Here is a 115343-nt window from a genome sequence, read left to right as displayed (position 1 = left end):
ACCGTGCCATCGGCCTTCCAAATCTGAAGGCGATGGCATGCCGTCCGGCTGGGCCCTAGGCCTTTGCTGAACTGCCGGGCCTGCTACGGCGATCAGCCTTGGGCCGGTTCGGCCGTGGTCGGCTGCGGGCCTGTCTCGACGGCGCCGTCCCAGGCGACCCTGACGCAGATGCTGGTCACCGTGAGCGGCTTCGCCAGCCGCAGCCGCCCACGGCGTCACTACCGGGTCTGTGGCCATGGCGATGCGAATGCATGGGCGTTGGCCTGCATCAAGCCGCCCGCTGGTGGGCCTTGTCTCGCTGATAACGCAATTCGACGAAACGAGAAGTGAGCAGAGTGAAGTGGAGTCCGAGTTGGCGCAAGGCTTCGCCAGCACGGTCTTCCACCTCCTGCGCCGACAACGGGCCGCTGATGACGAATTCACCCGGCGGCAAGGCGCACCGCTGGCCGTTCAGCTGCACGTGCGTGCTGAAGCCCTCGGCTTGCAGGCGGCGGCAAACGCCCATGAAGCCGCTGGGCGTCCATGGCTCCACTTCCACCCGGATCAGAAAGTCGGCCATGTCGCGGGCGCTAGAAGCGCCACACCGCCGACATCGGCAGGTCCATGCCGTTGTCCAGCATGAGCAGGCCGCCGGCCGACTTGGCAAAGGACACCGCTGCAACGTTGGCGCGGGTCAGGGTCGTCGCGGGCACGTCCTTCTTGTTCGCAGTGGCCACGACGCGGAAACGAAACTCTCCCTCGGTGGGCTTGCGAGAGGTTCTCCAGTTGAAGTCGTGCATGCCCTTGTCTTTCGTGCCCAGGCTGAAGCTGTCGACCACGCGGCTGTTCTTGTCCAGCACTTCCACGATCACGTTGCTGGCGCGGCCCTCGAGGGAGAAAGTGCCCGAGGCCTTGCCGTTCTTCACGCTCAGTTCGTTGGTCTGCATCACGACGCTCTTGCCGATCATCGACGAGGCGGTGAAGGCCTCTGATCGCAGCTGGCTTGCGGTCAGCGCCTGGATGCTCTGGTTGAGCTGGTTGATGCCGGTGACGGTGTTGATCTGCGCCACCTGGCTGGTGACCTGCGCGTTGTCCAGCGGGTTCAGCGGGTCTTGGTTCTGCATCTGCACGCTGAGCAGGCGCATGAAACGCTGCGCGTCTTCGCTCACGCTGCCGGCCACGGGCTGGCGGCGGTTGAGGCTCTCGAAGGTGGCAGCCGTGCTGCCCTTGGTTTTGTCGACGCTGGACATGGGGGCCTCGGTGCGGTGAAGGGCTGGTTCGGGCTTGAGCATCACCAACACGCCCGGGTTTGGCGACTGCACCAAGGGGCAAGGTCGGCGCGCTCCGGTTGTCGATACTCGCCGGCCGTGCTTCGGGGTCTGTGCAGGGCCCCTTCTCCACCCAGACAAACCCATCGATGAAGAAGTCACACGCCTCGACCGCCCTCCTGTGTCTCCTGGCCCTCTGTGCCACCTGGGCCTCTGCCGCCAGCGACACCAGCAAGCCTGCGCCTGATCGGCCGCCTGCTGCTGCCGGGCAGCGTGGCCAGGGCCAGCCTTACGAATTGCCCAACACCGAGGTGTTCGATGTGGCCGACCCCGTGTCGGGGCGCCGCTATCAGGTGTTTGTAGGTCTGCCGCGGTCTTACCACCAGGAGGTCGGGCGACGTTATCCCGTGCTCTACGTGACCGATCCCGACTACGCCTTTCCCATCATCCGCCAGCTGGCCCGGCGCCTGAACTGCGACGGCCCGAAGCTGCAGGATTTCATCCTTGTGGGCCTGTCGTACGCGGTGGGCGAAGACGCCATGGGCAGCCGCCGCCGCGACTACACGCCCACGGCCAAAGGTGCGCACGATGCACCCCCGGGCAGCGTCCATGGCGGCAGTGCGCAGTACCGGGCCTACCTGCAGTCGGCTGTGTTCCCTTTCGTGGCTGGGCGTTACCGCACGAACGAGAGCCGCCGTCTTTTCCTGGGGCATTCGTACGGCGGCCTGTTGGGGCTGGACATCCTCTTCAACGCACCCGAGATGTTCGCTGGCTACATCGTCGGCAGCCCATCCATCTGGTACGACCAGCACGTGATCGAACAGGCCGAGAAGCGCCACGCCAAGGCCCGCCGCGACCTGCCTGCGGCGGTCTTCATGTACGTCGGCGCGTACGAGGACATGAAGCCGGGTGATCCGCGGTATGCCAAGCGCTACAACATGGTCTCGGACGCCCGCCGCATGAAGCAGTCGCTGCAGTCGCGGGCCTACCCCTCGCTGCGCCTGGAGCTGGCCATCCTGAACGACGAGGACCACCTGAGCGTCGCACCCCGCGGCTTCACCCAGGGGTTGAAGTTCCTGCTGGCCGAGCCGGCGGAACAACCCGCGCGAGCCAGGCGCTGATTCAGGCCCGGCGCACGAGGCGCCTGCCGGCCTGCTCGCCGCGCTGGCGGGCATCGGCCAGCCAGCGCTCGATGCGCTGGGGCGGCGCTGAGCGCACCGCCCCGTAGCTGGCGATGCGCACCGGCTTGAAGCCGCAGAACTCCAGCACGGTGCGGCGCATCTGCCAGTGGCCCGGCATGCGGTCGAACCAGCGGTAGTACCAGGGCGGCGCGTCCATCGTCACCAGCAGTTCGGCCGAGCGGCCCTGCAGCAGGCGGTCCCAGAGTGCCGAGCCCGAGCGGTACCGGTATGCGAAGCCCGACACGAAGACACGGTCGAGGAAGCCTTTCAGCAGCGCCGTCATGGTGCCCCACCACACCGGGTACACCCAGGCCACATGGCGCGCGGCCAGGATCGCCTGCTGCGCTTGGTGAAGATCGGGTTCAAGGGCTTGATCGCCCGCACGGGCGCTGCGCAGCACGGGGTCGAAACGCAGCAGCCCGAGGTCCATGCGGGTGACCTGCGCACCGGCGGCGCGGGCGACCTCGGCGTAGGCCTCGGCCAGTGCGGCACACAGGCTGTCGGGACGGGGGTGGCCCAGCACCACGAGCAGTTGTCGGTCTTCCATTGCGAAAACAGGAGAGGTGAACAAGCCACCACTGTCGGCCTGCCCCGCGGGTCAAAGTCAAGCCCCGCTGCCGCGCTCTGCCGGTTGCTGCATGCAGGCGGCCAGTGGTCGGGCCGCCTGGACACGGTCGCACGCGCGCAGTTCTGCCGCCACGGCCGCCAGATCGCGCTCCAGGGCCTGCAGCCGCTGGCGCTCGACCGCCAGCGCGGCCAGGCGCCGCTGCACGAGAGCCGCGAGCCGCGCCAAGTCCAGCGTGCCGTCGCCGCTGCGCGCGGCGGCGAGTTCACGCAGGCCGAAGCCGAAACCCTGCGCACGCCTGACCAGCCGCACCGAGTCCACGTGCGCGGCGTCGAAGGTGCGGTAGCGGCCGCGGCGGGGCACGGGGCCCAGCAGTCCCAGTCTTTCGTAGTGGCGAATGGCCTTAGGCGTGGTGCCCACCAGATCGGCGAGGGAGCGGATCAACATCGGTTCAAGGCCGTCGAAGCAAGCTCGCAGCATCGGCAGCAGGCCAGGCCCGGGCCACAGCACCAATGGGCAGCGGGCCGGTCTGCAGCGGGTGGGCCGCCGGTCGGCCCTGCCCTTTTGTGCAGGCCCCTTCGGTATCGCCGATGGCCATACTGAAAACATCCAAAACAGCGGCAGCTGCGCGGTGCCGATTTCGTTCCGGGCACAGCGAGAAGGTTGCCGTGCTTCCAACGAGGACATCGGGATCTTGAAAACGCACCGCCTGAATGCGCTGAGCGCAGCGCTCTTTCTGAGCTTCGGCTTCAGCGCCGCCACCCACGCGCAGACGCCTGCGGCCACCGCGGCCGATGCCCCCCAGCGCATCACCGTCACCGGCTCGAACATCAAGCGCATCTCGAAGGAAGGCACCTCGCCCATCGAGACGCTGGGCGCGAAGGAAATCGCCGAGAGCGGTGCGAAGACCGTGCAGGAACTGATGAAGCAGCTGCCGTCCATCGGCGCCGACGGCTTCAACGACACGCCCACGCAGAACGGCTTCTCGCGCAGCGTGGCCACGGCCTCCTTGCGTTCGCTGGGCTCCACCTCCACGCTGATCCTGCTCAACGGCCGGCGCATGACACCGGCGGCCTATGCCAACCCGAACAACGGCACGTCGACGCTGTACGACCTCAACGCCATTCCGATCTCGGCGCTGGAGCGGGTGGAGATCTTCAAGGACGGCGCCTCGGCGGTCTACGGCTCCGACGCCATCGGCGGCGTCATCAACTTCATCACCAAGAACGATTACCAGGGTCTCCAGGCCTCCCTGCGCGTCGGCTTCAACGACGACCGCGAGTTCCGCAAGGACACCGTCACGCTCACGGCCGGCTTCGGCAACTACGCCAGCGACGGCTACAACGTGCTGATCAGCGCCGACCTCACCAAGCGCGGCGCCACGTCCATGCGTGAGGGCTCCAACGACATCCAGGCCGACGACTACCGCGCCATCAACCTGCGCCTGAACCCCTTCTTCAGCAGCTTCTCCGCGCTGCCCTTCTTCACCAAGGAAGCCGCCCCGGGCAACCGGTCCTTCCCGCAGAACACGCCCACCTCGCGGGTTGTCAACGTCACGGCCGGTTGCGACCCGTCGCAACTCATCACCGGCAGCGCCGTGTATGGCGTCACCACCCTGCCGCTGCTCGGGCGCACCTTCTGCAACTTCGACGGCGACGCCTACACCGACGTGCAGAGCAAGGGCAGCGATGCCAACGTCATCTCGCGCGCCAGCCTGAAGCTCACGGCCGAGGCCATGGCCTTTGCGGAACTGGCCATCGGCCGCAGCGAGCGAACCATCCGCGGCGCGCCGCGCGCCATCAGTGGTCTGAACCCCACGCGCAACTTCCTGCTCGGCGGCGAGGCGCCCAGCTTCCAGGCCATCCTGGAAGTGGGCCACCCCGACAACCCCTTCAACAACGATGCGCAGCCTGGCCGCGCGGCGGTGGGCATCCGCTTCGGCAGCCTGCCTGCGGGTAACACCGAAAGCGACATCCGCCAGTACCGCGCGCTGGTCGGTGCACGCGGCAGCTGGCGCGACAGCGTGGATTGGGAAACCGCGGTGCTCTGGAACCGCACCGAGCGCGAGACCCGCGAGTTCGGTTTCCTCTACCTGCCGGTGCTGCGTCAGATGCTGGGCGCACCGGGGCCGAACAGCGGCCGCTCGCTGGCCTCCATCAACGCCGACCCGCAGCTCTCGGTGCCCTTGAAGAACGTGGCCTACGCCGAGATCGCGCAGGTCGACGCCAAGCTCTCCACCGAGTTCGGCAAGCTGCCGGGCGGTGCGGTGGGCTTTGCGGCAGGCATCGAACTGCGCCAGGAAAAGATCGACATCGACACCGACCCGAACATCGCCGCGGGTAACGTGCTGGGCCTGTCCAACACCTCGGTGGCCGGCAGCCGCAACGTGCGCTCGGCCTTCTTCGAGTTCCGCACGCCTTTCACCAAGTCCTTCGAGATGGACTTCGCGGGGCGCTTCGACAAGTACCCCACGCTGAAGACCAACTTCGTGCCGAAGATCGGCGCGAAATGGACGGTGAACGACGTGCTGGCCCTGCGCGGCACCTTCTCCAAGGGCTTCCGCGCACCGGCGGTTTCGCAGGTGAGCCCGGGCGGTGCGCAGTTCTTCGTCAACGGGCTGCGCGACCCGTTGCGCTGCGAGGAAGACGGCGTCACTCCCAAGCCGGGGGCCGCCGCATCCGACTGCGCCAAGAGCGTCTCTGGCGTGGGCACGGCCAACCCCGACCTGCGGCCCGAGAAGTCGCACAGCGCTTCGGTGGGCTTCATCTTCTCGCCCGTTCGCGGCTTCGATGTGCTGGTGGATGTCTACAAGATCCGCAAGATCGGCGAGGTGGCGCTCGGCTCCGCGCAGTCGGTCATCGACAACCCCAATCGTTACCCGCCCACGGCCCTGACCCGCGACACCAACCCCGCGCTGCTCCTCAACGGCGTGCCCGGCACCGGGCCGCTGCTGGCGGTGAGCCTGCCCTGGACCAACCAGGGCAGCACCGAAGTGGCGGGCGTCGATTTCGAGCTGCGTGGTTCGTTCACCGCCGAAGAGATCCGCTTCGGACCCTACCTGCGCGGCTCCTACGCCCTCACCTACCGGCGTGAAGAGCAGCCGGGCTACAAGACCTTCAACGTCGTGGGCACCAACGGTGGCATTGCAGACTGGGCCACCTCCGTGGGCGACATCCCGCGCATGAAGCTGCGCACCGGTGTGTCGATGAGCAAGGGCGCGCATGCGGTGAGCACGGCGGTGAACTACGTGGGCGGTGTGTCGTACAAACGCGAGTACGACGGCAGCCAGCAACCGCCCCGCGTGTATTCGGGCACCACCTGCCACTACGGCGGCCCGGCCAATGACACCCTCACCGGCCGCAACGTGCTGGGCGCGGCACCCACCGCCACCAACGGGCGCGACCTGTACATCAACCGCTACCCTGACTGCAAGATGTCCGACTGGGTCACCGTCGACCTGAACTACACCTACACCGGCATCAAGAACCTGAGCCTGTCGTTCAACATCGCCAACCTGGCCGACGAGGCCGCGCCCTACGCGCCGAACGCCACCGTCTCGCAGGGTTACAACAGCGGTCTGCACAACAACACCGGGCGGTATTTCTCGATCTCGGCGAGCTACCAGTTCAAGTGAGGGGTGGGGCGGGGTGCAGCCCGCGGGCTGCCCGCCGCACCGCCCCCCAGCAGCCGCCGACCCGGAACCCAGCCATGGACTTCACCCAGCGTTTTCTCGCTTTCCTCGACGCCTACGCCCGCAAGGACCTCGCGTTCATCACCGCCATGCTCGCGCCCGAGGTGCGCGTGTGCGACTGGAACCTGGCGCTGCAAGGCCACGCGGCCGCCGTGGCCTTCATGCGGCACAACTTCGAGCAGGCCGGCAGCCTGCAGATCGAGGTGCTGCACCTGCACACCAGCGAGAACGCCGTGGCGGGCGAGGTGCGCATCGTGGTCGACGGGCACATCGAGCTCTTCGTCGTGGACGTGATGGTGTTCGACAGCGAAGGCCGCGTGCGGGCGCTGCGCTCGTACAAGGGCGTCGACCCCGGCCAGCCCGCCTGAGCCCCGGGCCTGGCGCAAGCGCAGGCGCAGGCTGCCCCATCGTGCTGTAGCCGCCGCCAGGCTCGCCGGCTGCAATGCAGGCTTCCCGACAGCCTGAGGCACCTTTCCCATGAGCCGAACCACGGCCTTCCTGAGCGGTTGCGCGGCCAGCGCTGCGGCCATTGCCGCCATCGTCCTGCTGACCGGCGCCAAGGGCCCGCCGCCCAAGTTCGACGAGATCGACGTCGGGCGTATCAACATCCGCGAGCCCGACGGGACGCTGCGCATGGTCACGCCTGAAGGACAGCCCAGCATCCGCATGCTCAACGACAAGGGCGAGACCGCCAAGGTCATCGACCTCTCCTCGAAATGAAGGCGCCGAACCTCGAGGGAGCGTTGCGTCCGGCTCAGCCGGGGCGCAGGCGCCTGCTGCGCTGGGCGGCCGTTGGCGCGGCACTGGCCGGCACGGCCGGACTGGCAGGTTGCGCCAACAGCCAGGCTTCGATCGCCACGCGGCGCGCGCTGCTGCGGCATGCCTCCTTCCGCGGCATCGAGGCCAAGCTGATGGTGGGCAAGACCATCGACGAGGCGATCGCCAAGTACGGCCGTGCGGAGCGGGTGGTCAGCATCTCGGCAGACGACAAGCGCATCTACAAGGACGTGCCCATGGCCGGCAAGGACCTGTATGCGTTCGAGCGCGATCGCAGCGACTACACGCTGGACTTGCCCAGGGGCACCGAAGTTGCGCAGTCTTCGGCCGGGCCCGTGCAGGTCACCCGCTACGAGCGGGTGAACCGCACCACCATCTGCACGCTGGGCTTCATCGTGGACCCGGCCACCCGTCGCATCCTGGCCTACGACATCAGCGGCTCCTGCATCTGACGGCGCGGCCCGGCCGGGCTGCCTCTTGGTGCAGTGGTCGCAGCCGCGGGGGCTGCCTAGCATGCACTGCACGCAAACGCCGTTTCGCCACCTGCCTTGAACCTGGCCCTCGCCCCGCTTGACGAAGCTCCGCTGCCCCGCTCACCGGGGCTGCGGTTGCCGGACGCGCGCCCCGCTGCGGCCCCTGTGCGGCCGCTGCTGCCGGTGCTGGGCCAGGTGGACGCTGCCTGCGGCCAAATTGTGCAAGCGGCCCGCCTGGCGGGTTTGCAGCCCGTGATGTGCGTGCACCCCGAGCAGGCGCTGGAGCGTGCGCGCGCCGCACGGGCCGAGATGGTGCTGGTGCAGGAAGCCGCGCTGCAGAGCGACGCGGCCGCCACTCTGGCCTTGTTGCGCACGGCGGGGCCGTTGCGCGTGGTGCTGGTGGGGCCCGAGTTCGGCAGCTTCAACCACGGCCGCGCGTTGCGCCTGGGTTACGACGAGGTGTGGCCGGCCGACACCCCCGTGGCGCTGCTGGCGCTGATGCTGGGCAAGGCGCACGGGCGGGCGCCGGCCCAGGTGTCGCTGGCCACGCTGGCCTTGGCTGCGGTGGCGCCTTCGGCGGGCCCCCCGCCGACCGCGCGCACGCCCACCGCAGCGCCGGCCGCACCGCCCGCGCCGCCGCGCCTGCAGGTCGACTTGCGCACCGGCAGCTGCCGCTGGGGTGGCCAGGTGGTGCAGCTCACACGCGGCAGCGCGGCCCTGCTGCAGGGGCTGCAGCGTGCGCACCCCCAGGGTGTCACGCGCGCGCAGCTCGCGCAGGTGCTGATCGAGCTCTCAGGCAGCCAGGCCGCCGGCCTGTGCCCGGAGGGCCGGCAGCGCCGCGTCGACACCCAGGTCTCCCGGCTGCGGGCCGAATTGGCCGCCGGCGGGCTGGGTGCGCTGCGCATCGCGAGTGTGCGCTTCATGGGTTACCGCCTGGTGTTGCCGCCCTGACTTAGCGTCGCCCGCCGCGGCCACCTGCCCTTGCGGGCAGGTGTGACGACAGCACCACGCCGGGCTTGCCCCGTTGGCGCTGCACGTGGGTACAGTGGCCGGTTGCGCCGGCCTGACGCCGCGCCTTGAACGTTCGAGGCCCCCTGGGATGAAGTTGCTGCTCGTTGATGACCACCCGCTGTACGGCGTGGGTTTTGCGCACGCGCTGGGCGCGGTCGAACCCGGCATGCGGGTGCTGAACGCTTCTTCGCTGGAAGAAGGCCTGGCGCTCGCCGTCGCGCACCCTGACCTCGATGCCGTGCTGGTGGACTACCACCTCGGTGCGCTCAACGGCATCGAGGGCCTGCGCCGCTTCGGCCAGCAGCACCCGCAGGTGGCGCGTGTGCTGATCTCGGGTGACAACACGCCCTCGCTGATGGCCGCAGCCCGCGCTGCGGGGGCCAGCGGCTTTCTCAGCAAGTCGCAGACGCTGGCCGAGATGCGCGCGGCCCTGCGTGTGGTGGCCGACGGCGGGCTGGCCTTCGGCTTGCTGCCGCGCAGCGCGCTGCCCGAGGTGCAGGAGGGCGCAGCACCCCAGCCCACCGTGCGCCAGCTGGAGGTGCTGGCCCTGCTGGCGCACGGGCAGCCCAACAAGCGCATCGCTTCCATGCTGGGCATCGCCGAGCGCACCGTGAAGCTGCACATCACGGCCCTGCTCGCGCTCATGGGTGCGCGCAACCGCACGCAGCTGGTGGTGGTGGCGCGCGAACGCGGCCTGGTCTGAACCCCAGGTCGGCGCAGCCCAGCATGTCGGCCGGCACCGCCCCTGAAGTGCGGGCCCTGCCCGTGATGAACTGGCCGCTGTCGAGCGAGCAGCTCGATGCCATGGTGCGTGCCACCTGGCTGACCGTGTTCATGGGCTCGCTGTACGCGTTGCTGGTGGCGCTGCCTTTCGTCGGGCTGGTGCCCGACCGCGTGCTCGTGGTGTGGACCGCCCTCTTCGTGGCGGTGCGCGTCGCGCGCCTTGTGGCGGCCCGTCGCTGGCAGGCCACCCCTCCCGCCGGGCGCGACCTGCGCATGTGGTCGTGGTCCATGGCCCTCAACGCCGCGGCGCAGGCGGCGCTTTGGGGCTTCGGCAGCTGGTGGCTGATGGCGCCGCAGCAGCCCGCGGCCGAGGCCGCCCTGCACCTGGGCCTGAGCATCGTCACGCTGACGAACGTGCAGACGCTGGCGCGCACCTACCCGCTGCTGTTCTTCTACACCTTGCTGGTGATGGGACCGCTGGCCCTGCGCGACCTGTGGCTGGGCGGCTTGCACACCATGCTGGGTGGCATGGCGGTGCTGGTGGGCACCTACGCACTCGTCAGCGGCCTGCAGCACGCACGCGCCCACAACGAGACACTGCGCCAGCGACAGCGCAATGCCGAGCTCATCGCCGCACTTCAGCAGGAGGTGGAGGCCCGCACCGCTGCACAGGCGCGCGCCGAGCAGGCCCATGCGGAGAAGGCGCACTTCCTCGCCGCTGCAGGGCACGACCTGCGCCAGCCGCTGAACGCCATCGGCCTGCTGGCGCAAGCCCTGCCGCAAGAGCAAGCCGGCCCGCCGCTGGCCTTGGCCGCGCAGCGCATCTACGGTTGCGTGGAGCAGATGGGCGACATCGTCGACGGGCTGATGGAGCTTTCGCACCTGGACGCCGGCACGGTGCAGCCGCAGCTGGCCCCGCTGGACCTCGCCGGGCTGCTGCAGTCTCTGGCGGCGCAGCATGACGAGGCAGCGCGCCGCAAGGGCCTGCGACTGGAGCTGCAGCTGCACACCGACGCATCAGGCCTGCACACCGTCAGCGACGCGCGGCTGCTGCGCCGCGTGCTGGACAACCTGGTCTCCAACGCCGTGCGCTACACCGAAGCCGGTTCGGTGGTGCTGCGTGCCGTGGCCACGCAAGAGGCGGTGCGTGTGGAGGTGGTGGACACCGGCGTGGGCATTGCCGCCGCCGAGCTGGAACGCGTCTTCGAACCTTTCTACCAGACCGGCAACCCCGGGCGCGACCAGCGCCACGGCCACGGCCTGGGGCTGGCCATCGTGCAGCGGCTGGGGCGCCTGCTGGGCCTGGGCCTGCGCGTGAGCTCGGTGCCGGGCCAGGGCAGCTGCTTCACGCTGCACCTGCCGGCGGCCCGGCCCGCATCGCCCCAGGTTGCGAGCGCTCCCGCCCCCGCCCCTGACGCCGCCGATGTGCTGCACGGCCGGCGTGTGCTGGTGGTGGAAGACGACCCCGCCTCGGCCGAGGCGCTGACCTTGCTGCTGGGCCGCTGGGGCTGCCAGGTGCGGCAGGCGCAGTGCATGACCACCGCCCTGGCCGCCCTGCGGCCCGAATGGCAGCCCGAGTTCGTGGTGGCCGATCTGCGCCTGGCCGAAGGCGACGACGGCTGCCTCACCGCGCTGCAGTTGCGTGCCGCCGTCGGCGGTCATCTGCCCGCGGTGCTGGTGACCGGCGAACTGGGCCACGCCCGCGCCGAAGCGGCGCGCGCCGAAGGCTTCACCGTGCTGGGCAAGCCCTTGCGGCCTGCGCAGCTGCGGGCCTGCATGAACGACGCCTTCGCGCGCAGGCCTTGAAACGAAAAAGGGGCCGGCGTGGCCGGCCCCTCCCCCTGCGCGCTCAGCCAGCGCTCAGAAGCTCGCCCGCAGGCCCAGGTAGTAACGGCGGCCGATGGCGTCGTAGGTACCGGCATCGGTCTCGGTCCCCGTGACGCTGCTGGGCACGCCCGAAGGAATCAGCGGGGCCTTGGTGCCGGTGGCGTTGTCGATGCCCGCGTAGAGCTGCCACTGCTTGGTGACGCGGTAGCCGAACTGCAGGTCGAGGTAGGCCTTGGCCGGCACCGTCACGCTGCCAGCCGGCACGCGGCCGCGCGGCGCGAAGTTGGAGGCCAGGAACTGGTCGTCCACCGCCGACTTGCCGATGTAGGTGGTGGTGCTGCGGATGCTGAAGTTGCCGAACTCGTAGCCCAGGTCGAAGGCGAACTTGTGCTCCGGCGTGCCGATCTCGCCCGCGAACTTGTCGCGCGCGGCACCGATGGCGGGTATTTCGTAGCCCTCCTTCATCCAGGTGTAGGCCAGGCGCGTGCTCAGGCGGCCGGGGCCCAGCAGCAGGCTGTAGCTGGCCGTCAGGTCCAGGCCTTCCACGCCTTCGCCACCGCCGTTGCTGTCCTGGCTGTCGAGGAAGCTGATGGAGCCGGCGCTGTTGGGCCCCACGGCGTTGGCGCGGCGCGTGACCAGGCGGCAGAACGAGGCATCGCCGCTGTAGCACTGCGTGAGGATGAACTGTCGCGGTGTGGCCGTGATGGCGTCGGAGATGTCGATCTTGAAGTAGTCCAGCGTCACCGACAGGTTGCGCAACGCGGGCACGCCGCTGGGCGTGAACACGATGCCGGCGGTGAACGAACGGCCCTTCTCCTCCTGCAGCGCCGGGTTGCCGCGGTCGAAGCCGCTGATGCCCTGCAGGTCGGCCTGCGTCGCGCGGAAGCTGCCGTTGGCGGCGATGTTCGCGTTCACGCCCGGTGCGGCGCGGCAGCGCTCGGCCGTGACGCCGGTGCTGGTGGCCGTCACGCCGACGCAGGGGTCGGTCAGTCCGGCCGGGAAAGTCTGGCTCGGCGGTGCGAAGAGCTCGTTGATGTTGGGGGCACGGGTCGACTGCGTGCGCGAGAGCCGCACCTTCACGTCGCTGTTGACGGCCCACTCCAGGCCCGCGTTCCAGCTGGTGGTGTTGCCCACGGTGCTGTAGTCGCTGCCGCGAGCGGCCAGCACGCCGGTGAGCTGCTTGACGAAGGGCAGGTTCTTCAGCAGCGGCAGGCGCGTCTCGAAGAAGACCTCGCTCACGTCGAAGCTGCCGCGCGTGGCCGGGATGGCGTTGCCGGCGTTCAGTCCCGACTGCTGCAAGGCGTCGAACTCGCTGCGCGAATTTTCCTTGCGGTACTCCACGCCCGCGGCGTAGCCCACGGCGCCCGCCGGCAGCGTGAAGGCCTCGCCCGAGATGCTCAGGCCCGCCACGCGCTGCGAGGTGGAGGTGCTCAGCGAGCCCGGCGCCTGCACGTAGTTCAGGGCGGCGGGGCTCACGGCACCGCGGCCGAAGACGTTGATCGGCACGCAGCCCTGCGCGCGCGCATTGGCGTCACGGCAGATGGCCTCGGTACGGTTGCCGTCGCCGTCGATGTCGTTGGTGTCGGGCAGCGCGTCGAGCGCGTAGCGGAAGTTCAGCACGTTGACCTGGCCGCCGGAGGTCTGCGATTCCTTGGTCACGCCATAGCCCACGAAGGCCTCGTAGGCCAGGCTCGCGCCGAAGTCGCCCTTCACGCCGGTGACGAAGCGGAAGTTGTCGCGCTCGGCGCGGTTGCCGCGGTTGCCCACTTCCGACATGCGGCGGGTGAAGTAGTAGTCGGGAATGCCGTCGCCGTCGGTGTCGCTGATGTCGTTCCAGATGTGGTCGGGCACCAGCGGGTTGCGCACCAGCACGCCACCCACCAGCGCGCCGGCCGGCACCTGGCCGCCGCTGGCCGGCAGGATGTCGTCGGAACCCAGGGGATAGGGTTCCAGTTCGGTGCTGCTCCTGCTCTGCGCGTAGCTGCCGTCGAGGTAGACCGAGTGCGAAGGCGCGAACTCGTGTTCGGCCTTGGCGGCGAAGAGCGCGCGCTTGATGGGCAGCGCGATGGTGCGGAACTCGCTGCGGTTGAAGCCCGTGGCTTCGCCGCGCGTGCCGTTGGTGTCTTCACGCACCACCTGCCCGGCGCGGTTGTAGGTGAAGGCGTTGGTGCCGTTGTAGCTGTCGGTGAAGAAGTAGCCCTGCGGCACGAAGCTCGAGAAGAAGGGGCGCTGGGCCGTGAACAGGTCTTGGGGCCGGCGTGCGGTGGCGTCGCCGCGCGCGCCCACCGAGAACTGGTCGACCGCCGAAGGTGCGCGGTCGCGCGAGTACACCGCACCCTGCTCGCTGACGGCCAGGTGCCCCATCAGCGAGGTCTTGCCGTTGTTGCCCGTGGTGCCGAAGGTCAGCGAGAACTTCTTCTTGCGGTCGTCGCCCTCTTCGCTCTGGCCCACCTGCAGGTCGGCGGCCACGCCCTCGAAGCTGCGCTTGAAGACGATGTTCACCACGCCGGCCACCGCATCGGAGCCGTAGAGCGACGAGGCGCCACCGGTGAGGATCTCCACGCGTTCGATGAACTCGGTGGGGATGTTGTTCAGGTCCACCGCCGAGCTGCCCGGCACGCCGGCCACCGTGCGCTTGCCGTTGATGAGCACCAGCGTGCGCGATTCACCGAGGTTGCGCAGGTTCACCGTGGCCACGCCGGCGCTGGCGGTGGAGAAGTTCGAGTTGGTGCGGCTGATGGCCGGGCTGGCGGCGATGGGGTTCTTCAGCAGCAGGTCCTGGATGTTGACGGCACCCGACTTGGCGATGTCGTCCGACGAGATCACCTGCAGCGGCGAGGGCGACTCGGCGCTGAGCGAGCGGATGCGGCTGCCGGTGACCTCCACACGCTCGGCCGGTGCCGCCTGCGGGGAGCTCTGGGCCGAGGCAGTGCCAGCCAGGCCGAGCACCAACAGGGGGCCGAAGGCCGCAGAGGCGGCCAGCAGGTGAAGGGTTCGCTGCGTGCGCGTGGACAAGTGCTTCATGGTCTTGGGCAGCCGGTGCTGCGTAGTGGTGCGAGCCAGCAAGACTTCCAGCGCGCGCCCCCTGCGGCGATAGCCCGAAGGGGCAGTGTGGCGTGCCCAATGCAAGGCCGCAGCGTCTGCCCGAGAGGGCAGTGGCGATGACGCCGTCCCTCGCATCGAATGCCGGGCCCAGAGCGCCTGAACGCGCCCAGCCCCGGAACCACCTCGCATGTGCACGTCATGAATCTGCGGCAACTCAGGCAGCACTGGCGCCAGCGGCGCCTGGCGCGGCAGCTGCGAGGCCCGGCCCAGCAGTTGCGGCAGGCTCTGCAGGCCTTGCAGGCAACGACGCAGCCCTTCCCGGTGCTGGTGGTGGCCTACAACAACGGTGTGCATGTGGTGTCGATGGTGCGGCAGCTGCGCGAGCGCGGCCTTCGGCCCATCGTCATCGACAACGCCTCCGACGACCCTTTCACCGTGCACACCCTGCAAGGCCTGCATGCCCGCGGTGAGGCGTGGTGGGTGCGCTGTGCCCACAACCACGGCCACCAGGTCGGCTTTCTGCCGCCGCTGTATGCCGAGCTGCCCGCGCTCTTCGCCTACACCGATCCCGACCTGCAGCTCAACGCCGCGCTGCCGGCCGACTTCTTGCAGACCCTTTGCGAACTGACCGAGCGTTACCGCGTGTTCAAGGCGGGCTTTGCGCTGACACTGGAGACGCCGGTGCCCGCACCGCTGGTGCAGACGCGCCAGTGGCTGCAGACGCGGCGACCCATTCCCTACGAGGCCTGGCTCTCGGTGCCCGAGTGGGAGGCACCCTATTGGCGCTTCAAGCTGGAGGGCGAGCCCTGGCCGGTGTATGCCGCGCACGTGGACACCACCTTCGCGGTCTGCAACAAGTCCCACTACCGCGGGCACTTCACCGATGGGGTGCGCGTGGCTGGGCCGTTTGCTGCGGTGCACCTGCCTTGGTTCCCGAGCCTTGACCCGATGGACGCTGCCATGCGGCGGCGCTACCTGCGTCGCAACCGCTCGTCCACCTGGACATCCGCGGGGGTCGGCCCCGCGGCTTGACGCAGGCTGGCGCGCTCAGGCGCGCGAACGCATCCTGGTGGCGCGGGCCGCCACAGCCAGGCCCAGCACCGCCAGTGCCAGCGAGCCGGGCTCGGGCACCGGTTGGCTTTCGGCCATGCGCAGCACCAGGCGTTGCGGGCTGTTCAAGAGCCCGCCGCTGGCGCCCGGCTCGTCGTTGGACGTGGCGAAGAGATAGCCCTCACCCTGCACCGCCGCGCCCAGCGAGAAGTAGCCGTCGCCGGGCTGCGCCAGGCGGGCATTGAGGGCGCTGAGGGCCTGCGCGTTGAGCTCGAAGGCGAGGATGTCTTCGCCATCGCCTTGGACGACCTGGAAGCTGCCGTAGCTGGTGCCGCTGCCCAGGTCTTCGAAGATGCCCGGGCTGAAGAGGCCGTCGCGCGTGGCCGAGAGTTCAGCGGCCGTGGCGGTGGTGTCCCAGAAGCCCAGGTTCACCGTGCCTTGCTGCTGGTAGCGGCGAAGTTCGATCCGTGCGCCCAGCACGGTGCCGGTGAGCGACTGCAGACTGAAGGAGAAGAAGCTGCGGTACTCCTCGCCGGGCCCGAACAGCCCGGTGATGTGGTTGTCGTTGAAGGCATTCTCGTTGGCCGAGACCGAACTCAGCCAACCCTGGTTGTCCGCGCCGGGCCTGATCTGTGCCTGCGAGGTGGTGAGCACCACGGTGCTGGCCTGGGACCAGGCGCCAGCCAGGCCCAGGCTGATCAGGAGCATGCACTTGGGCACGGCGGTGCGCCAGGCGCGGGCGGTGAAACGGGGGGTGTGGAGGGACATGTCGGTGCTGCGGAAGTTGAAGAGACCCGGTGATCGGAGCGCGCCCTGCGCGCCCGAGCGCGGAGACCCATGGTGTCCCGCCGCAGCCCGGGGCGGAACAGCACTTCAGGACAGGATCGACCGCCCCTGCGGGGGCTGGGCAACAGGCTGCGGGGGCCTGCGTTCCGGCGCCATGCGGTGATGCCGGTGCGGGCCCGTCAGAATGGGCGGGACCCAGACCGACCGCAGCACACCATGGAGCCGATGTCATGACCTCTGTCGCAGGCCGGCGCGCGCCGGCCCGGGTGGGCGACCCCGTGGCCGCCATCGACACGCCGGCGCTCGTGATCGATCTCGACGCGATGGAGCGCAACCTGGCCGCGATGGCTGCCTTCGCGCACGCACAGGGCTTGCGGCTGCGCCCGCATGCCAAGACGCACAAGAGTGCGGCCATCGCTCAACTGCAGCGGGCCGCCGGTGCCGTGGGCGTGTGCGTGCAGAAGCTGAGCGAGGCCGAAGCCTTGGCCGAGCAGGGCGTGCCCGACCTCTACATCAGCAACGAGATCGTCGACCCAGCCAAGCTCGCGCGGGTGGCGGTGCTGGCAGGCCGTGTGCGGCTGGCGATCGCCGTCGATTCGCACCTTGGCATCGACCGCCTGGCGGCCGCGCTGAAGGCCGAAGGCACCGAGGTGGATGTCTTCGTGGAGATCGATGTCGGGCAGGGCCGATGCGGCGTCGCACCGGCCGATGCCGGCGCCTTGGCGCTGCGCGTGGTGTCACACGGCTTGCGGTGGGCGGGTTTGCAGGCCTACCACGGCGGTGCGCAGCACTTGCGATCGGCCGCTGAGCGCAAGGCCGCGATCGAACACGCCGCCGGGGCCGTGCGCGCCGCGAAGGCCAGCCTGGCGCTTGCGGGCCTGGCGTGCCCGTTGGTCACTGGCGCGGGGACCGGCACCTTTGCGCTCGAAGCCGCCAGTGGCCTGTGGGGTGAACTGCAATGCGGCAGCTATGTCTTCATGGACCGCGATTACGCCGACAACCACCTCGGCCCAGAGCCCCTGGGCGCGGCGCCGGTGGCCTTCGAGCACGCGCTGTTCGTCAAGTCGCAGGTGATCAGCGTCGGCGCGGCGCATGCCGTGGTGGATGCGGGGCACAAATCGCACGCGATCGATTCGGGCATGCCCAAGGTCTGGCAGGGCGGCTTCGAGTTCCGCAACGGCGGCGACGAGCACGGCATCCTGACCCCGGTGCTGCACACGGAGCCCGGCGCAGCTGCGCTGCCGTCGCTGGGCGACACCGTCTGGCTGATTCCCGGCCACTGCGACCCGACCGTGAACCTGCACGGCAGCTACGTCGGCGTGCGGGGCGGGCTGGCCCAGGGCGTCGTCGAGACGGTCTGGCCGGTGGATGCCCGCGGCTGCCTGACCTGAAAAGCAGGCGGGGTGGCAGTGCAGGCCGCAGCCGCGGTCACGCTGCGTCGGTGGCGAACGAAACCTCCAGCTCATCGATCAAGCGGCCGACGTACGCGACCGCGTCGCGGATGGGCTGCGGCGAACCGAGGTCGACGCCGGCCCACCGCATCAGTTCGAGCGGCGTGCGCGTGCCGCCGGCCTTCAACACCTGCAGCCAGCGTTGCAGCGCGGGGGCGCCTTCTTCCTGCACCCGCAGCGCCATGGCGGTGGAGGCCACGAGCCCCACCGAGTAGGTGTACGGATACAGCCCCATGTAGTAGTGCGGCTGGCGCATCCAGGTCATGCGCGCGCCGTCGTCGATCTGCACCGTGTCGCCCCAGAAGCCTTCCAGGATGCGGCCTTGGCAGTCGTCGAGCACCGAGGCCGTGATCGAGCCGCCCTGCTCGGCCCGGGCGTAGACCTGCCGCTGCAGTTCGGCTTCGAGCAGGTGGGTCACGAAGTTGTGGTGGTAGGTGCCCAGCACCTGCATGATCACCGTGCGCCGCAGGCGTTGTTCCTGGCTGCGGCCCAGGATGTGCTGCGCCAGCAGCATCTCGTTCATGATGGACGGCGCCTCGATGAAGGGCATCGCCGGGCGCGTGTTGACGAAGCGCTGGTGTTTCATGGCCAGCGCGAAGTGTCCGCCGTGCCCGAGTTCGTGCGCGAGCGTGAACACGTTGCGCATCGTGTTCGACCAGGTGATCAGGATGTAGGGGTGCACGCCGTAGGGCGACGAGCAGAAGGCCCCCGAGGACTTGCCCACGTTGTCGGCGCGGTCGACCCAGCGCTGGGTGAGTGCGCGCCGCACGAAGGCCAGGTAGTCCTCGCCCATCGGCGCCAGCGCGTCCAGCACCAGCTGGCAGGCCTCGTCCCAGGGCATGGGCGGGTTGTAGGCCGGGTCCAGCGGGGCCTTGATGTCGCAGTACAGCAGGCGGTCCAGGCCCAGCACGCGCTGGCGCAGCCGCGCGTAGCGCTGCATGTGCGGCGCGAGTTCGGCCTGGATGATGTCCAGGATGTTGCGGTAGAGCTGCTGCGGGATCTTGTGCGGCTGCAGCAGGTAGGCCTCGGCGCTGGCATGGCCGCGCAGCCGGGCGAGCGCGACGTTCTTGCTGACCTCGGTGGCGAAGGTGGCCGCGCTGGTGTGGTGGTGGGCCCGCAGCCCTGCGGTGAACGAGGCCCACGCGCCGCGCCGCACATCGACATCGGCATGGGTCTCGAAGCGCGATTCGTAGGCGTTGAACGAATTGGCGTGAACCTCTCCCCGCGCGTCGGTGAAGGGCGCGAAGCGCATGTCGCCGAACTTGCACCGACCGTAGACCATGTAGGGCGCATTCAGCACCTCGCCCAGCGCTGCCAGGGCTTGCTCCGTGGCGGGGGTGAGTTGATGGGGCCGCTGCGCCAGCAGGTCGTCCAGCGGCACGTCGAAGGCCGCCAGGCCCGGTTCGGCCTGCCGCAAGGCCTGCAGCCGCCCTTCGGGCAGCGCCAGGATCTCCGAGTCGATGAAGCTCGTCGCCGCATCCACGCGGGCTTGCAGCGCCGCCACACGCGCCGTCGCCGCCTGGTGCGGCGGGTGGGTCGCGTCCTGCGCGTTGCGCAGGTAGGCGAAGGTGCTCAGGCGCACCAGCCGGGCCCCCAGCGTCTCGGCGTCGGTCAGGCAGGCCAGCAAGGTGGCGCCGTCCTGTCCCAGCCGGCCCTCGTAGGCGGCCAGAGCGGCGCGCGCTGTCTCGATGGCTTCGAACTCGACCTCCCAGGCGGCTTCGCTGGCAAAGAGGTCCCGCAGGTCCCAGGTGGTTTCGACGGGGACTTCTGCGCGTGATGGTGTGGCGGGCATGGCTTGAGGGGCTGGGCGGGTGAGAGCAGAAAGGGGGGGTTGCCGGGCGGCGGGTCGCTGCAGCGCCAGCACGGGGCCCCGCAGACTCTAGCGCCCCCACACACGCCCGACCCGCCTTCGCGGGGGGCCAAGCCAGACGCACGGGCTGCGTCGTATGCTCGCGGGCATGGCCCTTGATCCGTCCGCCACCGAGGGCACTGTGTCGCGCGACCTGCTGTACCGCAGCCTCTTCGAGCATTCGCCGATGGAGGTGCACATCTGGCAGCTGGTCCGCGACGAGCAGGGCGCCCTCCTCACCTGGCGCCTCGTGGAAGCCAACGCTGCCGCGCTGAAGGCCTGGGGGCTCCGGCTCGAAGACGCGGTGGGCAGGACCGCGGGGGACCTCTTTCCTGACGCCGACACCGTGGCCACGCTGCGCCCGATGGTCGAGGAGATCATGGCCAGCGGGCAGCCCTTGCAGTGGGAGCGGGCCTTCGCGGGTGCGCAGCAGATCTTCCGCATGATGAGCATCCCGGTGGGCGACTGTTTCATCAGCACCGGCTTCGATGTCACGGCCGAGCGCCAGCGGCAGCAGGCGCTGGAGCATGCGCTGCAGAGCGTCACCCAGGCCACGCTGGCCGGTGGCGTCGGGCTGTGGGACTGGGACCTGCGCACCAACGAGGTTCACTACTCCGACGCCTGGAAGCGCCAGCTCGGCTACGCCCCCGACGAGGTGGCCGATTCCTTCGAGGAGTGGCGTGTTCGCGTGCATCCCGACGACCTGGAACCGACCCTGGCCGCGGCGCAGGCCAGCCTGGAAGACCCGGGCCAGCCCTATGACGTGATCGTGCGCATGCGGCACCGCGACGGTTCGTACCGCTGGATCCTCGGGCAGGCCTCGGTGCTGCGCGACGAGGCCGGGCGTCCGCGCCGCATGGTGGGCTCGCAGATCGACATCACCGAGCGGCGGCGGCTGGAAGACCGGGTGCGCGAGGCGCAGAAGCTCGAATCGCTGGGCACGCTGGCCGCGGGCATTGCGCACGATTTCAACAACCTGCTGACGGCGGTGCGCGGCAATGTCTCGCTGCTGCGCGCCATGCCGCTCGCGCCGCCCGAGGCGGACGGCCTGCTGAAGGTGCTGGAAGATGCCACCGGGCGCGCCGCTGCGCTCACCAAGCAGCTGCTGACCTTCGCCAAGGGCGGTGCGCCGGTGCGCGAGGTGGCGTCCATCGGCGAGTTGATCGTCGATTCAGCCACCTTCGTGGCCCGCGGCTCGAAGGCGCGGTGCGAATTCGCCATCGCCAGCGACCTGGCCGCCGTCCATGCCGATGTGGGTCAGCTCAGCCAGGTGATCGGCAACCTCGTCATCAACGCCATCCAGGCCATGCCGCAGGGCGGCGCCATCCGCATCGGGGCCGGCAACACGCGGCTGGGGGCCGAGCATGCGTCGGGCCTGCCGGCCGGGCCCTATGTGCAGATCACGGTGGCCGACGAGGGCGGCGGCATCTCGCCGGCCGACCTGCCGCACATCTTCGACCCTTTCTTCACCACCAAGCCCCAGGGCAGCGGCCTGGGGCTGTCGACTTCGTACGCCATCCTGGCGCGTCACGGCGGCCGCATCACGGTGGAGTCGACCCTGGGCCAGGGCAGCCTCTTCACCCTGTTCCTGCCCGCCACCGACGCGGTGCCGCGCGCGCCGGCGGTGCCGTGCGCCGTGGCCGGCACGGGCCGCATCCTGGTGATGGACGACGACGAGACCATCCGCGTCTTGGCCCAGCGCATGCTCGAACGCCTGGGTTATGCCGCCGATGCCTGCGGCCACGGCGAAGAGGCGCTGGCGCTGTACGGCCGGGCCCGGCAGGCGGGCCAGCCTTACGACGCCGTGATCCTCGACCTGACGATCCCCGGGCACGAAGGCGGCGCGCAGGTGCTGGCGCGGCTGCGCGCGCACGATCCGCAGGTGGTGGCCATTGTGGCCAGCGGCTATGCCGACGACGACGTGCTCGCCCACCATGAGGCCCACGGCTTCCGCGGCCGCCTGCAGAAGCCTTTCGACCTGACGACGCTCAGCGTCGAACTGGCGCGGGTGCTGGGGCTGGCGCCGTCCGGGGGCGCGCGCAGCACGGCTTGAAATCCTGAGGCAACATGGGGGTTCTAACCTCCATGTTGAACGTCCTCGCGGCCCGCGGCGGGCGTCACGGCCGCCGGCCCTCCCCCGGAAAGATCCACCGATGAACAAGTCTTCCTTCGCCCCCCTGGGCCTGGCCGCGCTGTTGCTGGCCTGCCTGCCCGCTTTCATGGGGTGCAGCGACCCCGCTGGTGCACAAGGCGGCCCGCAGGGCCCGGCGTCGGTGAGCGTGGTGCCGGTGGTGCAGCGCACCCTGGCCGACAGCGAAGAGTTCAGCGGGCGCATCGAAGCCGCCGAGTACGTGGAGATCCGCCCGCGCGTGGCCGGCGTCATCGACCGCGTGCACTTCACCGACGGCGCCCTGGTCGGGCGCGGCCAGCTGCTCTTCACCGTCGACCCGCGGCCCTACGCGGCCGAGGTGGCGCGGCTGGAGTCGCAGCTGGCGGCCGTGCGCACGCGCGCCGAGCTCGCCGCCGCCGAGCTGGCGCGGGCCGAGAAGCTGCTGGCCGCCAAGGCCGTGAGCCGCCAGGAACTCGACCAGCTCGCCGCCAGTGCGCGCACCGGCGCCTCTGACATTGCCGCGGCCGAGGCCGCGCTGCGCGTGGCCCGGCTGAACCTGGAGTTCACGGCCGTGCGCGCGCCCATCGCGGGCCGCGTTTCGCGCGCCCTCATCACGGCGGGCAACCTCGTCAACGAACAGGCCGTGCTCACCTCCATCGCCGGCGTGGCGCGCGTGCACGCCTACTTCGACGGCAGCGAGCAGGCCTTCCTGCGCATCCGCGCCGCGGGCGAGAAGGCGCCGGCCGTGCGCATGGCGCTGGCCAACGAAGAGGGTTACCCGCACGTGGGCAAGCTCGACTTCATCGACAACCGCCTGAACGCGCAGACCGGCGCCATCCGCCTGCGCGCCAGCTTCGACAACGCCAAGGGCCAGTTCGTGCCCGGGCTGGCGGCGCGGCTGGTGATGGCCACCAGCGCGCCCTACAGCGCCATCCTCGTGCCCGAGCGCGCCATCGGCACCGACCAGACCAAGAAGTTCGTCGTCGTGGTGGGCGCCGACGGCCAGCCGCAGTTCCGCGAAGTGCAGCTCGGCGCGCTGAAGGACGGCATGCGCGTGGTCGGCGGCGGCAAGCTCAAGCCGGGCGAGAACGTGGTGGTGGAAGGGCTGCAGCGCATCATCCCCGGCGTGCCGGTGGCGCCGCAGGTGCTGAAGGTCGACGAGCGCGGCCTGCCGCCGCCCGCGGCGCCGGCCCAGGCCGAGAAGAAGGCCTGAGGTCGCGCGCATGGACATCTCGCGCTTCTTCATCGACCGGCCGCGTTTCGCCGCCGTGCTGTCGATCTTCGTCTTCCTGCTCGGCCTGCTGGCCATCTTCCGCCTGCCGGTGTCGGAGTACCCCGAGGTCGCGCCGCCGCAGATCGTGGTGCGGGCGCAGTTCCCCGGCGCCAACCCGCGCGTCATCTCCGAGACGGTGGCCACGCCGCTGGAAGAGCAGATCAGCGGCATCGAGAACCTGCTGTATTTCGACTCGCAGGCCACCGCCGACGGCGGCATGACGCTGACCGTGACGTTCAAGATCGGCACCAGCCCCGAGGCGGCCGAAACCGCGGTGCAGAACCGCATCAACCGCGCGCTGCCGCGCCTGCCCGAGATCGTGCGGCAGATCGGCGTCACCACCGAGAAAAGCAGCCCGAACCTGACCCTGGTGGTGCACCTGGTCAGCCCCGACAACAGCCGCGACGCGCTGTACCTGCGCAACTACGGCCAGCTCAACGTGCGTGACGAGCTGCTGCGCATCCCCGGCATGGGTTCGGTGATCCTCTTCGGCGCCGGCGACTACGCCATGCGGGTGTGGCTCGATCCGACCAAGCTCGCTGCCCGCAACCTCACCACCGCCGAGGTGGTGGGCGCCATCCGCGAGCAGAACGCGCAGGTGGCCGCGGGCACCGTGGGCGCGCCGCCCGCGCCCAAGGGCACCGAGTTCCAGCTCGCGGTGAACACGCAGGGTCGCCTGAGCACCGAGCAGGAGTTCGCCGACATCATCGTGCGCGCCGACCCGGCCACGGGGGGCCTGATCCGCATCCGCGACATCGGCCGCGTCGAGCTCTCGGCCGGCAACTACGCGCTGCGCAGCCTGCTCAACAACAAGGAGGCTGCGGCCATCGCCATCTTCCAGGCCCCGGGCAGCAACGCGCTGGCGCTGAGCAACGACGTGCGCAAGGCCATGGAGCGGCTCAAGGCGGGCTTCCCGGTGGGCATGGACTACGACATCGTCTACGACCCCACGCGCTTCGTGCAGACCAGCATCGAGAAGGTGGTGGTCACGCTGATCGAAGCCGTGCTGCTGGTGGTGCTGGTGGTGATCGTCTTCCTGCAGACCTGGCGCGCCTCGATCATCCCGCTGCTGGCGGTGCCGGTCAGCATCGTGGGCACCTTCGCCTTCCTGCTGCTGCTGGGCTACTCGATCAACACGCTCACGCTCTTCGGCCTGGTGCTGGCCATCGGCATCGTGGTCGACGATGCCATCGTGGTGGTGGAGAACGTCGAGCGCAACATCGAGGCCGGGCTGAGCCCGCACGACGCGACGGTGAAGGCCATGCGCGAGGTCTCCGGGCCCATCATCGCCATCGCGCTGGTGCTGTGCGCGGTGTTCGTGCCGCTGGCTTTCGTGCCCGGGCTCACGGGGCAGTTCTACAAGCAGTTCGCGGTGACGATCGCCATCAGCACCGTCATCTCGGCCTTCAACTCGCTGACACTCAGCCCGGCGCTCAGCGCCATCCTGCTGCGCCCGCACGATGCGCCGAAAGACCGGCTGACGCGGGGCATCGATGCCGTGCTCGGCGGCTTCTTCCGCGTCTTCAACCGCTTCTTCCACCGCGCCAGCGAGGGCTACGGCAACGGCGTCACGCGGGTGGTGCGGCGCAAGAGCGTCTCGCTGCTCGTCTACGCGGTGCTGCTGGGCGCGGCCGGGCTGCTCTTCATGCGCATTCCCGGCGGCTTCGTGCCGGCGCCTGACAAGCAGTACCTGATCGGCATCGCGCAGCTGCCCGCCGGCGCCTCCATCGACCGCACCGAGGCCGTGATCCGCCAGATGAGCGACATCGCGCTGAAGGTGCCGGGCATCGTGGATTCGGTGGCCTTCCCGGGCCTGTCCATCGCCGGGTTCTCGGCGGCGCCGAACGAAGGCATCGTGTTCTTCGGCCTGGCTGATTTCGAGAAGCGCACCACGCCCGATCTCAGCAAGGGGGCGATCCTGGGGGCCGTGAACGGGGCCATCCAGCAGATCGAGGGCGCGCGCATGTTCGTCGTGCCGCCGCCGGCGGTGGACGGGCTGGGCAATGCCGGCGGCTTCAAGCTGCAGGTGCAAGACCGCGCCGGCCTCGGCGAGCAGGCCCTCTTCGGCGCGGTGTGGGGCACGCTGGGGCAGGTGTACGGCAACCCGAAGTCGAGCATCGGCACGCCCTTCTCGGGCTACGACATCAACGTGCCGCAGCTCTACGCCAACGTCGACCGCACCCGTGCCAAGCAGATGGGCATCCGCCTGTCGGACATCTACGACACGATGCAGGTGAACCTGGGCTCGCTCTACGTCAACGACTTCACCCAGTTCGGCAAGACCTACCAGGTGGTGGTGCAGGCCGATGCGCCCTTCCGCGCCGACGCCAGTGCCATCACCAACCTGAAAACGCGCAACGCGGCGGGCGAGATGGTGCCGCTGGGCGCGCTGATGACGGTGCAGCCCACCTTCGGGCCGACGCGCGTGACGCGCTACAACGGCTACCCCTCGGCCGACATCAACGGCGCGCCGAACCTGGGTTTCTCGTCGAGCCAGGCCGAAGCCGAGATCGAAACGCTGCTGCAGCGCACGTTGCCGCGCGGCATGAGCTACGAGTGGACGGAGCTGACCTACCAGGACCGCCTGACACGCGATTTCGCCATCCCCGGCACCACCTGGAAGGTGCCGGTGCTGGCGGCCGTGCTGGCCATCAGCGTGCTGCTGGTCATCCTGGTGCTGGCGGCGCAGTACGAGAGCTGGAGCCTGCCCATGGTCATCGTGCTGATCGTGCCGATGGGCATCCTCTCGGCGCTTTTCGGCGTGTGGGTGTCGAGCTTCCCGCCCTTCATGCAGCCGGGTGACCTGAACATCTTCACGCAGGTGGCGCTGGTGGTGCTGGTGGGGCTGGCCTGCAAGAACGCCATCCTCATCGTCGAGTTCGCCAAGGAACTGGAAGACCAGGGCGAGCAGATGCTGGACGCCGTCATCCACGCCTGCCGCATGCGGCTGCGGCCCATCCTGATGACGAGCATCGCGTTCTGCGCCGGCGTCATTCCGCTGATCCTGGGCAGCGGGGCGGGCAGCGAGATGCGGCGCGCGATGGGCATCGCCGTGTTCTCGGGCATGGTGGGCGTCACGCTCTTCGGCATCTTTCTCACGCCCGTGTTCTACGCGCTGCTGCGCGCCCGCCGTGCGGCGCGCCTGCAGGCGCCGCCAGACGTGCCGCCCGAGGCACCTCCCACCCTGGCCCAGGGAGACCGGCCATGAGCGCGCGCAAGTCCAACGCCCTGCCGCGCGCAGCGTTGCTGGCCCTGGCGGCCGCTGCGGTGGCCGGCTGCACGACCGTGGGCCCCGACTACCAGCGCCCGGCGCTGGCGCTGGACAGCGGCTTCGTCGGTGCCGGCACCCCCGCGCTCGATGCGCGGCAGCCGGCGGAAGACATCGCCACGTTTTGGCGCGGGTTCGGTGACCCCAAGCTCAACGCGCTGATCGAACGTGCCGTCGTCGCCAACGGCGACGTCCGCGTGGCGCAAGGCCGCCTGCTGGAAGCGCGCGCCGGGCAAGACGAGGCCGAGGCCGCGCTGCGGCCGGGCGTGGGCCTGGACAGCAGCGCCACGCGGGCCATCCGGCCGCTCACGCAGCAGCCCGGCACCCCGCGCAGCACGCGCACGGGCAGCACCTTCGACGCCAGCTTCCTGGCGCAGTGGGAGCTCGATCTCTTCGGCCGTCTGCGCCGGGGCAGCGAGGCCGCATCGGCCCTCTCGGCGGCCGGGCAGGCCCAGGTGCACGCGGCACAGACTTCGGTGGCCGCCGAGGTGGCGCGCAACTACCTGGAGCTGCGCGGCCTGCAACTGCGCCTGCAGGTCACCGTGGTGAGCCTGGCCAACCAGCGCGAGTCGCTGCGCATCACGCAGGCCCGCGTGGAGGCCGGTCGCGGCACGCAGCTCGACCTGGCGCGCGCGCAGTCGCTGGTGGCCAGCACCGAGGCCGCCTTGCCGGCCCTGCAGACCGCGGCCGAGCGCACCGTCTTCCGCCTGGCCACACTCACGGCGCAGGCGCCCCGCGCGCTGCTGGCCGAGCTGTCGCCGGCCACGCCCATGACCGCGCTGCCCGCCCTGCCCGTCACCGACCTCGCGAAGCTGCCCGTGGGCACGCCCGAACAATGGCTGCAGCGGCGGCCGGACGTGATCGCAGCCGAAAGGCAGCTCGCCGCGTCCACCGCGCTCATCGGCGTGGCGCGGGGCGAGCTCTACCCGCGCCTGTCGCTCTCGGGGCTGCTGGGGCTCAACGCGGCGTCGCTCTCCAGCCTGGGCCGGGGTGAAGCGGCCCGCTACTCGCTCGGCGCGGGCTTGAGCTGGACGCCCTTTGACCTGGGCGCTATCCGCTCGCGCATCCGCGCCAGCGAAGCGCGCGCGCAGCAGAGCCTGGCCGGCTTCGAGCAGGCCGTGGCTGTGGCGCTGGAGGAAACGGAAGGTGCCTTCAGCAGCTACACGCGCAGCGCGGAGCGGGCCGCCCAGCTCGAAGCGGCCGCCCGCAGCGCCGACGAGGCCGCCGGCCTGGCCCGTGCGCGCTACGAGGCCGGCGTGAGCGATTTCCTGCCCGTGCTCGACGCCGAGCGCGAAGCGCTGGGCTACCGAGACCAGTGGGTGCAGGCGCAGGTCGGCACGGCCACGTCGCTGGTGGCGGTGTACCGCGCCTTGGGCGGTGGCTGGCGGGCGGGGCAGGCGGCGAATTGAGCAGGCTTGGGGTGCTGTGCCGGCGCAGTGGCCCGCGTCGACAATCTGGCACCAACACTGCACAGACCGATGCCGCTCCATTTCGAAACCGCGGACTTGGCCGTTCGGGACATTCAGGCCGAGGGCGTGCCGGCCCTGCAGGCGCTGTTTGAAGCGAACCCGGACTACTTCGTCACGGTCAACGGCCGGCCCCCCGAGCCCGACGAGGCGCAGCGGGAGTTTGAAGAGTTTCCGCCCGCGCACCTGCCTTACGGCACCCGCTGGTTCGCCGGCGTGTTCGACCGCGCAGGGGCCTTGCGCGGCTCGCTGATCCTGGTGTCGGACCTGCCGGCCCGCGGCGTCTGGCACACGGCCTTGTTCTTCCTCGCGCAGGAACTCAGGGGCACCGGTGCGGCCCTGGCCTTGCACCAGGCGCTGGAAGCCAAGGCCCGCGAGGGCGGCGCGCACTGGCTGCGTCTGGCCGTGATCGAAGGCAACGGGCGCGCCGAACGCTTCTGGGCGCGGTGCGGCTACCAGGCCGTGCGCGTGCGCGACATCGTCGATGCGAGCGGCCAGCCCCGCAAGGCGCGCGTCATGGTCAAGCCGCTGCACGGCGGTTTGCTCGCCGACTACCTGCAGCGGGTGCCGCGTGACCACCCCGATTCGTCCCTCCCCTGAGGCGCGTCAGGCCCCGCGCGTGGGTGCGGGCCCCGGACGTGCAAACCTTCGGGCCACCCATGCGCCCACCGCAAGGTCAGCGGCCAGCACCACGCCGGCTTGCCGGGCGGCCTTGAAGGCCAAGCCCTGCCGCGCAGAGGCGTCCTGCGCTGATGCATGGGCCGAAATGCTGGGCAGCTTGCGCTGGACACCATCGCCCGGCCTTGCAGGGCACTCCTGCAGGGGTGCATCGATGCGCCCGCCTGCCCCTTGGCGCTGTGGCCTTCAAGCGGCACTTCGACGAAAACACGGGATGGTCTGTCAACCTCCGTGCACTGGCTGCTTCCAGCCCTCGAACCCGCGATGAATGATGTTCAGTCCGAGCTGGAACACGCAGAAGAAATGCTCAGAGCCGCCATGCTGGCGGCCGACGTCGAGAAGCTGGACGCGCTGATCGAGGAGGACCTGCTCTTCGTCGGCCCCACCGGCAGCTTGCTCTCCAAAGAGGCGGATCTCGGTCTCTACCGTTCAGGCGAGCAACGCATGAGCGCCATCGACCTGCAAGAGCGCCACTTTCGCATCGGTACGCAGGCCGCTGCGGTGAGCTCGCTGGCCTTTGTCGTTGGCAGCTTCAAGGGGCAGGGCTTTCAAGGGCACTTCCGCTACCTGCGCTTCTGGCATCGATCGACCACGGGCTGGAAGCTGGTTGCTGGCAGCGTTTCACAGGTGGACCGATAGCGCGCTGGCGGCTGCATGGGCCCGGCCCCGGGTGCGGCCCCTCGCTCGTTGCTGCAGATGCCGCCTGGTGCTGCTCGATCGGCCGCATCCGAGCCACACCGTCGAACGGCTGCTGGCCTTGATTCAGGACCGGGAGGCCCAGCCTGACGAACCGGCTGCGGTGCTGGCGCTGCCTTTGTCGGTCGCTTGAGGGCAGCCCTTCTGGGCAGTCTTGCCCTGCCTGCTCGGCCTTCCGATACCCAGGGAGTCACAAATCACCCCAGAGAGAAAACATGAAACTCAGCCTCAAGCTGCCGCTCGCCTTCGGCCTTGCGCTTCTGCTGGCACTCGGCGCTTCGCTCTACGGCGTCTACAGCCTGAACCAGTCCATCGCCCACTACGCCACCGAGGTTCGAGCCGCCAGTGCGGGTGCGTTCAGCGCGCGGCGGCTCGAGTCCTTGTTCAAGACCCAGGTGCAGGAGTGGAAGAACGTCCTCCTGCGTGGCAAGGATCCCCAAGCCCTCGACCGGCATTGGGGCGCCTTCGTGCAGTCCGAGCGTGATGTGACCGAGGCTGCGAAGGCGCTGCTGGCGGCCTTGCCCGAAGGCCCCGCGCGCAAGCGCCTGGCGCAGTTCACCGCAGCTCACGCCAGCATGGGCCAGGGCTACCGCCGTGCGTTCGATGCCTTCCTGGCCGCAGAGCGCGACCCCGTGGCGGGCGACGGTGCGGTGCGGGGCATGGACCGCGAGCCGGCCAAGCTGCTGGCCGAAGTGGGTGAGATGCTGGCTGCGTCCGGCGCGGCCACCGCGGCCCAGGCCCACGCGGACGGCCAGCGTGCCACCGTCATCAGCTTGACGCTGATGGGGGTGGTGGGTGTGGCGACCCTGCTGGGCGCGGTGGGCTTCAGCCGAACGATCACAAGCCGGCTGGGTGGCGAACCCGAAGCGGCTGCCGATCTGGCCCGTGCGGTGGCACAGGGTGACCTGACGGTGCACATCGACCTCCAGGCCGGCGACCGCAGCAGCCTGATGGCGCAGCTGAAGGCCATGCAGGAGGGTTTGGTGCGGGTGGTGAGCGACGTGCGCAGCAACGCCCAGAGCGTGGCCTGCGGCAGTGCGCAGATTGCCCAGGGCAATGCCGACCTGAGCCAGCGCACCGAAGCACAGTCCGGCGCGCTGCAGCAGACCGCCGCGACGATGGAGGAACTGGACACGACGGTGCGCAGGAACGCCGACCATGCACAACGGGCCAACCAGCTGGCGCAGTCCGCTTCGTGCGTGGCGGTGCGGGGCGGCGAGGTCGTGGGCCAGGTGGTCGAGACCATGCGGGACATCAGCGAACGCTCACGCAAGATCGCCGACATCATCGGCACCATCGATGGCATCGCCTTCCAGACCAACATCCTCGCGCTGAACGCGTCTGTGGAATCTGCGCGCGCTGGCGAGCAGGGGCGCGGCTTCGCGGTGGTGGCCAGCGAGGTGCGCAGCCTGGCCCAGCGCAGCGCAGCGGCGGCCAAGGAGATCAAGAGCCTGATCGGCGCCAGCGCCGAACGCGTGGAACAGGGCATGGCACTGGTCGACCAGGCGGGCCGGACCATGGGGGAGGTGGTGAGCTCGATACGCCGAGTGACCGACCTCGTGGGCGAGATCAGCGCGGCCTCGCAGGCGCAGAGCAGCGGTGTGGCGCAGGTGGGTCAGGCTGTCGGGCAGATGGACCGAAGCACCCAGCAGAACGCTGCGCTGGTGGAACAAAGCGCCGCCGCCGCCGAAAGCCTGAACAGCCAGGCGAGCAAGCTGGTGGAGGTGGTCAGCGTCTTCAAGCTGGCCCAAGACCGGCACGCTCTGGCGCCGGGCGGCGCCCATTCGCTCACTTGATGGTGAAGCGCACCGTCAGGGCCTTCTTGGCCGGTGTCGTCAAGGCGGCCACGGCCTTGGCGCCAGGCGGCAGCTTCACGCCCTTGGCTTCCAGCCTGTCGCCGGCCACCACCAGTTCGGCCTCCGATTTCTCGGTGCCCTTGAGCACGGTCAGCTTGCCGGTCATGCCGGTGGGCGCCAGGGGCTTGCCATGGTCATCGATGTAGATCGCAGCGCCGGCGGGCGTGCCCACCAGTTCGAAGTTCAGGTCGTTGGCCTTGGCCACCACCCCGCCATGCCGGGCCTTGGCTTCGCCGTGGGCCCAGGCCGCATTGAACGACAGCGCCGACAGCGCCAGCACCACACAGGTCAACCGCTTGTTCATCATCAATTCCGTTTCTCCAGGGGGCGCGGCGCACTCGAACAGGCGGCGCCGCCGGGCCTGATTTCAACTCAATAGGCTTCCTCGGCCGCTGCCTCGCCGGCCGGTGCGGGGTGCTCGGGCCGGGTCAGGCGCTGGGTCGCTTTCTCTCCGAACATCCAGAACAGCACCGGCGTCAGCAGCGTGTCCAGCAGCGTCGAGCTGACCAGGCCGCCGAAGATCACCACAGCCACCGGGTGCAGGATCTCCTTGCCCGGGGCATCGGCCGCCAGCAGCAGCGGCGTCAGCGCGAAAGCCGCCACCAGCGCCGTCATCAGCACCGGGGTCAGGCGCTCCAGCGAGCCGCGCACGATCATGGCCTGGCTGAAGCTCTCGCCCTCGAACTTGCAGAGGTTGATGTAGTGGCTGACCTTCAGGATGCCGTTGCGCGTGGCAATGCCGGCCAGCGTGATGAAGCCCACCATCGAGGCCACCGACAGCTGCACCCCGGCGACCCACATCGCCACCACCGAGCCGATCAGCGCCAGCGGGATGTTGGCCATGATGATGCCGGCCAGCACGGCCGACTGGTAGCGCGAGTACAGCACCAGGAAGATCATCGCCAGCGACACCAGCGACAGGCCGGCGATCAGGCGCGTGGCCTGCTCCTGCGCCTGGAACTGGCCTTCCAGGCTGATGAAGTTGCCGCTGGGCAGCGCCTGGCCCTGGATGATGCGGCGGATGTCGGCGATCACGCCGCCCATGTCGCTGCCATCGGTGTTGGCGTAGACGACGATGCGGCGGCGCCCGTTCTCGCGGCCGATCTGGTTCGGGCCGTCGCTCTCTTCCACGCTGGCGATGCTGGACACCGGCACGCGGCCGGCCGGGGTGTCGATGAGCGTGCGTGCCAGGTCCTGCGGGCTGCGCTGGTTGTCGGGCAGGCGCAGCACCAGTTCGTAGCGGCGCGGGCCGTCCACGATCTGGGCGCCGTGCGCGCCGTCGGTCAGCGCCTGCAGCACGCGGATGGCCTCGCCCGGCGCCAGGCCCGCCTGGGCCGCCTTGCGGTGGTCCAGGCGCACGGTGATCTGCGGGATGAGCACCTGCTTCTCGACCGTCAGGTCCACCAGCCCCGGCACCTGCGCGAGCTGCGCGCGCATCTGCTCGGCCAGGCCGCGCAGCGTGTCGGTGTCGTCGCCGTAGATCTTCACCGCGATCTGCGCGCGCACGCCCGACAGCAGGTGGTCGAGCCGGTGGCTGATGGGCTGGCCGATGGCCACCTGCGCCGGCAGTGTCGACAGCCGCGCACGGATGTCGGCCATGATGGCTTCGCGGTCGCGCGCTGACCGCTTCAGGTCGACGTCGATCTCCGACGAGTGCACGCCCTCGGCGTGTTCGTCGAGCTCGGCGCGGCCGGTGCGGCGGCCCACCTGCGTGACCTCGGGCACCTGGCGGATCAGCGCCTCGGCCACGGCCCCCACGCGGTTGGCCTCGGCCAGCGAGGTGCCGGGCTGCATGATCAGCCCCAGCACCAGCGAGCCCTCGTTGAACGCCGGCAGGAAGGCGCGCGGGAAGAAGGGCACCGTGGCCGCGGCGCCGGCCACCGCCAGCACGGCCAGGGCGATCAACAGCCTGGCGCGGCCGAAGGACCACTGCAGCAGCCGGGTGTCCTGGCGCTTGAGCCAGGCCACCAGGGGGCTGTCGCCGTGGTCCAGCCGCTTCATCGTCGGCAGCAGGTAGGTGCACATCACCGGCGTCACCGTCATCGACACCAGCATCGAGGCGCCGATCGAGACGATGTAGGCGATGCCCAGCGGCGTGAACAGGCGCCCTTCGATGCCGGGCAGCGCGAACAGCGGCACGAAAACCAGCACCACGATGACGGTGGCATAGACGATGCCCGAGCGCACCTCCACGCTGGCGCGGCGCACCACCTCCAGCACCGACAGCGGGTGGCCCGCGGCCCGGTTCTGCTTCAGTCGGCGCAGGATGTTCTCGACGTCCACCACCGCGTCGTCGACCAGCTCGCCGATGGCGATGGCCAGGCCGCCCAGCGTCATCACGTTGATCGATTGCCCGAGCAGCTGGAAGACCAGCGCGGTCACCGCCAGCGACAGCGGGATGGCCACCAGCGAGATCACCGTGGTGCGCGCCGACAGCAGGAAGGCGAACAGCACGATGGCGACCATGATCGCGCCATCGCGCAGCGCCTCGGCCACGTTGCCGGTGGAGGCCTTGATGAAGTCGGCCTGGCGGAACAGCACCCGGGGCTCGGCCATGCCGGGCGGCAGGCCCTGCTTCAGCTCGGCCAGTGCGGCCTCGACCTGCGCGCTCAGCTTCACGGTGTCGGCATCGGGCTGCTTCTGCACGCTGACGATGACCGCGGGCAGGCCGTTGTAGCCGGCGTCGCCCCGCTTCAGGCCGGCCGCGAAGGAGACGCTGGCCACCTGCTCGAGCAGGATCGCACGGCCCTCCTTCCAGGCCACGGCCACGCCGGCCAGGTCCTCGAGCCGGTTGCTGCGCCCGACGTGGCGGATCAGGTACTCGCGGCTGTTGAGGTCGATGAAGCCGCCACCGGCGTTACCGGCATAGCCCTGCAGCGCCTGCTCCAGCTGCGTGAGCGAGACGCCGAACTGCGCCATGCGCGCCGTGTCGGGCGCGACGCGCAGCGTGCGCACCTCACCGCCGATGGGGATGACCTGCGAGACCCCCGCGATGGACAGCAGGCGCGGGCGCAGCACGAAATCGGCGTACTCCCGCGCCTGCATGGGCGTGGCCGCCGAGGGCTTGCCGTCGCCGGGCACGTTCGCCGATGTCAAGGGCAGCGCCACCAGCATGATCTCGCCCATGATCGACGAGACCGGCCCCATCACCGGCGTGATGTCGCCCGGCATCTGCGTGCGCACCAGCGCCAGCCGCTCGGCCACCAGCTGCCGGTTGCGGTAGATGTCGGTGCCCCAGTCGAACTCGGCGTAGACGATGGACAGGCCCACGCCCGAGGTGCTGCGCACGCGCGTGACGCCCGGCATGCCGTTGAGCGCCGTCTCCAGCGGAATGGTGACGAGCTGCTCCACCTCTTGCGGCGCCATGCCGCCGGCTTCGGTGAGCACGGTGATGACGGGCTTGTTGAGATCGGGGAAGACGTCGACCGGCGTTCGCCAGGCCGTCATCGCGCCGTAGACCATCAGCAGCGCCGCGAAGGCCAGCACGAACAGGCGGTTGTGCAGGCTGGTGCGGACGATCCAGTTGAACATGTGGGGCGCTCCGGTTCAGCGGATCTGCGCGATCAGCGGCGCGCCCTGCACCACGACGCGGTTGTCCGCGCCGAGGCCCTGGGTGACCACCACCGTGCGCGCGTCCAGCGGGCGGAACTGCACCGGCTGCGGGATGAAGCGCTCGGCGCCGGACTTGATCCAGACGATGGGCTCGTTGGACGGGTTGCGCACCACGGCCTGCGCCGGGAGCACCACGCCCTGGATGCGCTCGCGCGTCTGTGCAACCACCGTCACCGGCTGGCCGATGGCCACAGGCAGGCCTGCGCCGGGCTTGGCGCTGGACACCGCGAAGCTCAGCGGCAGCACGCCGTCGCGCAGCGCGCGCGCGGCGCCGACCAGGCGCAGCTGCACGTCGGGCAGGCCTTGCAGCGTAGCGCCGGCCACGCGCGCGGCCAGCGTCGCGTCGGCCGTGGTGGCCTCCACCAGCATGCGTGCGGGGTCGACCACCTCGAAGAGCACGTCGCGGGGCTCCACGACCTGGCCCATCACGATGTCGGCCCGCGCGATGACGCCGCTGACGGGGGCCGTCAATGCCTCACGCGCCACGAGGCTGGCCCCGATGCTGCGCTCGCGTTCAGCCAGGCTCGCGGCTTCGTTGCGCGCGGCCTCGATGTCCTTGCGGGGCACCGTGCCTTGCAGGCCTTCGAGGCGCTGCACACGCTGCTCGGCCAGCTGGCGCTGGGCGCGCAGCTCGGCCAGCTGGGCCTGCTGGGTGCCCAAGGCGTAGGGCTCGGCGTGGTGGCGCACGTAGGCCAGCACGTCACCGCGCCGCACCGCCTGGCCGGCCACCGGCAGCCCTTGCGGGCCCGGCTCGATGCGGCCGCCGTGCGCGGCCTGCACACGGCCGCTGGCGTTCGGGTCCATGACCACCCGGCCGGGCAGCTCGACGGTGGCCGCGGCCTCGGCCAAGGGCGCCAGCACCGTGCGGATGGCCATGCGCCGCTGGGCCAGCTTGGGCACGTTGACGCTGCCGTCGGGCAGGCGCGCCAGGCCCGAGGCGTTGACGGCCGGGCCCGGTGCGTCGAGGTGCTCGCCGTTGGGGCCGTGCGCGCCGGGGCCGGCCCAGGCCCAGGAGACGCCGAGCAGGGCCGCGGTGGCCAAGAGGAGGTGCAGGCGCTGCTTCATCACAGGGCCCCCTTCGGCTGGGCGGCCGTGTGGCGGCGCCAGCGCCACCAGGCCAGGCTGCCGAGCAGGCCCAGCGCGGCAATGCCGCCGCCTGCCCAGGCCGCGCGTTCCAGGCCGTGGCCGTGCACGTGATCGTCGTGGCCGTGTGCGCTGGCGGTGCCGGTGCCGCCTGCGGCTGCCGCCAGCGTGCCGTCGAGCAGGTCGCTTTCCGAGCCTGCCACCAGCGTGAAGACCAGCCCGTGTTCGCCAGGCGCGGCCAGCGCCTTCAGCAGGGCTGCATCGGTGACGGCGTAGTCGCCTTCCTCGGGCCGGAAGGCCGCCACCGCCTTCACCCCGCCACTCTCCACTTCGAGCCGCGCCCCCAGCACGGGCTCGTTCGTCTCGTAGCGGTCGACGAGGACGACCAGTTCGGTGGCGCGCAGCTCGGCCACCAGTTCGAAGGTTTCCGACTTCGCCTCCAGGCGTGGCAGGGCCGCGGCGGCCAGCACGGTGGTGGGGGCGTCGAGGTGTTCACCGTTGGGCCCGTGCGCGCCGGGCCCGGCCCAGCTGGCGGGGGGCAGCGCGAGCGGCAGCATCAAGGCCAGCGCGGCCAACGGGTGCGGGGTGCGGCGGCTTGGGGAAGTCATCTTCATGGGAGGCGTCCGAGGGCTTGTTGGAGGCGCGCGCGGGCCAGGCCCAGCGCGGCGGTCTGGCGGGCGGCGGTGCTGTCGGCCTGGGCTGCGGCGGCCAGAGCGCGCAGCAGCTCGGGCAGCGGCGTTTCGCCGGCGCGGAAGGATTTGTCCAGCAGGGCTGCGCGCTCGCGCAGGAGGCGGGCGCGCTGGGCCTCGGCGTCGAGCTGGGCCTGGGCCGAGCGTTGCGCTTCACGCGCCATGGCGATGTCGCTGTCGAGCCGCTCGCGCAGCCGCTGTTCGTGGGTCTGCGCGATGTCGAGTTCGGCCAGGGCCGCTGCTTCGAGCGGCCGGTTGCGCTCGTCGGTGCCGAAGGGCAGGCGCAGGCCGACGGAGACGCTGCCGCGCGCAGCCTCGCCGCGGCCCGGCGTGTCTTGGCGCACCGCCACCGTAAGCTCGGGCGCGTCGCGGCGCGAGTGGCGCAGCAGCGCCACGCGCTGGCGCGCCAGCTCGGTGGTCTGGCTGGCGAGTTGCCATTCGGGGTGGGGGGCTGCACCGGCTGCGTCGTGCAGGGCAGGCTCAGGCTCGGCGGCGTCTTCCGGGGCTGGCGGCGCCGTGAGCCCGGTCAACAGCCGCCAGCGGGCGTGTGCGGCCTGCAGGCGCTGGCGGGCATCGGCGCGGGCCGCCGTTGCGGCCAGCGCCTCGGCCTGCGCCGCCAGGCTGTCGGCGGGCGCCAGGTCGCCCGCCTGCACGCGCCTGACGACATCCTCGGCCAGCTGCCGCAGTGACGTGGCCAGCGCTTCGGCCTGCTCAAGCTCGGCCTGCTGGCCGGCCACCTGCCATGCCGCTTCACGCACCTCACCGGCAAGGCGCCAGCGCGCCACCTGCTCTGCCAGCCGCGCCTGCGCCAGGCCGGCATCGGCCACGCCGGTGCGGGCGCCACGCTGCCCGGGCAGCCACAGCGGCACGGCCAGGCCCATCTCGGTCTCGCGGCTGCCGGCACGGCCGTGCAGGCGGTCGTTGCGGTGGCTCAGCTCCAGCGCCGGGGCACCGGCCCAGAGGCTGCCGGCGGCGACGCGTTCGGCGTCGGCGCGGCTGCGCTGACCCTCGGCCTCGCGTGAGGCCACGGCGCGCAGCCAGGCGGCGTCCAGCGCGGTGCGCAGGGAGGCGTGGGCCTGGGCGGTGGCCGGCGTTGCGGCGCTCGGCGCGGCCGGCGATGCAGCCGGCTGCGCCCACGCGGGCAAGCCGGCCAGGCCCCCTGCGAGTGCGCAGGCGGCAAGCCTTGGAAGAACTTTCACGGTGTTCCTGACGTGTCGGCAGCCGAAGGGCGCTCGCCGGCGATGGCCTGTGGTGCCCGACGCGCCGGGCGCTTCAGCAGTTCACCAAGGGCCGTGTGCGAGGGCCGAAGGGCGGGAGGCCGGGCACCCGAGACCGGGTGCCTGCCACTGCGGGCGGATCAGGCGCCGCAGCGGGGGGGCCTGAGCAGACCGTCGAGGAAGGGATCGGCCACGCGGTGGGGAAGCAGGCCACCGGGCTGCGACGACACACTCCGCGGGAAGTGGTGCGACACCGCCGGCAGCAAGGCGATGGTGCACGCCACGTGGTCGCTCAGCACATGAAAGCTCGACGAGGGCGAGTCATCGAGGTGGAAGGACCCATCGTCGTGATGGTGGTGGCTTTCTTCCAGCCAGTGCAGCGCCGCGTGTTCCAGGTCTGCCAGCACGTTGACCGACGATCCCGGGCGCGCCATGGCCACCGACTGCCAAAGCATGGCGGCGAGCATGAGGAACAGGACGGCTGAGCGGCGCATGGCGGGCGAGTGTAGCCAAGTGGTGGTGCCACTGGCGCCGGCCGGGCCGGCCCCTGCGCCGTGGGCGATCGGTGAGCAGCCCAGGCTGGCGCGCATGAAAAAAGGGGCGCCCGACTCGCGTCGAACGCCCCTCAGCAGGCTGGCTGACCCGTCACCCTTTCACGCACACCACCTGCTTCAGCGTGTGCACCACGTCGACCAGGTCGCGCTGGGCCTCCATCACGGCGTCGATGTCCTTGTAGGCCGCGGGCGTCTCGTCGATGACGTCCTTGTCCTTGCGGCACTCGACGCCTTCCGTGGCGGCGCGGTGGTCGGCCAGCGTGAAGCGGCGCTTGGCCTCGGTGCGGCTCATCACGCGGCCGGCGCCGTGGCTGCAGCTCTCGAAGCTGTCGGGGTGGCCCTTGCCACGCACGATGTAGCTGCGCGCGCCCATGCTGCCGGGGATGATGCCCAACTGCCCGGCCTTCGCGCTGACGGCGCCCTTGCGCGTGACGAACACGTCTTCGCCGAAGTGGTGTTCGCGGCTGACGTAGTTGTGGTGGCAGTTCACCGCCTCGATGTGGCTCTGGAAGTTCTTGTGGATCACGGCCTTGGCGGCCTCGATCACGCGCTTCATCATCACTTCGCGGTTGGTGGCCGCGAACTTCTGCGCCCAGCCCACGGCACGCACGTAGTCACCGAAGTAGCGGCTGCCTTCCTCGAAGTAGGCCAGGTCGCGATCAGGCAGGTTGGCGTTGTTCCGCAGCGCGTCCTGCTTGGCCAGTTCGATGAACATCGTGCCGATGAAGTTGCCCACGCCGCGCGAGCCGCTGTGCAGCATGAACCACACGAAGCCCGCTTCATCCAGGCAGACCTCGATGAAGTGGTTGCCCGTGCCCAGCGTGCCCAGGTGCTGGATGTGGTTGGTCTTCTCCAGCTTGGGGTAGCTGCGACACAGCTCGGTGAACTCGGGCTCCAGTTGGGCCCAGGCCGTGTTCACCGAACCCGGGGCCTTCTGCCAGGCGCCAGGGTCGCGGCTGCCCGGCTGGCGGCCGTGGGGCACCGCGCGTTCGATGGCCGAGCGCAGCGGCGCCAGGTTGTCAGGCAGGTCTTCCGCCTTCAGCGTGGTCTTGCAGGCCATCATGCCGCACCCGATGTCCACGCCCACCGCGGCCGGGATGATGGCGCGCAGCGTCGGGATCACCGAGCCCACGGTCGCGCCAATGCCGTAGTGCACATCGGGCATGGCCGCGATGTGGTGGTGCACGATGGGCAGGCGCGCGGCGTTGGTCAGCTGGCGCTTGGCGGCCTCTTCCACCGGCACGCCGCGGGTCCACATCTTCAGCGGCACACCGCCGCCCACGTCTTCGTGGATGCAGTTCGTTTCCATGAATCATTCTCCTTGCCCGGTGAGCCCGGGCCCAGGGGAGGCCGCCAACGCAGCCTCCCCCAACGCTCGACGCAGCGTCATGCATGCGTCGAGAACTTCCACGGCCGGTCTTCAGTTCAGCCGTGATCCTTTCGGCAGGCGCGCCGCCAGCCACTCATGCACGTCGGCACGGATGTGCCTGCCTGCCAGCAGAAAGTCTTCGAAGCGGCTGGGCACGTACGGCAGGTACAGCAGCCGCATGCCGGCTTCTTCCGGCGTGCGGCAGGCCTTGCGGCCGTTGCACGTGCCGCAGGCCGTGACCAGGTTCATCCAGGTCCAGCCACCGCCCCGCGCTTCCGGCACGATGTGTTCGCACTGCAGCTCGCGTTCACTGAAACGCTGCCCGCAGTAGGCGCAGGTCATGCGATCGCGCCTGAAGAGCTTTTGCTTGCTGAACGAGGGCACCACGTCGAACAGGTTGACCCTGGGCGCGCCGCGCAGCGCGACGATGGGAAACACCTCGATCAGCGACTGGCAGCCGCGCGCGACATTGAAGCCGCCACGCAGCGTGGCCAGCGGTCCGTCGCCGTCGACCCACGCCACCGAGCCCGAGGCCATGTGCGTGGCCGCCTGCTCGAGCGAGATCCACGCCTGGGGCGTGCCCTGGATGTCGAGTTGCAGCACGTGGCTGTGAGATGGCGGTTGCATGGGGGGCCTCCTTTCGTGGCCTGTGGTGCGGATTGGATGGATGGAACGTCCGGGTGGGCTCGAACCACCGGCCTCGGCCTTCGGAGGGCCGCGCTCTTGCCGCTGAGCTACGGACGTCTGGATGAGAGATGGCGGCGGCGCTGGGATTGCTCGCTGCGCTCGGCCTTGGCTGAAATGGCGCCTCGTGACCGATTCGAACGGCCGACCCGCCGGGTAGAAGCCGGCTGCTCTTGTCCGCTGAGCTAGCCAGGTATCCATCCGGTGACGGGTTCCGGCGCCGCCCTATCGTTGCGGCCGATTTCCACCCCGAGGCGCGAACTGCCCGGGGCTTCTGTTGACTGGCTTCCACTTCGGCTGTGCCCGAGCGCGAGCGTCCCGTCGGACGTGGTGTCTCGCTGCACGGGGCCTGATCAAGGGCCACGCACATCCCGCGCCGCCAACACCATGTCGCGCGGCTACGGAGTGCAAGGACACACCCGAAGTGGAGCGAATGACGGGTCTCGAACCCGTGTCCTGGCCACAAACGTGGCCGAGCTCTGCCTGTTGAGCTACATCCGCAAAAATCTGCAAGGCATGCCGTCGGCCTGATCCAGGTTCCCGAGGCTGCCTTGCGGCAACTTGTTAAAGAGCGTCCACCGCGAGCGGTGGTGCGATCCACTGATCGCTGGCCTGCGCCGATGCGCAGGCCGGTTGAAGCAGGAAATGAAAAGGGCCCGGATCCTTTCGGAATCCGGGCCCCTGTGAACAGAGCTTCGAGGGTGCGCAGCTAGGCGCTTCCCTTTCCCGGATGCACTCGACCCTCGCTCCGATCAAGCTGGTGCCAGCTTGTCGGGAGGAACTCGTGCGTGGCGGCGCCGCAGGCGCCCAGCGATCCCATCGCCACAGCACGTGCGAACGCGACCAGACCCTGCACGGGTCGGGTGGTTCTGAAGACGTGGCGGGATTTCACGATGGGGTCCTTGAACAAACTTTCGCTCGATGTGAGCGGCTTAAGGTACGACGAGGTGGACTGTAAATAGTCTTTACTCTGCCGTCAACCCCCTGAGAGAATGACGGATCGAAATCGTTGCATCAGGCCCAACAACAGTGGCAAACACCACCGTCACCCGAAGACTCAACGCGTTGGCTCTCTTCCAGGCCTACGCCGAAAAGGCGCTGGCCAGTGGTGCGTCACCCAAAGGTCTGGAGCAGGCTTTCGCCGCAGAGTTGGAGATCTCCCCCAGCATGTGGAGCCAGATCAAGTCGTCTCGACCGATAGGCGACAAGCTTGCGCGGCAGATCGAGCAACACCAAGGCAAGCCCGCGGGGTGGTTGGACGAGGTCCGCGAGGACACTTCACCCACGGCTGCAGAGAAGGCGTTGATGGAGTTGGCGCTCGCTGCCTGGCGCTCAACCAACAGCGCGGGGCGCAAGGCATTGCGGGCTCACCTTGAAGCTGTCGTCCAGGCGGGCCGCTGAGTCGGCCGAATGACTCCCGTGAGTCGCGCCCGCAGACACCACCATCACGTGTATGTGGTGGAACTGTCAGACCGCGTCTGGAGCGAGCCGTCCTTTCGCAAGGCCAATCCGGACTACCAGCTCAGCAAACCACTGGTCTACGTCGGCATGACCGGTCTCGATCCCGACCTGCGCTTTGATCGGCACAAGGCCGGGATCCAGGCGAACAGGTTCGTGCTCGTCTACGGCTTGCGTTTGCTGCCGCAGCTGTACGAGGTCTACAACCCCATGCCCTACGACGCTGCGCGAGACATGGAGGTCGAGCTTGCCATCGGCTTGCGTGAGGCCGGCTACGGCGTTTGGCAGGCCTAGAACTCAGACACTGCTCACCATGCGATGGGCAGGTTGGCGCTACTCGTAACCGCCCACCTTGAGGGCAACCGACAGCGCGCGCGCCGCGCCGGGGAACAGGAGGTCGGCGCTGTAGGCCTGTCCTGAATCCCGCCAGTAGCGGCGGTCAGCCACGTTGCGCACGCCGACGTCGAGGCTGATGGATGGGCCTGACGAAGGAAGTTTCCATGACAGGCCCAGGTCGATGACGGAGTAGCCGCTGACCCATACGGAGCCATCTGCATTGGCGGGCTTGGACGAACGCGCCGTCAACGCCGCGTTGTAGCTCAGCCCGGGCAGGCTGTTCAGTTGCCGCGCCAGCCGCAGATGCAAGGCCGTTCGCGGGATGTTCTGCAGTTGTCTGCCGTCCCAAGCGATCAGTTCCGATCCCCTGCCCTTGGCGTTGATGTAGGCGAAGCGCCCCTCCAGCCTGGCGCTCGCCTCGAAGGTCCACGCGAAGGCGGCTTCGACGCCTTCATGGCGCTGCCGGCCGCGCTGGACCCAGGCACCCCTGCCCGCCCAGGAACTGCCCACCGGCTCTACGAACTCCCAGGGCCGTTCCGTCTGGAACGCCGTCAGTCCGTATTGCCATGCATCACCGACACGGCTCTTCCAACCTGCCTCGACCTGCCGCGTCACGCGGGGCGCCAGCACTTCCCCCGCATTGGCGGCCGTGGCAGGCGCCTCAGAGCCGAATGCGAGCCCCCGGGCAACACTTGCGAACACCCTCATTGAGGGCCCGGGCTGCCAGCTCAGCGTCCAACGTGGCAGCAGGCGCCGCTCGTCCGGCAGGGTCCCTGGCGCATCGATCTCGGTCCACCGCAGACCGAGTACCGATCTCCAGGGCCCAAGGGTTGCCGCGTACCCGAGCGTCAGGGCCGATTGCGAACTGTTGCTGGGTGGGCGGTCGGCCCCGGGGGCCACCGGCCTGGCCAACACCGAGTCCGGCCGGTATATGTTGCCTGACAGGGCCAGGCCCGCAGCGTCATAGCTGGTTGCGTTGTACACGTCGCGTTGAAGCACCTTGCGGTCGATGCGCTCGAGCCCGGCCTGCAACTCGTGCTGGATGCCGGCCGCGCTGAACGGTTTGACTGCCGAGAACCGAGCGTGTGAGGTCGTCCGGGTTTCGCTGGCGTGGTAGTCGTACAGAACATAGTCGCCGTTGCTGCAGAAGAATTCGAAGGGCGGTGTGTTGCATCCGAAAGGGGTGGCCAGGTTGTCATCGATGCGGGCCTGCGCGCGAGACAGGCCGGCCTCCCACCTCATGCCGCCGGGCCCGCCGCCCTCGATGCGCAGCATGGCCAGATGTCCGTTGTTGGTGAAAGGCCGAGACCACGGCTGAGCGTTCAGGTTCACGCCTCGCACGGACAGATCGGGCGGCGTGCTGCCGCCCAGCAGCTGAAACCCCGGAACGACAGGCTGCGATCGGCGCTGGAGTGCGAGGTCGAGGAACAGCCGCACTCCGTCATGCGGCGCGGCATCCAAAGCCATGCCGATGAAGCTGCGGTGGCCGTCCGCACCCGGGAACGGAGGCCGCAGACGCGCATGCGAAGCCGTGGTGCGCCACGACCAAACCGCATGCGACCGCCCTCCATCGACGGCGAGCAGCGTCCCTGCCTGCGCATCGGACTCCAGGCGGGCGCGCAGCGGCGCACCCCCGCGAGGCGTGATCTGGTTGAGGCTGCCTCCTGCACCCACGAGCCCGCCGCTGCTGCCAGCCACCCCGGCGGCGACTTGCAGCGCCGCCGTGCCTTCCAAGGGAAACTGCCATTCGCCGGGAACCACCATGCCGTTGACGCGAAAGGCGCTGCCCATGTCCAGCGTGAAGCCGCGGATCGTGAAGTTCTCGTAGTAGCCCACGGCCGCAAAGTTCTCGCCAACCGAAGGCACCGCGGCCAGCACAGCTGCAAGCGAGCTGTTCCCGGGTGCTGTGAGCGCCTCAACTTCCAAGAGCGAAACCGTGCTGTCGGCCGGCTCCAGCCTGCCGTTGCGCGGTGACAGCAGACCGCCTGGCACGCGATCTGCCTGAACGACGACACGCTGCGCAGAAGGCTGCTGCGGGTCGCTTTTGCCCACTGGGGCCTGTGCCACCTGCGCCTGCGCGGACATGGCGGCCATGCAGATCAGGCTCACCAGGAGCTGCCGCGAGGCCCTGTGCGCGCGCGCGGCAGGCTTCAAGCAACAGCAGTTCGTCACGTCAGTTTCTCCACCACCTGGGCCACACGTTCGTCGACGCTGCCAGACACTTCGAGAAAGGGCAGCCTGCGGCGGCGCAGCAGCGCCCGCGTCATCTCATGCTGGGCAGCACGCCAGCTTGCATCCCGACGCGTGCCGTCTTGTTGGAACGCGATGTCTGGCCTGCAGAGAACGATGAGGTCGTAGCGCCTCCGTGACAGCGCAACGAGAGCGCGTGGCGGTCGGCCGTGGTCCAGCAAGGCGTAAATCAGCGTCGACAAGGGCGAGGTGTCGCAGACCAGGCAAGGTGGCGTGCTCTGCGCGGCCTGGATCTCGTGCGCCACCTGGGTTCGTGCCACGACTTCCAGTTCGTGAAGACTGAGGTCTTGCCCGGTTTGCTCCCAATAGGCCCTCCCGTACTCGGGCACCAGCGCCGCACCCAGCGTCCTTGCAAGTGCGCCGGCCAGCGTCGTCTTGCCGCTCGATTCGCCGCCCAGGATGCAGACGCGCCTCACCAGGTCAGCGTGCACCAGGGGGTCGACCCAAGCGCGCCACCGCGCCGGGTCTTCTCGGACATCGGTCCCTCGGACTGGGTACGTGGTCCGGCGCTGATCGACCAGGCAGTGCACGACGCCTGGGTGCGACACGGCCTCTTGCGCGAACTCGCGGGAGAGGAAGCCCGCAAAGCCTGCGCCGTAGGCTTCGCTTGTGAAGACCGCCTCGACATGAAGCTGCAGCAGGCGCTGGCAGATCCAAGCCACGAAGGCCCGGTGTTCGTCGTCCGTCGCGTCGTTGGCGGGCATGCAGCGTGGCACGACGCACCTGATCCGGCACAGCCGGGCCAGTTCTGCATCGTCCAGGACGACTGACGCGACGTCCGGAAAGAGGTGACGCAACCAGGCTCGACGCGACGCCGCATGGCAGTGCGCAAACTCGGGCTTGGAGTAGGAAAGCACCACGACCTCGTCGCAAGCGGCTTGGGCTGTCTTGATCAGGAACTCGTGTCCGTGGTGCAGCGGACTGAACTTGCCGACAACCAGGCCCCGACGAAAGCGAGTGTTCATGCGGCTTGCGCTGGCCGACGCTGCAGCTGGGCCAAGCGCTTCCAGTGCCTGAGCGCCAAGCCGGCATTGAGCAGGTAAGCCGTGTACAGGGCCGCGGTGATGTAGAGCTCCCGGCTGAAGAACAGCGGAACCGCCAGCAGATTGACCAGCAGCCAGAACCACCAGGTCTGGATCTGGCGTTTCATCAGCAGCAACTGCGCGACGATGCTGAAGGCCAGCACCAGTGAATCCAGGAACGGGGCAAAGGCGTCTGTCCATCGCGACAGGAGCCAGCCGTAAGCCATCGCGCCGAGCACACCGCACATCAGCAAAAGAAGCAAGCTGCGGTGATCTGCGCTGGTGATGGGCAGTTGCGGCTGGTGCTGCTGGACGCGCCATCGCCACCAACCCGCGGCGCTGGTGGCCACGAAGAAGGCCTGCAGCGTCACATCGGCGTACAGCTTGGCTTGTGTGAACAGGGCAGCAAAGAGCAGGCAGCCGGCGATGCCTGTCCACCAGGTGTGCACGCTGTTGCGAGCGGCCAGCAAGATGGAGACCGTCATCGCGCCGTTCGCCAAGACCTCGAGCCAGATCACCGAGCCCACCCTTCAGACCATGTTGTTGGCAGAATGCCAATATCTTAGCCAGAGTCTGGCAAACTGTCTCGTCATGGTCAGGCAGCTTTATCCGCTCGTTTCCGCTGACGTCGCGCTGTTCAGCGTCACAGACGACCGTCTGCAGGTGCTGCTGGTGCGGCGCGAGCAGGAGCCCGCAGCGGGCTTGTGGGCACTGCCGGGCGCCATCCTCCAGCCACAGGGTGATGCGGATCTCGAGGTCACCGCCCGAAGAGCGCTGCGCGAGAAGATCAGCGTGGAGGTGCCGTATCTGGCGCAGTTGCGAACCTTCGCGGGCGCAGCGCGCGATCCTCGTGGCTGGTCGTTGTCCGTTCTGCACTGCGCGCTGCTGCCACGTGACCAGGTGCAAGCGGTCGTGCGGTCCAGCGTAGACCGTGTGCAATGGTGTGATGCCGATGCGCCAGGCGAGCGCCTGGCCTTCGATCACGCACAGCAGATCCTCTGGGCACGGACTGCGCTAAGGCAGCGCATTCAAGACCACGCCTTGCCGCTGCACCTGATGCCCGAACGTTTCACCTTGACTCAACTGCAGCGGGTTTGCGAGGCGATCCTGTCGCCGGGCCCAGCGCAGCGGTTTCGTCTGGACAAAGGTGCGTTCCGCCGGCGCTTCGCCAAGAGCCCGGACATCGTGGAAGTACCTGGCGCCTTCGAGCATGGTGCGCAGCGACCGGCACAACTCTTCCAGGTGGCTCCGGGTTTCCGGTTCTGACGGTTGGCCGGTGGGGAGGAATGCGGCGACTTGGAGAGTTCGCCAAGCCCGAGAGCTGGCGGCCAGGCGCTTCAACCTATCGAGCAACTTCGCCCCTTCGCTTTGTGAGAGCGGCAGAACTTCGAAGGCGACCCACGTGCTCGTGGACTGGGAGAACATGCCGTGGCTACAGCGAACGAGTCTTGCTGCGAGCGGCTCTTCAGCGTCGCCACAGAGCCCAACGGTCACTTTCCGCTTAGCTGGGTTCGGTGACAACACAGACCTCGTCACAAACCTCGTCACAGAGGCCCAGAAACGCCGAAGCCCGCACGGAGCGGGCTTCGTAAGTGCCTGTCAGCACTCAAATTTCTTGGTTGCGGGGGCAAGATTTGAACTTGCGACCTTTGGGTTATGAGCCCAACGAGCTACCAGGCTGCTCCACCCCGCGACTGAGCTGCGCAGTATAGCCGACTTCGCGGCGGCCGGCCTTCGTTGGCCAGATCTGCCGCCCTAGGATCAGGCCCGTCGCACACTGCACCGCGAACCACGACAAGGAAACCTGCCATGCCTTCGCTGCCCACCACCACGCCCACCGTTCACGCACCCCTGCAAGGCCTGCGCGTGCTCGTCACGCAGGCCGATGCCTTCATGGGCCCGGCCTTGTGCGCGGTGCTGGCCGAGCAGGGCGCCACGGTGGTGGCCAGCACCGCGGCGCTGAGCGCGCCGCACGCGGCGGCCGAGGTGGTGGCTGCGGCCGGCCCCATCGATGTGCTGGTGGCCAACCTCGCGCTGCAGGCGCCCACCACGCCGGCCGCGGCGGTGGACGATGCCGAATGGCGCGAGGTCTTCGCCGCGCTCGTCGACCCCCTGCCCCGCCTGGTACGCGCCGCGGTGCCCGGCATGGTGCAGCGCGGCGGGGGCAAGGTGCTGGTGATGGGCAGCGCCTCGGCGCTGCGCGGCATGAAGCGCGCCAGCAGCTACAGCGCCGCGCGCGGTGCGCAGCTGGCCTATGTGCAGGCGGTGGGCGTGGAGCTCGCACCGCAGCGCGTGCAGGTCAATGCCATCGCTCAGAACTTCGTCGACAACCCCACCTACTTCCCGCCCGAGGTGCAGGCCAACCCGCGTTTCCAGGAGCGCCTGGCGCGCGAGGTGCCGCTGGGCCGCCTGGTGGCCGCGCGTGAAGACGCGATGTTCGCGGCCTACCTCTGCAGCCCCGCGGCGAACTGCTTCGTGGGGCAGGTGTTCCCGGTGTGCGGGGGCTGGGTGGCGCGCTGAGCCGCTCGCGCCTCAACCCGCCGTGCGTGGGTCTTCCAGCTTGTAGCCCAGGCCGCGCAGCGTGTGGATCAGCGGCACGGCCTGGCCGTCGTCGATCTTGCTGCGCAGGCGGCGGATGTAGACGTCGACGATGTTGGTCAGCGGGTCTTCGTGCGTGCCCCACACGTTGGCCAGGATGCGCTCGCGGCTGAAGAGCCGGCCGGGCGTGCTCATCAGCAGTTCCAGCAGCGCCAGCTCGCGCGCGGTGAGCGCCAGCGCATGGCCGCCGCGGCGCGCCTGCATGCGTTCGCGGTCGAGCTCCAGGTCGGCGACCTGCAGCAGCCGCGCCGGGGCCGGGCGGTGCTCGCGGCCACGCCGGCCCAGGGCCTCCAGCCGCGCCAGCAGTTCCTCGAACTCAAAGGGCTTGCACAGGTAATCGTCGGCGCCCAGGCGCAGGCCGCTCACGCGGTCTTCCAGCGTGCCCAGGGCCGTCAGCATCAGGATGGGCAGTTGCACCTGCTGCGCGCGCAGCGTCTGGCACACCTCCAGCCCGCTCAGGCCCGGCAGCATCACGTCCAGCACCATCACGGTGGGCTCGTCGGCCGCGCTGCCGCGCGCGGCTTCACGCGCGGCGTCTTGCGCCATCGCCAAGCCTTCGGGGCCGGTGGCGGCGCGCTGCACGCGGTGGCCTTCGGCACGCAGGCCGCGCAGCAGGAAATCAGCCACGCGGGCGTCGTCTTCAACCAGCAGGATGTTCATGGGGCCGTGGTGCGTGTGTCGGGCTGCGGCACGGTGGCCGCCAGCAGCGGCAGCAGCACCCGCGCGCGTGTGCCGCCGCCTTGGCGCGGCGTGAGTTCCAGGCGCCCGCCGTGGGCCAGCGCCAGTGTGCGTGCGATGGCCAGGCCCAGGCCGCTGCCGTCGGCGCGGTGGCGGCGTGCGGCGCTGCCGCGGAAGTGGCGCTCGAAGACCTGCGGCAGCTCTTGCGGCGGGATGCCGATGCCACGGTCGAGCACGTCCACCTGCAGCCAGTGCGGGCTGTCGGCGGGCTGTGGCTCAGGGGCTGCGGTTTCGGCCACCACCAGCGTCACCTCGCCCCCGGCGCTGGAGTAACGCACCGCGTTGTCCAGCAGCACCAGCAGCAGCTGGCGCAGGCGCTGCGCATCGCCCATCAGCTGCCAGCGGCCCGTGGGCAGCTCGGCCGGTGTCAGCTGCACCTGGCACTGCGCAGCCAGCGCGCCGGCTTGCGCCAGCGCCTCGGTCAGCGGGGCGGCGGGGTCGAGCGGCTGCTTCACGAGCGAAAGCGCGTCCAGGTCTTGCCGCGCCACGGCCAGCAGGTCGTCGATGACGTGGCCCAGATCGCGCGAGGTGTCGACGATGCGGCGCAGCGCGTTGCGGTACTCGTCGGCCGGGCGCTCGGGCCCGCGCAGCGTGATCTCGGCCTCGCCGCGGATGGCCGTGGTGGGCGTGCGCAGCTCGTGGCTGATGTCGGCCAGCAGCTGGCGCCGGCGGCCATCGGCCTGCTGCAAGGCGGCCAGCGCTTCCTGCAGCGCGGCGGTGCGCGCCTGCACCAGCGCTTCGAGTTCCTGGCGCTGCTGCGTCTCTTGCTGGCGGTGGTGCTGCAGCTCGGCGGCCAGCGTGTTGATGCTGCGCGCCACGGCGCTGAACTCGTCGCGGCCGCTCAGTGCGATGCGGTGTTCCAGCCGGCCTTGCTGCAGCGCCTCGGTGCCCTCGAGCAGGCGGCCGAGCGGGCCGCGCAGCGCGCGCGTGAAGTAGCCCGCCGCCAGCAGCGCCGCAGCGGCCAGCGTGCCGGCCATCAGCAGCCACAGGCTGCGCATCCAGGCCAGCGTGGTGTCGGCCGCTGCGCGTTCGCGCTGCACGGCTTCGGCCTCGCGGGCGATGTTTTCCGCGAGCAGCTGGCGCAGGTCGCGCCCCTGCGAGAGATCGAACACTGCCGAGAGCGCCTGCCAGGCCTGGCGCGCATCAGCACCCGGCAGCAATGGCCGGGCCTGCGCCACGGTGTTCTCCAGGTCGGCCAGGCTGCGCGTGAGCACGGCCAGGGCGTCTTGCCGGCGCAGGTGCTCGGCGCGGTTGTCGCTGCCGCCGCGGCCTTCGTCCAGTGCCAGGGCCAGCTCGGCCCATTGCTGCAGCTGCGCCAGCGTGGCCCGCATCTGTGCCTGCAGCTGGCTGCGCACGGCCGGGTCGGCGCCCGCCCCTTGCTGCAGCTGGGCCACCCAGGTGCGCAGCCGCTGCTTGTCTGCAGACAGCTCGACGAAGCCGCGCTGGATGTCGCTGGCCACGCGGCCGCGCTGCACCTGGCGTTCGGCCACGCGCAGCGCGGCCGCGGCGCCGATGCCTTCCACGACAACGGCGGCGGCCAGCAGGCTCAGCACCAGGCTCAGGCGACGACGGAACATGGGGCGGCATTGTGCGGCGCTGCCGGCGCCGGCCGGCGCATTCATCTGCCGTTCATGCGCCGCTCATCTGCGGCTCATGGGCGGTTCAGCGGCGGTTCAAGCGCGGGGTTTGCAATGCAGAACTGTTGCAGCGCTGCGGCCCACCGGGCGGGCGCCGACACCCCGGTTGTACCCCTCCCCTGCTTCCACTTCCTGGAGATTGACCATGACTGCCCGCCGCCTGATTCCCGTCTCTGCCACCCTGGTGCTGTCCCTGGCTGCCGCCACGGGCGCCATCGCCAAGACGCCTGCGGCACCTGCTGCCGCCACCGTCGTCAACCAGGCCATCAGCGAGGCCGAGGTCCTGGGCGCGCAGCGCGCCTGGTGCCAGGCCCTGGTGGACATCAGCACCACCCACGCCCGCAGCGGCCAGGCCGCAGCCAAGGCCCTGGCCGAGCGCGTGATCGACAGCGCCTACGGCTACCAGATGGGTGCCGTGCTCTTCAAGCCCACGCTGACCGTGGCGCCGCAGACCTTCCGCACCACGCGCGCTGGTGCTCTGGCCTACTTCGTGGGGGGCGACGCGGCCTTCCCGAAGGACACGGGTTTCGCGCTGAAGGGTTGGACAAACTGCGAAGTGGCCAACGCTGCGGTGTTCATCGCCGGTGACTCGGCCACCACCATGGGCAACGTGCGCATCACCAACAGCAAGGGCGATGTGACCACGGTCGACAAGACCTGGGGCTACGTGAAGGACGACGCCGGCCGCCTGCGCATCGTGCTGCACCACAGCTCGCTGCCGTTCAGCGGCAACTGAGTCCGAGGGCGGCGTACACCGCCGCCTTCCACTCGAACCAGAACGGGTTCCAGAAACCCATGTGGCGCTGCGTCATCAGCACCAGCGCCTGCCCCGTGGCCGGCACCAGCGCCCAGTGGGTGCCGGCCAGCCCGCCCCACTGCACTTCACCCACGGGCGTGTTGGGCTGAAGGTCGGAAGGCCCGCGCGTCACCGCGCCGGCCAGGCTGAAGCCCAGCGTGGGCCGCACGCCAGTGAACGGGAAGTTCACGCACAGCGCGGGCGGCAGCTGGTCGCGCAGCAGCTCGGCCAGCAGGGCGTCGTTCAGCGGCCCGCCGCGGCCGGGCCGCAGGCTTGTCAGCAGCGCCAGCATGTCGGCCTGCGTGGTGGCCAGGCCGCTGGCGCCGCCTTCGCGTGGCACGCGGGTGAGGTGGGCTTCGCGCCAGGGCACGCTGTCCAGGCGCTGCAGGCCCGGGGCCCGCGGATCGGCCACGTCGCCCACGTACAGCGCGGCCAGCCGCGGCTGCTGCGCGGGCTGCAGCACATAGGCCGTGTCGTGCAAACCCAGGGGCCCGAGCAGGCGCTGCTGCAGCAGCTGCGCAAAGGGCAGCCCGGTGGCGACTTCCATCACGCGGGCCAGCACGTCGGGCGCCATCGAGTACTGCCACGCCGTGCCGGGCTGGAAGCCCAGCGGCAGCTGCGGCAGCCGCCCGGCGATGTGCGCCATGTCCTTGTCGGGCAGGCGCAGGCCTTCGGCGCGGTAGGCGTCGAAAAGCAGCGTGCCGGGGTCGAACACGCCGTGGCTGAAGCCCGCGGTGTGCGTGAGCAGGTGGCGCAGCGTGATGTCGGCGCTGCGGGGTTCGGTGTCTTGCAGCGTGGGGGCGCCGGGCCGCAGCACGCGGGTGTTCGCGAAGCCAGTGATCCACGCGTGCACCGGCGCGTCCAGCGCCAGCCGGCCTTCCTGCACCAGCATCAGCGTCATCACGGCGGTGAAGAGCTTGGTGTTGGAGAAGGCGCGGTGGATGTGGTCGGGCCGCAGCGGCGTGCCGGCCTCGCGGTCGGCGTGGCCGAGGCACAGGCTGTCCACCACCTCGCTGCCGTCGAAGACCAGCGTGGACACACCCGCCAGGCGGCCGGCGGCATGGTGGTGGCGCAGCACCTCGTGGGCTGCGGCGAAACGCGGGTCTTGCATCGGGCTCAGTCGGGCGATGTGGGGAAGTGGGCCTGCAGCAGGGCTTCGATGAAGCCGGCCTCGCCCGCGATGGTGAGGTTCACGCTGTGCCAGCCCCCGGGCTCCTGCAGCGCCTGCAGCGCGTGGTGCCACAGGCCGCCTTCCTCGCGCGGGCCCTGGGCGCCCGGGTGCCGGGCCTCGCACCACGCCAGCAGCGCGGCCACCTCGGCCATCACGGCGGCGTGTTCGCCGGCGCGCGTGCTGGCCGCAGCTTCGAGCACGGCATCGCCGTCGTCGGTGAGGGCGAGGTCAGCGGTCAGGTAGCGCAGCGGCAGTGGGGGCATCGGTGCATTCTGGCGCCGCCTCGGCCGGCCACCACAGCGTGACGGTGGTGCCCTGGCCAGGCTGGCTGTCGATGTCGATGCGCCCGCCATGCAGGGCGAGGATTTCCTTGACCAGGCTCATGCCCAGGCCGGTGCCGGGCACCGCGCCCGACTGGTCGGCGCGGTAGAAGCGCTCGAACACGCGGGCCAGTTCTTCGGGCTGCATGCCGATGCCCTGGTCGGCCACGCGCAGGCCCCAGGCGGGGCGCTCGGCCACCGTGCCGGGCAGCACCTGCAGCGTGATCTCGCCCACGCCCTTGGAGTACTTGTAGGCGTTCGTCAGCACGTTCAGCAGCGCGCGGTGGAAGAGCTTGGCGTCCACGTGCAGCAGCGCCTGTGCAGGCACCGGCCCCAGCTGCAGCTGCCGGTTGTCGCCGGGGATGGACAGGCCCTGCACCGTGGTGCCAACCAGCGCGTCAAGCTCGTGCGGGCTGCGCGAGAGCGCGCGGGCACCGCCGTGTTCCAGGCGCGTCAGGTCGAGCAGCTCGTCCACCAGCGAAATCAGCAGTGACGATTGCCGGTGGATGATGTCCAGCATCTCGCGCTTGCGCTCTTCGCTGGCCGGGCGGCGCAGCATCAGCTCGGAGAAACCGAAGACGCTGACGATGGGCGTGCGCAGCTCGTGCGCGGCGGTGTGCAGGAACTCGCTCTTCAGGCGCTCGATTTCCGACTCGCGCGTGATGTCGCGCAGGTACAGCACGGCGCCGGCGGGTGTGCCGGTGGCGGCATCGGGCGCCGCCTTGTGCCGCAGCGCCCAGGCCAGCACGCGCGCTTGGGGCTGGGCCAGCTGCAGCACACCGGCCGGCGCGTTGCCCTGCCCGGGCAGCGCCTGCCGGTGGCGCGGCTCGGCGCAGGCGCCCAGCCAGGCCTGCAGGGCCGGCAGGTCCATGGCCAGCAGCTGCGGGCCCTGCAGCGCCAGCAGCTGCGCCGCGCAAGGGTTGCAGTAGGCCACGCGGGCCTCGCCGTCGAAGTAGACGAAGCCGTCGCTGCTGAGCGAGAAGATGTCTTCCAGCCGCGAGAGCGCTTCGCGCAGCGCGGCCTCGGCCGCGGCCTTCTGGCCCAGCAGCACCTGCAGCTGCTCGTGCTGCTCGCAGGCGCGGCAGGCCTGCGCCAGGCGCAGCAGCACCACGCCGATGGCCGCCAGCACGGGCGCGGGCACCGCGGCGCCCAGGCGCTCGATGTAGAGCCAGCCGGCCTCGCCCAGCGGCAGCGCGTGCAGGTGGTGGCCGGCCTGGATTTCGGTGTACTGCGGCCGAGGCTGCCCCGCCCGGGCCACGGCTTCGCGCCAGGCCTGCGCGGCCTCGCCCTCGGCCGTGGGCGCGAGGCTGCGCGCCGGGTAGGCCATGCGGCGCAGCTGGCCGGCTTCGTCGCGCCACCACAGCTGGCAGCTGAGCCCGCGCACGAACTGCAGGAGCGGGCGCATGAAGGCCCGCACCATGGGCTCCATCTCCAGCGACTCGCCCACGCTCATGGCGAGCTCGAACTTGATCGCAGCGAGGGTTTGCGCCTGGGTGTCAGGCATGGCCGTAGGCGCCGAGCACGAAGGTCTTGTTGTAGAAGTCCAGCACATGGGTGCCGTTGTTGGCGATCTCGCCCAGGCTCAGCACGCCGAAGAGCGGCGCCCCGGGGCCGGCGGCCTGCTGCAGGTGCGCGCTGGCGGCTTGCAGCTCTTCGCCGAAGCGCGGGCCCAGGAAGAGCACGCGGCTGATGCAGTCCACCAGCAGCGCGCCGGCGGGCGGGCGGCCGGTGGCCTGCAGCGCCTGCACGGCCTGCACCGTGCCCTGCTGGGCGGCGCTGATCAGTTCATCGGGCTGCCCGCGCAGGATGTAGACCATGCGCTGCACCGGTACCGCGCCCACGCACACGAGGTGCTCGCCGCGCATGACGATGGGGTCGCGCACGAGCAGCGAGCCGTCCACGCGCTCGATGCCGAAGGGGTGCCCCTTGGCGTGCTGGAAGAAGTTCTCGGGCGTGAGCGTCTCGCCCACGATGGGTTCCACGCACTCACGATAGACCTCGGCGGCGGGCCGGTAGTCGAGGCTGGTGATAGTGTTGCCTTCGGAGCCTGTCACGACGAAGGGCCCGCTGATCGACTGCCAGCCGTGGTGCACGCCGATGCCCAGCGGGCTGTCCAGCCCCACCACCAGGCCCACGCCGCTGCGCAGGCCGCCGGGCGTGAAGAGGCAGGGGCGCACCTCGAAGCTCAGCGAGCCGGCGCCGCCGCCCAGGAAGGACGCGCCGCCGCCGATCTGCTCGAACACGGCTTCGATGAAATCGGCGATGAAGGGCGCCAGCCCGTCCACCAGCACCAGCTGCATGCTGCTGGGGTGCGCTGCGGCCGCGGCCAGCGGGGCCTGGAAGTCGGTGCCGGGCGTGTCCAGGCCCTCCACCGTGGTGACCACCGCCTCGTTGCGCAGCGCCACCACGAGCAGCCCGGTCTCGGTGTGCGTGGTGCCGTGCAGCACCTGCGGGAAGACGCCGCCGAACACGGGCACCGGCAGGGCTTGCAGCAGGGGGTCGACCTCGGCTGCGGGCCAGGCCACGCCGTCGCCGGCCAGCACCAGCAGCGAACGCGCGCCGGCCCGCACGGCCTCTTGCAGCCGCTGCGCCAGCAGCGCCGGGCTGCCCAAGGGGTCGAAGTGAACTTGCAGGACTTGCATGGGGCACGGTCGTTGGAGCTCGGGAATATCATTTTGCGCAAAAGCCATTTCAATTCAATCACTTGAAGGCGACAATGGCAGCGTTCCGGCCGCCAGCGTGCAACCGTGCACGGAGGTCGGCCCCTACACTGCCGCCCTCGCAAACCGCACCGGCCACAGGGAGAAACCGCTTGGGTGAGGCAAGACAGAGGGGCCCGCGAGACGTGCGCGTGGCCGCATCGCAGCAGCGCGCCGCGGTGGCGCAGCAGGTGCCGGCGATGGCGTGCAACCAGTGTGGGCAGGCGCTGGCCGGCATCACGCCGGTGGACACCACCGGGCTGCGCGGCATCGAGCGCGCCTTCCAGGCCCATTGCGCGGCCTGCGACCAGGACACCTGGGCCGTGCGCGGCGACAGCGCCGCGGTGCGGGCCTTCTACGCCGCGCTGGAGAAGGCCGCCGGGCAGCAGGTGCAGTTGGGCAAGGCCGCCCCGCGCGACCCCGCTTGAGCGTGAGCGGCGATCTTTCGGCCGGGGCCGCGGCACCCCCCGGCTGGCAGGTGTGGCGGCTGGGCCCGGCCGATGGGCTGCACATCGAGGTCTGCGAGCTGGGCGCGCGCTGGATGTCATGCCGCGTGCCGCTGGCCGATGGCACGCTGCGCGAAACCCTGCTCGGCCACGTGGATGCCGCGGCCCACGCCACCGAGCCCGGCTACCTGGGCGCGGTGGTGGGCCGCTATGCCAACCGCCTGGCCGGTGCGGCCTACACGCTGGACGGCCAGCAGCACCGCTTGCGCCCCAACGAGGGCCCGCACCAGTTGCACGGCGGGCCGGAAGGTTTCGACCGCCGGCGCTGGCGGCCGGTGTCTTCGGGGCCCTTGCACCTGCGCCTGCAGCTGCTCTCGCCGGCTGGCGACCAGGGCCACCCGGGCGCGCTGCGTGCGGAGGTGGAGTACCGCGTCGACCCCACGGCTGCCGCGGTGACGGTGCACTTCAGCGCCGAGGTGGACGCGCCCTGCGCCGCCAGCCTGGCCAGCCACGCCTACTTCAACCTGGACGGCGACGCGCGCTCGGTGCTGGGGCACCGCCTGCAGGTGGCGGCCTCGCACCTGCTGCCGGTGGACGCCACGCTCATCCCCACGGGCGTGCTGGCGCCGGTGGAAGGCACGCCTTTCGATTGGCGCACGGCCCGCCCCATCGGCGCAGGCCTGGGCCAGGGCGAGCAGCAGGCGCTGGCGCACGGCTACGACCATTGCCTGGCGCTCGATGCCGCCGCCGCCCGTGGCGAGGTGCCTGCGGCCACGCTGCTGTCCACCGATGGCCGCCTGCAGATGCAGCTGCACACCAGCTACCCCGGCCTGCAGGTCTACAGCGGCAACTTCCTGCACGCCAGCCGCGGGCGCGACGGCCTGCCGCTGGCCCGCCACGCCGGCGTGGCGCTGGAGCCGCAGTTCTTTCCCAACGCACCCAACGTGCCGGCCTGGGCCGGCCAGGGCTGCATCGTGCGGCCCGGGGCGCCCTTGTCGCGCTGGATGCGGGTGGCTTTCGAAGCGGCCTGACCGCCGGGCCCGGCCGCCAGGGTGCAGCGCACAGAGCGGGGCGCGCGTGCGTGGCAGGATGCGGCCCCACACGCCCTTTTTGGATGACCGCCGTGCCCACAAGCTCCTTGGCCCGCCCCCTGACCCGGCCCCTCACCCGCCGCCTGACTTTCTTGGCCGCTGCACTGGCCCTGCCCGCCTGCGCCTGGGCCCAGGCCGCGGCTTCGGCTTCGGCGCCGGCCTCGGTACCGGCCGTGCAGGTCAGCACCGACCCGGCGCGTGCCGCCGCCGTCCTGAAGGCCGCCGCCGAGCTCAAGCTGCGCCCGCGGACCGCACCGGTGGCGCCGGTGCGTGCCCAAACCGCGGCCGGCTACAAGCTGCTGTCGGGCGGCGTCACCGCCGAAGACCGCGTGGCCATGCAGGCCGAGCGCGCGGGTTACAGCCTGTGGGTGACGACCGTGGCCAAGCCCTCGGGCGCCTTCCTGGCCGATGTGGACTTGCAGATCGAGCGCATCGCCCCGGCCAAGCCGGGCAGCAAGGCCACCACACGCACGCTGGTGCTGCAGCGCCAGCTGGAAGGCCCGTGGCTGCTGCTGGCGCTGCCGCCCGGCAGCTACGAGGTGACCGGCAACTTCCGCGACAGCGCCACGCAGCCTGTGCAGACGCTGCGCCAGCGCGTGACCATCGCCGCCAAGGGCCAGCGCGAGGTGGTGCTGCGCTTCAACTCCGAAGCCGATGTGGACAGCGCGGCGTCGGCGGCGGCTGCCGCTTCGGCCGCTGCGGCCGCGGCAGTCCGCCGCTGAAGCCCGGCCTTCAGGGCGGCGGCCCTGATGCCGGTGCCGGTGCAGGTGCCGAGCCTGCCGCCGGCGGCAGCAGGCCCATGCGGCGCAGCAGATCCTCGATGCGCGGGTTCATCTCGCGCGCCCGCGCCAGATCGCGCTCGCCGACCTCGGGGCTGCCCAGGCGCTGGTGCGCCAGGCCGCGGCCGTAGAGGGCCACGGCCGAGGCCTCCTTGCGCGTGGCGCGCTCGAAGCGGCGCAGCGCGGTGCGGGCTTCGCCCACGCGCAGCTGCGCCCAGCCTGCGATGTCCAGGTGGTGAGGCAGCGCGCTCTCGTTGTCGGCGGCGGCCTCGCAGTCCTTCACCGCCAGCGGCAGCGCCTCGTTCGTGCGCAGGCGCAGCAGGCAGCGCGCCAGCAGGGCCTCGGGCAGCCGCGCGTCGAGCGGGTGGGTGTCGATCCACAGGCCGAACTGGCGCGTCGCCTCGGGCGCAAGCTGCAGCGTGTCGTAGGTGCGGCCCATCTCCAGGCGCAGGTGGCTGCTGGGGGGCAGCTGCCCATCCAGCAGGGCCAGGTCTTGCAGCGCCGCGCTGCGGTCGCCGCGCGGCGACGCCAGGAAGCGCAGGCGCATCAGCCGCGCCTCTGGCAGCGCCGGGTTCAGGCGCAGGGCCTCGTCGAGATCGGCACGCGCCTCGGTGGGCTTGCGCTGGGCCAGGTGGATGCGCGCGCGGGTGAAGAAGTGCTCGGCCACCGTGGGGGCCAGCGTGGCGGCGCTGTTCAGGTCTTGCAGCGCGCTGTCCAGCTGGCCCGCGGCCAGCGAGGCGGCACCGCGCCGGGCCAGGGCGTCGGCGTCCTGCGGGTTGAGCGCACCGGGCAGTGCGGCCATGCTGGTGTCCAGCGAACCCACCGGCCCGCTGCCGGGCGGGAAGACGGGCTGCCCGTTCCAGGTGATGTAGAGCTTGTCTTCGCGCTGCGAGAGGTAGATGCGGTGCGCGAGGAAGTAGTCCAGCCCGAGGATCATGTCGTGGTCGGGGCTCTGGGTGTCCGTCACCTGGATGCGGCTGTTGTTCAGCCGCTGGGTGGCGATCTCCATGCGGTCCACCGGCGCCGACCACACCCGCGCCCGGCCCGAGCCCGCGCCGCCGGTGAAGCCGGCGCGCCGCATCTGGCTTTCTTCGATGCCGGCGCGCTGCGCGGCGCGCAGCTCGATGCTGGTGGTGGGTGCGCCGGTGTCCAGCAGCGCCGTGAGGTTCACGCCATTGACCTTCACGCGCACCAGCAGCGGGTTGTTGTTGCGCTTGCGGTCCTGCAGCTGCAGCGGCACCACGATCACCGGCGCCTCGCCGGCCCAGTGCGCGTAGTGCCCTTCTTCGCAATCGCCCTTCGGGAAACTGAGCCTCACCACGCCATGCGCGAGGTCGTACTCGGTGTCGCCGAACGAGAGGAAGTTGCGGCCGATGATGCCGTCGATGCCGGCGCCGATCTCGTTGCCGCCCACCAGGAACTCGATGTTGGCCAGCGTGGCGCCGAGCAGACCCACCTTCTCGACGCGGGCGCGTTTCATCTCGATGTCGCCCGTGAAGCCGCGCACCTGCACACCCATGGGCAGCGCGCGCAAGGGCAGCTGCAGCTGCGCGGCGGTGGCGTGGCTGATCACGCTGAAGAAGGCGCCGCTGTCCACCAGCATCTGCTTCTCGACGCCGTTGAGCGTGATCTGGGCCACGGGCCGCTGCTCCACCAGCCGCACCGGCATCTTCAGCTGCTGCAGCTTGCAGGGCTCGGCGGCGGTGGCCGGGGGGGCGGTGGTGAGGCCTGCAGCCAGGCAGGTGGCGATGCAGGCAGCCTTCAGCACGCGCCGCAGCGGGCCGGTGGGGGTGTGAGACATGGCGGTGGTTCTTCCCTGGAATGAAAGCGCCGCGCCGGCCGCCTTCTTGAACGGGAAGCCTGGAACCGCTGCGCCGGGGCCGACTGTAGCGGCAGGCGCGGCCGCTGCGGCAGCGCGCTAACGCGCCGTGCCGTTGAGGGCCTGGCAGCGCGCGATGTCGCAGGCCGTGGGCAGCAGCGCGCGGTACTCGGGCGCGCTCTTGTAAGAGCGGCCGTCGCGCGTGCTGCAGGTCTGGCCCGCGGCATCGGTGTAGTAGCTCATCACGTCGATGCAGCGGCGCGAGTGCGCCACGAGGCCGTAGAAGTGGCCGAGCTCGTGGCTCAGCGTCATCTGCAGCGTCTGCACCGCGGGGTGGGCCGGGTTGCGTTGCGCCAGCAGCGTGTACATGGCCGCGCTCAGGGCCAGGCGGCGGTGTGTCAGGTTGGCCAGCGCAAACTGGCCGCGGCTCTCGGCCTCGCTCCACAGCACCACCACGGGCGGCGTGGCTTCCAGCGTGGCGGCCTCTTCACCGATCACCTGCGCCGGGATGCCGCAGGCTGACCAGGCCCGCGCGGCACGCTGCAGCGCGGCCAGCACGGTGCCTTCGTCGAACTGGCGCGGCGCGCCGGCGTGGCGGTAGACGATGTTCACGGCGGCCACGCCGGCGGGGCGGTCGCGGCCGTCGGGCCACAGGCGCTGCTCGCCGGGCAGGCAGCTGGCGGCCTCCTGCGCACGCAGGCTGGCCACGGGCTCGGGGCCGCGCGCGGCCGTGTTGGCGCACAGCAGCGCGGCCAGCAGGGCCGCCAGCGCGGGGGTGCGGCGCGTGTGCACAGGGTTCGAGGTCATCGCCGCATGCTGCCAGCGCCGCGACAATGGCAATGCCCCGAAAACAGCCTTCCACACCCTCGAAACATGAGCTTGCCTGCCATTGCACCGGCCCCGGTTTGCATCGTCGGCGCCGGCGCCCTGGGCAGCCTGGTGGCCGCGCGGCTGGCGCTGGGCGGGCAGGCGGTGTGCCTGATCGGCCGCGCTGCGCAGGTGCAGGCCCTGGCGGCCGGGGGCCTGGAGCTGCAGGACGCCAGCGGCACCCACCGCGTACCCTTGCCTGCCAGCACCGATATCGCCACCGTCGCGCAGGCCGGTCTGGTGCTGCTGTGCGTGAAATCGGCCGACACCAAGGCCGCCGCCCATCAGATGGCGCCGCACCTGCGGCCGGGCGTGCCGCTGCTCAGCCTGCAGAACGGCGTGGCCAACGGCCCGCTGCTGGCGCGTCTGCTGCAGCGCCCGGTGCTGGTGGGCGCGGCCTACATCGCCGCGGCCCAGCCGGCGCCGGGCCAGGTGCGGCACGCGGGCGGGCTGGCCATCACCTGGGGCGCCCTGCCCGGCCCGCTAGGGGACGCTTTCGACGCGGACACGCTGGCCGCCGTGCAGCAGCGCCTGCAGGCCGGCGGCTTCGAGCTGCGCATGAGCGAAGCGCCGCTGGCCGAGCTGTGGCGCAAGCTGGTGGTGAACTGCGCGGTCAACGCCGTCTCGGCGCTGGCGCAGGCGCCCTACGGCGTGATGGCCGCGGTGCCGGCGGTGCGCGAACTGCAGGCCGCCGTGGTGCAGGAAGCCGTGGCCGTGGCGCAGGCCGAGGGGCAGGCGCTGAATGCCGCCGAGATGCAGGCCGCCGTGGCCGGCGTGATGCAGCGCATGCCGGCGCAGCGTTCGTCCACCGCTCAAGACCTGGCGCGCGGGCGCCGCAGCGAGATCGAGCAGCTCAACGGCGAGATCGTGCGCGCCGGTGCGCGCCACGGCATCCACACGCCCGTCAACCAGGCGCTGCTGGCGCTGGTGCAGTTGCAGGAAGCCGTGAACCTGGAGAAAGCCTGATGCCCGACGACCCGACGCAAGACGCAGCCCCGCTGCACCACGGTGCCTGCCTTTGCGGCCAGGTGCGCTTCACCGTGCGCGGCGCGCTGGCCGCGCCCTGGGCCTGCCACTGTTCGCAGTGCCGCAAGCAGAGCGGGCACTACTGGGCTTCCACCGAGGTGCCGCGCGAGCGCCTCACGCTGCAGGGCGAAGAGCACCTGCGCTGGTACCAGAGCTCGGCCAAGGTGCGCCGCGGCTTCTGCCAGCACTGCGGCAGCTTCCTGTTCTGGGACCCGCCGCACAAGGACTGGACCGCGGTGGCCATGGGCGCCTTCGACGGCCCCACGCAGACGCAGCTGGCTCGCCACATCTACGTGGCGAGCCAGGGCGACTACTACACGCTGAACGACGGCGTGCCGCAGAACGAGGCCTGAGCCACCGCCTGCATGGCCGCCTTTGCTCCAAAAGGCAGGTGCCCCAACGCCCCGGCCTGGGCAAGATGAGACGGCGCTGAACCTGCACCTGCACGCCGCCCGTGCGCGATGGCGTGGCAGCGATGCGGACCTGCCGGCCGCCTTGTGGCGGCCGCCGTTTTCATGCCCCTCACGGGGCTTCTGACCTCCCCATGCATCCATTCCTTCCTGGCTTGCTGGCGCTCTGCGCCGCGATCCCGGCCGCCGTGGCGGCCCCCAACGACGGCGTCGTCGGTGCCTACGCGCGCGTGGACGTCGGTCGCAGCCACTTCGCGCGCATGCCGTCGACGGTGCTGCAGGTCGCCGACTCTCAGGACCTGGCCGTCAAGTTCTACCTGGGCTACCGTTTCGATGAACGGTTGGGCTTGGAAGCCGGCCATGTGCGGCTCGGGTCTTTCAGCGAGGTCGACCGACAGGGCGATGCGGGCCCGCCTCTGGGCCGTTCTGCGCGGGCCTGGTTCGTGGCGGCAAGCGGTCGGCTGGCCGTCGCACCATCGCTGTTTCTGCAAGGCCGGCTCGGGCTTTCCGCAGGACGGGTGAGCGGCGCCACCCGTCCCAGCACCACCAGCACTCTGACGGGCGACCGCACCGCCGTGATGCTGGGGCTGGGCGCGGAGTACCGGCCCTCGCCCCGGCTCACCCTCACGCTCAACCATGACAGCTACGGGCGCGTCGCCGCCCACGTCAAGGCCCGGGCCCTGCTCTTCGGACTGCACATCACCCTGTGAGCGCCAGCGCGCGCAGGGTGGTGCGAAGGTTCAGGTCGCTCGGCGGGCGCATGAAGCGGGGCCCGAGATCGGGCTTAGGAGGACTAAAGCTTCATCTCCAGGTTCGCGCTGTAGAAGGCACGCCCTTCGCGCGTGGTGCGGCTGCTGTCGCCGCTGGTGAAGCTGGTGCGCGTGGCACTGTCCAGCGGCGCGATGTTGTTCACGCCCAGGCGCACCGACACCGTGCGGCTGAAGTTCCACAGCGCAAAGGCATCGAGCGAGCGCACGCGCGTCTGCTCCAGTGCCTGCACGCTGGTCTGCTGCGTGCGGTAGCCGGGCGTGTAGGCCAGGCTGCTGCCCACGCTGAGCGGCAGCGCCGCGAAGCGGTAGTCGAAGCCCAGGTTGCCCGACCAGGGCTGCTGGTTGTCGAGGCGGTTGTCGGGGCCCGGCACCGCGTCCACGCGCGAGCGGTAGTAGTTCAGCGAGGCGCGCAGGTTCAGCGCGGTCTTCGCATCGAAGAGGCTGGGCAGCAGTTCACCGGCGCGGCCCTTGATCTCGAACTCCAGGCCCGTGGTGCGCGCCTTGCTGAAGTTCACCGGCGTCGTCACGAAACGCGGCACGGTGGCCCAGGGCACCGTTTCCAGCGTGGTGACGCTGCGCACCAGGTCTTCCACGCTGCGGTGGAAGGCGCCGATGCTGAACATCGCGCCGCCGGTGAGGTACTTCTCATAGGCGATGTCCAGGCCCGTGGCCAGTTCGGGCTTGAGCGCGGGGTTGCCGCGCCGGTCGGGCGAGGCCTGGGTGTTGGGGCGCGTGGTGTCGGTGAACAGGCCGCTGAGCGAAGGCCGGGCCACCAGCGCGCTGAGCTCGGGCGCCTTGTAGCTGCGCGTGAGGCTGGCGCGGATGATGTCGCGCGCCTTGGGGTCGAGCTTGTAGGTCAGGTGCCAGAGCGGCGTGGTCACGCGGCTGATGTTGCGCACCGCGTCACCCGTGCCCTGGCTGCGCGTCTCGATGCGCTCGGTGCGCAGGCCCAGGTAGGTGGCCCACTGGGGCGAGATCTCCCACTCGTCCTGCACGAAGAAGGCCTGGCGCGAGATGCGCGCGCGGAAGGGCTGGCCTTCGAAATCCACCAGCTGCGGCGCGCCGTTCTCGGTGATGGTGCGGGTCTCGTCGCGCTGGCGCCATTCCAGTTCCCAGCCGGCCGAGAGCGTGTGGCTGTCGCCGATGAACTGGCCGTACTTGCCGCCTTGGGTGATGCTGCGGTCGCGGTTGTCGCCCACGGTGCGGCGCTGTGCGCTCGTCAGGCCGTCGAAGGTGTTCTTGCTGTGCTGCACGCCGGCCTTGAGCTCGATGCGCTGGCTTTCGCTGAAGCGGTTGTTCCACTGCAGGTTGGTGCGCAGGTTCTGCCAGGTGCCTTCGAAGAAGTTGCTGGCGTCCAGGGCGGGCTGACCCAGCAGCACCTGGTTGGTGTAGCTCTGGCGGTTGTTCCACTCGCCGCGCTGCGCGAAGAACTGCGCCGAGGCCGATTCGTCGTCGCTGATCTTCCAGTTGATGCGCGGCGAGGTGTTGATGCCCGTGCCCCAGCTGTCGTTGCGGCTTTGCTGCACGGCGGCCGAGGGCTGGCCGTTGCTGCCGGCGGTGAAGCGCTCGATCTCGCTGCGGTTCACGGCGCGCCACTGGAACAGCGACACCGGCAGCGAGAGCGAGAGCCCGCCCTGGCGCTCGCCATAGGTGAAGCTGGCCGAGGGCGTGGGCCGCACGGCGTTGTAGGCCAGGCCCAGGCGCAGGTCGCGCTGCGAGACCTTGGGCGCTTCCTTCAGGATGATGTTGATGGCGCCGGCCACGGCCTGCGCGCTCTGGTCGGCCGTGGGGCCGCGCGTGATCTCGATGCGCTCGATCTGATTCGGGTTGAGCTGGTCGAACTGGAAGCCCGGCGGCGCCGGGTCGCCGTTGATGAGGATGAGCGTGTAGCCCGAGCCCAGGCCGCGCATGCGCGGTGCGCCGCCCTGGATGTTGACGCCCGGCAGGCGCTTGAGCACGTCGGCCACGCTGGTGTCGCCGTACTTGTCGATCTCCTCGCGGCCGTAGATCTGCTTGGCCACGGGGGCGCGGCGGCGCAGGTCGGTGTCGGTCTGCGGGCGGGCGGTGATCTCGACACGCTCGATGCGCGCGCCCGGCCGCGGCGCGGGCGTGTCTTCGGCGCCGGGCGCGCCGCCCGGGGTGCCCTGGGCGGCCGCGAGGCCCGCGATGAGGCTCAGGCAGGCGGCGGTGATCGGGGCAGGCTTCAAGGTCTCTCCAAGGCTGGGGCGGTTCGGGGTGGACCTTAGGGCCTGCGGCCGGTGCGTGCCACCGGGCTGCGACGAAACGACGGAACTCGGCTGCGACTGGCTACCATCGGGTGGCGAGCGCCCCTGTCATCCGCCGCAGGGCGGCAGGGCGCCAGGCCATTCCAATGCGCCAGAGGGCTGACCATGAACGAACTGCTTGCGGCCTACCGCGCCGTCTCCAACAACTGGGCCCAGATCCAGGGCAGCAAGCTTTGCGGCTGCTGCAGCTGCGTGCAGCTGTTCCCGGCCGACGAGATCGTGGCCTGGACGGGGCTGGACATGCACAACGTCGACGACCCCAAGGCCGTCGACAACCAGACCGCCTTGTGCCCGCGCTGTGGCAGCGAGGCCGTGATCGGCGACAAGTCGGGCTACCCGATCAACGTGCAGTTCTTGAGCCGCATGAACGAGGCCTGGTTCCAGCGCACCATCATCCGCAAGCCCACGCCGAAGAAGTAGCGCCGCTTTTCAGCGGCCGCGGCGCTGGCGCACCGCGCCGGCCAGTTGCTGCAGCAAGGCCGCCGTGTCGTCCCAGCCGATGCAGGCATCGGTGATGGACACGCCCTCGCGCAGCGGCTGCCCAGGTTGCAGCTGCTGCTGGCCTTCGTTCAGGTGGCTTTCGATCATCACGCCGCTGATGCCCTGCTCGCCGGCGGCGATACGCTGCGCGATCTCTTGCGTGATCTGAATCTGGCGCCGGTGCTGCTTCTCGCTGTTGCCGTGCGAGACATCCACCATCACGTGCCCGCGCAGGCCGGCGGCTTGCAGGCTGTCGCAGGCCGCGGCCACCGATTCGGTGTCGTAGTTCGGCCGCTTGCCGCCGCGCAGGATGACGTGGCAGTCGGCGTTGCCGTGGGTCTCGAAGATGGCGGCCTGGCCCATCTTCGTCATGCCCATGAAGGCGTGCGGCGCGGCCGCCGCGACGATGGCGTCCACCGCCACCTTCACGCCGCCATCGGTGCCGTTCTTGAAGCCCACCGGGCAGCTCAGCCCTGAGGCCAGCTGGCGGTGGCTCTGGCTCTCGGTGGTGCGCGCGCCGATGGCGCCCCAGGCCACCAGATCGCTGATGAACTGCGGGCTCAGCAGGTCGAGGAATTCGGTGCCCACGGGCAGGCCGCGTTCGACGATGGCCAGCAGCAGGCGGCGCGCACGCTCCAGGCCTTCGTTGATGGCGAAGCTGCCGTCGAGGTGCGGGTCGTTGATGTAACCCTTCCAGCCCACCGTGGTGCGGGGCTTCTCGAAGTAGGTGCGCATCACCACCAGCAGCGCGTCGGCCAGCGGCGTGGCGGCGGCCTGCAGGCGTTCGGCATAGGCCAGGGCCTGGCCGTGGTCGTGGATGGAACAGGGGCCGACGATCATCAGCAGCCGGTCGTCGTGGCCGTCGAGCACGCGCGCGATCTCGGCGCGGTGGCGCTCCACCTGCAGGAGCGTGGCGTCGCTGGCGGGCAGCTTCTCCAGCAGCAGCGCCGGGGTGATGAGCGGGCGCACGGCGTCGATGCGGGTGTCGTCGGTGCGGGTGCTGTCGCGGGTGCTGGGGCGCGTATCGGTGCGGGTCGAGGTCATGCCGGGATTGTGGCAAGCCCTGCAAGGCACCGGGGCCGGCGCGGGCCGGCGGCACAATCGCGCCCCGCCGGGCCCGTGCCCGGCCGCAGAGCCCCCCAATGACCTTGAACGACGACTGGCGCCAACGCAGCCTGGCTGCGGTGTGGCACCCCTGCACGCAGATGCGCCTGCATGCGCCCGAGGGTGGCGCGCAGCCGCTGCTGCCCATCGCGCGCGCCGAAGGCGTGTGGCTGCACGATGCCGACGGTGCGCGTTATCTCGACGGCATCAGCAGCTGGTGGGTCAATCTCTTCGGCCACAACCACCCGCACATCCGCGCCGCGCTGGTGGACCAGCTGCAACGGCTGGACCACGTCATGCTCGCCGGCTTCACGCACGCGCCGGTGGTGGAGCTCAGCGAGAAGCTGGCGGCCCTCACCGGCCTGGGCCATGCCTTCTACGGCAGCGATGGCGCCTCGGCCACCGAGATCGCGCTCAAGATGAGCGCGCATTTCTGGCGCAACGCGGGGCGCCCGCGCAAGAGCCGTTTTGTCGGCGTGGCCGGCGGTTACCACGGCGAGACCGTGGGCGCGCTGGCCGTCACCGACATCGCGCTCTTCCGCGAGGCCTACGCGCCGCTGCTGCGCCTGGCTGCCACCGTGCCCAGCCCCGATGCACGCGGCGCAGCACCTGGCGAAGACGCGCAGGCCGTGGCCGAGCGCGCCGCCCAAGTGCTGGAAGACTGGCTGGCCGAGCACCACGAAGACACCGCCGCGGTGATCGCCGAGCCGCTGGTGCAGTGCGCCAGCGGCATGGCCATGCACCACCCGCACTACCTGCAGCGCCTGCGCGCGCTGTGCACACGTTTCGACGTGCACCTGGTGCTGGACGAGATTGCGGTGGGCTTCGGCCGTACGGGCACGATGTTCGCGCACCAGCAGGCCGGCATCCGCCCCGACTTCCTGTGCCTGAGCAAGGGCCTGACGGGCGGCACGATGGCGCTCTCGGCCGTGCTGTGCACCGATGCGGTGTATGCCGCCTTCTACGACGACGAGGTCGCGCGCGGCTTCCTGCATTCGCACAGCTACACCGGCAACCCGCTGGCCTGCCGTGCCGCGCTGGCCACGCTGGAACTCTTCGAGCAGACCAATGCGATCAACGCCAACCGCGCCACCGCGGCGCGCCTGGCGGCGCAGTTCGAAGGGCTGAACACCCATCCGCGTGTGCAGCACGTGCGCCAGTGCGGGCTGATCTTCGCGTGGGACGTGCCCAACCACCTGCCCGACTTTGCGCGGCGCTATGCGCGCCACGCGCTGGCGCAGGGCGTGGTGCTGCGGCCCATCGGCCACACGATCTATGCGATGCCGCCCTACGTCATCGACGAGGCCGAGGGCGAGCACCTCGCGCGCGGCGCGCTGGCCGCGCTGCAGGCCACGCTGAACGATGAACCCGCGGCCCCAGCGGCCGCTTTGTCCCGAGGCGAGATCCGTGATGGCGTCTGAAACCCTGACCCGCAGCCTCTTCATCACCGGCACCGACACCGGCGTCGGCAAGACCCACGCCAGCGCCGTGCTGCTGCACATGCTGGCGCGCCGCCATGCCCGCGTGGTGGGCATGAAGCCCGTGGCCGCCGGCCTGGTGCCACACGAAGGCCGCTGGGTGAGTGAAGACGCGATGGCGCTGCGCGCCGCCAGCAGCGTGGCCGTGCCTGACGATCTCGACAACCCCGTGCAACTGCCCGACCCGCTCTCGCCGCACCTGGCGGCCGAGCGCGCCGGCCGCCGCGTGAGCGTGGCCGAGTTGCAGGCGGCGCACACGGCACTGTGTGCGCACGCCGACGTGGTGCTGGTGGAAGGCGCCGGCGGCTGGCGCGTGCCGCTGAACGAGAGCGAATACCTCAGCGACCTGGCGCGTGCGCTGCAGGCGCCCGTGGTGCTGGTGGTGGGCCTGCGCCTGGGCTGCCTGAACCACGCGCTGCTGACGGCCGAGGCCATCCGCGCCGATGGCCTGCAACTGGCGGGCTGGGTGGCCAACCGCATCGACCCCGAAATGGCCTGCGCCGACGAGAACATCGCCACGCTGCAAGCCCGCCTGGGCGCGCCGCTGCTGGGCGTGCTGCCCTGGCAGGCCGTGCCCGATGCGCGGCAGGGCGCGCTGGCTTTGCCGGCGGGCTTCTAGCGTTCCTGCCTGGATGGCGGGCCGCACGACCAAACGGGCTGCCACCATGCGGCCACGGGTCGGTGACGGCAATCGGCCATGACCGGTTGGTCGGCCCGCGCGCCCAGTCGTGGCCTTGCCAAGCAAGTCTGACTCCGAAATGCGGCCGATGTCCCGAGCGAGCGCGAGAACTGCCTCGGGTATCCGCAGCCCGCTGCGACGACCCTCGCAACGACCGTCCTGGCCTTCGTGGCGGAGCACGGGCTCGCGGCCATGCCTCGGGCGGATCTGAAGACTGCCCCGCTGCCGGTGCCGTCGACGGACGCTCCGGGCGTCTGGACGCCGACGACGAGGAGGAAAGCGACGATTGGGACGACCAGCCGGATGCCGGGGCGCCTGCCGAAGCATCAGTTGCATCGGACCTGGCCCGCGATCAGTTGCTCGCCTCACCGTCGCGCGCTGGATGACCCTTGGCCCCGCCGGCAGCGCACCCGGTCCACCACGCCATCCCCGCTCAGGCGCAGGCCCGTCGATGCAGGGTTTCCCCATCGCGCCGGTCTTGACCGTCGCTAAGATTGGCAAGGTCGGCGATCGACGTGGTTGGAGGGAAACGATGCCCAAATTCGACAGAGTCGGCAAGACCGCGGCCGTGATGGAGGGCGTCGAGCAGGCCAACCGCTCCGACGGTGCGAAGACCCGGGCACTGCTCGCGGCCTACGACAACCTACCCGATCGGCAGCGCAAGGCGCTCAGCGAAGCCATGGGCCGGGGCAACTACACGAACCCGTCGCCGGGATTGCTCGTCCGGGGACAAGCCCGCATTGATGCCAATCTGGCCCACGAGAATGAAAAGACCTGCCGCAAATACCTTCGCGGCCTGATCTTTGTCTTCACGATGCGTTCGACGCAACCTTTCGACGCCGCACTGGCCAGCGCGATCGCCACCACCAACGAGATAGCCCGGGGCCTGACCTGGGACGGGGTTGCCATCGGCATCCTGGACGTGCGCCTCAAGCGCGAACTTGAGAACACGGATGCCCAGGTTGCCAGCATCAAGCAGACGATCAATGAAGTGGCCTGGGCGGGCTGGGACCGCAACAAATACCGCCCACTCATGGTCGGATGCGCCATTGGACAGCGGGGTGAAGCCGGGCCGGGCACCCTGGGCTGCTTCGTCGAACGCAATGGCGAGATATTCATTCTGTCGAATTACCACGTGCTGAAGCAGAGCGCGAAGTTCGGGTCAATGGGCGACAACGAGATCCTTCAGCCGGCTCACCTCGTCGGGGGGTCGTATCACGACGTCGTTGCCGACTACGTCGACGGCGAAAAGACCCTTGACGCGGCCATTGCCCGGGTTCGCCGCGGAATCGTGGTCGACAACCGCACGACCGGCCCCAATGCATTCAACATCAGCGGGCATTCGGTGAACGTCGCCGATGACATGCTGATCAAGAAACACGGCGCTTCAACCGGGTATCGCCTGGGCAAGATCAGCGATGCGACGGCGATCACCGCCCAGCGCACGGACATGGGCGGCGCGGCGGCAACGACTGTCAGCAACGTCAAGATCATTCGTGTTCCTGCCGACGCGCATCCGAACGTCGGGTTCCAAGTTCAAGGCGACTCGGGAACGGTCATCTGCAACATGGCCGACCAAGTCCTCGGGCTGATGAACGTCAAGCACGGGGACGGTTCGTCGCTCGCCACCTTGATCGATCCGATCCTCCGTCGTTTCAACGTGACGATCTTGCCGGCAGGTCAGCGGGTGTCTCCGGGCCGGATTGGGACCCTGATCAACTTCCGGACGAAACTGCTCCAGGCCAGCCCGAACGGCGGCATCAAGCACAAACTGCATTGGGACAGCGACACCAACGACCGGGCCGACCTCGGACATATCCAGATCCGCGAGCACGTGTCGTGGCCGACGCCTTCGCCTGCCGTGCTGCCTTACATCATCGACCCGCAACCGCTGGAGAACTACCGGGTGGCGGGGCAGCACTACGGCGTGGGAAATGCAGCCGTCACGCCCGGCACGGCCGACGAGGCCGAAGACAACCACGGCGCCACCGGGCTGTTCAAGCCCGCATTCGTCAACTATCGCGGTGCGGCGGATCTCGTCGTGACCTTCGATCAGGTCTACGAAATCAAGGTCGGAACCGCCGCATGGGTGGCCATCCCGAACAGCCGATACACCGTCGAGCGCAGAATCAGGGCGATGCCCAACAACAAGGTCCGCGTCATCCTGACGAAGACGAACGTGACGATCGCCGCTGACAGTATTTCGAACTGGGTCGAACTGTGAAGGGTCTTCCTGGCAAAGCCTGGAAGGGGAGTCTGCCTTGTTCATCCGCGATGTCGCCTTCACCACACCGACCAGTCACCCCGGGGCTTGCTCCTGAGCCCGTCACCTGAGGATTGGTTGGATTCGGTCTGCTGTCGGCTGCTGAGGCTCGCCGCCGCCAGGTTCGTCGAGCAGGTCTATGCCAGCAGCAGGGCGTCTGATGAAGCGCCTGCGCTCGGTTCCTGGACTTCATCCTCCTGCCGTGACTGGCACTGGCCAGGCCTCTCCCGCTCCTGCCGGCCGGCTTCCGACACCTCGCGCGCCGCGCGAACTTCTCGGCAGCCAACAGCATCGGACCGAGCTTGATCGAAGCCAGCGCGCGCTTGCGGATGCGCAGCACCGCGACGTCGCGATCGAGCCGCACTTTGCCGTGGAAGTGGCCCTCGAAGTGGTCGTCCTTCTTCAACCGGTAGCGCTTCTGCACCGCCGCCCACTCCAGGCCGCGTGGGAGGACCCCCGACGAGGCATGGTCGAGCGCGTTCATCAGCTCGAAGGGCGTCGTCTTGAACATGGGGTACCCGAACATCGCGTCCTCGACGTTGGCGCGTTGCGCCTCGCCGGACCGGCTGTTCGACCCTCGTCAAATCGAAAGGCCGCTGTTGTCGGCGTCCTTGAACTGGTCGTCCTGGCGAGGATCGGGTGCGCGTGAAGGGCAGCTTCGTGGCGTGTTTGGGTCTGCGGGCGTGAAGTGCATCAGTGTTGCAGCCGAGGACCTCTGCGCTTAATGTGGTGCCATGGGACTGTTCGATCTTTTCAGGCGCAGGAAAGTAGCGCATCCGCCCAGGAGCCAGAGCCGGATCGACTATCTGCTCACGGTGCTTCACGACCAGTTGGAGGCACCGAAAGACGCCTATGGGGGCGAAAACTTCCTCGCGATTGTCGAGCGGCAGCTGGTCGAAGGGCCGGTGGACCTGGCGCTCTGGAATATCGCCAGCCAGGTCAAGGACTGCTTCGAACTGGCCAATCTCTATTGGGGCCAGGGCGACACGGCCCGCGCCGAGAGCTACCTGCGCCAGACGCTGGAGCGGCATCGGCGGCTGTTGCGGGCGATGGCGGACCATGGTCAAGCCGCCACGGCCTACAACGGCATCGAGTACGCGAAGGCAGCCGCCTGTCTGCTCGGCAGTGCGGAGGAGGTCTTTCCGGCCGAGGGAGGGCCTGAGCACTGTTTCGAGCCATGGTTCATCAACACCGTACTCGATCGCTGCCTCGACACGGCACCGTTCGACATGGGCGCGTGGGTGGCCGCCTCGGATGCGTGGACGCGCAAGCGGCATCCGCGTTACCGGCTGGAGGAGTTCGGGTTCTACGTGAAGGCGCTGACAGGCGCATTTGTGTCAACCGACGAGATGCTGAGCGCCCACGAGCGCATGTTCACGGGCCGCGCAAACCGGACTGCCGATGCGAGCCTTCTGGCGGGATATCAGGACAACGAACTGATCATCGACTTCATCTTTGCCGCCGTTCTGCAGCGGATCGGCTGGGCCGGAACCTATCGCCACAGCTGGCCTGAAAGCGACGTGGTGGGCTCTGTACCGCGCACGGCGCGGGAGCCGGACCGTTATCTCGGCGTCGTGGCGGCTCCGCTGCCGAAGCCGGATGCCGATAGCGGAATCATTGAAGACGTCGTGGAAGCCCGTAGGTTCATCGACGCGACCTTGGCCAACCTGCCAAGGTTCGAGGATTTTCCGGCGGACGCAAGACGACCGGCGAAAGCGCGCAGCAAGGTTTCGGGCGAGCTTGCCAAGCTGGGATGGGACAAGGATCCGGCGTCGCTGGACCTGATGCGCGACTACCGGATGGACTGCATTCCCAACGGCAGTACCCATGTGTCGCTGTGTGACCCGCTGCGCGGTGCCGCGATCACATTGGGCGACTGGACGCAGTTGCTGGTGAATGATTTCGGCCTGCACCCGGAGTTCATCGCCATCGTCGGTAGCGAGGATCGGGCCGACTATGGCGACCCGCAAGGGCGGTGGTACGTTTACTGGAAGCGGGACAAGAGAATCTACGCGGTGGAGCGTGACGACTGGGACAGGCCCGACGTTGCCACGCAGGGGGCGGCAATGGGTCTCACGTGCTGGCCTTCGTACTGCAGTTTCGTGGCGTGGTGGATATCAGAGCATCTGCAGGCAACAAGGTGATGCAGGCGCACCCGCTCCAGTTTCCTTGGTCCCATGGCTCACCTGCAGCCGGTTCCACACGAAGGAACCACCCGACTGCCGGGCCTATGCCACCGCGCCCTGAGGGCGAACAGGAGTTTCAAGCGGCCTTTGGGTGGCGGCTGTGGATCCGGGCCCAGGTGGCTCAGGATCTTCTCGACCACCGGCCGCTCCGAGGAGGGCCGCGATGATCTTGAGCCCCCCGGTCGGCGCCGCCCGTGCTGCCTACTTCAACATCGTCTGGTTCATGAACAGCACCATGGCCCAGCTCAGCTTGAGGGTTGTGGCCCCAGGCCGTCTAGACCATCGGCGCCCGGCGGCGGCGCGTCAGGCTGCGCGTGAGCCCGCAGCCCAGCAACGCCAGCCCTGCCAGGCCGAAGGTGGCGGGCTCGGGGATCGGGTTCTGGGTGCAGCTGCCAGTGCCAACGGCCACGCAAGCGCCGGTGTATTGCAGGTTCAGCACCCCCGCAAAGCCGCTGGAGTCAAGGCGCCCCGTGACGAGGCGCTCAAGGTTCGGGTCGGCGCCGAAGTCGAGGTAGCTCACGCCATCGGCCAACCCTGTGAAGTCCAACAGCATCAGTGTGAAGCTGTCGCCCTGCAGGCCATCCAGTTCGAGATCGGTCAGGAACGAGGTCAGATCGCTGCCGATCTTGCTGTCGCTGGCATCGGAATCGAACCCGAACAGGGTGTTGGAGCCGCCCATCACCGCCGTTGCCGTAGACACGTCGATGCCACTCGAGCTCAGCGCGGCCGTGTTGAAGGCGACGTTCAGGTCGAAGCCGCTGACGATTTCATTGGCACTGTCCAGGCCGCTGATGACGATGGCGACTCTGATCGTGCCACCAATAGACACCTGATTCTGGGCCGGCACGATGGACAGCACAGGGGCAGCCCCTGCAGAACCCAGCCCGACAATGGCCAGGGTCATCGCGGCGGCTAGCGATTTCAGCTTCATGGGGCTACTCCTTCAGGGAACGGTTGTATGCGGCGCACGTCACTGAGCGCAGCTCGGGCGTGTGCAGCGCGCGGCACAGGTCCGGGTGTCGACGATGGTGATCTTCAGGTCGCCATTGGGGTCGCGCGGGTCGCCGGTGGCCACGCTCTGGCCGAGTGCGGCCCGGACCAAACCGATGTCGGCGCTGTCGACATCGCCATCGCGGTCGATGTCGCACACCAGATCAGGCTTGGTCAGCGTCAGGTCGAAAAGGATGGGCGTGTTGCCGGAGGTGTTGGCATTCAAGCGCGCCTGCACCTGAATGAAGCGCCCGGTCAGCCCGGGGTTGGCGCCGTTGGCCACCGGCACGAAGGGCAGGCTGCTCAGGTTGGCCTGCACATCGCTGGCACGCGCCGACACCACCACGCTGGCCCCAGCGGGCAAGGATTCCGTCCAGTTCACCTTCGTCCAAGACTGGCCGGCCACGCTGCTGTCGTTAACCACAGTCCACGTGCCTGTGGGCGTGGTGGTGTTGCGCGCGGCGAAGCCGGTGGCGTCGCTGTAGGTGTAGGGGTCGAAGCCGACGGGGAAAGTACCCAGCGGCGCGCAGTCGGTGCCGCGGTACTTCGCCACACTGTTGGTGAAGCGGTTGATCTGCCAGATGTTGTTGTCGGCATCGACGATGACGCCACGGGCCTCGATGGAACCTGCAAACTGGTTCGCGCCGCTGCACAACAGCGTGCCCGTGGTCTTGTCGTACTTGCGCACGCCGCCCGTGGTGTAGGGCCCGGTCCAGATGTTGCCGAAACCGTCCACCGAGATACCGGTGGACGAGAAGTTCTTCGAACCGCCCGGCGTGGCGAAGGTGTTGGACCCGGGCGTGAACTCGCGGTAGCCCAGATTGTTCAGCGAGGCCAGGTAGACCTTGCCGTTGCCCAGCGCGATGCCGTAATTCGTGCTGCTGTCGCTGAACGCCGTTGCGGTGGTGGCTGGGTTGGCAGCCGTCGTGTCCATGCGGCCCAGCACCCCACCGAGCGAGGCGCTCCACAGGATGCCGTTGCCGTCGACCAGGCAGCCGTACGGGCTCCAGGGCACGCTGTACGGGCCACCGATGATGGCGCCGTCGGTGGCGCGCAGCTTGTAGTAGCGGCGGGTATTGAACACGCCAACCCACAGATTGCCGTCGGTGCCGATGCACAGCGCACGCCCCAGCTGGCCGTTTTCGGTGGCCGGCAGCGTGCTGGTCCAGGCCACGCGCACGTCGCGGCTCTCGCAACTGGTGCCGTCGCAGTCGAAGTTGGCGCCGGTGCCGTTGATCACGTCCCGGGTCTCGGCGGCACTGATGGTGCCGCTGTTGTCCAGGTCGGTGGAGGTGCCGGTCTGCCCGGGGCGGACGATGGAGGCTTCGGCCAGCACCTTCATCACCATCGGAGGCCGACTGTCGAAGTGGCGGTTGGCGATGTAGGCGTTGCCTTCGATGTCCACGGCCGAGCGTGAAGGCGCGGGCCCGCTGAACGCGCCCTTGTTGCCGAACGGCCCGCTGCCGAAGAAGGTGCGGTAGCGGCCGAGTTCACGCCCGGTGTTGGTGTCGATCTTCGACAGCGTGTCTTCGCCCGCATTGGCAATCCACATCACGGGGAAGGTGGTGCCCACCAGGTTCAGCTGCAGCTGGTTGTTGTTCGGCGCGCTGAAGTTCACGCCCGACAGCACGCCCTGTGCGAAGTCGGCATCGTTGGTGTAGACCACCACGCCGGCTTGCGCAGCCATGGGCAGCGTGGCGGCCGCAACGGCCGCCACACCCAACCAGCGACGCCACAGGTGCGCTGGTGCGCGAAAGCCTGGTTCTTTGTCTTGCATGGTGTTCTCCTCGCCCTTGTTATGAGGGTTCATGGGTTGCGGGCCGCAGCCGCCACGGTGGTTGCGGCAGGCCGCCCTACCGGGAAGCCTTCTTGTGATGCTGATTTGGTCAGGCGCTGCAAACCCTGACCGTCCGCGCCGATGCGGTAGATCTGGCCGGGCCAGTCACGGAAGCTCATGAAATAGACGTACCGACCATCGTCGGACCAGCTGGCACCCATGTCGGCGTGTTCCCAGCGCGTGAGGTTCACGACGCCGGTGCCATCGGCGTTCATCACGTGCACGTTCATCGTGCTGCCTTGGCTGCTGGCGTTGCTGAGGAACAGCAGCTTGCTGCCGTCGGGCGAAAACTGCGGCTGGCTGTTGGTGTAGCCATCCTTCGTGAGTGCGACGGAGGTCTGGCTGCCCAGCTGCACCTTGCGCAGGTTCACGCCCTCGGTGCGGCTGCCGGAGTGCACGAAGACGAGGCTGCGCCCGTCGGGTGACCACACCGGCCCGAACTCGCCGCCCTTGCCTTCGGCAGCCGGCGTGATGGCGCCGGAAACGAGATCGAAGACGAACACGCGCAGCTTGCCGTTGACGTTCGCGTTGAAGGCGATCTTGGTCCCATCGGGCGACCAGGCCGGCGACCCCACTTCCGCCATGTCGGCGGCGATGAGGCGGTCGCCCGTACCGTCGGCCTTGATCAGCCGCAGTTCGGCACGGCCATCGGTCTCGCCGATGTAGGCGAGATGCTGGCCATCGGCCGACCAGGCAACGCTCTGCTCCAAGCCCGGCCTCGAGGTGAGCTGCCGCAGGTCGCCGCCCTGGGCGTCCATCGTGTAGATGTCACCGCCGCCAGAACGCGTGGAGACGAAGGCGATGCGCCCCTGCCGCGACCAGACCGGCTGCAGTTCGCTGTGCTGGCTTTGCGTGAGGCGGGTCTCGCGCGCGCCGTCGGCGTCGATGCGGAAGATCTGCGAACTGCCGGTGCGCAGCGAGGTGTAGATCAGGTCGCCGTGCGGGCCTGCCGCAGGCGACGCCGTTGATGCCACCTGGCCGGGGTTGGCCGCCACGGCCAGCTGGGCACTCCACGCCACGCAGAAAACGCTCAGCGCCTGGCCCACGGTGTGGAATCGGGACGCGTTCATCGGCGCCAACCCCTCAGCGTGTGGCGTGGAACAGGAGTTCAGGCGTGGCCGCGCTGCCATCGGCCAGAAGCAACTGCACGCGGTGCGCGCCGTCTTGCGCCACCACCAGCGTGTGCGTCAGGCTGCCGTCGGCCGCCACCACCACGGCGGCCATCGACACCGTGTCGCCAGGGGCGGTCACGCGGACGCTGATGAGCGCGCCGGGGTTGAATCCGCCCCCGGTCACGGCCACCGGCCGACCGACCGTGGCCACCGAAGGCACGCTGGCATGCGGCGCCGCCATGGCCGTTCCGCACACGAAGAGGGTAGCCCACACCACCCGGCGAAGTTTCAGAAAGCTCATAGCACCTACCTCCCGCGACTGAACAGCCACCCTTCCCGGAGAGACAATCTCTCCGGCGCAGTAATTTCTTGTTGCAAACCACGTTAGGCCTGCCCCCAGCTTTGAACAACCCCATGAGTCCGGGGGCCACTCTGAGCAGGTTAGGGGGCAGGCAAACCCGCGGTGCCCGGGGCCGCGCGCGGGTTGGCGGCGCGGCGCTGCGCTCGGCCGTTCCCGCACTCCGCAGCCGCTGGCACCGGGGCCCAGTGCACGGCCACAACGCCAGTCGCTGGCTTGTTCGCCGTCACGACCGGGGTCTGGGCAGACAGGAGTTTCCAACGCCCCCGCAAGGCCCGACGACTTGGCCGCGACCCCGAGGGCTCCTCTGGGCTTGACTTGCGGCCTCGGCCTCGCACTCGGCAGCCGATGCATCAACTCCAGCGGGCTCATCACCCGATGCAGCGGCACAGCTGCTTCAGCCGCTTGCGGTCGTGTCGTACCACCCGCGCTGCGGCATGCAGGCTGAACCCGTCGATGCAGACGCACAGTGGCTGGCGGGCCCGGTCCTCGCGTGGCACGCGCCTCGGAACGTCAGCACCTTCTGCCCGGCGCGGGTCGCAGGCGATGCTGTTGGCGATGGCCGCTGCCTGCTGCAGATGCCGCAGCGTGCGCGACGCCTGGCCATCGGCATCCTGCTCGGAAAGGTAGGTGTGGCCCGTGTCTTCGACCAGCACGGCCTGATGCGTGCGAATCTCCATGAGCCGGGCAATGCTGGAGTGCAGCAGCGTACCGAAGTCGTCGTCGGTCGGCGCACCGGCCTCGATGAAAGCAGGTGGCCATCGGCGCCGCATCGGGATCGGCAGCGACAGCATCCGCTGCGCCGTGGCTCGCACGGTGGGCTCCCGGTCGGGTGAGCCCGCACGGTCTCAAGCCGTGCTCCTTGCCTCAACCACCTTCGCTGCGGGCAACTGGCGTGTGCCTGCGTTGCGGGGCCTCCGGCGGCTGACTGCGAGGATGCCAGACTGGCAGCTTCAGGGCGACGAGATCGGGAGGACCTATGTCTCTTCTCGGTCAAGAGCGTGTTGCCGGCACCCGGCCTGCCCTCGGTACCACCACAAGCGATGGTTGGCGCCGCCCGTGCTGCCTATTTCAACATCGTCTGGTTCATGAACAGCACCATGGCCCAGCTCATGTAGTCGCTGTTCTCCTTGCGCGCGAAGCCGTGGCCTTCGTTCTCGCCGCGCAGGTACCACACCGGCGTGCCCAGTTCGCGCACCTTGGCCACGATCTGCTCGGCCTCGGTGTAGGGCACGCGCGGGTCGTTCTTGCCCTGTATGACGAAGAGCGGCTTCTTGATCTTGCTGGCGTTGGTCAGCGGCGAGATCTTTTCCAGGAAGGCCCGCATCTCCGGGATGCGCTCGTCGCCGTATTCCACGCGGCGCAGGTCGCGGCGGTAGCTCTCGGTGTTGTTGAGGAAGGTGACGAAGTGCGAGATGCCCACGATGTCGATGGCCCCGGCGATGCGGTCGCTGTAGTGCGTGGCCACCGCCAGGCTCATGTAGCCGCCGTAGCTGCCGCCTGAGACGATGACGCGCTCGGCGTCCAGGTCGGGCTGGGTCTTGATCCAGTCGAGCAAGGCCCCGATGTCCTTCACCGAGTCTTCGCGCTTGAAGCCGTTATCCAGCGTGACGAAGGTCTTGCCGAAGCCGGTGGAGCCGCGCACGTTGGGCTGGATGATGGTGATGCCCATCTCCTGGATGTAGTACTGCCAGCGCCCCATGAAGCCCACCGTGGCCTGCGCCTCGGGGCCGCCGTGGATGTTGATCAAGACCGGCCGCTTGCCCTTGAAACTGGCCGGCGGGCGGTTGATGAGGCCGCTGATGGTGCGGCCGTCGAAGCTCTTCCAGCGGATGATCTCGGTGTCGCTGAAGGTGCTGGTGTCGATGCTCGCGGGCACGGCCGCGCGGGTCCACTGCGCGCTGGCGCCGCGCTCGTTCAGCAGGTGGATCTGGCTCGGGCCCTGCGTGCTGTTCACGCTGTAGGCCAGCAGGGGCAGCTTGGGGTGGTACTGGGTGGTGCCCACCGACCCGGCGGCCAGTTTCGGGGTGGGCAGTTCCTTCCAGGTCTTGGTGTCGAGGAAGCGCACCTCGTCGCGCCCGTCGACGTTGGCCTGGATCACCATGGTCTTGCCGTCGGCACTGGTGCTGCCGCCGCCGATGTCCCAGGGAATGTGCGCCGTGATGCGCTGGAGATCCAGGGTCTTGAGGTCCAGCGTCATGACTTCGCGGAACTCGCCGAAGCGGTCGCTGGCCACCATCATCCAGCTGCCGTCCTTGCTGAAGGCGCCGCCGAAGTAGACGGCAGGGGCCTCCTGGCTGCCCGGCTTGGGCAAGAGCTGCACCGGCTTGCCGGCGTTGGCCCCTTCCAGGTCCATCAGGAAGAGCTGCGATTCGTTGACGCTGATGTAGCGCGTCAAGGCCATGCGCTGGCCGTCTTCGCTGATGGAGCCGCCGAACCAGCCGCCGCCTTCCAGCGTGGCGATCTTGCGCCGCTCGGCCAGCGGGTCCTTGGCCTCGGGGTTCACGGCCCAGAAGGTCGTCATCACCTGCGCCCGCGTGCCGCCCTGGGCCGTGCGGTCGATGGGCACGCTGCCGTACACCATCTCGCCCTGCGGCTTGCGCCAGCCGTTCAAGGCGTGGCGCTCGTCGGGCGGTGTCAGCCGCACGGCGGCGCTGCCGTCGAAGCCCTGGCGGTAGATCTGGGTGACCTCGTTGCCACCGCTGGCGCGGCTGAAGACGATGTAGCGGCCCTCCTTGGGTTCGTAGCTGCCACCGCCGGCCGGCTCAGGGCCTTGTGTCACGGGCTTGAGCTCGCCCAGGGCGGTGTCCAGCCGGAAGAGCTGTGCCGTGCTGGCGCCGGCAGCCCGGTGGCTGACCAGCATCTCGGCCTTGGTCGGGTGCCAGTCGGAGAAGCCGTGGCCCCGGAACTCGGTGTACGCCGCCATCTTGTCCACCAGGCTTTGCGGCACGGGCGGGATGTTCTGCACCAGCAGCGAGGCAGGAATGGGCGCGGTCGCAGCGGCGGGGGTCTGCGCCCTCACGCCTGTCGTCGCGTTCAAGCCCGTCAGGGCCACCAAAGCCAGGGCTTGTTGCGCAAAGGCGCGGCGTGAAGGCTGTGTCATGGGCAGAGCAGGAAGAGGGAAAGGACGTTCATTGTGGCGTGGCGGGGCCGTCGCGCGACGGGCCTTCAGCGGCCGAGGATGGCCTGCACCGTGGCAGCGCCCGCGGGTGTCCACGGGGCGATGAGTTCGAAGTGGCCGGCTTCGTCCAGGTTGAGCAGCTTCACGTCGTTCGCGCCGCGGTTCGTGGCGATCTGGTGGTAGCGGCGGGCATGGGCCGGGGGCACGACGGGGTCGTACACGCCCGAGACCAGGGTCACCGGCACGCCCAGCGGGCCGAGGGCTGCTGGCGAAGTGTCGGCCCAGGCGTCCTTGCCCCGCGCCTTCTCGTCGACCAGGCGGCCCGCAATCTCGGGGCTGCACACCGCGCCGATGAAGGGCGCGGCCCAAGCCAGATCGCCAACGCCGGCCACCGGTACCACCCGTTGCACGGGCAGCGGCTGCGCGCTGTGCAGCGGGCTGCTGGCAGGCAAGCGCGGGCGCGCGGCCAGCCACAGCGCCAGGTGGCCGCCGGCGCTGTGGCCGCTGGCGGTGATGCGGCCGAGATCGAGCGGGTGCTGCTTCGCGAGTTCGCGCAGGTGGTCGGCGCCGCGGGCCACGTCCTGGAAGGTGCCCGGGTAGCCGCCGCCCTCGTGCCCCACGCGGCGGTAGCTGATGCTCCACACGGCCATGCCCTGCTGGCGCAGGGCCTCGGCCTGCCAGGCCAGCAGCTCGGGCCCGGGCAGCTCGGCCATCCAGCAGCCGCCGTGCACCAGCAGCACCACCGGGTGCGGCCCGGCGCCATAGCGCTCGGCCGCCGGCAGCCACAGCTCGCCGAACTGCTGTGCAGCGCTGCCGTAGGCGATCTTGTGCTGCGGCTGTGGGCGCTCGGGCCGGTCGAGCACACGCTGGAAGTTCAGCAGCGGCGCGATGCGTGGCGTCGTGGCCGCGAGCGCTGCTGGCGCTTGCGCGTGGCCTGGGGCTGGCAGCAGGGCAGCGGTCAGTGCGATGGCGCCTGCGCTCAAGGCTTGGATGGCGTGGTGTGCGGGCATGTTGGGGATGCTCCTCCAAGCGCGAGTTTGCCGCCGACCCGCAGGGGCCGGGCTGCGCAGCGGCACCCGCTCACCTGCGCTGCTGGCTCGTGGAGCACGGGTCGAATCGCCCTGCGACGCCCCCTGGAGGCTTCGCTTGCGGACAATCGGCGTGGTGGCTCCCGGTTCCCGGCTGCTGGCCGCGCCGAAGGAGATGCCGATTGCTGACGCCCCCGAACCCGCCGACGACAAGCCGAGAGAAACGCAGCCCCGAGAACCGGTGCGCGCCCGCGGCACCTGCCAGCACGGCGAATCGCTGGGCGGCCCGGATGTGCCTGGCGGTCTCGATGGCGCTGCTGCTCGGCTGTTCAACCCCGAACGACGCCTTCGATCCCTCCAAGCCCCACCACCGACCGGGAGGCTTCGTCAACCTCCACCCAGCGGCCCAGGGTGAAGAGGCGCCCGGCTTCTGGCGCTGGCAGTGGGAACGCTGGCGCGCCGACCTGCCGCCCGACCGGCCAGACCGTGTGCGCAGCGCACAGCCCGACACCGCCTACCTGAAGGCCAACCGCGGCGACATCAGCTTCACCTGGCTCGGCCACTCGTCGGCGCTGTGGCAGCTGGGCGGCCTGAACATCCTCACCGACCCCCACCTCGGCGAGCGCGCCTCGCCGGTGTCGTTCGCCGGCCCCCGCCGGCTGACGCCCGCGCCCTTGCCGCTCGCGCAGCTGCCGCGCATCGATGTCGTGCTCATCAGCCACAACCACTACGACCACCTCGACGCCGAGACGGTGCGCGCCCTCGCCGCCCAGCCCGGCGGCTCACCGCTGTTCGTGGTGCCGCTGGGCGTGGAGAAGTGGCTGGCCGACGAAGGCATCACGCGCACGCGCCGCCTCGATTGGTGGGACCGCTTCGAACTCGAAGCGCCCGCGGGCCGTGTGACCGTGCACTTCGTGCCTGCGCACCATTGGTCCAGCCGCAGCCCTTGGGACCGCAGCGCCACGCTGTGGGGCGGCTTCGTGCTGCAGGCCGCGGGTGCTGGTGAGCCCTTCAGCCTCTACTACGTGGGCGATACGGGCTATGCGCCCGATTTCGCCGAGATCGGCCGGCGCTTCGGGGGTTTCGACGTGTCCATGATCCCGGTGGGCTGCTACCTGCCACGCTGGTTCATGCAGACCCAGCACGTCAACGAGGAAGAGGCCGTGAAGATCCACCGCGACGTGAAGAGCCGCCACTCCATCGGGGTGCACTGGGGCGCCTTCCGGCTCTGCGACGACCCCATCGACGCACCCGTGGACGGCCTGCCCGTGGCGCGCGAAAACCTGGGTGTGCCCGCCGAGGCCTTCGTGCTGCCCGTGCTCGGGCAGACGCGTGTGATCCGCCGCGCCGCGCCATGAACGGCGTGCTGGTGCCTGGCAAGCCGCGCCACCGCTGGTGCGACGGCCGCCCCGGCGCCTGAGGTCCTGGGGCCGTGGCGCGTTGGTTCAAGACACGCCGGAACCGGCCGCGCAGACTGCGCTGCTGTTCGTTCTGGAGAGTCTTCATGAACCTCAGCATCAATGGCCAGATCCGGGCCGTGCCGGTCGAATGGCAGGACGAGACCCTGCTGATGGTGTTGCGAGAACCCCTGGGCCTGGTGGGCGCCAAGTTCGGCTGCGGTGCGGGCCAATGCGGCGCCTGCACCGTGCTGGTCGATGGCGAGCCGGTGCGAAGCTGCGTGCTGCCGGCGCGGGCCGTGGGCGCGCGCGCGGTGCTCACGGTCGAAGGGCTGGCGAACGGGGGTGAACTCCACCCGGTCCAGGCCGCCTGGCTGGAGGCCTCGGTGCCCCAGTGCGGCTACTGCCAGGCCGGCCAGCTCATGGGCGCCGTGGCCTTGCTGCAGCGCGTGCCGCGCCCCAGCGGGGCGCAGATCGACGAAGCGCTGGCGGGTCACTTGTGCCGCTGCGGCACGCAGCAGCGCATCCGCCAGGCGGTGCAGCGCGCCGCGGAGAGGGCGCTGTGAGCGCCTGGCCCAACACCCCCGCCCCCGCCCCCGCCGCCGCTGCCCTGTCCCGCCGCAGCCTGCTGCGGGCCGCCGCCGCAGGCCTGAGCGTCAGCTTCGTGGCGGGCTGCAGCCTGCCCGTGATCCCGAAGCGGCCCCGGCCCGACGCCGAGCTCGCCCTCGGCTGGATCCGCCACGCCGCGGGGCGCTACACGCTCTTCATCCCGCGGGTCGAGATGGGCCAGAACATCCTCACCGCGCTCAAGCAGGTGGCCTGCGAAGAGCTGGGCATCGCCTGGCACCAGCTCGAAGCCCGCCTGCCCGACACGGGCCAGATCGCCCGCGTGCGCGCCACGGTGGGCAGCGAGTCCATCCAGGACTTCGCCTTGCCGCTGGCGCAGGCCTGCGCCACGCTGCGCGAGGCGCTCGCGGCCGGCCGGGGGCCCGGCGAGCTGCGGGCCGTGCGGCACCCCGTGCAGAGCCTGCGCTCCTTGTCGGCGTCCACCGGCTTGCAGCATGTCGGGCGCGCAGTGCGCATCGAGCAGGGCGCGGCGATCGTGCAGGGCCAGCCGCTCTTCGTGGCCGATGTGCGGCGGCCGGGCCAGCTCTACGGCCGGGTGCTGCGCGCGCCGGCCTCGCCCGAACTGCCCAGCCGGGCGATGGCCCTGAACGAGGCGGCTGCGCGAGCCGTGCCGGGCTTCGTGGCGCTGGTGCCCGACCCCTTGCTGCAGCACGGCGCCAGCCTGGGCGTGGGCATCGTGGCGCGCACGCCGGGCGCGCTGGACCGCATCGAGGCGGCGCTGTCGGTGCAGTGGCAGGTGGATGGCCGCTTCGAGCAGACCGACATCGAGGCCGCGGTGGACATCGACCGGCGCCTGGCCCTGAGCCGCCGGCGCGCCCACGGCATCGACGAAGACCGGATCGATGACGCAGGCCCCTGGGACGTGGACCTGCGCATCGACGTGCCGCTGGCCGCCCACGCGGCCATCGAGCCGCGCGCTGCGGTGGCGGCTTTCGAGGCCGACGGCCGCCTGCACTTGTGGGCAGGCACGCAGGACGTGTTCTACCAGCGCGATGTGATCGTCAAGCGCCTCGGGCTGGACGAAGACCGGGTGGTCGTGCATGCGCACCGCGTGGGCGGCGGTTTCGGTGGCAAGACCTTGTGCACGGTGGAACTCGAAGCGGCCGTGCTGGCGCGGGCCGTGCAGGCGCCCGTGAAGGTGCAGTGGACGCGCGCGCAGGAGTTCCGGTTCGGCTTCCACCGCCCGCCTTCCAGCCACCGCCTGCGCGCCCGCTTGAAGGCGGGCCGCATCGACACCTGGTGGCACAGCTTTGCCAGCAGCCACATCCTGTTCACCAACGCCGCACTGCCGCCCTGGCTGCAGCGCATCACCGATGTCATCGGCGACGACGGCGTGGCGCGCGGAGCACGCCTGCCCTACCGGGCCCGCGCCCGCCGCACCGAGTTCGACGTGGTGCGGCTGCCCGTCTTCACCGGGCCCTGGCGCGGCCTGGGGGCCGGCCCCAACGCTCTGGCCATCGAATCGGCGATTGACGAGTGCGCCCGCCGGGCCGGCGCCGATCCGCTGCAGTTCCGCCGCGACCACGCCGAGGATGCGCGCCTGGTGCGTGTGCTGGACCGCGTGGCGCTGGCCGCGGGCTGGGGCCCGGCGCCGCCGCCCCGGGCTGCTGGCGCAGGCCGCGGCGTGGCCTGCGGCCTCTACAAGGGCATGAGTTACGCGGCCGTGGTGGCCGATGTCGAGGTCGATCTCGCCGCCCGCCGCATCCGCGTCACCCGCCTGGTCTGCGCCCACGATTGCGGGCGCGTCATCAACCCCGACCAGGTGCGGGCGCAGTGCGAGGGCAACCTGGTCTGGGGGCTGGGCATGGCCCTGGTGGAGCGCTTGCCGGTGGCCGCCTCGCAGGTGGCGGCCACCGGCTTCGCCGATGCCCCGATCCCGCGCATCGGCGATGTGCCGGCGATGCAGGTGGTGCTTGTTGACGAAGGCGAGCCTCCGAGCGGCGCGGGCGAGACTGCCATCGTCGCCGCAGCCGCCGCCATCGCCAATGCCGTGCGCGATGCCCTGGGCGTGCGGCCTGGACGGCTGCCCATCGATGCCGAGGCCCTGGCGCTCGAGCGCGGGCGCGTGCTGCAGGCCGCCGTGGCCCCCGCATGAGCGACTTCGCCAGTGCCGCGATGCTGCGTGTGCTGGTGCAGGGCATGCGCGAACTGGGCCTGGACCCGGGCGACGCGCCCCCCGGCGATGGCGAGGCCCGCGTGCAACTGGGGCTGAAGCAAGGCCTCGTGCAACGGGCGGTGCTGCAAGGCGGCCTGGCCTGCCTGCCCTTGCTGGGGCGGGGGCTGCGCCGGCTGGCGCACGAACCCACGCACCAGGCCCTGGTGGCAGCGCACAGCGCGAGCGATCTGCTGGCGCGCTGGCAGCGCCTGGAGCGCTACGTCCACTCGCGCCACCGCTGTGTCGTCGAGCATTGCGACGACACGCAGGCCTGCGTGAGGCACGTGACCGTGACGGGCCAGGGCGCCCCGACGGCCGCCGAAGATTTCGTGGTCGCGGGCGTGCTGGCTGCCCTGCTTGAATCCATCGGCCTGCGTCGCGTCAGCCTGAGCTTTGGTGAGCAAGGCCTGTTCCCTGCCAGCGACCCCCAGGGCCTGGCACAGGCGGCGGCTGCCGGGGCGAGTGCGCTCTGGCAGTTCCATTGGCAGGGCCGACCGGCCCGTGGCAGCGCCCCCGTGCCGGGCCCGGCGGCCTGGGCCCAAGGCGCCGATCCGGCCTGGGCGGAGCCCGTGCGGCGGGCCTATCTGCACCTGGCCGCCGATCTGGCGCGGCCCTGGGGCTTGCCGGTGCTGGCCGGCGCCATGGGCCTGTCCACGCGCAGCCTGCAGCGCCAGCTGGCTGCGCAGGGCCTGAGCTATTCGCGGCTGCTGGCGGAAGCGCGCTGCCGCGTGGCGGCCTGGCGCCTGCTGTACACCGGCGACCCTGTCGCCGAGGTCGGCTTCCTGAGCGGCTTCTCCGACCAGCCCCACTTCACGCGCGAACTGCAGAAGCGGGTCGGCATGCCGCCGGCAGCCTACCGTCAGGCCTTCGCGGCGCGGCCGGTGCCGGGGCGCTGAAGACCCACTGGCCGGGCGGGCGGGTCGACGGCGCTGCTCATGCCAGCCCATGCCGCGCCCGCGCATGCAGGCACTGCGCGTCACCCGGCTGCACTTCGCGGCAGGTGCTGGAGCGTTGTGCGTACAGGGTGCAAGCCACGCCCTGCCCCACTTCGCCTTGCAGGCCCACGCAGCGCACGGGGTGGGCCTCGGTACCGGCCATGCAGCGGTGCCAGGCGCTGACCTGCCGCGTCAGCGCGGCGGGCACCGTGCCGCCGGGCGCGTCATCGGCCTCGGCCCAGTAGAACGAGACGCGGTAGGTGGCGCAGCAGGCGCCGCAGCGCTGGCAGTCGAGTTCGTTTGAGACGTTGGCGGCGGTGCTCACCCCGTACATTCTGCGCGGCAGGCTGCGGCCAGGGCCTGCGTCAGGCCATCGCCGGCAGCTTGAACACCGACACCGCCTGCGCCAGGCGCTCGGCCTGCTGTCGCATGGTGCCGGAGGCGGCCGCGGTCTGCTCCACCAGCGCGGCGTTCTGCTGCGTCATGCGGTCGAGGTCCTGGATGGCTTTGCCCACCTGGTCGATGCCCAGGGCCTGCTCTCGGGCCCCGGCGGCGATGTTGCGCAGCAGGTCTCCCACCTTGGCCGTGCTGCCCACGATGTCGTGGATGGTGCGGCCGGCATCGTTGACGATGCGCGTGCCCGTCTCCACCCGTTCGCCACTGGCGTGGATGAGCTGCTTGATCTCGCGCGCGGCGGCGGCGCTGCGCTGCGCCAGGCCGCGCACCTCGCTGGCCACCACCGCGAAGCCCCGCCCTTGTTCGCCGGCACGGGCGGCTTCCACGGCCGCGTTCAGCGCCAGGATGTTGGTCTGGAAGGCGATGCCGTCGATGGTGCCGATGATCTCGCCGATGCGGTGGCTGGAGCCCTGGATCTCGCCCATCGTGCCCACCACGTGGCCGATGACGCGGCCGCCCTCGTTGGCCAAGTCGACGTTCTGCGCCGCGACGCTGGCTGCCTGGGCGGCGCCATCGGTGGTGGCGGCCACGGTGGTGCTGATCTGCTCCATCGCCGAGGCCGTTTCCTCCAGGTTGGCCGCGGCCTGCTCGGTGCGCGCCGACAGGTCGAGGCTACCCGCTGCCACCTCGGCCGCCGAGTGGCCGATGGCATCGGCCGCCTGCCGCACCTCGGTCACGGTCTGGCGCAGCGCGCCCTGCATGTGGCCCAGCGCGCCGATGAGTTGCGCGATCTCGTCGCTGCCCTTGGGTTCGAGCCTGCCCGTCAGATCGCCTTGGGCCATCGCCTGCATGCGCACCATCAGCACCTGGATGCCCGCCTGCATCACGCGGTAGAAGCAGTAGAAGAAGTACAGGCCGGCCATCAGCAGCAACAGGGCGATGGCCGCGCCCGTCACGCTGTTCTGCACCAGGCGCTTCTCGCGCGATTCGAGCAGCGCATCGAGCCTTTGGGCTGTCTTGGCCTGCAGCGCGCCCAGATCGGCGATGGCCGCGCTGGCCTGCTTCACCACCGCTGCCGAGCCGCCGCTGAGCTGCGCCACTTGGGCGGGGTCGGCCGCCAGCAGCGCCTGCTGCTGCTTCACGAAGGCCTGGGCCGAGGCGAGCTGCTCCACCATCGCGGCGGTGTCCAGCTTCTCGTTGAAGCTGCGCGCGTGTTCGAAGTTCTCGACCAGGCGGCTGAGCGCTGCGGCATCCAGCGCCAGCCCCCCTGCGGCCTGTACCAGCGTGGTGCTGGAGGGCTTCTCGACGTAGGTTGCCACCGCCGCGCGCGTCAGCCCCATGTTTTCCATCAAGGCGGGCAGGTTGACGGTGCTGGCCAGCATCAGGTAGTAGCTGTCGCCCTCGGGGTCGAGCGCCAGGCCGCTGCCGTCCACCACGTACTCGATCAACGCCGCCAAGGCGTTGCTGATGGCCACGTAGGGCTTGCGCACCTCGGCTGCCGGCAGGCCCGCGCTGGGGCTGGCGGCGGCACGGCGGGCTTCCTCGATGCGTTGCCACACGGCACCCGTGTCGACGTTGAAGGTCTCCACCAGCGGCCGGCCTTCCTTCATCAGCCTGTCCATCGCGCTCGCGAAGCGTGCTTCCAGTTCGGGCAGCTCGGGGCGGGGCACGCCGTTGGCGCGGTCGACCAGAGCGCGGCGCAGCAGCTGCGTGGCATCGAGCGCCGGCATCACCAGCTGGATGGCCGCCACGCCGTGGCGCTCGGCACGGGTGCTCTGCCAGGCGGTCTGTCGGTCGCCGATCAGCACCACCAAGGTCGCCAGCAGCGGCAGCACCAGCAAGGCCAGGATGACGCTCGCCTTGGCCGTGAAGCGCATGTGTCGGAACCAGCGCACACCGGGCTGCGCCCAGGCAGGGGTGGGGCCGGCGGTCTTGCGAGCGGAGGAAGGGACAGGGTTCATGGGGCGGGTACTGCTTGGCACGGTGGTCGACGCAGGGGCGGCGGGCTTGGGCTAATCGATTGCACACACTCTCATAAATGGGCGCTCTTGGCTTTTCGGCGGGCCTCGGCGCGCCTTGAGGGAGAATTCGCTGTCACTGCCTGTTCGGGCAGGACGTTCTTTCACTCTGGAAAATTCGCCCATGGCAACCAAGAAGACCGCTCCCCAAGCTGCCCCCAAGGCCGCTGCCAAGCCCGCCGCCAAGAAGGCCGCCGCTGCTCCTGCCAAGGCCGTGAAGGCCGCTGCCCCGGCCAAGCCCGTGGCCGCCCCCAAGCCCATCAAGACCGCGCTGAACAAGACCGGCCTGGTGGCGCACCTGGCTGAACAGACCGGCGCCGAGCCCAAGCTCGTGAAGGCCGTTGTCGCCGCGCTGGAGAGCACCGTGCTGATGTCGGTGCACAAGAAGGGCCTGGGCGAGTTCACCATGCCCGGCCTGTTCAAGGTCAGCGTCGTCAACGTGCCGGCCAAGAAGAAGCGCACCGGCATCGACCCCTTCACCAAGCAGGAGCGTGTCTTCGCCGCCAAGCCCGCCACCGTGAAGATCAAGGTGCGTGCGCTGAAGAAGCTGAAGGACGCCGCTCTCTGAGCCCGGACGTGCGCCGCCTCGCGCGGCGCACCCTCTCGGCTGCGAGAAAAGCAGGCGCCCCGCGGGGCGCCTTTTTCATGCCGGAATCGATTGCGGGATCGGCGCTGCCGAGCTCAGGCCTCGCGGTACCAGTCTCGAAGGCTGCCGGTGGCCAGCGACCAGCCGGACAGCGGCGCCTGCAGCTTGTTGGCGAGGCCGGCCACCGCGGGCCTGAAGAGCAGCGGGATGACGTAGCCGTCGCGGCACACCAGGTCGTTCATCTGGATCATGAGGGCGGCCCGCTTCACGGGGTCGAGTTCGCCGTCGGCCTGCTTGTACAGGCGGTCGTACTCGTCGTTCTTCCAGCGCACGAGGTTGAGGCCCAGCCACTTGTTGGCCTTGCTGGAGATCTCCCAGGACACGAAGCGCTGCAGGTGGCGCGTGGGGTCGGGCCGCCCCTGGGTGACGTTGTACATCTGCATGTCGGCGTAGAACTTGCCGTAGGTGTCGACGTTGGCAACGTCCGAGGAGAAGAAGACGCTGGCGGTGACCGCCTTCAGCTCGAGCTCGATGCCGGCCTTCTGGCAGGCCTGCTTGATGACGGCCTGGCACTTCTGGCGCGAGGCATTGGTGCTCGTCTGGAACAGGAACTTCAGCTTGCGCCCGTTCTTCTCGCGCAGACCGCCGGCACCGCGGCGGTAGCCGGCTGCGTCGAGCACAGCGTTGGCCTTGTCGACGTTGAACTCGAACTTCAGGTTGGTGCTGCGGTAGCGCACCGGGTTGTTGATGAAGTTCGCCGTGGCCGTGCCGGCGCGCCCGAAGATGAAGTCCTGCAGTCCCTGCCGGTCGACGAGCAGGCCCATGGCCTGGCGCAGCGCGGCGTCCTGGAACAGCGGGTGGCGTGTGCCCGGGGCGGCACGCTCGCCGTCCACTTCGACGCCCGGGTCGGCATAGTTCAGGTACAGCGCCTCGACGTCGCCGCCGGGCAGGATCACCACACGGCCCTTGCCGCCGCCCTCCAGCCGCTTGAGCAGTTCGTCTTCCACCAGCAGGTTCCAGGCGTAGTCGTACTCGCCCGTCTGCAGCACGGCACGCGCTGCGGTGACGGCATCGCCGCCGCCCTTGATGTCGACCAGGTCGAAGTGCGGCTTGTTCGGCACGTGGTAGCCCGTGTGGATCTCGCCGCGCACCATGTCACCGGGCTTGAAGTCGGCGAACTTGTAGGGGCCGGTGCCGACGGGCCGCAGGTTGGCGGGGTTGTCGCGCGACTTGGCCCCGATGTAGGCGCTGAACAGGTGCCGAGGCACGAGCATGGAACTGCAATACAGGCCCGGCCAGAAAGGCGAGGCTTCCCGGAAGACGATGCGCACGGCGTGGCTGTCCACCTTCTCGATGCGCAGCACCTCCTGGTAGTTGCCGGCCGTGACGGCCGCGGTGGCCGGGTCGGTGGCGTACTGCCAGTTGAAGACCACGTCATCGGCGGTGAAGGGCTGGCCGTCGTGCCAGGTGACGCCGCGCTTGAGCTTCCACACCACGCTCTTCAGGTCGGCCGCCAGGCCGCCGTTCTCGCGGCTCGGGATCTCGGCGGCCAGCACGGGCTCCAGGTTGCCGTCGGCTGTCCAGCGGGCCAGGGGTTCGTAGAACACGGCGCAGCCCAGTTCGTCTTTCACGCCCGTGGCGAAGTGAGGGTTGAGCAGCGTGGGGCCCTGCCACAGCAGCAGGCGAACGGTGCCGCCGCCGCCTCGCCGCGTGGGCTTGTACTGGAAACCGCCGCTGCTTTGTGCCGCAACGGGCCCGGCGGCCATCAGCAGCGTGCCCACCATGGGCAGGGTCAGGCCCATGGCCAGCAGGCGGTCGATGAACTCCCGGCGCGGCAGGCGGCCCGACTGAACGCGTTGAAGGGACTCTCGCAGCGCTTGCTCGTTCACAGGGGCTCCTCGGTGGGTGCTGGGTGCTGATTTCCAGTCTAGTGAGCGCCTTCCGGGGCGTCCAGATGCCGGGGCCCCTCCGACCACGGCGGCATCCGCTGTCGGGATCAGGCATGCCTCGGAACGACCTGCGGCCCTGACCCGGCGGCGTTCAGGCCTCAGGCCCGGTGGGTGCCCCGGTTTCCATCAGGTGCGCTTCGAAAGCCCGCACGATGGGCGTTGCCTGGCGGCTGCGCGGCCGCACCAGGTGCCACTTCGATGCGATGGGGAACCCCTGCACCGGCAACACCACGACGCCCTGGTCTTGCGGCCGGGGCCCCAGCGCGTGGCGTGACAGCACGGACAAGCCCAGGTGCCCGGCCACCGAGGCGCGCAAGGCCTCGTTGCTGCCCAGTTCCATGCGCACCTGCGGCGTGAAGCGCTGGCGGCGGAAGTGCGCCTCCACGGCGATGCGCGTGCCCGAGCCACGCTCGCGCAACACGAAGGGCTCGTTCCTCAGGTCGGCCAGGCGCAGCCGGGCGCGTGTGCTGAGCGCGTGGCCCAGCGGCGCCACCACCACCAGCGGGTTGTCCATGAAGACGCGGTCTTCGAGGGGCAGGTCGGCCGGGGGCAGCGACATGATGTAGAGGTCGTCGAGCTTGTCGCGCAGCCTCGCGACGACGCCGTCGCGGTTGAGCACCTGCAGCGCCACATCGATGCCCGGGTGGCGCTCGCAGAAGCCGCCCAGCAGCCGCGGCATGAAGCTTTCGGCCGTGCTGACCACCGACACCGACAGCCGGCCGCGCGTCAGGCCGCGCATGGCGTCGATGCGCTGCGCGTAGGCCTGCCACTCGCCCAGCATCGCGCGCGCCGTGCGCGCGAGTTCCACCCCGGCTTCGGTGAGATGCACCCGCCGCGACACCACCTCGTACAGCGGCAGGCCCACGGCCTGCGTGACCTCGCGCAGCTGCATCGAGGCGGTGGGCTGCGTCACATGCATCACGCGCGCCGCGGCGCTGACGCTGCCGGTCTCGGCCAAGGCCAGGAAGAGCCGCAGCTGGCGGAAGGTGACATGCATCGACATTTATCTATGAACGCAAGCCGAAGAATCGATTTTACCAAGGCACCTGGCCTGCCTAGCATGCGCCACCTTTCCACGGCCACTGCCAGAAACACATGCAAAGCCTGCTCGATCCGGCCATCCTCTTCTTCGTGTTCGGTGTGCTGGCGGGTGCGCTGAAATCCAACCTCGAGGTGCCACCGGCGATCTCGAAGTTCCTTTCGCTCTACCTGCTGATGGCGCTGGGCATGAAGGGGGGATTCGCGCTTTCGCAGACGCCTTTCAGTGCGCAGCTCTTCGCCAGCCTGGGCGCGGCGCTGCTGATGGCCTTCGTGGTGCCGGCGCTCGGCTACCAGGTGCTCAGGCGCCACGTGGCCGGCTTCGACGCCGCGGCCATCGCGGCGGCCTACGGCTCGGTGAGCGCGGTGACCTTCGTCACCGCCACGCAGGTGATGGAAGCGCAGGGCATCACCGCGCCCGGCCACATGACGGTGGCCATGGTGCTGATGGAGTCGCCTGCCATCGTGATGGCCGTGCTGCTGGCCAGCCTGCTGCGGCATGGCAATGCGGCCCGCCCCGCCGGCGCGGGCGCTGCAGCGGCATTGCCGATGCGGCGTGTGCTGCACGAGGCCTTCACCGACGGCACGCACCTGCTGCTGCTGGGTTCGCTGGCGGTGGGCTACCTCGGCGGCGAGGCCGGCAAGGCCATGATGCAGCCCTTCACCGGCGACCTCTTCAAGGGCATGCTGGCCTTCTTCCTGCTGGACATGGGCCTGCTCGTGGCGCGCCACTTCCAGGCCGCGCGCCTGCAGTCGCCGGTGCTCATCGCCTACGCGGTGCTGGGGCCGCTGCTGCACGCGGCGCTGGCGCTGGGCCTGGCGGTGCTGCTGGCGCTGCCGGTGGCCGACACGGCGCTGCTGATGGTGCTGTCGGCCAGCGCGTCTTACATCGTGGTGCCGGCGGTGCTGCGCCACGCCATCCCCGAGGCCAACCCCTCGCTGTACTTCGGGCTGTCCCTGGGCATCACCTTCCCGATGAACATCCTGCTCGGCATTCCGCTGTATGTGCAGGTGGCGCAGTGGGTGCGCGGCTGAGGGGCACCTCCGAGGCCGGCGGCCTTTCGCTACAGTGCCGCCGATGAGCCGCCTGCACCAGGAATTCGCCCGTCTCTACCTGCCGGCCGCACCCACGGCCCCCGGCGCGCTGGCCGAGGCCACCGAACTGGCGGCGCTGGCACCGAGCGAAGATGCCTTCGGCCAGGTGCGCGCGCTGGTGATCGAGGTGGCGCGGCCGGCGCAGTGGGCGCCGTTGTCCGCGCTGTGGCGCGGCGTGCAGGCCGACTTCGGCTGGCCGGCACCGGCCATCGCCGTCAACGGTGTCGACGGCCTGCAGCTCTGGTTCTCCCTGGCCCAGCCTGTGCCGCACGGCCAGGCGCAGGCGTGTGTGGCGGGCCTGCGGCGCCGCTACCTGGCCGTGCTGCGGGACGGGCAGGTGGCGGCCTGGCCGCCCGCGGCAACGCTGGCACCGCCGCGCTGGCTTTCGGTGCCGGTGCTGCGCGAGGCCAGCGGGGCCTGGTCGGCCTTCGTCGCCCCCGACCTGGCGGCCATCTTCGAAGACACGCCCTGGCTCGACCTGCCTCCCGGGGCCGAGGGCCAGGCCAGCCTGCTGGCCCGCAGCGGCAGCATCGCCCCCGCGCAGTGGCAGGCGGCGATGGCCAGCCTGGCCGCCGAATTCAGCGAGTCGCCCATGCACGCAGCACCGCCGGGACTCGCGCCGGCGGCTGCGGCCGAAGGCACGGCCACCGACCGGCACAGCCCGGCGGCCACCCAGGCGCGCGCCTTCCTGCTGCGCGTGATGGAGGACGAGAGCCTGCCCTGGGCCCAGCGCATCGAGGCGGCCAAGGCGCTGCTCGCGGCGGGCTGAGGCCGGCCGCGCCGCGGCCCCGGTGTGGCCCCGGCCTCAGGTGGCGGCTTCAGGCGGCGGCGGCACTGGGCCAGCCCGCGCCCGGTGGCCGTTGGAAGGTGCCTGCGCGGGCCGGCAGCGGTGGCGGTGCAGCGGGCCTCGTGCGCGGTGTCGGCGCCGGCGGCGCGGGTGCGGCCTCGGCGGTGCGCGTGGCGGCCAGCACCTGCGTCAAGGTGGCCTGCCAGGGCAGCGCGTGCGCCACCCGGTTGGCCGAGACGATGGCATCCAGATCGTTCAGCGGCGCCAGCGCATGGTCGAGGAACTGAAGGTTCGTCGCGACGTAATTCGGGTCTTTCAGCATGAACACGCCGCGACGCAGTTCGATCCACTCCCAGCCCACGCCGACGATGGTGCCGCCCATCTGGCCCACCCACACCGTGTCGCCGTGGCGCAGCGCTTCCCTGCCCGCCGGGGCATGCGGGTTGACCGACGACTGCACGTGAACGAATGCCGGCCATTGCGCACAATCGTCCGGAATCTTCCACGGGCAAGTGGGCCACGAACACAATTGCCATGCGGTGATGCTCATGGGGAAGATCCTTTCGTCGTGGGGTCGGTTGTCTTGACAGGGGGTTGATCGTGCGCAGTGGGTCGGACGTCCGCAACCTACAAACCTTGGTGGCGGCCCGCGTCAGGGCCGCCGGCCCATGAGGCAGCAGGACTACATGGACGTGCGCGAGTCGGCCGACCGCGCCACGTTCGAGAGCCGCCTGATCCGCTTCGCGCAGGCGATGGACTTCGGCATCGTCACGGCCGCGCTGGCCATCGAGCGGCCGGGCCGCAGCGCCACCTTCGAGGTGGTGGGCAACGTGCCGCAGGGTTTCATCGATGCCTCGCGCAGCATGGAGCGCGTCGACCGTGACCCGGTGCACAAGCGCCTGAAGAGCTGGCATGTGCCCTTCAGCTACGACCAGAGCCTCTACGTCGAGGAAGATGCGGCCGACCTGTGGGAGAGCCAGGCGCCTTGGGGCTACCGCACCGGCATCGCGATGGCGCTGCACCTGCCCGGCGGGCGGCACTTCCTGCTGGGGGTGGACCGCCCCGAGCCGCTGCCCACCGACGATGCACAGCTCACGCGCATGGTGGCCGATCTGCAGCTGCTGGCTGTCTATGCGCAGGAGACTGCGAACCGCGTGCTGGTCGAGCCCGAAGCACCCGCCGAGCCGCTGGAAAAGCTGAGCCCGCGCGAGCGCGAAGTGCTGCAGTGGACGCGCGACGGCAAGTCTTCATGGGCCGTCGGGCAGATCCTCGGCCTCTCGGAGCACTCGGTGAACTTCCACCTGCGCAACGCCTGCCGCAAGCTGGGCGTGGCGGGCAAGCACATGGCGGTGCTCAAGGCCATTTCGCTGCGTTTGATTTGACGTAGCACTGCCGCTGGCCCGGTGTCAAGCTACAAGCCCAAGTAGCTTACGTCGCCAGAGGCCGCTTGCTTCAATGCCCTCAAGGTCACTTTTGACCGAGAGGCCAGTTGGAGCAACACCATGCAGGACACCTACGGCAGCGAATCCGGCAGCTTCCCCACCACCGGGGGATGGCTGACGTTTTTCAGCTGGTTCTTTGGCTGACGCAGGCGTGTGAAAACCCGGTAGGTCATCCGCCGGTCACACGCCCAGCCAGGCACCATCTCAGGGAGCAGGCCTGCCAGATCAGGCCGCCACCAGGGCGCAAAGATCGCCCTTCCAGGAACGCACCGTGGCAGCCGCTACGGTGCGTTTTTGTTTTCAGGGCGCGAACTCGACCAGCACCTCGCGTGTGCTGCTGGCGCCTTCGCTGTCCACCGCGGCCAGCGTGTAGCGGCCGGCGCCGGGCGGGCGCCAGCGCAGGTCTTGGCCCGGTGTGCTGCGGCCAAGAAAAGCCTCGTCGGCAAACCAGAACAGCGCGCCTTCGCGCCGCGTGTGCGCACGCAGGCTCAAGCCCGCTTCTTCGGCGCGACCCAGGCGCAGCACGTAGCGTGCGCCTTGCAAGGGCGAAGCGATCTGCGGCCCTTCATCACTCGGCAAGGCGGCGCCGCTGCCGGCGCTCTCGCCCAGGTCGCGCCCCGTGGCCGTGCTGCCGCAGCGCGGCGGCGCGGGCGGCATGCGGCGCGGCATGCCGGCCTGCGCGAAGAGCTGCAGCATGTCGGGGCCCCAGTGCTCGTAGACCTCGCGCTCCACGCCCGGCCCGGGGCCACAGACGGCGCGCCCGCTCGGCCGGTGCACCCAGAGCGCGCGGTGCAGCGTGCTCACGCGGATGGGCGAGACGCCGGGGATGAACCAGGTGGGCACGCGCTCGGGGCAGGCCTCGTTGGGCAGCTCGCCGCTGGCCTTGCACACCTGCACCTGCGCGAGGTTCAGGCCGCGCGGCTCGGCGCTCGCGGGCGGCGCCAGGCCCTGGTGGCGCAGGCTGTCGACGATCTGGAAAAACAGCGGCGCCGCCGTCTGCACGCCCACGAAGGCCGCGTTGCTGCGGCCGTCGAAATGCCCCACCCACACCACCAGCACCTGGCGGCCGAAGACCCCGGCCGTCCACGCATCACGAAAGCCCCAGGAGGTGCCTGTCTTCCAGGCCACGGGCGGGAAGGCGGGCTGGCCGGTGTCGGGCCGCGGGTTGCGCGCCAGCATCTGCAGCGTGATCCACGCGGCCTCGGGGCTGAGCAGGCGGCGCGGGGTGGCGCTGGTGTCGTCTGAGGCCAGCGTGCGCAGCGCCGGGTGCCCTGGGTGCTGGCCGCCGCGCGCCAGCAGCAGGTAGAGCTGCGCCAGCTCTTCCATGGTGACCTCACCGCCGCCCAGGGTGAGCGCCAGGCCGTAGTGCTGCTCGCTCGCCAGCCGCGCGACGCCGGCGGCTTTCAAGAAGCCGTGCAGCGTGGGCTGCTGCAGCCGCGCAGAAACGGCCACCGCCGGCACGTTGCGGCTGCGCACCAGCGCGTCTTGCGCGGTGATGGGCCCTTCGAACCGCCCGTCGAAGTTCTCGGGGTGGTAGGTGCCGAAGGCCGAGGGCGCGTCCTTCAGCACGGTGTGCGGGTGCAGCAGGCCTTGGTCGAGCCCCAGCGCGTAGAGGAAGGGCTTGAGCGTGGAGCCCGGCGAGCGTTTGGCGGTGGTGGCGTTGACCTGGCCGTCGATGGCCGCGTCGTGCCAGTCGGCCGAGCCCACCCAGGCGCGCACGGCGCGCGTTTCGGTGTCGACCAGCAGCGCCGCGGCATTGCTCACGCCCAGGCCGCGGCGGGTCTGGATGAACTGCGCGATCGCACGCTCCAGCACCGCCTGCGTGGGGCCGTGCAGCGTGAGCGTGGTCTCGGGGGCGGTGACGCGCTGCTGCATCAGCGTCTGCACCGCATGCGGCGCGGCAAAAGGCAATTGGCGCGGGCTGCGCAGCACGAGGGGCAGTGCCATCGCGGCGGCATCGGCGCTGTGGGCGGCCGCGGGATGCCGTTGTTGCCAGGTGGCCCACAAGCGCGCGCGTGCGGCGGCCAGGGCTTGCGGCCAGGGCGGGGCGGTGCTGTCGCCCTGCCCTGCACCCAAACTGCCGCGCCGGTTCGGGTTCTGCGGGATGACGGCCAGCGCCAAGGCCTCGGGCAGCAGCAGGTGCTGCGCGCGCTTGCCGAAGTAGACGAGGCTGGCTGCGCCCACGCCTTCGATGTTGCCGCCGTAGGGCGCGAGGTTGAGGTAGGCCTCCAGGATTTCGGCCTTGCCGTGGCGCAGTTCCAGCCAAGTGGCCGCGGCCACCTGCTGCAGCTTGCCGGCGGGGGTGCGTGTGTCCAGGCCATAGAGGCGCCGCGCCAGCTGCATGGTGAGCGTGCTGCCGCCGCGGCGCACAGGCCCGTGCCAGGTGCCCCAGGCCGCGCGCACCAGGCTCACGGGGTTGAAGCCGGGGTGCTGGTGGAACCAGCGGTCTTCGTAGAGCAGCACGGCCTGCACCAGCTTCGGGTCGATCTGCGCCAGCGGCGTCCACACGCGGTACTGCTCGTCGTGTGCCAGCGTCAGGCGCAGCAGCGCGCCATCGCTGCTGTAAAAGGCGCGCGAGGTGCTGGCGTGCTCGCGCAGCGGCGGGTGCGGCCAGGCGCGCAGCAGCAGCAGGGCCAGCGCCAACAAGGCCAGCACCGCCAGCACGCGGCGCGCGCGCGGCCCGGGCCGCGGCAGGGTCCGCAGCCGCGCGATCAAACCCGCATCAAGGCGCACCCACCGTCACCTTGCCGGCCAGCGAACGCGCCTGGCGCTGCGTTTCGTACAGGCCTTGCGCAGAGGCCGGCGGCACCGTGAACTCGCCCGCGTTGGTGGCGCGGATGCGGTAGGTGTAGGTCTGCACCTGGTTGCTGGCCGAGGCGTAGACCACGACGCGGTCTTCGCGCACCTCGGCATGCGCCAGCGCCGGGCCGGTGACCGTGCTGCTGCCGCCGGTTTCGTTGCGCTGCTGCACGGGCTCGAAGCCGCCGGGCAGCAGGTCGGTCAGCGCCACGGCCCCCACCTGCGCTGCGCCGCTGCCCTGCCCGTCCAAAGCCAGCGCGCGCAGGCTCAGGCGCACGGTGAGCTCGTCGCCCACCTTCACCGTGGTGGCTGGTTTGCCATCGGCGCCCACGTACTCGCGCAGCACCTCCAGCCCCGACTTCAGCACCGCGGTGGGCGGCACGCGGTCGAAGCCGCTTTGCGTGACGGCGTACCAGCCCACCGCATCACCCGCGTTCGCCAGCAGCAGCTTCACGGTGCCGCCGTCGAAAGCCACACGCGGCAGCAGGTTGGCCGGCAGCTTCAGCGGCGTGGCCTGGCCCTGGGCATTGACCTGCGCGGCGCTTAACTGGCCTTCGGCCTGCGGCCCGAGCTGCCGCGCCATGCCTTCGAAAGCGAGCACCGTCCACGCGGCCGAGAGCGTGTTCATGCCGCTGCTGCCCATAGGCACCACGTGACGCTGCAGCGCCTCCGGTGCCAGCGTCTTCAGCCGCGCCGGGAAATGGCGCGCCAGCAGGTAGAGCAGCTGGCCGCCGGCGATGCTGGGGTCGGTGTAGTCGGCATAGGCCTGCTTCGCCGGGCCGGCCTCGAAACGCTGCACCAGCGGCGTGATGAGCTCGGCCGCGGCGCGCTCTTGTTTCAGCAGCTGGTAGGTGGCGGCCATGAAGGCGGCGGTGGAATCCTGCTTCCACGTGGCGGCGTGCTTCTCGTCCAGCACCTGGCGCAGGCTGGCCAGCTGCGGCGTGCTGATGGCGCCCTGGCGCGTCAGTAGGTACAGGGCATAGGCGCGGTGGCGCGCCGCGGCCAGGTTGGCCGGCGGGCTGGCGGCCAGCTGCTGCAGGTAGCGCAGGCCTTGCTGCAGCAGATCGGCCGGCACGGTGGCGCCGGGCACCTCCAGTTCACGCGCTTCCAGCATCAGGTGCAGCGCGTAGACCGAGACGAACTCGTCGGCCTGCACCGAAGCGCCCCAGAGCCCGAAACCGCCCTGCGCGTTCTGCCGCGTGCGCAAGGTGCGCAGCGTGCTTTCCAGCGTGCGCGCAGCAGCGGCGGGCGTGCGCTCGGCCGAGAACTCGGGCCGGCGCGCCAGCACCAGCGCCGGCAGCGCGCGGCTCACCAGCTGTTCGGTGCAGGCGTGCTCGAACTCGTCGAGATAACGCATCAGCCCCGGCGCCACGGCCAGCGGCAGCACCGAGACGGCCAGCTCCTGGCGGCGGAACTCGGGCACCAGATCGCGCGGCGTGGGCACCTCGGTGCGGTTCTTGAAGTGGCCCAAGGCCAGCGTGGTGGCGCGCGGCGTGGCCGGGCGCACGCTCACGTCCATCCGCCTTGTGCTGTTGATCGCCGCGTTGGACCCCAGGCTGCTGGTGAACTGCAGCGTGGCCGAGCCCAGCGTGGCGCTGGCGGCGTCTTTCACCTTCAGCCGGTAGCGGGCCACACCTTCGCGGCCGGCGCCGATCTTCAGCGTTTGCGTGGCCGGGCCTTGCACCTCGAAAGTGGGCGCGGCTTTCAGCGTCAATTGCACCGGCGCATCAGCCCCTGAATTCGCCACGTTGTTGGCCACGCCCACCGAGACCTCGAACACATCGCCCGGCGCCACCGCCAGCGGCAGGTTGGGCGAGAGCACGAAGTCGCCGCGCACCAGCGCCTGTGCTTGCGCCACGCCCACGGCGCCGTCGTTCACGGCCACGGCCATCACGCGCATCGCGCCGTTGAAGTGCTCGGGCACGGTGTAGCTGAACTCGCGCTCGCCCTGCACGTCGACGATGCCCGACCAGTACACCGCCGGCGCCTCGCCGCGGCGCTTGAAGGGGTTGAGGAAACGCGCGTTGCCGCCGGCCTCGTCACCGCCGGGTGCGGCGGCCGCCATCAGGCGCTTGAACTCGGGCAGCAGCAGGTCGAGGATCTGCGCGCTGCGCACTTCCAGCGCGCGTTTCTGGAAGAAGAAGCCCAGCGGGTCGGCCGTCTGGTAGCGCGCCACCTGCAGGATGCCTTCGTCCACCGCGAACACCACGGCACGCGCCGGCTTGTTGCTGGCCAGGCGGAACTTCATCACCTGCCCGGGTTTGCCGAGGGCCGGCGCCTGCAGCTGCAGCGCCAGCGTGCGCGGCGCCAGGCTGGTGGCGAAGGGCACCACGCCGTAGCTGAGCGGGCTCATGAAGATCTCGTCGGACGTGGGGTCGCGCAGGAACTGCACGTTCACGTAGCCGTTGCCTTCAAAGTCTTTCGGCACGCGGATCTTCTGCACCGAGGCCGTGGTGCTGCTCTTGAACCAGGTCTGCGCGTAGACCTTGTCGCGCTCGATGGTGATGAGCCCGGCGCCCACGTAAGGCGCGCGGATGCTGAGCTCGATCTCCTCACCCGGCTGGTAGTCCTTCTTGTTCAGCGTGATCTGCAACTCGGCGTTGCGCTCCAGCGAACGCGAGACATTGCCCTGCCCTGCCACGCTGTAGTCGATGCGGTTGAGCTCCAGGCCTGCGGCGTCGCGCAGCACGTAGCTGTAGTTGCCGGGTGTGCGCGTGTCCAGCGCCAGCGCCAGGCCGGCGGCGGGCAGCGCCACGCGCTTTTCTTCCACCAGCGTGTCCTTGCGGCGCGATTCGTAGCGGTAGGTCTCGTTGGCCTGGCGCATGAGCACCGAGACCATCTTGCGTTCCACGCGCTGCAGCGTCAGGCCCTCGGCCGCCAGTGCCTTGCCGTTGGGCGCGATGGCCAGCAAGCGGCTGATGCGTGTGCTGCCGCGCGAAACGTAGCCCAGGTCGCCATCGTGCTTCACGCCCACCAGGAAGGGCAGCTCCGACACCAGCACGCCGGCCTCGGCCGCCACGCTGCGCCCGCCCTCGGGCTCGAACACCTGTGCCAGCAGGCCCAGGCGGTAGGTGGCGCGGGCGTAGCGCGCGAGCTTCAGGTCGAAGCTGGCGCGGCCTTGCGCGTCGGTGCGGCCGTCGGGCAGGGTTTCGTTGAAGCCCTCTTTGGCACGCTGCGGATCAAAGAACTGGTAACCCGGGTGTTGGCGGAAGCTGGGGGTGGCCGGGCTCAGCGTGAGCGCCACCGCCACGCGCCTGCCTTCGGCCGCGGTGCCGAAGAGGTTCATCGCCTCGATGCGCGCCTGCAGCTCGCGCGGGTGCACCCAGCCTTCGCCCACGGCAGGCACGGCCGCTTCACCGGCGCCCAGCAAGCGGGCCGACACTTTCATGCGGTCGGGTTGGAACTCCTGCACCTTCACGCTGGTGCTGCCGATCTGGCGCAGCGCCTGGCCGTCCTTCATCACGTGCAGGTTCACGGCGTAGGTGCCGGTGGGCGAGCTTTCCTGCGTGGTGTGGCTGATCTCGAAGAAGCCCCCCGCGCCCACGCGCACGCGCTCGCGCTTGACGGCCAGGCCGCGCGCGTCCAGCACCTCGGCTTCCAGCGGCACGCCGGCCAGCGGGCGCGCCCAGTCGGCGTTCTTGACGATCATGCCGATCTGCATGGTCTCGCCGGGGCGGTAGATGCCGCGGTCGGAGAACAGGTAGGCGCTGAGCTGTTCGGCCGAGCGCGCGTTGAGCGCACCGCCCACATCGAAGCGCGAGAAGTCGAGCTGGCGGTCGCCGCGGTTCAGCGGCATGAAGCTCATGTCGCCGCCCTTGCGTGCCAGCAGCAACAGCGGCGCACGTTCGCGCTGCAGTCCGTCGAGCTTTTCGAAGCGCGCGCGGCCGCTGGCATCGGTGGTTTGCGTGAAGAGGGTGCTGCCGTTCTTGGCCACCACGTCCACCGTCACGCCGGCCACGGGCTCGCCGCTGAAGAGCGACTGCACGTAGACATCGCGCGTGCCGTCGAGCGACTGCTTCACCAGCAGGCCGAGATCGGTGACGAGCAGCAGGCGGCGTTCCTGCAGCTGCGTGGGGTTGGTGACCTCGCCGCCGCTTTCGTTGTATTCGGGCTCGGCTTCGCTGCTCTCGGGCGCGGGCTGCACCGGGCGGTTGGGGTCCAGCGCGGCCAGGCGTTCGCGTTCGGCACGGGCTTCGGCCACCGGGTCGTAGCCTTGCACCTGCAGCAGGAACAGGCCGCGCCGCGGCTCGCCGGCTGGGGCGAGATAAGCGGCGAGATCCAGCGCTTCGTAATGCGGCTTGCCGCGCGCCAGCCCGGGCAGCGGGATGCGCTTCTCGAAACGCTCACTCAGGTTGTCGGGCCCGAAGCTGCCGAGGAACTCGGGGTTCGCAAAACTGCCCTGCGATTGCGAGACCAGGTGCTGCAATTGCGAGGGCTGCACACGCGCCAATTCCACGCGCAGGCCGGGCAAGTCACGCACCAGCACGGCCACCTTCTTCTCGCCGCTCATCGGCAGCAGCGCGCCCTGGCTCAGGATGCGCAACTCGGCCGGGTAAGGCGGCACGGCCACCAGCGCCTGCGCGTTCTCGCGCATCAGGTAGCCGCCGAAACTCTTGAGCTTGCCGTCCACGCGCAGGTAGACGGTGCGGCCCACCTCGGCGCGCAGCTTGAAGGCGTGGGCCTGCGTGTGTTCCTGCTCGGCCGGCACGGGCGCCAGCGGCAGTTTCGTCGCGAGCTTGAGCACCTGCTCCGTCACCTCGGCCGGGTCGGCCCAGGCATAGGGTTCTTCGCCCTGCTCTTCCTTGCGCACGGCCGGGTTCTGCAGCGGCAGCACCCAGGCGCTGAGCGCCTGCGCCATCTCGCGCTCGTGCACCAGCTGCGAGGTCTGCAGCGTCAGCACCTGCTCGGGCTCGTACTGCTCGTTGGTGACGATGGAGATGCCTTGCGCAGCCACGTTCAAGCTGTAGAGGCCCGGCACCTGCACGCTGCCTTTGAGCGCCGCCGCGCTGGGCGTGCCGCCGGCCTGTGCGGTGGCGCCCGCGGCGAGCGTGAGCTGCAGCGCGGTGGCTTCTTTCGGGATGGGCAGCGGCACCGAGTGCACGTAGGCATGGAGGTAGAGCTTGTCGTAGCTGACGGTGAAACGCGTGCTCTCGCGGCCCACGCCCAGCACGCCTTCGGACTGGCCGGCCAAACGCAATTCGAGCCGGCGTTCGAATTCGGCGGCGTTGACGGGGTGGCTGAAGCCGATCTCGAAGATGGCCTTCTTCAGCGCCGGGTTCAGCGGGTCTTGGTGGAAGCTGGCCGCCTTCAACTTCGGCACGAAGGCCGCGCTTTCGAATTCGAAAGCCTGGCGCGCCAGAGTGATCTGCGGCGCGATGGCCTGCGTGGGCAGCGTGACCTGGAAGCGCTGGCCCACGGGCCAATCGGCCTGCGGGCGGAACTCGAGCTGACGGTCGCTGGCCCAGCGCCAGGTGCCGGCGAGCGCGGGGCTCAGGGTGGGCAGCGCGGCCTGCGCGCCCGGCGCGGCGGGCGGCGCAGAGCCGGGTGCGGAGGCGGCGACCGCACCGGCCGTGGCCATCGCCTTCCCCACCAGTTCCAAAGGCGCCACCGATTGTTCGAACTGCAGCACCAGCGCCTGCGGCAGGCCCTGGTTGGCGAAGTCGGTGAGCGGCGGGTTGGTGACGCTGAAGTCCACCTGCACCGGCTGCGGCCGGGCTTGCCACCAGCGGTAGCCGGCGTAGGCCGCAGCGGCCACGGCCAGCAGGCCGATCAGCAGTGCCGCACTGGCGCACGGCTGGGCGCGCACGTGGCCGGCGAGTTGGGTGCTGCGGCCGTGCAGCGTGGTCATCAGCCAGCGCAGCCAGGGTGGGGCTGACCAGGTGCCGAGCAGGGCGGCGAAGAAGGCAGCGGCGCGCTGGCCGGCTGTGGCACGTGGTGCGGTGGAGGGCGGCGCGGGGGGCGTCGCGGGCGGGTCTTCAGGCGCGGGCGCTGCCGCCTTCGGCTGCGTTTCGGGGCCGGTGTCGGGGACCTCGCTCATCGCCTCTCCCTGCTGGTTGGAACCAGCTTGTGAGGAGGATGGTAGCGAAGCGCTGTGGCTCTTCGCGCTCGACCCAGGATCAGGGTTGCTGGGCCACCCAGTTCTCGCACAAGAGCCCGGGCACACGCTCGAACTCACCCAGGTTGTTGGAGACCAAGGTCAAGCCCAACACCTCGACCGGCCGACCTTTGACGACGTGATGTCGATGTTGGCGTCCAGCAGGTGCTTCAGCATCGCCAACCCCAGGCTCAGCAGCCTTCGCGCTCGGGTTGATGCTGCGCGGCGCGCTCGGCCATGAAATCGGCTGATGCTTGGAGGCCGCCCAGGAAGAAGCTGTCCCAGGTGTGACCGACGGGGCTGATGATGCGGTCCATGCCGCGTGCGCGCACCTGCACCTTTTTGACGCCCTCGGGCAGGCGTGCATCTGCGGGCAGACGAACGGCCTGCGAGCGGTTGTTCGTGAACACGGTGGTGATGCTCATCGCGTAGCGCCTTGGTTGGGATATGGCGCGAGGACATGCCGGTGGCCCTGGGGAAAGGGGCTGAAAGGGGGTGACAAGGGTCAGCCCTCCCGTGTTCCCTCCCGCGAAGCTGCCTTCCTGATAGGCCAGCAGCAGGGCCTTGTTTCGGTCGCCATTGCAGAGTTCCAGGCACTGGGCCCAGGTCTTCGCGCCGTTTCGCTGCAGCCGAGGCACCGCCTTGGCCTGGCAAAGCTCGAAGCTGGCCTGCGCGCGCATGCGGTCGGCGAATGCTCCATCGCCCAGGTAGATCTGCCCCCGCAGCGCCGACGCCCTGAACGATTCGTCGCCGGTTTGGCTTTGTCCGACAAGGCCTGCATAAACAGCCTGCGCTCGGCGCTGTTGGGCCCGTGTTTGCCGAGCTTGGCCCAGCAGGTGGCCGTACAGCCCATGGCTATCGAGCCAGCCCGGGGTGGGCACCTGACCGAGGTGCGCCTGGCAGCTGGACCAGCGCCAAGCGTCGGGCGCTTTCACCAAGCCCGCCGCAACCGGGTTGCGCTCCACATACCGGCACAGCGCCAGCAAGTAGGCGTCGCGGTCAACCAGGATCGCTTTTGACCGCCCCTAGAACAGATGTCCGACAAGGCCATGCCGGCGGTTGAAGGCCTGGGTGTAGACGCCGTTCAGAAGTTGCATCAACCGCGACAGGTTGCCCTGGCGCGTGTACAGCACCAAGTGATAGTGGTTGCCCATCTGGCAGTAGGCCAGCACCTCGGCGTCGAACCGGTCCATCGCTGTCGCCAGCACGTCCAGGTGCAGCAGGCGGTCGGCATCGTCGCGATGGATAGGCTCGCGTCGGTCACCCCGCGATGTGACGTGGTAGGCGGCGCCGGGGAACTCGATGCGGAGGGGGCGGCTCATGGCTGGTTATTGGGGTAAAGGGGAGACCTGACCCCGGAATCCTGGATCCCGGAATCCAGGAATCCCGGAATCCCGGAATCGCGGATTTGCCTGAGGCAATCGGTAAACAATAGCGCGATACGTTGTATATGCGTGGTGTTTCAACTTCAACGCCCCAAATGATTCAGCCCTGATCTGCCGTTGTTCGCAATGGCCTTTAGGCAAATCTTGCGTATGACTCTGTTTGGCCAGCATTTTCGATATCTGACGCGATGGGCTGTACAACCAATGAAAATTGAAATTCGTCAGATGGATGCCTAATCTGGTTGAGCCAGAAAATGGATTCAGGATAGAGGTAGCTCAAGGGGGCCCAGCATTCAATGGCGGGCTCATTCAGGGCGAAAGAACGCCGCGCATAACCCCGTCCACCCATATCTCGTTCGTTGTCGTTATCTCCACGTCAACGGTTCCAGCAGATCCAAGTTCAATCGAAAACGCCCGCGAGCTAGTCCGATGGAGCTGCTTGACTAGCATGCTTGTACACACCTGTTCGGTCAGCAGGCGAAAGCCCACTGGCCGTGCTCCCAGATCCGTTGATCCCAACACGACGAGGCCGCAGTACCTCATGCCACTCCGCTCCAACCCGTATTCACTGTCATGCTTTTGTGCCACGACCAACAAGCCCCCAATCTCCACTCGCTGCGACTCGCCCAGTGCCCACATTTCTTGAAGAGGCAGTGAGTGAATCGACTCGATGGAGTACTTTGGTTTTCGCTTAGGCGCATTCGCAGCGCCGGCGCCGGCGGTTAGCAATCCGACGAGGGCAACTAGGAGAAATCTGTTCATTGCCGTGGTTGAGTCGAGATGTGTATGTGAGTTCTGTGCGCTGCCGTCAGCTTTGGATCGTTTACGGCAACCGGTCCTTTATCTGCGTCTGAGCGTTTTTCCATGATGCTCGGGCCGAAGTTCTCACGGACATTCCTGTCGGACTGTGCAGCCTTTTGCACTCTTTCCCCGCCAGGGTTGTCCGCTCCAACCTGCTTGCCATCTATTCTGTTAATGTCCACTGCCCTGCCTGAGTGGTGGGCGCTAGTTTTCGAGTGGTCACCGCCTGTCGTGCTATTGATGTTGATTGAGTCGACATTGGCTTTCGCGATTACTGCCTCGACAGTTTTTGCAGTGTCTGTGGAAATTGGCTGATTTGTCGACGCGCCTTTGGGATTGTCATTGACGAAGGTGATCTTTGTTGTTCCGCCGTCTGCACGTTTGATTTCCGAGTCAATCGTGGAGGTTCTACAGTCTTTGTCGGCGCAGGATGCTCGTCCATCCGGATCGACAAACTTGTATGGGTTGTTTTCGGCATAGTTGTACCGGTTGAAGCTGCTTCCGGTGGACGAGTTGGTTGTCACAGGATCAACACTCAGGAATCTTCCTGCCAGAGGATCGTAATACCGCTGCTGCATATAAACCAGCCCAGTATCCGCGTCATTCACATGCCCCGTGAACCCGATGCCCGTCGGGTTGAAGCTGCCTGCCACGGTCGCGCCATAGGGTTCGTAGCGTGTGCGGTCCAGCAGCACATGGGGCCCGTTGGTGCGGGCCACTGGGCTGCCCAGGGCGTCGGTGTGGAAGTGGATGACCCTGCCGTCCTGCTTGTGTTCGGCGATCAGCTGGCTGCCCAGGTAGACATAGCGCACGCCACCCTGCACGCTGTGATTGCTGAAGCGCAGCTGTCCGGCCGCACCCAGCCCGGTATAGGCGTTGAGCTGCGTGCTGCCGTCTGCATTCACGGTCCAGCTGCGCCGCCCGTGGCCGTCGTAGTCGTAGTGGGCCTTGCCCCAGGCGGTGCGCAGGCGGTTGGCTTTGTCAAAGCTGAAGCTCTGCGCGCCACGCTGGGTCACATTGCCTTGACCGTCGTAGCCCATCAACACGCTCTGGCTGCCCGACAGGCTTGTCAGCCGGTTGGTCGCTGGGTCGATGTTGTGGTTCACGCTGCGCGCCCCCAGCTGGCTGTAGGTCAGGTTGTCCAGCGCGTCGTACTGGTACTGCCCGCTGCCCCAGGGGCCGTTCGCCGTGGTCAATCGGTCCAGCCCGTCGTAGCCCATGCTGCGCGTGTTCACCCCCTGCAGCACGTCCTGGATGCCGGTGACGTTGCCGTTGGCGTCATAGGTGTAGCTGTCATGCATGACCCCAGTGTCCTGCCACTGCGCGGGCAGGCCGCGGGTGTTGAGGCTGATGCTGCGCACCACGCCGGTGGCCAGCGTGTAGCCAGCCACCGCGCCGTTGGGGTGATAGCTCACACCGCCGACATAGCCAGACGCCTGCGTGGGCTCGCCCAGCGCATTGGGGGCGTAGGTCACCGGGCCCCAGGGGTCTGTCAGCGTGTGCAGGTGGCCGTGGCTGTCATGGGTGTACGAGAAGTTCCAGCCGGCACCAGGCGTCTGGTTCGGCACCGACAGCGCCTCTTGCGTCAGCAAGCGCCGGTTGTTGTAGCTGTAAGTCCATGTGAAGCTGCTGGAGACGGTCTGCTGCAGCAACCCATCGGGCGTGTAGCTGCGGCTGATGCCCGGCTGGCCGTCGCCGAAGGTGGTGCTCGTCAGGCGGTTGAGGGCGTCGTAGCCGAAGCTGATCTTGGCGGTGCCGCCCACGGCCGCTTGGTCACAACTGCCGGTGCCCGTGGCGCTTTGCCCGCTGGCCCGCCAGGCGATGTTGCTGGCCACGTCGTAGGCCTGAATGGTGGCGCCGGTCTCGGGTTCCACCGTCTTGCAAAGCCGCTGATGGGCGTCGTACACGTAGCTGCGCGTGGCGCTCACGCCGCTGCCGGCCCAGGTGCCGCTGCGGGTGATCGACAGGGCCTTGCCGAAGGCATCCCGCGGGATGGACACGCTCACGCCTTCGGGCGCGCCGATGCCGGTGATGCTGTCTTCGGAGGGTTGGTCGAAGACCTGGTAGCTGAAGGTGGTTGCGTGGCCGCGTGGGTTGGTGACGCGCTTCTGGAAGTTGTTCAGATACTCCGTGGTGCTGGTCAGCACGCCCAACTCGCTGTCCTGGCGTTGCACGGTCACGCGGTCCAGGGCATCGTGCTCCCAGCTCTGGCCCGGGCGGTAGGTGTCCACGTTGGCGAGGCTGCGCTGCGGGTAGCTCTCGAAGACCTTGCGCCCGTCGGCGTCGTAGCGCGTCTCCACCGTCCGCCCGGTGCCGGCCGGGTTGGTGGTGTCTTGCTGGTAACGCAGGCGCTCACGCCACATCCCGTCGAAGTAGCGGACGGTCTTGTTGTTGCCCGTCTGGGTCGTCTGGCGCCAGTGCCCGGCTGCCAGACCCCACTCGTCGTGTTGCACCTGCTCGTAGGTCTGCAGCGTCGCGTGATAGCCGCCCGTTGATTCAGGCGGATACACGATGGTGGCCAGGCGGCCTATGGCGTCGTAGCCGTAGTGCGTGGTCGTGCCGAATGCATTGGTGACCGCTGTCACCAGCCCAAGGTTGTTGACGTCAGCACGCTCTGAACTCCCATCGGGGTAGGTGACATTGCGCGGCACACCACGGTGGTAGTTCGTCATCACCGTGGGCGGATTGACGGCGTCGGCTTTGCTGCGCAGCGTGCCGTCTGGGTGATGATCGAGCCGCTGCTTCAGCAGGCCGAATGCGTAGCTTCGCGTGCGGAGTGCCGTGACGGGGTCGTACTCGTGCTGTTCAGGCACAAGACCCCATGGGGTGGTGACGCTGGCCACCTGCCCCAGCACCCACAGGCCGAGATGGTCGTGGTACGCCGTGGTCTCGGTACGCGTGTGCCCCAGGCTGCTGCTGCGCGTGACCTGTGTGGCACGGGCTTGCTGATCGAAGGCGTCGGCCTGCCAGATGAACGTGCTGCCTTGCTGCGAGACGGTGCGCTGGTCCGCCGGGGCATGGCGCGTGGCCTCGTTGTTGTCCATGCCCAGTTGCACGCTGTATCCCACAGGGTCCGGGTAGGGCCCCGCTGCAGGCGAGCGATACCGTGTTGCGACCGAGCGCATGACGGCGCCGGTGGCTGTCACTGTCTCCTCCAAGAGGAGCCGGCCCTCATCCACGCCGAACCGGGTGCCGAAGGTGCTGCGTGTCACCACGCCGGCTGGGTCGGTGACGCTGACGGTCTTGCGCGGGTTGCAGCCTGCGCCGCAGGGCGCCCAGCTGGCTGCCGGGGCGCTGTAGGCGTAAGCCCAGGTGGCCGTCGGCATGCCTGGGCCGCTGAGCGTCTTGCTGACGATGGAGCGGTCGGCAAAGTGGATGGGCGTGGCAGCACGCGAGGTGCCGCCCGCGTAGATGCACCGCTGCGGGACATCCGTGCGCCCGTGGTGGACCGACTGGATCGTGAACGCGCCCGATGCCCCTGAGGGGTGCACCATGGTCACCGTTTGAGGCGCGGTGATCAGCTCACCCGCTGTGGCGCAGCCGGGGTTGACGGCATAGGTGACGCCGACGTTCTTGAACGGGTCGGCATTGATGAATTGCCAGGCGCTGTTGTCGGGGCGAACCACGCGACTCAGCGTCGAGCCGGTGTACTCATAGGTCCAGGTTCGAGTGCCGTCAAACACCGTGCGGATGCGTTGGCTCGTGCCGTCGTGTGTGAACGAGAGGGTGCGGCCGTCGCTGCTGGTCACCGCAAGAAGGCGCCAAGGGTTGGCTGGGTCATAGCTGAAGGTCAGCGTGTTGCCGAAGCGGTCTACTGCCTGGGTAGGCAGCATCCAGAACTCGGCCCTCTCGAGGCGGTGGCCCATGGTCACCATGGGCTCGAAGATGGGCACCCGCCCGTCGCGTTCGGTTCGGGTGCCGCCCGTGGAGTCGGAGCCAGGTGCCGATGCCCCACCGGCACCGCCGGCCCCGCCAGAGCTCGAAGGTTTGGTGAGTGTGGTGGTGCGCCGTTGAACCAGATGGTCGAAGCGCCACCGGGTGCCATCGGGCGCCAAGGCCGAGAAGGCTTCGCCCTGGATGTGGCCTGCGCCCTGGTTGTTGGAGATCGAACCCAGGCACTGGATCTGCCACCCGCTCTTCGTGACCAGCGGGTAGCTGCCCGTGCTGGGCTGCAAGGTGTTGCCGGGCGCGCGCTGCAGGAGGGGTTGCGAGCCCTGCCCCGGCATGTAGAGGTTGGTGCCGAACCAGTATTCGTCGGGCTCCCAAACCAGGCCCGTCGAAATCATGGCGCGACCGACGGGAGGTGCGCTGAACTGGCTGCATCGCTTGTAGTAGTCAGGCGCGTAGTCACCCACAGCCCAACCGAAGTTCCGGCTTCCAACGGCGAAGATCCCTTGCAGCCGAGGGATCTCCAGATCCCAGTCGCCGAACATCCCTGCGTTGTTGATCAGGTCGCGGCCGGATGTCAGGCGCCGCGCGATGCCGACCGGCAATGTGTTGTTGCCCGGAATGTCCAGGTCCTGCTGCACGAATTCGATGCGGCCGCTGTACAGGGAGACCTGGTCTCCGAACAGGTTCGGACCCAAGGCATCGACATTGCTGCTGCCGCGCACCTTGCGGTGCTGTTCGCTGTACATCGACGTTTCGCCCTGGGCGAACGCCGACGTGGGCCACTGCAAGCTGCAGAGGAGCCCGGCAAGCACCGCGGCCCAGAAGGCTGCAGTTCGGTTGCGGTTCGTGCTGCGTGCGCTGTCTGCGCGATCCCCCGTCCCAAAGCCCATCGCCTTCCTCCCGTTGGCGCAGCCTTCTGCAGCTGCTGGCCATCGAAGGGTGGCGCAGGCAGGACCTGGAAATCGACTGTCAGGTCTTACAGGAGCCCCCTCGGAGGGCCCCCCGCGTTCCCTCTTTTGGGGGCTTGGCCGCCTCGTGCGCTCTCAGACCTGGGTCTGCTGCAGCAGCCTTTGCGCCAGCGCCGCCGCGTGCTGCCGCAACTCGGGGATGGCCGTGGCTTCCCAGTCGCGCGCCTTCAGCAGCGGGCCCACGTAGTGCAGCCAGTCGGCCGCCGTGCCGTTGCGGCCGATGACGCGGCCGTCGTCGTGCACTTGCAGGCCGAGTTCCAGTGCATCGGGCTGCACCAGGCCCTCGGCCAGCAGCGCTGCCACCAGCGCCGAAGGGCTGCGGGTCAAGCGCCCCGAAGGCGAAGTGCAATTGACGACGTGATCGATGCTGCGCTCGCGCAGCGCCGTGCTGCCGCGCGGCCGCAGCGCGAGCGTGTAGCCGCCAGTGGGCGCGGCCTGCAGCCCGTGGATGCGCCCGGCCTCAACGGTGAGCCGACCTTCGCGGCGCCAGCGTTCGAACACCGCGTGGGCCGCGGGCGCGCAGCGGTGGCGCAGGGTGTCCCAGTGCGGCTGCAGGTGGCGCAGGAAGCGGCGCCGCTCGGCTTCGTCAAGGGCTTGCCACCAGGCGCGCGTGTGCGGGCGCAGCGCGGCGATCCAGTCTCGCCAGTCGCCGCCTGCGGCCACGGCAGTTGCCACCGCTTCGCGCAGTGCGCGCAACTGGCTTCGCAGGTTCGTGCCCATGCCTTGCAAGAGGGCGTGCACGGCCTGCGCATCGGGGCCGGCGGGGCGGCCGCGGGCGGTGTCTTGATCACGGTGCGGCTGCGGCGCCAGGCCGCGGCGCGAGAGCATGTGCACCGGGCCGCGGTGGCCGGCGCGGTCCAGCGAGACCAGCATGTCCAGCGCCGTGAGGCCGGCGCCAACGAGCAGCACGCGGTCCGCAGGCTGCACGCGCTCGCTGATCGCCTGGCGCCAGGGGTCGGCGGTGTAGGCCGTGCCCAGCACAGCGCGCTGCGCTTCGGTGAGCGGGTGCTCGGGCGCCACGTGGCCGAAGGCCAGCACCACGTGGTCGGCCGGCAGTTCGCGGCCGTCTTCCAGCAGCACCCGGGCGCGGGTTGCGTCGGCAGCCAGGCCGGGCGGCAGCACACGCAGCGCCCGCCCCACCAGGCGCTGCAGCCGCGCACCCTGCGGCCCGGCTGTGCTCTCGGCCGCGGCCAGCAGCGATTCGAGGTAAGCCCCGTACAGCCGCCGCGGCACGAAGGAGCCGGCGTGCCAGCGGGCATCCACCCAGCGGCCGTAGCGCAGGAAGTTCTCGGGGTCGTCGGCCAGCGCGCTCATGTTGCCGGCGGGTACGTTGAGCACGTGGTCGAGGCTGTCGGTGCCGTAGGCCAGGCCGCGCGCCATGCGGCCCGATTCGTTGAGCAGCAGCACCTGCAGCGGTGCCCGTGCGCCGCGCAACAGCTGCACCGCGGTGGCCGTGCCGCTGAAGCCGGCGCCGACGATGAGAACGGTGGTGGGGGTGGTCGGCATGCGCCGGGCATTCTGGGCCTTCACCCTGCCTTCGTGGCCCCGAGTGTTTTGGAAGTCAGCAAACGGCAGAAGAAGGTTGCTTGAGACCGCCTTTTTGGTTAAGAGGCATGAGAAGGCGTTTGGCTGACACTTTGGTGATCTGTCTATAATCTTTTTATAGGCAGAAAAAGGGCGTTCGATGCGCTCAAAGTTGATTAAAGAGCGTATTCAGGGCGCTTGTGAAGACGTAAAGAGGGTCTTGGCGAATGATCACCCATCCGACGCTCGAAGAACTCGAGTTCAGCCTCGGCGAGCAGCTCAAGCGGCTGCGCCTCAACAAAAACCAGGACCAGAAGACGCTCGCGGCCCGCGCCGGGGTGAGCGTGCGTGCGCTGCGCAACCTGGAGGGCGGCAGTGGCTCCACCGTGAAGACGCTGCTGAGCGTGGTGCGTGCTTTGGGGCGTGAGGCGTGGCTGGAGACCGTGGCGCCCGTGCCCACCGTCAATGCGCTGACGCTCACGCGCCGCGCCGCCACGCGCCAGCGCGCCACCAGCCCTGCCGTGAAGGCCAAGGCGGCCCAGCGCCGCCTGCAAGCTGCCGCCACCCCGCCGGCCACCCCGTCCACCAGCAGCCCCCGCCATGGCGACGAAGCGGCCTAGCCCCGCCAGCAGCGGCACGGCCCGCACGCCACGCCCGGCACGCGGCTTCAGGCATGCCGACGTCGTCGAGGTGCATCTCTGGGGCGCGCACATCGGCTCGGTGACGCTGGATCCGGCCTACGGCTACTACGTCTTCAACTACACGCCCGAGTTCGTGCGCGGCGGCATCGAGCCCGCGCCGCTGCAGATGCCGCTGGCCGAAGATGGCTACCTCTTCACCGAGCTGCCCGAGGCCACCTACAAGCGCCTGCCCGCGCTGCTGAGCGACGCGCTGCCCGACGACTTCGGCAACGCGCTGATCAACCGCTACATGGCCGACCGCGGCGTGGCCGCCGCCGACGTCACGCCGCTGGACCGCCTGGCCTACATGGGCCCGCGCGCGATGGGCGCGCTCGTGTTCAAGCCCGCACGCGGCCCGGCCACGCGGCTGCCCTCGGCCATCGAGCTGGGCACGCTGGTGGCGCAGGCGCGCCAGGCCGTGCAGGGCCTGATGGACGACGACGACCACACCAGCGCCGCACTGCGCAGCATCATCGAGGTGGGCACCTCGGCCGGCGGCGCGCGCGCCAAGGCCGTGATCGCCTGGAACCCGCAAACCGACGAGATACGCACGGGCCAGCTGGATGCGCCGCCCGGCTTCGAGCACTGGCTGCTGAAGTTCGACGGCATGGGGGCCGACCAGGAACTCGGCGCCTCGCAGCACTACGGCCGCGTGGAGTACGCCTACCACCTGATGGCGCGTGCTGCGGGCATCGCGATGAGCGACTGCCGGCTGCTGCAGGAAAACGGCCGCGCCCATTTCATGACACGGCGCTTCGACCGCGAAGGCCCGCGCGGCCGCCACCACATGCAGACGCTGTGCGCCATGGCGCACCTCGACTACAAGAAGAAAGGCACCAACGCCTATTCGCAGCTGTTCTCCACCATGGCGCGGCTGCAGCTGCCGTATGAGCAGATGGAAGAGGCCTTCAGGCGCATGGTGTTCAACGTGATGGGCCGCAACTGCGACGACCACACGAAGAACTTCTCTTTCCTGCTGCGCGAAGGCAGCAGCACCTGGGCGCTGGCGCCGGCCTACGACATCACCTTCGCCCACAACCCGCGGGGCGAGTGGACGAACCAGCACCTGATGTCGGTGAACGGCAGGTTCAAGGGCATCACGGTGGCCGACCTGCTGGCCGAGGCCGACCGCTTCAAGATCGGCACCGCCCGGGGCGTTGTCGAGCAGGTGCGCAGCGCCTTGCGCCAGTGGCCGCAGTTCGCCGATGCGGCGGGGCTGCCCGAGGCCGAGATGGTCGAGCGTCAGCGGCAGCTGCGGTTGCTCGATTGAAGGCGGATTGGCTGGCTGCCGCGGGGCGCTGAAGCAGTTGCTCTGGCGCCTTGGCGCCGACGATCGCGCTGCGACGCCTGCACCAACGCGGGGCTGCAGACAGTGCCATCAACACCATCGT

91 protein-coding genes and 4 tRNA genes are annotated in these 115343 nt (G+C 69.7%); 45 read left to right on the top strand and 50 right to left on the bottom strand.

The window, feature by feature from the left end:
- Nucleotides 1-268 precede the first annotated feature (268 nt).
- Nucleotides 269-559, bottom strand: coding sequence for a hypothetical protein (locus EOE66_RS19775; protein ID WP_128230456.1), 291 nt, complete (start codon nt 557-559; stop codon nt 269-271).
- Nucleotides 560-569: 10 nt separating this feature from the next.
- The gene (locus EOE66_RS19770) at nt 570-1229 is read right to left on the bottom strand and encodes a flagellar hook assembly protein FlgD (RefSeq protein WP_164885192.1); all 660 of its coding nucleotides are present in this window, start codon (nt 1227-1229) and stop codon (nt 570-572) included.
- Between the two features lie 167 nt (nt 1230-1396).
- Between EOE66_RS19770 and EOE66_RS19765 the strand changes: the two genes are divergently transcribed.
- Entirely contained in the window at nt 1397-2368 is a 972-nt protein-coding gene (locus EOE66_RS19765) for an alpha/beta hydrolase (RefSeq protein WP_128230454.1), read from the top strand.
- 1 nt (nt 2369) lies between these two features.
- Here EOE66_RS19765 and EOE66_RS19760 read toward each other — a convergent pair whose 3' ends face one another.
- The gene (locus EOE66_RS19760; protein ID WP_128230453.1) at nt 2370-2975 is read right to left on the bottom strand and encodes an NAD(P)H-dependent oxidoreductase; all 606 of its coding nucleotides are present in this window, start codon (nt 2973-2975) and stop codon (nt 2370-2372) included.
- A gap of 57 nt (nt 2976-3032) precedes the next feature.
- A complete protein-coding gene (locus EOE66_RS21875) occupies nt 3033-3440 on the bottom strand; it encodes a MerR family transcriptional regulator (RefSeq protein WP_164885191.1) in 408 nt (135 codons plus the stop codon).
- Between the two features lie 247 nt (nt 3441-3687).
- Here EOE66_RS21875 and EOE66_RS19750 point away from each other — a divergent pair, with 247 nt between their 5' ends.
- The 7 genes from EOE66_RS19750 to EOE66_RS19720 all read left to right on the top strand — a co-directional run bounded on the left by EOE66_RS19750 (nt 3688) and on the right by EOE66_RS19720 (nt 11474).
- On the top strand, nt 3688-6627 hold the full coding sequence (locus EOE66_RS19750) for a TonB-dependent receptor plug domain-containing protein (protein ID WP_164885190.1): 2940 nt from the start codon (nt 3688-3690) through the stop codon (nt 6625-6627).
- Between the two features lie 74 nt (nt 6628-6701).
- Nucleotides 6702-7052: a nuclear transport factor 2 family protein gene (locus EOE66_RS19745; protein ID WP_128230451.1), complete on the top strand. Its 351-nt coding sequence runs from the start codon at nt 6702-6704 to the stop codon at nt 7050-7052.
- A 109-nt stretch (nt 7053-7161) separates the two neighbouring features.
- Nucleotides 7162-7404: a hypothetical protein gene (locus EOE66_RS19740; RefSeq protein WP_128230450.1), complete on the top strand. Its 243-nt coding sequence runs from the start codon at nt 7162-7164 to the stop codon at nt 7402-7404.
- Nucleotides 7401-7913 (top strand): hypothetical protein, encoded by a 513-nt coding sequence (locus tag EOE66_RS19735; RefSeq protein WP_128230449.1) that lies wholly within the window; start codon nt 7401-7403, stop codon nt 7911-7913. Before EOE66_RS19740 ends, EOE66_RS19735 begins: the two co-directional genes overlap by 4 nt.
- A 240-nt stretch (nt 7914-8153) precedes the next feature.
- Nucleotides 8154-8885 carry a winged helix-turn-helix domain-containing protein gene (locus EOE66_RS19730; protein WP_128230448.1) on the top strand — a complete coding sequence of 244 codons (732 nt, stop codon included), beginning with the start codon at nt 8154-8156 and terminating at the stop codon, nt 8883-8885.
- Between the two features lie 148 nt (nt 8886-9033).
- Nucleotides 9034-9648, top strand: coding sequence for a response regulator transcription factor (locus tag EOE66_RS19725; protein WP_128230447.1), 615 nt, complete (start codon nt 9034-9036; stop codon nt 9646-9648).
- 23 nt (nt 9649-9671) lie between these two features.
- A complete protein-coding gene (locus tag EOE66_RS19720) occupies nt 9672-11474 on the top strand; it encodes an ATP-binding response regulator (RefSeq protein WP_128230446.1) in 1803 nt (600 codons plus the stop codon).
- A gap of 54 nt (nt 11475-11528) precedes the next feature.
- On the opposite strand, the gene EOE66_RS19715 is transcribed toward EOE66_RS19720, so the two are convergent.
- Nucleotides 11529-14519, bottom strand: coding sequence for a TonB-dependent receptor plug domain-containing protein (locus tag EOE66_RS19715; RefSeq protein ID WP_128230445.1), 2991 nt, complete (start codon nt 14517-14519; stop codon nt 11529-11531).
- A 219-nt stretch (nt 14520-14738) separates the two neighbouring features.
- Between EOE66_RS19715 and EOE66_RS19710 the strand changes: the two genes are divergently transcribed.
- Nucleotides 14739-15572 (top strand): hypothetical protein, encoded by an 834-nt coding sequence (locus EOE66_RS19710; RefSeq protein ID WP_128230444.1) that lies wholly within the window; start codon nt 14739-14741, stop codon nt 15570-15572.
- Nucleotides 15573-15587: 15 nt separating this feature from the next.
- On the opposite strand, the gene EOE66_RS19705 is transcribed toward EOE66_RS19710, so the two are convergent.
- The gene (locus EOE66_RS19705) at nt 15588-16358 is read right to left on the bottom strand and encodes a PEP-CTERM sorting domain-containing protein (protein WP_128230443.1); all 771 of its coding nucleotides are present in this window, start codon (nt 16356-16358) and stop codon (nt 15588-15590) included.
- Nucleotides 16359-16606: 248 nt separating this feature from the next.
- Between EOE66_RS19705 and EOE66_RS19700 the strand changes: the two genes are divergently transcribed.
- Nucleotides 16607-17767, top strand: coding sequence for a DSD1 family PLP-dependent enzyme (locus EOE66_RS19700; RefSeq protein WP_128230442.1), 1161 nt, complete (start codon nt 16607-16609; stop codon nt 17765-17767).
- 37 nt (nt 17768-17804) lie between these two features.
- On the opposite strand, the gene pepF is transcribed toward EOE66_RS19700, so the two are convergent.
- Complete coding sequence (pepF, locus tag EOE66_RS19695) at nt 17805-19619, bottom strand: oligoendopeptidase F (protein ID WP_128230441.1); 1815 nt, start codon at nt 19617-19619, stop codon at nt 17805-17807.
- A 166-nt stretch (nt 19620-19785) separates the two neighbouring features.
- Between pepF and EOE66_RS19690 the strand changes: the two genes are divergently transcribed.
- The 8 genes from EOE66_RS19690 (at nt 19786) to EOE66_RS19660 (ending at nt 30963) form a co-directional block, all read left to right on the top strand.
- The gene (locus EOE66_RS19690; protein ID WP_164885189.1) at nt 19786-21729 is read left to right on the top strand and encodes a PAS domain-containing hybrid sensor histidine kinase/response regulator; all 1944 of its coding nucleotides are present in this window, start codon (nt 19786-19788) and stop codon (nt 21727-21729) included.
- Nucleotides 21730-21829: 100 nt separating this feature from the next.
- Entirely contained in the window at nt 21830-22999 is a 1170-nt protein-coding gene (locus tag EOE66_RS19685; protein WP_128230439.1) for an efflux RND transporter periplasmic adaptor subunit, read from the top strand.
- A 10-nt stretch (nt 23000-23009) separates the two neighbouring features.
- A complete protein-coding gene (locus EOE66_RS19680) occupies nt 23010-26267 on the top strand; it encodes an efflux RND transporter permease subunit (protein ID WP_128230438.1) in 3258 nt (1085 codons plus the stop codon).
- Nucleotides 26264-27736: an efflux transporter outer membrane subunit gene (locus tag EOE66_RS19675; RefSeq protein WP_128230437.1), complete on the top strand. Its 1473-nt coding sequence runs from the start codon at nt 26264-26266 to the stop codon at nt 27734-27736. The genes EOE66_RS19680 and EOE66_RS19675 overlap by 4 nt, the downstream gene beginning before the upstream one ends.
- Nucleotides 27737-27763: 27 nt before the next feature.
- Nucleotides 27764-28393 carry a GNAT family N-acetyltransferase gene (locus tag EOE66_RS19670; RefSeq protein ID WP_245479116.1) on the top strand — a complete coding sequence of 210 codons (630 nt, stop codon included), beginning with the start codon at nt 27764-27766 and terminating at the stop codon, nt 28391-28393.
- A gap of 342 nt (nt 28394-28735) precedes the next feature.
- Complete coding sequence (locus EOE66_RS19665) at nt 28736-29110, top strand: nuclear transport factor 2 family protein (RefSeq protein ID WP_164885188.1); 375 nt, start codon at nt 28736-28738, stop codon at nt 29108-29110.
- 67 nt (nt 29111-29177) lie between these two features.
- A complete protein-coding gene (locus EOE66_RS22300) occupies nt 29178-29300 on the top strand; it encodes a hypothetical protein (protein WP_259376401.1) in 123 nt (40 codons plus the stop codon).
- Nucleotides 29301-29382: 82 nt separating this feature from the next.
- The gene (locus tag EOE66_RS19660; protein WP_128230435.1) at nt 29383-30963 is read left to right on the top strand and encodes a methyl-accepting chemotaxis protein; all 1581 of its coding nucleotides are present in this window, start codon (nt 29383-29385) and stop codon (nt 30961-30963) included.
- On the opposite strand, the gene EOE66_RS19655 is transcribed toward EOE66_RS19660, so the two are convergent.
- The 11 genes from EOE66_RS19655 to EOE66_RS19605 form a co-directional block, all read right to left on the bottom strand.
- Nucleotides 30956-31327, bottom strand: a complete 372-nt coding sequence (locus EOE66_RS19655) for a hypothetical protein (protein ID WP_128230434.1) — start codon at nt 31325-31327, stop codon at nt 30956-30958. The two genes, EOE66_RS19660 and EOE66_RS19655, sit on opposite strands and share 8 nt — an antisense overlap.
- Before the next feature lie 68 nt (nt 31328-31395).
- Nucleotides 31396-34554 (bottom strand): efflux RND transporter permease subunit, encoded by a 3159-nt coding sequence (locus EOE66_RS19650; protein ID WP_128230433.1) that lies wholly within the window; start codon nt 34552-34554, stop codon nt 31396-31398.
- 15 nt (nt 34555-34569) lie between these two features.
- Nucleotides 34570-35700 carry an efflux RND transporter periplasmic adaptor subunit gene (locus EOE66_RS19645; RefSeq protein WP_128230432.1) on the bottom strand — a complete coding sequence of 377 codons (1131 nt, stop codon included), beginning with the start codon at nt 35698-35700 and terminating at the stop codon, nt 34570-34572.
- Nucleotides 35700-36332: a hypothetical protein gene (locus EOE66_RS19640; protein WP_128230431.1), complete on the bottom strand. Its 633-nt coding sequence runs from the start codon at nt 36330-36332 to the stop codon at nt 35700-35702. Before EOE66_RS19640 ends, EOE66_RS19645 begins: the two co-directional genes overlap by 1 nt.
- Nucleotides 36329-37606 (bottom strand): TolC family protein, encoded by a 1278-nt coding sequence (locus EOE66_RS19635; RefSeq protein WP_128230430.1) that lies wholly within the window; start codon nt 37604-37606, stop codon nt 36329-36331. The genes EOE66_RS19640 and EOE66_RS19635 overlap by 4 nt, the downstream gene beginning before the upstream one ends.
- Nucleotides 37607-37764: 158 nt before the next feature.
- Nucleotides 37765-38214, bottom strand: coding sequence for a hypothetical protein (locus tag EOE66_RS19630; RefSeq protein WP_245479115.1), 450 nt, complete (start codon nt 38212-38214; stop codon nt 37765-37767).
- Between the two features lie 55 nt (nt 38215-38269).
- Nucleotides 38270-39487 carry an RtcB family protein gene (locus EOE66_RS19625; RefSeq protein WP_128230428.1) on the bottom strand — a complete coding sequence of 406 codons (1218 nt, stop codon included), beginning with the start codon at nt 39485-39487 and terminating at the stop codon, nt 38270-38272.
- A 111-nt stretch (nt 39488-39598) separates the two neighbouring features.
- A complete protein-coding gene (locus EOE66_RS19620; RefSeq protein ID WP_128230427.1) occupies nt 39599-40174 on the bottom strand; it encodes an HNH endonuclease in 576 nt (191 codons plus the stop codon).
- A gap of 41 nt (nt 40175-40215) precedes the next feature.
- Nucleotides 40216-40291, bottom strand: a tRNA-Arg gene (locus EOE66_RS19615).
- A gap of 58 nt (nt 40292-40349) precedes the next feature.
- Nucleotides 40350-40418 (bottom strand) — tRNA-Arg (locus EOE66_RS19610).
- Between the two features lie 238 nt (nt 40419-40656).
- Nucleotides 40657-40732 (bottom strand) — tRNA-OTHER (locus EOE66_RS19605).
- A 528-nt stretch (nt 40733-41260) separates the two neighbouring features.
- On the opposite strand from EOE66_RS19605, the gene EOE66_RS19600 reads away from it, so the two are divergent.
- Nucleotides 41261-41632 (top strand): hypothetical protein, encoded by a 372-nt coding sequence (locus EOE66_RS19600; RefSeq protein WP_128230426.1) that lies wholly within the window; start codon nt 41261-41263, stop codon nt 41630-41632.
- 9 nt (nt 41633-41641) lie between these two features.
- On the top strand, nt 41642-41983 hold the full coding sequence (locus tag EOE66_RS19595; protein ID WP_128230425.1) for a hypothetical protein: 342 nt from the start codon (nt 41642-41644) through the stop codon (nt 41981-41983).
- A gap of 39 nt (nt 41984-42022) precedes the next feature.
- Here EOE66_RS19595 and EOE66_RS19590 read toward each other — a convergent pair whose 3' ends face one another.
- The 3 genes from EOE66_RS19590 to pnuC are packed head-to-tail and all read right to left on the bottom strand — an operon-like array spanning nt 42023 to nt 45782.
- On the bottom strand, nt 42023-44179 hold the full coding sequence (locus EOE66_RS19590) for a TonB-dependent receptor (RefSeq protein WP_164885187.1): 2157 nt from the start codon (nt 44177-44179) through the stop codon (nt 42023-42025).
- 14 nt (nt 44180-44193) lie between these two features.
- Nucleotides 44194-45240 carry an AAA family ATPase gene (locus tag EOE66_RS19585; protein WP_128230423.1) on the bottom strand — a complete coding sequence of 349 codons (1047 nt, stop codon included), beginning with the start codon at nt 45238-45240 and terminating at the stop codon, nt 44194-44196.
- On the bottom strand, nt 45237-45782 hold the full coding sequence (pnuC, locus tag EOE66_RS19580) for a nicotinamide riboside transporter PnuC (RefSeq protein WP_205702758.1): 546 nt from the start codon (nt 45780-45782) through the stop codon (nt 45237-45239). Before pnuC ends, EOE66_RS19585 begins: the two co-directional genes overlap by 4 nt.
- On the opposite strand from pnuC, the gene EOE66_RS19575 reads away from it, so the two are divergent.
- Nucleotides 45769-46563 (top strand): NrtR DNA-binding winged helix domain-containing protein, encoded by a 795-nt coding sequence (locus EOE66_RS19575; RefSeq protein ID WP_245479114.1) that lies wholly within the window; start codon nt 45769-45771, stop codon nt 46561-46563. The genes pnuC and EOE66_RS19575 overlap by 14 nt on opposite strands.
- 350 nt (nt 46564-46913) lie before the next feature.
- On the opposite strand, the gene EOE66_RS19570 is transcribed toward EOE66_RS19575, so the two are convergent.
- Nucleotides 46914-46990, bottom strand: a tRNA-Met gene (locus tag EOE66_RS19570).
- A gap of 116 nt (nt 46991-47106) precedes the next feature.
- Here EOE66_RS19570 and EOE66_RS19565 point away from each other — a divergent pair.
- Entirely contained in the window at nt 47107-47817 is a 711-nt protein-coding gene (locus EOE66_RS19565) for an SDR family oxidoreductase (RefSeq protein WP_128230421.1), read from the top strand.
- A gap of 12 nt (nt 47818-47829) precedes the next feature.
- Here the strand turns inward: EOE66_RS19565 and EOE66_RS19560 are convergent, their stop codons facing one another.
- Nucleotides 47830-48555 (bottom strand): response regulator transcription factor, encoded by a 726-nt coding sequence (locus EOE66_RS19560; protein ID WP_128230420.1) that lies wholly within the window; start codon nt 48553-48555, stop codon nt 47830-47832.
- Nucleotides 48552-50210, bottom strand: coding sequence for a sensor histidine kinase (locus EOE66_RS19555; RefSeq protein ID WP_164885186.1), 1659 nt, complete (start codon nt 50208-50210; stop codon nt 48552-48554). The genes EOE66_RS19560 and EOE66_RS19555 overlap by 4 nt, the downstream gene beginning before the upstream one ends.
- Nucleotides 50211-50415: 205 nt before the next feature.
- Between EOE66_RS19555 and EOE66_RS19550 the strand changes: the two genes are divergently transcribed.
- The gene (locus EOE66_RS19550; RefSeq protein WP_128230418.1) at nt 50416-51006 is read left to right on the top strand and encodes a metal-independent carbonic anhydrase family protein; all 591 of its coding nucleotides are present in this window, start codon (nt 50416-50418) and stop codon (nt 51004-51006) included.
- Here the strand turns inward: EOE66_RS19550 and EOE66_RS19545 are convergent.
- From EOE66_RS19545 to EOE66_RS19530, 4 genes are read right to left on the bottom strand one after another with little or no spacing between them, the layout of a single operon-like run.
- The gene (locus tag EOE66_RS19545; RefSeq protein WP_128230417.1) at nt 50993-52177 is read right to left on the bottom strand and encodes a serine hydrolase domain-containing protein; all 1185 of its coding nucleotides are present in this window, start codon (nt 52175-52177) and stop codon (nt 50993-50995) included. The genes EOE66_RS19550 and EOE66_RS19545 overlap by 14 nt on opposite strands.
- Nucleotides 52178-52182: 5 nt before the next feature.
- The gene (locus EOE66_RS19540) at nt 52183-52500 is read right to left on the bottom strand and encodes a hypothetical protein (protein ID WP_128230416.1); all 318 of its coding nucleotides are present in this window, start codon (nt 52498-52500) and stop codon (nt 52183-52185) included.
- On the bottom strand, nt 52466-54061 hold the full coding sequence (locus EOE66_RS19535) for an ATP-binding protein (RefSeq protein WP_128230415.1): 1596 nt from the start codon (nt 54059-54061) through the stop codon (nt 52466-52468). Before EOE66_RS19535 ends, EOE66_RS19540 begins: the two co-directional genes overlap by 35 nt.
- Nucleotides 54054-55199, bottom strand: a complete 1146-nt coding sequence (locus EOE66_RS19530) for an FIST signal transduction protein (protein ID WP_164885185.1) — start codon at nt 55197-55199, stop codon at nt 54054-54056. Before EOE66_RS19530 ends, EOE66_RS19535 begins: the two co-directional genes overlap by 8 nt.
- Nucleotides 55200-55408: 209 nt before the next feature.
- On the opposite strand from EOE66_RS19530, the gene EOE66_RS21870 reads away from it, so the two are divergent.
- The 3 genes from EOE66_RS21870 to EOE66_RS19520 all read left to right on the top strand — a co-directional run bounded on the left by EOE66_RS21870 (nt 55409) and on the right by EOE66_RS19520 (nt 57515).
- On the top strand, nt 55409-55684 hold the full coding sequence (locus tag EOE66_RS21870; protein WP_164885184.1) for a hypothetical protein: 276 nt from the start codon (nt 55409-55411) through the stop codon (nt 55682-55684).
- 2 nt (nt 55685-55686) lie between these two features.
- Nucleotides 55687-56733, top strand: coding sequence for a galactose-1-epimerase (locus EOE66_RS19525; RefSeq protein ID WP_164885183.1), 1047 nt, complete (start codon nt 55687-55689; stop codon nt 56731-56733).
- 152 nt (nt 56734-56885) lie between these two features.
- The gene (locus tag EOE66_RS19520) at nt 56886-57515 is read left to right on the top strand and encodes a hypothetical protein (RefSeq protein ID WP_128230412.1); all 630 of its coding nucleotides are present in this window, start codon (nt 56886-56888) and stop codon (nt 57513-57515) included.
- Between the two features lie 10 nt (nt 57516-57525).
- Here EOE66_RS19520 and EOE66_RS19515 read toward each other — a convergent pair whose 3' ends face one another.
- Together EOE66_RS19515 and EOE66_RS19510 are read right to left on the bottom strand one after the other, a co-directional pair.
- Complete coding sequence (locus EOE66_RS19515; protein WP_128230411.1) at nt 57526-59373, bottom strand: aspartyl protease family protein; 1848 nt, start codon at nt 59371-59373, stop codon at nt 57526-57528.
- A 117-nt stretch (nt 59374-59490) separates the two neighbouring features.
- On the bottom strand, nt 59491-60198 hold the full coding sequence (locus EOE66_RS19510; protein WP_128230410.1) for a hypothetical protein: 708 nt from the start codon (nt 60196-60198) through the stop codon (nt 59491-59493).
- 66 nt (nt 60199-60264) lie between these two features.
- On the opposite strand from EOE66_RS19510, the gene EOE66_RS19505 reads away from it, so the two are divergent.
- The 3 genes from EOE66_RS19505 (at nt 60265) to EOE66_RS19495 (ending at nt 62404) form a co-directional block, all read left to right on the top strand.
- Complete coding sequence (locus tag EOE66_RS19505) at nt 60265-61224, top strand: ketopantoate reductase family protein (RefSeq protein WP_128230409.1); 960 nt, start codon at nt 60265-60267, stop codon at nt 61222-61224.
- Nucleotides 61224-61637 (top strand): GFA family protein, encoded by a 414-nt coding sequence (locus tag EOE66_RS19500; RefSeq protein ID WP_205702756.1) that lies wholly within the window; start codon nt 61224-61226, stop codon nt 61635-61637. Before EOE66_RS19505 ends, EOE66_RS19500 begins: the two co-directional genes overlap by 1 nt.
- Nucleotides 61638-61828: 191 nt before the next feature.
- On the top strand, nt 61829-62404 hold the full coding sequence (locus tag EOE66_RS19495; protein WP_164885182.1) for an outer membrane beta-barrel protein: 576 nt from the start codon (nt 61829-61831) through the stop codon (nt 62402-62404).
- Between the two features lie 83 nt (nt 62405-62487).
- Here EOE66_RS19495 and EOE66_RS19490 read toward each other — a convergent pair whose 3' ends face one another.
- Nucleotides 62488-64671: a TonB-dependent receptor plug domain-containing protein gene (locus tag EOE66_RS19490; RefSeq protein ID WP_128230407.1), complete on the bottom strand. Its 2184-nt coding sequence runs from the start codon at nt 64669-64671 to the stop codon at nt 62488-62490.
- A 183-nt stretch (nt 64672-64854) separates the two neighbouring features.
- Between EOE66_RS19490 and EOE66_RS19485 the strand changes: the two genes are divergently transcribed.
- On the top strand, nt 64855-65169 hold the full coding sequence (locus EOE66_RS19485; RefSeq protein ID WP_128230406.1) for a hypothetical protein: 315 nt from the start codon (nt 64855-64857) through the stop codon (nt 65167-65169).
- A gap of 9 nt (nt 65170-65178) precedes the next feature.
- On the opposite strand, the gene EOE66_RS19480 is transcribed toward EOE66_RS19485, so the two are convergent.
- Nucleotides 65179-66273, bottom strand: a complete 1095-nt coding sequence (locus EOE66_RS19480) for a 3-deoxy-7-phosphoheptulonate synthase (RefSeq protein ID WP_128230405.1) — start codon at nt 66271-66273, stop codon at nt 65179-65181.
- A gap of 98 nt (nt 66274-66371) precedes the next feature.
- Here EOE66_RS19480 and bioA point away from each other — a divergent pair, with 98 nt between their 5' ends.
- The 5 genes from bioA (at nt 66372) to EOE66_RS19455 (ending at nt 72897) form a co-directional block, all read left to right on the top strand.
- Complete coding sequence (gene bioA, locus EOE66_RS19475; RefSeq protein ID WP_128230404.1) at nt 66372-67754, top strand: adenosylmethionine--8-amino-7-oxononanoate transaminase; 1383 nt, start codon at nt 66372-66374, stop codon at nt 67752-67754.
- Nucleotides 67744-68430: a dethiobiotin synthase gene (gene bioD, locus EOE66_RS19470; protein WP_128230403.1), complete on the top strand. Its 687-nt coding sequence runs from the start codon at nt 67744-67746 to the stop codon at nt 68428-68430. The genes bioA and bioD overlap by 11 nt, the downstream gene beginning before the upstream one ends.
- A 592-nt stretch (nt 68431-69022) precedes the next feature.
- On the top strand, nt 69023-70714 hold the full coding sequence (locus EOE66_RS19465; RefSeq protein WP_128230402.1) for a hypothetical protein: 1692 nt from the start codon (nt 69023-69025) through the stop codon (nt 70712-70714).
- Nucleotides 70715-70913: 199 nt separating this feature from the next.
- Nucleotides 70914-71402: a hypothetical protein gene (locus EOE66_RS19460; protein ID WP_128230401.1), complete on the top strand. Its 489-nt coding sequence runs from the start codon at nt 70914-70916 to the stop codon at nt 71400-71402.
- 85 nt (nt 71403-71487) lie between these two features.
- Complete coding sequence (locus tag EOE66_RS19455; RefSeq protein WP_128230400.1) at nt 71488-72897, top strand: tetratricopeptide repeat-containing protein; 1410 nt, start codon at nt 71488-71490, stop codon at nt 72895-72897.
- A gap of 316 nt (nt 72898-73213) precedes the next feature.
- Here EOE66_RS19455 and EOE66_RS19450 read toward each other — a convergent pair whose 3' ends face one another.
- The 7 genes from EOE66_RS19450 to EOE66_RS19420 form a co-directional block, all read right to left on the bottom strand.
- Entirely contained in the window at nt 73214-73870 is a 657-nt protein-coding gene (locus EOE66_RS19450; protein WP_128230399.1) for a PEP-CTERM sorting domain-containing protein, read from the bottom strand.
- Between the two features lie 39 nt (nt 73871-73909).
- Complete coding sequence (locus EOE66_RS19445; RefSeq protein WP_128230398.1) at nt 73910-75706, bottom strand: hypothetical protein; 1797 nt, start codon at nt 75704-75706, stop codon at nt 73910-73912.
- Between the two features lie 29 nt (nt 75707-75735).
- On the bottom strand, nt 75736-76836 hold the full coding sequence (locus EOE66_RS19440; protein WP_164885181.1) for a TolB family protein: 1101 nt from the start codon (nt 76834-76836) through the stop codon (nt 75736-75738).
- Nucleotides 76837-76849: 13 nt separating this feature from the next.
- Nucleotides 76850-77119, bottom strand: coding sequence for a hypothetical protein (locus tag EOE66_RS19435; RefSeq protein ID WP_128230396.1), 270 nt, complete (start codon nt 77117-77119; stop codon nt 76850-76852).
- Between the two features lie 488 nt (nt 77120-77607).
- A complete protein-coding gene (locus EOE66_RS19430) occupies nt 77608-78051 on the bottom strand; it encodes a hypothetical protein (RefSeq protein ID WP_128230395.1) in 444 nt (147 codons plus the stop codon).
- A gap of 251 nt (nt 78052-78302) precedes the next feature.
- Nucleotides 78303-80339, bottom strand: coding sequence for a S9 family peptidase (locus EOE66_RS19425; protein WP_128230394.1), 2037 nt, complete (start codon nt 80337-80339; stop codon nt 78303-78305).
- Between the two features lie 65 nt (nt 80340-80404).
- Nucleotides 80405-81367 carry an alpha/beta hydrolase family protein gene (locus EOE66_RS19420; RefSeq protein ID WP_128230393.1) on the bottom strand — a complete coding sequence of 321 codons (963 nt, stop codon included), beginning with the start codon at nt 81365-81367 and terminating at the stop codon, nt 80405-80407.
- Between the two features lie 326 nt (nt 81368-81693).
- On the opposite strand from EOE66_RS19420, the gene EOE66_RS19415 reads away from it, so the two are divergent.
- The 4 genes from EOE66_RS19415 (at nt 81694) to EOE66_RS19400 (ending at nt 86460) form a co-directional block, all read left to right on the top strand.
- A complete protein-coding gene (locus tag EOE66_RS19415) occupies nt 81694-82743 on the top strand; it encodes an MBL fold metallo-hydrolase (RefSeq protein ID WP_128230392.1) in 1050 nt (349 codons plus the stop codon).
- Nucleotides 82744-82889: 146 nt separating this feature from the next.
- Nucleotides 82890-83348, top strand: coding sequence for a (2Fe-2S)-binding protein (locus EOE66_RS19410; RefSeq protein ID WP_128230391.1), 459 nt, complete (start codon nt 82890-82892; stop codon nt 83346-83348).
- The gene (locus EOE66_RS19405; RefSeq protein WP_245479113.1) at nt 83345-85504 is read left to right on the top strand and encodes a xanthine dehydrogenase family protein molybdopterin-binding subunit; all 2160 of its coding nucleotides are present in this window, start codon (nt 83345-83347) and stop codon (nt 85502-85504) included. The genes EOE66_RS19410 and EOE66_RS19405 overlap by 4 nt, the downstream gene beginning before the upstream one ends.
- A complete protein-coding gene (locus EOE66_RS19400) occupies nt 85501-86460 on the top strand; it encodes a helix-turn-helix transcriptional regulator (RefSeq protein WP_128230390.1) in 960 nt (319 codons plus the stop codon). Before EOE66_RS19405 ends, EOE66_RS19400 begins: the two co-directional genes overlap by 4 nt.
- Before the next feature lie 37 nt (nt 86461-86497).
- On the opposite strand, the gene EOE66_RS19395 is transcribed toward EOE66_RS19400, so the two are convergent.
- Both EOE66_RS19395 and EOE66_RS19390 read right to left on the bottom strand, forming a co-directional pair.
- Nucleotides 86498-86824, bottom strand: coding sequence for a YkgJ family cysteine cluster protein (locus tag EOE66_RS19395; RefSeq protein WP_245479112.1), 327 nt, complete (start codon nt 86822-86824; stop codon nt 86498-86500).
- Nucleotides 86825-86864: 40 nt separating this feature from the next.
- Nucleotides 86865-88856 (bottom strand): methyl-accepting chemotaxis protein, encoded by a 1992-nt coding sequence (locus EOE66_RS19390; protein ID WP_245479111.1) that lies wholly within the window; start codon nt 88854-88856, stop codon nt 86865-86867.
- Nucleotides 88857-89037: 181 nt separating this feature from the next.
- On the opposite strand from EOE66_RS19390, the gene EOE66_RS19385 reads away from it, so the two are divergent.
- Nucleotides 89038-89481 (top strand): HU family DNA-binding protein, encoded by a 444-nt coding sequence (locus EOE66_RS19385; protein ID WP_128230388.1) that lies wholly within the window; start codon nt 89038-89040, stop codon nt 89479-89481.
- 113 nt (nt 89482-89594) lie between these two features.
- On the opposite strand, the gene EOE66_RS19380 is transcribed toward EOE66_RS19385, so the two are convergent.
- Together EOE66_RS19380 and EOE66_RS19375 are read right to left on the bottom strand one after the other, a co-directional pair.
- On the bottom strand, nt 89595-91388 hold the full coding sequence (locus EOE66_RS19380) for a peptide ABC transporter substrate-binding protein (protein ID WP_128230387.1): 1794 nt from the start codon (nt 91386-91388) through the stop codon (nt 89595-89597).
- 151 nt (nt 91389-91539) lie between these two features.
- The gene (locus tag EOE66_RS19375; RefSeq protein WP_310733114.1) at nt 91540-92451 is read right to left on the bottom strand and encodes a LysR family transcriptional regulator; all 912 of its coding nucleotides are present in this window, start codon (nt 92449-92451) and stop codon (nt 91540-91542) included.
- 92 nt (nt 92452-92543) lie between these two features.
- On the opposite strand from EOE66_RS19375, the gene EOE66_RS19370 reads away from it, so the two are divergent.
- Together EOE66_RS19370 and EOE66_RS19365 are read left to right on the top strand one after the other, a co-directional pair.
- On the top strand, nt 92544-93521 hold the full coding sequence (locus tag EOE66_RS19370) for a sodium-dependent bicarbonate transport family permease (RefSeq protein WP_128230386.1): 978 nt from the start codon (nt 92544-92546) through the stop codon (nt 93519-93521).
- A gap of 43 nt (nt 93522-93564) precedes the next feature.
- A complete protein-coding gene (locus EOE66_RS19365; RefSeq protein WP_128230385.1) occupies nt 93565-94350 on the top strand; it encodes a hypothetical protein in 786 nt (261 codons plus the stop codon).
- A gap of 49 nt (nt 94351-94399) precedes the next feature.
- Here EOE66_RS19365 and EOE66_RS19360 read toward each other — a convergent pair whose 3' ends face one another.
- A complete protein-coding gene (locus EOE66_RS19360; RefSeq protein WP_128230384.1) occupies nt 94400-94828 on the bottom strand; it encodes a DUF4902 domain-containing protein in 429 nt (142 codons plus the stop codon).
- 208 nt (nt 94829-95036) lie between these two features.
- Between EOE66_RS19360 and EOE66_RS19355 the strand changes: the two genes are divergently transcribed.
- On the top strand, nt 95037-95750 hold the full coding sequence (locus EOE66_RS19355; protein ID WP_128230383.1) for a helix-turn-helix transcriptional regulator: 714 nt from the start codon (nt 95037-95039) through the stop codon (nt 95748-95750).
- A 360-nt stretch (nt 95751-96110) separates the two neighbouring features.
- Here EOE66_RS19355 and pbpC read toward each other — a convergent pair whose 3' ends face one another.
- From pbpC to EOE66_RS19320, 6 genes are all read right to left on the bottom strand, one after another.
- Nucleotides 96111-98525, bottom strand: a complete 2415-nt coding sequence (gene pbpC / locus EOE66_RS19350) for a penicillin-binding protein 1C (protein WP_245479110.1) — start codon at nt 98523-98525, stop codon at nt 96111-96113.
- A 7-nt stretch (nt 98526-98532) separates the two neighbouring features.
- Nucleotides 98533-104646: an alpha-2-macroglobulin gene (locus EOE66_RS19345; protein ID WP_128230382.1), complete on the bottom strand. Its 6114-nt coding sequence runs from the start codon at nt 104644-104646 to the stop codon at nt 98533-98535.
- A 248-nt stretch (nt 104647-104894) separates the two neighbouring features.
- A complete protein-coding gene (gene vapB / locus EOE66_RS22420) occupies nt 104895-105689 on the bottom strand; it encodes a type II toxin-antitoxin system VapB family antitoxin (protein WP_310733113.1) in 795 nt (264 codons plus the stop codon).
- Between the two features lie 39 nt (nt 105690-105728).
- Nucleotides 105729-106025 (bottom strand): transposase, encoded by a 297-nt coding sequence (locus EOE66_RS19330; protein WP_128230381.1) that lies wholly within the window; start codon nt 106023-106025, stop codon nt 105729-105731.
- 821 nt (nt 106026-106846) lie between these two features.
- Nucleotides 106847-111526 carry an RHS repeat domain-containing protein gene (locus EOE66_RS19325; protein WP_164885180.1) on the bottom strand — a complete coding sequence of 1560 codons (4680 nt, stop codon included), beginning with the start codon at nt 111524-111526 and terminating at the stop codon, nt 106847-106849.
- A gap of 297 nt (nt 111527-111823) precedes the next feature.
- Entirely contained in the window at nt 111824-113254 is a 1431-nt protein-coding gene (locus EOE66_RS19320; RefSeq protein WP_128230379.1) for an FAD/NAD(P)-binding protein, read from the bottom strand.
- A 245-nt stretch (nt 113255-113499) separates the two neighbouring features.
- Between EOE66_RS19320 and EOE66_RS19315 the strand changes: the two genes are divergently transcribed.
- Both EOE66_RS19315 and EOE66_RS19310 read left to right on the top strand, forming a co-directional pair.
- Nucleotides 113500-113892 (top strand): helix-turn-helix domain-containing protein, encoded by a 393-nt coding sequence (locus EOE66_RS19315; protein ID WP_128230378.1) that lies wholly within the window; start codon nt 113500-113502, stop codon nt 113890-113892.
- Nucleotides 113873-115222: a type II toxin-antitoxin system HipA family toxin gene (locus EOE66_RS19310; protein ID WP_128230377.1), complete on the top strand. Its 1350-nt coding sequence runs from the start codon at nt 113873-113875 to the stop codon at nt 115220-115222. The genes EOE66_RS19315 and EOE66_RS19310 overlap by 20 nt, the downstream gene beginning before the upstream one ends.
- Nucleotides 115223-115343 lie beyond the last annotated feature (121 nt).

Source organism: Rubrivivax rivuli, assembly GCF_004016505.1.
Taxonomy (GTDB): Bacteria; Pseudomonadota; Gammaproteobacteria; order Burkholderiales; family Burkholderiaceae_C; genus Rubrivivax; species Rubrivivax rivuli.
This window is presented reverse-complemented; position numbering and strand designations above follow the sequence as displayed.

Coding starts and splice junctions, on each gene's coding strand:
- EOE66_RS19775 (WP_128230456.1), bottom strand. CDS start 559: ATGGCCGACTTTCTGATCCGGGTGGAAGTGGAGCCATGGACGCCCAGC.
- EOE66_RS19770 (WP_164885192.1), bottom strand. CDS start 1,229: ATGTCCAGCGTCGACAAAACCAAGGGCAGCACGGCTGCCACCTTCGAG.
- EOE66_RS19765 (WP_128230454.1), top strand. CDS start 1,397: ATGAAGAAGTCACACGCCTCGACCGCCCTCCTGTGTCTCCTGGCCCTC.
- EOE66_RS19760 (WP_128230453.1), bottom strand. CDS start 2,975: ATGGAAGACCGACAACTGCTCGTGGTGCTGGGCCACCCCCGTCCCGAC.
- EOE66_RS21875 (WP_164885191.1), bottom strand. CDS start 3,440: ATGTTGATCCGCTCCCTCGCCGATCTGGTGGGCACCACGCCTAAGGCC.
- EOE66_RS19745 (WP_128230451.1), top strand. CDS start 6,702: ATGGACTTCACCCAGCGTTTTCTCGCTTTCCTCGACGCCTACGCCCGC.
- EOE66_RS19740 (WP_128230450.1), top strand. CDS start 7,162: ATGAGCCGAACCACGGCCTTCCTGAGCGGTTGCGCGGCCAGCGCTGCG.
- EOE66_RS19735 (WP_128230449.1), top strand. CDS start 7,401: ATGAAGGCGCCGAACCTCGAGGGAGCGTTGCGTCCGGCTCAGCCGGGG.
- EOE66_RS19725 (WP_128230447.1), top strand. CDS start 9,034: ATGAAGTTGCTGCTCGTTGATGACCACCCGCTGTACGGCGTGGGTTTT.
- EOE66_RS19720 (WP_128230446.1), top strand. CDS start 9,672: ATGTCGGCCGGCACCGCCCCTGAAGTGCGGGCCCTGCCCGTGATGAAC.
- EOE66_RS19715 (WP_128230445.1), bottom strand. CDS start 14,519: ATGAAGCACTTGTCCACGCGCACGCAGCGAACCCTTCACCTGCTGGCC.
- EOE66_RS19710 (WP_128230444.1), top strand. CDS start 14,739: ATGAATCTGCGGCAACTCAGGCAGCACTGGCGCCAGCGGCGCCTGGCG.
- EOE66_RS19705 (WP_128230443.1), bottom strand. CDS start 16,358: ATGTCCCTCCACACCCCCCGTTTCACCGCCCGCGCCTGGCGCACCGCC.
- EOE66_RS19700 (WP_128230442.1), top strand. CDS start 16,607: ATGACCTCTGTCGCAGGCCGGCGCGCGCCGGCCCGGGTGGGCGACCCC.
- pepF (WP_128230441.1), bottom strand. CDS start 19,619: ATGCCCGCCACACCATCACGCGCAGAAGTCCCCGTCGAAACCACCTGG.
- EOE66_RS19690 (WP_164885189.1), top strand. CDS start 19,786: ATGGCCCTTGATCCGTCCGCCACCGAGGGCACTGTGTCGCGCGACCTG.
- EOE66_RS19685 (WP_128230439.1), top strand. CDS start 21,830: ATGAACAAGTCTTCCTTCGCCCCCCTGGGCCTGGCCGCGCTGTTGCTG.
- EOE66_RS19680 (WP_128230438.1), top strand. CDS start 23,010: ATGGACATCTCGCGCTTCTTCATCGACCGGCCGCGTTTCGCCGCCGTG.
- EOE66_RS19675 (WP_128230437.1), top strand. CDS start 26,264: ATGAGCGCGCGCAAGTCCAACGCCCTGCCGCGCGCAGCGTTGCTGGCC.
- EOE66_RS19665 (WP_164885188.1), top strand. CDS start 28,736: ATGAATGATGTTCAGTCCGAGCTGGAACACGCAGAAGAAATGCTCAGA.
- EOE66_RS19660 (WP_128230435.1), top strand. CDS start 29,383: ATGAAACTCAGCCTCAAGCTGCCGCTCGCCTTCGGCCTTGCGCTTCTG.
- EOE66_RS19655 (WP_128230434.1), bottom strand. CDS start 31,327: ATGAACAAGCGGTTGACCTGTGTGGTGCTGGCGCTGTCGGCGCTGTCG.
- EOE66_RS19650 (WP_128230433.1), bottom strand. CDS start 34,554: ATGTTCAACTGGATCGTCCGCACCAGCCTGCACAACCGCCTGTTCGTG.
- EOE66_RS19645 (WP_128230432.1), bottom strand. CDS start 35,700: ATGAAGCAGCGCCTGCACCTCCTCTTGGCCACCGCGGCCCTGCTCGGC.
- EOE66_RS19640 (WP_128230431.1), bottom strand. CDS start 36,332: ATGAAGATGACTTCCCCAAGCCGCCGCACCCCGCACCCGTTGGCCGCG.
- EOE66_RS19630 (WP_245479115.1), bottom strand. CDS start 38,214: ATGCGCGCCAGCCTGGGCTGCTCACCGATCGCCCACGGCGCAGGGGCC.
- EOE66_RS19625 (WP_128230428.1), bottom strand. CDS start 39,487: ATGGAAACGAACTGCATCCACGAAGACGTGGGCGGCGGTGTGCCGCTG.
- EOE66_RS19620 (WP_128230427.1), bottom strand. CDS start 40,174: ATGCAACCGCCATCTCACAGCCACGTGCTGCAACTCGACATCCAGGGC.
- EOE66_RS19595 (WP_128230425.1), top strand. CDS start 41,642: ATGACTCCCGTGAGTCGCGCCCGCAGACACCACCATCACGTGTATGTG.
- EOE66_RS19585 (WP_128230423.1), bottom strand. CDS start 45,240: ATGAACACTCGCTTTCGTCGGGGCCTGGTTGTCGGCAAGTTCAGTCCG.
- EOE66_RS19575 (WP_245479114.1), top strand. CDS start 45,769: ATGGAGACCGTCATCGCGCCGTTCGCCAAGACCTCGAGCCAGATCACC.
- pnuC (WP_205702758.1), bottom strand. CDS start 45,782: ATGACGGTCTCCATCTTGCTGGCCGCTCGCAACAGCGTGCACACCTGG.
- EOE66_RS19565 (WP_128230421.1), top strand. CDS start 47,107: ATGCCTTCGCTGCCCACCACCACGCCCACCGTTCACGCACCCCTGCAA.
- EOE66_RS19560 (WP_128230420.1), bottom strand. CDS start 48,555: ATGAACATCCTGCTGGTTGAAGACGACGCCCGCGTGGCTGATTTCCTG.
- EOE66_RS19555 (WP_164885186.1), bottom strand. CDS start 50,210: ATGTTCCGTCGTCGCCTGAGCCTGGTGCTGAGCCTGCTGGCCGCCGCC.
- EOE66_RS19550 (WP_128230418.1), top strand. CDS start 50,416: ATGACTGCCCGCCGCCTGATTCCCGTCTCTGCCACCCTGGTGCTGTCC.
- EOE66_RS19545 (WP_128230417.1), bottom strand. CDS start 52,177: ATGCAAGACCCGCGTTTCGCCGCAGCCCACGAGGTGCTGCGCCACCAC.
- EOE66_RS19540 (WP_128230416.1), bottom strand. CDS start 52,500: ATGCCCCCACTGCCGCTGCGCTACCTGACCGCTGACCTCGCCCTCACC.
- EOE66_RS19535 (WP_128230415.1), bottom strand. CDS start 54,061: ATGCCTGACACCCAGGCGCAAACCCTCGCTGCGATCAAGTTCGAGCTC.
- EOE66_RS19530 (WP_164885185.1), bottom strand. CDS start 55,199: ATGCAAGTCCTGCAAGTTCACTTCGACCCCTTGGGCAGCCCGGCGCTG.
- EOE66_RS19515 (WP_128230411.1), bottom strand. CDS start 59,373: ATGTCTCACACCCCCACCGGCCCGCTGCGGCGCGTGCTGAAGGCTGCC.
- EOE66_RS19510 (WP_128230410.1), bottom strand. CDS start 60,198: ATGACCTCGAACCCTGTGCACACGCGCCGCACCCCCGCGCTGGCGGCC.
- EOE66_RS19505 (WP_128230409.1), top strand. CDS start 60,265: ATGAGCTTGCCTGCCATTGCACCGGCCCCGGTTTGCATCGTCGGCGCC.
- EOE66_RS19500 (WP_205702756.1), top strand. CDS start 61,224: ATGCCCGACGACCCGACGCAAGACGCAGCCCCGCTGCACCACGGTGCC.
- EOE66_RS19495 (WP_164885182.1), top strand. CDS start 61,829: ATGCATCCATTCCTTCCTGGCTTGCTGGCGCTCTGCGCCGCGATCCCG.
- EOE66_RS19485 (WP_128230406.1), top strand. CDS start 64,855: ATGAACGAACTGCTTGCGGCCTACCGCGCCGTCTCCAACAACTGGGCC.
- EOE66_RS19480 (WP_128230405.1), bottom strand. CDS start 66,273: ATGACCTCGACCCGCACCGATACGCGCCCCAGCACCCGCGACAGCACC.
- bioA (WP_128230404.1), top strand. CDS start 66,372: ATGACCTTGAACGACGACTGGCGCCAACGCAGCCTGGCTGCGGTGTGG.
- bioD (WP_128230403.1), top strand. CDS start 67,744: ATGGCGTCTGAAACCCTGACCCGCAGCCTCTTCATCACCGGCACCGAC.
- EOE66_RS19465 (WP_128230402.1), top strand. CDS start 69,023: ATGCCCAAATTCGACAGAGTCGGCAAGACCGCGGCCGTGATGGAGGGC.
- EOE66_RS19460 (WP_128230401.1), top strand. CDS start 70,914: ATGAAGCGCCTGCGCTCGGTTCCTGGACTTCATCCTCCTGCCGTGACT.
- EOE66_RS19455 (WP_128230400.1), top strand. CDS start 71,488: ATGGGACTGTTCGATCTTTTCAGGCGCAGGAAAGTAGCGCATCCGCCC.
- EOE66_RS19450 (WP_128230399.1), bottom strand. CDS start 73,870: ATGAAGCTGAAATCGCTAGCCGCCGCGATGACCCTGGCCATTGTCGGG.
- EOE66_RS19445 (WP_128230398.1), bottom strand. CDS start 75,706: ATGCAAGACAAAGAACCAGGCTTTCGCGCACCAGCGCACCTGTGGCGT.
- EOE66_RS19440 (WP_164885181.1), bottom strand. CDS start 76,836: ATGAACGCGTCCCGATTCCACACCGTGGGCCAGGCGCTGAGCGTTTTC.
- EOE66_RS19435 (WP_128230396.1), bottom strand. CDS start 77,119: ATGGCGGCGCCGCATGCCAGCGTGCCTTCGGTGGCCACGGTCGGTCGG.
- EOE66_RS19425 (WP_128230394.1), bottom strand. CDS start 80,339: ATGACACAGCCTTCACGCCGCGCCTTTGCGCAACAAGCCCTGGCTTTG.
- EOE66_RS19420 (WP_128230393.1), bottom strand. CDS start 81,367: ATGCCCGCACACCACGCCATCCAAGCCTTGAGCGCAGGCGCCATCGCA.
- EOE66_RS19415 (WP_128230392.1), top strand. CDS start 81,694: ATGGCGCTGCTGCTCGGCTGTTCAACCCCGAACGACGCCTTCGATCCC.
- EOE66_RS19410 (WP_128230391.1), top strand. CDS start 82,890: ATGAACCTCAGCATCAATGGCCAGATCCGGGCCGTGCCGGTCGAATGG.
- EOE66_RS19400 (WP_128230390.1), top strand. CDS start 85,501: ATGAGCGACTTCGCCAGTGCCGCGATGCTGCGTGTGCTGGTGCAGGGC.
- EOE66_RS19390 (WP_245479111.1), bottom strand. CDS start 88,856: ATGAACCCTGTCCCTTCCTCCGCTCGCAAGACCGCCGGCCCCACCCCT.
- EOE66_RS19385 (WP_128230388.1), top strand. CDS start 89,038: ATGGCAACCAAGAAGACCGCTCCCCAAGCTGCCCCCAAGGCCGCTGCC.
- EOE66_RS19375 (WP_310733114.1), bottom strand. CDS start 92,451: ATGTCGATGCATGTCACCTTCCGCCAGCTGCGGCTCTTCCTGGCCTTG.
- EOE66_RS19370 (WP_128230386.1), top strand. CDS start 92,544: ATGCAAAGCCTGCTCGATCCGGCCATCCTCTTCTTCGTGTTCGGTGTG.
- EOE66_RS19365 (WP_128230385.1), top strand. CDS start 93,565: ATGAGCCGCCTGCACCAGGAATTCGCCCGTCTCTACCTGCCGGCCGCA.
- EOE66_RS19355 (WP_128230383.1), top strand. CDS start 95,037: ATGAGGCAGCAGGACTACATGGACGTGCGCGAGTCGGCCGACCGCGCC.
- EOE66_RS19345 (WP_128230382.1), bottom strand. CDS start 104,646: ATGAGCGAGGTCCCCGACACCGGCCCCGAAACGCAGCCGAAGGCGGCA.
- EOE66_RS19330 (WP_128230381.1), bottom strand. CDS start 106,025: ATGAGCCGCCCCCTCCGCATCGAGTTCCCCGGCGCCGCCTACCACGTC.
- EOE66_RS19325 (WP_164885180.1), bottom strand. CDS start 111,526: ATGTACAGCGAACAGCACCGCAAGGTGCGCGGCAGCAGCAATGTCGAT.
- EOE66_RS19320 (WP_128230379.1), bottom strand. CDS start 113,254: ATGCCGACCACCCCCACCACCGTTCTCATCGTCGGCGCCGGCTTCAGC.
- EOE66_RS19315 (WP_128230378.1), top strand. CDS start 113,500: ATGATCACCCATCCGACGCTCGAAGAACTCGAGTTCAGCCTCGGCGAG.
- EOE66_RS19310 (WP_128230377.1), top strand. CDS start 113,873: ATGGCGACGAAGCGGCCTAGCCCCGCCAGCAGCGGCACGGCCCGCACG.